Annotated in this window: 104 protein-coding genes and 1 pseudogene (1 of these 105 only partly in view); 54 read left to right on the top strand and 51 right to left on the bottom strand. The window is 63.8% G+C overall.

The window, feature by feature from the left end:
• Window positions 1–95: the end of a CPBP family intramembrane glutamic endopeptidase gene (locus DM872_RS25740; protein WP_179062063.1), read on the top strand. 661 nt of this gene lie to the left of the window's left edge; the window shows 95 of its 756 coding nt (coding positions 662–756); its start codon lies beyond the left edge, outside the window; the stop codon is at window positions 93–95.
• Here the strand turns inward: DM872_RS25740 and DM872_RS25735 are convergent.
• The gene (locus tag DM872_RS25735) at window positions 46–867 is read right to left on the bottom strand and encodes a substrate-binding periplasmic protein (protein WP_179062062.1); all 822 of its coding nucleotides are present in this window, start codon (window positions 865–867) and stop codon (window positions 46–48) included. The genes DM872_RS25740 and DM872_RS25735 overlap by 50 nt on opposite strands.
• A 108-nt stretch (window positions 868–975) precedes the next feature.
• Entirely contained in the window at window positions 976–1,605 is a 630-nt protein-coding gene (locus DM872_RS25730; protein WP_199824569.1) for a TetR/AcrR family transcriptional regulator, read from the bottom strand.
• A 193-nt stretch (window positions 1,606–1,798) separates the two neighbouring features.
• Between DM872_RS25730 and DM872_RS25725 the strand changes: the two genes are divergently transcribed.
• From DM872_RS25725 to DM872_RS25690, 8 genes are all read left to right on the top strand, one after another.
• Window positions 1,799–3,589, top strand: coding sequence for an acyclic terpene utilization AtuA family protein (locus tag DM872_RS25725; protein WP_179062061.1), 1,791 nt, complete (start codon window positions 1,799–1,801; stop codon window positions 3,587–3,589).
• A gap of 138 nt (window positions 3,590–3,727) precedes the next feature.
• Entirely contained in the window at window positions 3,728–4,603 is an 876-nt protein-coding gene (locus tag DM872_RS25720) for an SDR family oxidoreductase (protein WP_179062060.1), read from the top strand.
• A 4-nt stretch (window positions 4,604–4,607) separates the two neighbouring features.
• Window positions 4,608–6,224 carry a geranyl-CoA carboxylase subunit beta gene (atuC, locus tag DM872_RS25715; protein WP_179062059.1) on the top strand — a complete coding sequence of 539 codons (1,617 nt, stop codon included), beginning with the start codon at window positions 4,608–4,610 and terminating at the stop codon, window positions 6,222–6,224.
• Between the two features lie 22 nt (window positions 6,225–6,246).
• Window positions 6,247–7,407, top strand: a complete 1,161-nt coding sequence (gene atuD, locus DM872_RS25710; protein ID WP_179062058.1) for a citronellyl-CoA dehydrogenase — start codon at window positions 6,247–6,249, stop codon at window positions 7,405–7,407.
• 81 nt (window positions 7,408–7,488) lie between these two features.
• Complete coding sequence (gene atuE / locus DM872_RS25705; protein WP_179062057.1) at window positions 7,489–8,286, top strand: isohexenylglutaconyl-CoA hydratase; 798 nt, start codon at window positions 7,489–7,491, stop codon at window positions 8,284–8,286.
• A gap of 127 nt (window positions 8,287–8,413) precedes the next feature.
• Window positions 8,414–10,399, top strand: a complete 1,986-nt coding sequence (atuF, locus tag DM872_RS25700) for a geranyl-CoA carboxylase subunit apha (RefSeq protein ID WP_179062056.1) — start codon at window positions 8,414–8,416, stop codon at window positions 10,397–10,399.
• Between the two features lie 82 nt (window positions 10,400–10,481).
• Window positions 10,482–11,306, top strand: a complete 825-nt coding sequence (locus DM872_RS25695; protein WP_179062055.1) for an SDR family oxidoreductase — start codon at window positions 10,482–10,484, stop codon at window positions 11,304–11,306.
• A 250-nt stretch (window positions 11,307–11,556) separates the two neighbouring features.
• Complete coding sequence (locus DM872_RS25690; protein WP_179062054.1) at window positions 11,557–13,380, top strand: long-chain-acyl-CoA synthetase; 1,824 nt, start codon at window positions 11,557–11,559, stop codon at window positions 13,378–13,380.
• Between the two features lie 111 nt (window positions 13,381–13,491).
• Here the strand turns inward: DM872_RS25690 and DM872_RS25685 are convergent, their stop codons facing one another.
• From DM872_RS25685 to DM872_RS25650, 8 genes are all read right to left on the bottom strand, one after another.
• Entirely contained in the window at window positions 13,492–13,992 is a 501-nt protein-coding gene (locus tag DM872_RS25685; protein ID WP_218649611.1) for a hypothetical protein, read from the bottom strand.
• Window positions 13,993–14,068: 76 nt separating this feature from the next.
• Entirely contained in the window at window positions 14,069–14,728 is a 660-nt protein-coding gene (locus tag DM872_RS25680) for a hypothetical protein (RefSeq protein ID WP_179062053.1), read from the bottom strand.
• Entirely contained in the window at window positions 14,725–15,315 is a 591-nt protein-coding gene (locus tag DM872_RS25675) for an RNA polymerase sigma factor (RefSeq protein WP_179062052.1), read from the bottom strand. Before DM872_RS25675 ends, DM872_RS25680 begins: the two co-directional genes overlap by 4 nt.
• 1 nt (window position 15,316) lies before the next feature.
• A complete protein-coding gene (locus DM872_RS25670; protein WP_179062051.1) occupies window positions 15,317–17,041 on the bottom strand; it encodes a vWA domain-containing protein in 1,725 nt (574 codons plus the stop codon).
• Between the two features lie 120 nt (window positions 17,042–17,161).
• A complete protein-coding gene (locus DM872_RS25665; RefSeq protein WP_179062050.1) occupies window positions 17,162–18,595 on the bottom strand; it encodes an aminotransferase-like domain-containing protein in 1,434 nt (477 codons plus the stop codon).
• Between the two features lie 153 nt (window positions 18,596–18,748).
• Entirely contained in the window at window positions 18,749–19,561 is an 813-nt protein-coding gene (locus DM872_RS25660; protein WP_179062049.1) for an OmpA family protein, read from the bottom strand.
• Window positions 19,558–19,914: a DUF4398 domain-containing protein gene (locus tag DM872_RS25655; RefSeq protein WP_077526125.1), complete on the bottom strand. Its 357-nt coding sequence runs from the start codon at window positions 19,912–19,914 to the stop codon at window positions 19,558–19,560. The genes DM872_RS25660 and DM872_RS25655 overlap by 4 nt, the downstream gene beginning before the upstream one ends.
• 14 nt (window positions 19,915–19,928) lie before the next feature.
• Window positions 19,929–20,744 (bottom strand): substrate-binding periplasmic protein, encoded by an 816-nt coding sequence (locus tag DM872_RS25650; RefSeq protein ID WP_179062048.1) that lies wholly within the window; start codon window positions 20,742–20,744, stop codon window positions 19,929–19,931.
• A gap of 115 nt (window positions 20,745–20,859) precedes the next feature.
• Between DM872_RS25650 and DM872_RS25645 the strand changes: the two genes are divergently transcribed.
• Window positions 20,860–21,789 carry an alpha/beta fold hydrolase gene (locus DM872_RS25645; RefSeq protein ID WP_179062047.1) on the top strand — a complete coding sequence of 310 codons (930 nt, stop codon included), beginning with the start codon at window positions 20,860–20,862 and terminating at the stop codon, window positions 21,787–21,789.
• Between the two features lie 185 nt (window positions 21,790–21,974).
• Here DM872_RS25645 and DM872_RS25640 read toward each other — a convergent pair whose 3' ends face one another.
• Window positions 21,975–22,904, bottom strand: a complete 930-nt coding sequence (locus DM872_RS25640; RefSeq protein ID WP_179062046.1) for an electron transfer flavoprotein subunit alpha/FixB family protein — start codon at window positions 22,902–22,904, stop codon at window positions 21,975–21,977.
• A 1-nt stretch (window position 22,905) separates the two neighbouring features.
• Window positions 22,906–23,655 carry an electron transfer flavoprotein subunit beta/FixA family protein gene (locus DM872_RS25635; protein WP_179062045.1) on the bottom strand — a complete coding sequence of 250 codons (750 nt, stop codon included), beginning with the start codon at window positions 23,653–23,655 and terminating at the stop codon, window positions 22,906–22,908.
• Window positions 23,656–23,973: 318 nt separating this feature from the next.
• Between DM872_RS25635 and DM872_RS25630 the strand changes: the two genes are divergently transcribed.
• Complete coding sequence (locus tag DM872_RS25630) at window positions 23,974–25,629, top strand: electron transfer flavoprotein-ubiquinone oxidoreductase (RefSeq protein WP_179062044.1); 1,656 nt, start codon at window positions 23,974–23,976, stop codon at window positions 25,627–25,629.
• Between the two features lie 51 nt (window positions 25,630–25,680).
• Here the strand turns inward: DM872_RS25630 and DM872_RS25625 are convergent, their stop codons facing one another.
• The 4 genes from DM872_RS25625 to DM872_RS25610 all read right to left on the bottom strand — a co-directional run bounded on the left by DM872_RS25625 (window position 25,681) and on the right by DM872_RS25610 (window position 28,626).
• Window positions 25,681–26,250 carry a DUF1285 domain-containing protein gene (locus tag DM872_RS25625; RefSeq protein WP_179062043.1) on the bottom strand — a complete coding sequence of 190 codons (570 nt, stop codon included), beginning with the start codon at window positions 26,248–26,250 and terminating at the stop codon, window positions 25,681–25,683.
• A 10-nt stretch (window positions 26,251–26,260) separates the two neighbouring features.
• A complete protein-coding gene (locus DM872_RS25620) occupies window positions 26,261–26,863 on the bottom strand; it encodes a DUF4823 domain-containing protein (RefSeq protein WP_179062042.1) in 603 nt (200 codons plus the stop codon).
• Between the two features lie 66 nt (window positions 26,864–26,929).
• Entirely contained in the window at window positions 26,930–27,898 is a 969-nt protein-coding gene (locus tag DM872_RS25615; RefSeq protein WP_179062195.1) for a GTP 3',8-cyclase MoaA, read from the bottom strand.
• 89 nt (window positions 27,899–27,987) lie between these two features.
• Window positions 27,988–28,626 carry a TetR/AcrR family transcriptional regulator gene (locus DM872_RS25610; protein WP_179062041.1) on the bottom strand — a complete coding sequence of 213 codons (639 nt, stop codon included), beginning with the start codon at window positions 28,624–28,626 and terminating at the stop codon, window positions 27,988–27,990.
• Window positions 28,627–28,700: 74 nt separating this feature from the next.
• Here DM872_RS25610 and DM872_RS25605 point away from each other — a divergent pair, with 74 nt between their 5' ends.
• Window positions 28,701–29,834 (top strand): aminotransferase class V-fold PLP-dependent enzyme, encoded by a 1,134-nt coding sequence (locus DM872_RS25605; protein WP_179062040.1) that lies wholly within the window; start codon window positions 28,701–28,703, stop codon window positions 29,832–29,834.
• A gap of 246 nt (window positions 29,835–30,080) precedes the next feature.
• Here DM872_RS25605 and DM872_RS25600 read toward each other — a convergent pair whose 3' ends face one another.
• The 13 genes from DM872_RS25600 to DM872_RS25540 form a co-directional block, all read right to left on the bottom strand.
• On the bottom strand, window positions 30,081–30,863 hold the full coding sequence (locus tag DM872_RS25600; protein WP_179062039.1) for a TatD family hydrolase: 783 nt from the start codon (window positions 30,861–30,863) through the stop codon (window positions 30,081–30,083).
• Between the two features lie 66 nt (window positions 30,864–30,929).
• Entirely contained in the window at window positions 30,930–31,286 is a 357-nt protein-coding gene (locus DM872_RS25595) for a PilZ domain-containing protein (protein WP_028627861.1), read from the bottom strand.
• Between the two features lie 35 nt (window positions 31,287–31,321).
• Complete coding sequence (locus DM872_RS25590; protein ID WP_179062038.1) at window positions 31,322–32,308, bottom strand: DNA polymerase III subunit delta'; 987 nt, start codon at window positions 32,306–32,308, stop codon at window positions 31,322–31,324.
• A complete protein-coding gene (gene tmk / locus DM872_RS25585) occupies window positions 32,301–32,933 on the bottom strand; it encodes a dTMP kinase (protein ID WP_179062037.1) in 633 nt (210 codons plus the stop codon). The genes DM872_RS25590 and tmk overlap by 8 nt, the downstream gene beginning before the upstream one ends.
• A 13-nt stretch (window positions 32,934–32,946) precedes the next feature.
• On the bottom strand, window positions 32,947–33,984 hold the full coding sequence (gene mltG / locus DM872_RS25580) for an endolytic transglycosylase MltG (protein WP_179062036.1): 1,038 nt from the start codon (window positions 33,982–33,984) through the stop codon (window positions 32,947–32,949).
• A gap of 3 nt (window positions 33,985–33,987) precedes the next feature.
• Window positions 33,988–34,803, bottom strand: a complete 816-nt coding sequence (pabC, locus tag DM872_RS25575) for an aminodeoxychorismate lyase (protein ID WP_179062035.1) — start codon at window positions 34,801–34,803, stop codon at window positions 33,988–33,990.
• Window positions 34,803–36,047 (bottom strand): beta-ketoacyl-ACP synthase II, encoded by a 1,245-nt coding sequence (fabF, locus tag DM872_RS25570; RefSeq protein WP_179062034.1) that lies wholly within the window; start codon window positions 36,045–36,047, stop codon window positions 34,803–34,805. The genes pabC and fabF overlap by 1 nt, the downstream gene beginning before the upstream one ends.
• A 169-nt stretch (window positions 36,048–36,216) precedes the next feature.
• Window positions 36,217–36,453, bottom strand: coding sequence for an acyl carrier protein (gene acpP / locus DM872_RS25565; protein ID WP_016493661.1), 237 nt, complete (start codon window positions 36,451–36,453; stop codon window positions 36,217–36,219).
• A 191-nt stretch (window positions 36,454–36,644) separates the two neighbouring features.
• Window positions 36,645–37,388: a 3-oxoacyl-ACP reductase FabG gene (fabG, locus tag DM872_RS25560; protein WP_179062033.1), complete on the bottom strand. Its 744-nt coding sequence runs from the start codon at window positions 37,386–37,388 to the stop codon at window positions 36,645–36,647.
• Window positions 37,389–37,403: 15 nt separating this feature from the next.
• Window positions 37,404–38,342 (bottom strand): ACP S-malonyltransferase, encoded by a 939-nt coding sequence (gene fabD, locus DM872_RS25555; protein ID WP_179062032.1) that lies wholly within the window; start codon window positions 38,340–38,342, stop codon window positions 37,404–37,406.
• Window positions 38,343–38,445: 103 nt separating this feature from the next.
• The gene (plsX, locus tag DM872_RS25550) at window positions 38,446–39,456 is read right to left on the bottom strand and encodes a phosphate acyltransferase PlsX (RefSeq protein ID WP_179062031.1); all 1,011 of its coding nucleotides are present in this window, start codon (window positions 39,454–39,456) and stop codon (window positions 38,446–38,448) included.
• 3 nt (window positions 39,457–39,459) lie between these two features.
• Window positions 39,460–39,642 (bottom strand): 50S ribosomal protein L32, encoded by a 183-nt coding sequence (rpmF, locus tag DM872_RS25545; RefSeq protein ID WP_044870244.1) that lies wholly within the window; start codon window positions 39,640–39,642, stop codon window positions 39,460–39,462.
• A gap of 13 nt (window positions 39,643–39,655) precedes the next feature.
• The gene (locus DM872_RS25540; protein ID WP_179062030.1) at window positions 39,656–40,183 is read right to left on the bottom strand and encodes a YceD family protein; all 528 of its coding nucleotides are present in this window, start codon (window positions 40,181–40,183) and stop codon (window positions 39,656–39,658) included.
• 108 nt (window positions 40,184–40,291) lie between these two features.
• On the opposite strand from DM872_RS25540, the gene DM872_RS25535 reads away from it, so the two are divergent.
• On the top strand, window positions 40,292–40,870 hold the full coding sequence (locus DM872_RS25535) for a Maf family protein (protein ID WP_179062029.1): 579 nt from the start codon (window positions 40,292–40,294) through the stop codon (window positions 40,868–40,870).
• A 65-nt stretch (window positions 40,871–40,935) separates the two neighbouring features.
• Here DM872_RS25535 and sppA read toward each other — a convergent pair whose 3' ends face one another.
• Genes sppA through rluC form a run of 3 tightly spaced genes read right to left on the bottom strand, consistent with a single transcriptional unit; the run spans window position 40,936 to window position 43,547 of the window.
• Window positions 40,936–41,916: a signal peptide peptidase SppA gene (gene sppA / locus DM872_RS25530; protein ID WP_179062028.1), complete on the bottom strand. Its 981-nt coding sequence runs from the start codon at window positions 41,914–41,916 to the stop codon at window positions 40,936–40,938.
• A complete protein-coding gene (locus DM872_RS25525; protein WP_179062027.1) occupies window positions 41,909–42,601 on the bottom strand; it encodes an HAD-IA family hydrolase in 693 nt (230 codons plus the stop codon). Before DM872_RS25525 ends, sppA begins: the two co-directional genes overlap by 8 nt.
• Window positions 42,594–43,547 (bottom strand): 23S rRNA pseudouridine(955/2504/2580) synthase RluC, encoded by a 954-nt coding sequence (gene rluC, locus DM872_RS25520; RefSeq protein WP_179062026.1) that lies wholly within the window; start codon window positions 43,545–43,547, stop codon window positions 42,594–42,596. The genes DM872_RS25525 and rluC overlap by 8 nt, the downstream gene beginning before the upstream one ends.
• A 558-nt stretch (window positions 43,548–44,105) precedes the next feature.
• On the opposite strand from rluC, the gene rne reads away from it, so the two are divergent.
• Window positions 44,106–47,192: a ribonuclease E gene (gene rne, locus DM872_RS25515; protein WP_179062025.1), complete on the top strand. Its 3,087-nt coding sequence runs from the start codon at window positions 44,106–44,108 to the stop codon at window positions 47,190–47,192.
• Window positions 47,193–47,256: 64 nt separating this feature from the next.
• Here rne and DM872_RS25510 read toward each other — a convergent pair whose 3' ends face one another.
• The 4 genes from DM872_RS25510 to DM872_RS25495 all read right to left on the bottom strand — a co-directional run bounded on the left by DM872_RS25510 (window position 47,257) and on the right by DM872_RS25495 (window position 51,083).
• A complete protein-coding gene (locus tag DM872_RS25510; protein ID WP_179062024.1) occupies window positions 47,257–49,038 on the bottom strand; it encodes an ABC transporter transmembrane domain-containing protein in 1,782 nt (593 codons plus the stop codon).
• A gap of 8 nt (window positions 49,039–49,046) precedes the next feature.
• Entirely contained in the window at window positions 49,047–49,457 is a 411-nt protein-coding gene (locus tag DM872_RS25505; RefSeq protein WP_179062023.1) for a DoxX-like family protein, read from the bottom strand.
• Window positions 49,444–49,884, bottom strand: a complete 441-nt coding sequence (locus DM872_RS25500; protein WP_179062022.1) for a thiol-disulfide oxidoreductase DCC family protein — start codon at window positions 49,882–49,884, stop codon at window positions 49,444–49,446. Before DM872_RS25500 ends, DM872_RS25505 begins: the two co-directional genes overlap by 14 nt.
• Before the next feature lie 71 nt (window positions 49,885–49,955).
• Window positions 49,956–51,083: an ATP-NAD kinase family protein gene (locus DM872_RS25495; protein WP_179062021.1), complete on the bottom strand. Its 1,128-nt coding sequence runs from the start codon at window positions 51,081–51,083 to the stop codon at window positions 49,956–49,958.
• A 192-nt stretch (window positions 51,084–51,275) separates the two neighbouring features.
• Between DM872_RS25495 and DM872_RS25490 the strand changes: the two genes are divergently transcribed.
• Entirely contained in the window at window positions 51,276–51,452 is a 177-nt protein-coding gene (locus DM872_RS25490) for a PA1571 family protein (protein ID WP_179062020.1), read from the top strand.
• 35 nt (window positions 51,453–51,487) lie between these two features.
• On the opposite strand, the gene pdxB is transcribed toward DM872_RS25490, so the two are convergent.
• The gene (gene pdxB, locus DM872_RS25485) at window positions 51,488–52,630 is read right to left on the bottom strand and encodes a 4-phosphoerythronate dehydrogenase PdxB (RefSeq protein ID WP_179062019.1); all 1,143 of its coding nucleotides are present in this window, start codon (window positions 52,628–52,630) and stop codon (window positions 51,488–51,490) included.
• A gap of 268 nt (window positions 52,631–52,898) precedes the next feature.
• Between pdxB and DM872_RS25480 the strand changes: the two genes are divergently transcribed.
• A complete protein-coding gene (locus tag DM872_RS25480) occupies window positions 52,899–54,281 on the top strand; it encodes an MATE family efflux transporter (protein ID WP_179062018.1) in 1,383 nt (460 codons plus the stop codon).
• A gap of 48 nt (window positions 54,282–54,329) precedes the next feature.
• Here the strand turns inward: DM872_RS25480 and DM872_RS25475 are convergent, their stop codons facing one another.
• Together DM872_RS25475 and tusA are read right to left on the bottom strand one after the other, a co-directional pair.
• Window positions 54,330–54,785 carry a gamma-glutamylcyclotransferase family protein gene (locus DM872_RS25475; RefSeq protein WP_179062017.1) on the bottom strand — a complete coding sequence of 152 codons (456 nt, stop codon included), beginning with the start codon at window positions 54,783–54,785 and terminating at the stop codon, window positions 54,330–54,332.
• Window positions 54,785–55,024, bottom strand: a complete 240-nt coding sequence (gene tusA, locus DM872_RS25470; protein ID WP_077526325.1) for a sulfurtransferase TusA — start codon at window positions 55,022–55,024, stop codon at window positions 54,785–54,787. The genes DM872_RS25475 and tusA overlap by 1 nt, the downstream gene beginning before the upstream one ends.
• Window positions 55,025–55,191: 167 nt before the next feature.
• Here tusA and DM872_RS25465 point away from each other — a divergent pair, with 167 nt between their 5' ends.
• Both DM872_RS25465 and DM872_RS25460 read left to right on the top strand, forming a co-directional pair.
• Window positions 55,192–56,736, top strand: coding sequence for an alpha/beta hydrolase (locus DM872_RS25465; RefSeq protein ID WP_179062016.1), 1,545 nt, complete (start codon window positions 55,192–55,194; stop codon window positions 56,734–56,736).
• Between the two features lie 37 nt (window positions 56,737–56,773).
• Window positions 56,774–56,941 carry a hypothetical protein gene (locus DM872_RS25460; protein WP_179062015.1) on the top strand — a complete coding sequence of 56 codons (168 nt, stop codon included), beginning with the start codon at window positions 56,774–56,776 and terminating at the stop codon, window positions 56,939–56,941.
• Between the two features lie 275 nt (window positions 56,942–57,216).
• Here DM872_RS25460 and rlmM read toward each other — a convergent pair whose 3' ends face one another.
• Entirely contained in the window at window positions 57,217–58,266 is a 1,050-nt protein-coding gene (rlmM, locus tag DM872_RS25455) for a 23S rRNA (cytidine(2498)-2'-O)-methyltransferase RlmM (RefSeq protein ID WP_179062014.1), read from the bottom strand.
• Window positions 58,267–58,477: 211 nt separating this feature from the next.
• Here rlmM and acnA point away from each other — a divergent pair, with 211 nt between their 5' ends.
• On the top strand, window positions 58,478–61,168 hold the full coding sequence (gene acnA / locus DM872_RS25450; protein ID WP_179062013.1) for an aconitate hydratase AcnA: 2,691 nt from the start codon (window positions 58,478–58,480) through the stop codon (window positions 61,166–61,168).
• A gap of 219 nt (window positions 61,169–61,387) precedes the next feature.
• Window positions 61,388–62,953 (top strand): methyl-accepting chemotaxis protein, encoded by a 1,566-nt coding sequence (locus DM872_RS25445; RefSeq protein WP_179062012.1) that lies wholly within the window; start codon window positions 61,388–61,390, stop codon window positions 62,951–62,953.
• Between the two features lie 76 nt (window positions 62,954–63,029).
• On the opposite strand, the gene DM872_RS25440 is transcribed toward DM872_RS25445, so the two are convergent.
• The 4 genes from DM872_RS25440 to kynB form a co-directional block, all read right to left on the bottom strand.
• Complete coding sequence (locus DM872_RS25440) at window positions 63,030–64,436, bottom strand: amino acid permease (RefSeq protein ID WP_179062011.1); 1,407 nt, start codon at window positions 64,434–64,436, stop codon at window positions 63,030–63,032.
• A gap of 34 nt (window positions 64,437–64,470) precedes the next feature.
• Window positions 64,471–65,787, bottom strand: coding sequence for an OprD family porin (locus tag DM872_RS25435; RefSeq protein ID WP_179062010.1), 1,317 nt, complete (start codon window positions 65,785–65,787; stop codon window positions 64,471–64,473).
• A gap of 81 nt (window positions 65,788–65,868) precedes the next feature.
• On the bottom strand, window positions 65,869–67,119 hold the full coding sequence (gene kynU, locus DM872_RS25430; RefSeq protein WP_179062009.1) for a kynureninase: 1,251 nt from the start codon (window positions 67,117–67,119) through the stop codon (window positions 65,869–65,871).
• Between the two features lie 9 nt (window positions 67,120–67,128).
• Window positions 67,129–67,770 (bottom strand): arylformamidase, encoded by a 642-nt coding sequence (gene kynB, locus DM872_RS25425; RefSeq protein WP_179062008.1) that lies wholly within the window; start codon window positions 67,768–67,770, stop codon window positions 67,129–67,131.
• Between the two features lie 131 nt (window positions 67,771–67,901).
• On the opposite strand from kynB, the gene DM872_RS25420 reads away from it, so the two are divergent.
• Window positions 67,902–68,378, top strand: a complete 477-nt coding sequence (locus tag DM872_RS25420) for an Lrp/AsnC family transcriptional regulator (protein WP_179062007.1) — start codon at window positions 67,902–67,904, stop codon at window positions 68,376–68,378.
• Window positions 68,379–68,385: 7 nt separating this feature from the next.
• Here DM872_RS25420 and DM872_RS25415 read toward each other — a convergent pair whose 3' ends face one another.
• Window positions 68,386–69,003: an alpha/beta family hydrolase gene (locus tag DM872_RS25415; RefSeq protein WP_179062006.1), complete on the bottom strand. Its 618-nt coding sequence runs from the start codon at window positions 69,001–69,003 to the stop codon at window positions 68,386–68,388.
• A 108-nt stretch (window positions 69,004–69,111) separates the two neighbouring features.
• Between DM872_RS25415 and ccoN (DM872_RS25410) the strand changes: the two genes are divergently transcribed.
• The 14 genes from ccoN (DM872_RS25410) (at window position 69,112) to hemN (ending at window position 82,828) form a co-directional block, all read left to right on the top strand.
• Complete coding sequence (ccoN, locus tag DM872_RS25410; RefSeq protein ID WP_179062005.1) at window positions 69,112–70,548, top strand: cytochrome-c oxidase, cbb3-type subunit I; 1,437 nt, start codon at window positions 69,112–69,114, stop codon at window positions 70,546–70,548.
• Window positions 70,548–71,159, top strand: coding sequence for a cytochrome-c oxidase, cbb3-type subunit II (gene ccoO / locus DM872_RS25405; protein ID WP_179062004.1), 612 nt, complete (start codon window positions 70,548–70,550; stop codon window positions 71,157–71,159). The genes ccoN (DM872_RS25410) and ccoO (DM872_RS25405) overlap by 1 nt, the downstream gene beginning before the upstream one ends.
• 4 nt (window positions 71,160–71,163) lie before the next feature.
• Window positions 71,164–71,331 (top strand): cbb3-type cytochrome oxidase subunit 3, encoded by a 168-nt coding sequence (locus DM872_RS25400; protein WP_179062003.1) that lies wholly within the window; start codon window positions 71,164–71,166, stop codon window positions 71,329–71,331.
• Window positions 71,328–72,263, top strand: coding sequence for a cytochrome-c oxidase, cbb3-type subunit III (gene ccoP, locus DM872_RS25395; protein ID WP_179062002.1), 936 nt, complete (start codon window positions 71,328–71,330; stop codon window positions 72,261–72,263). The genes DM872_RS25400 and ccoP (DM872_RS25395) overlap by 4 nt, the downstream gene beginning before the upstream one ends.
• Window positions 72,264–72,698: 435 nt before the next feature.
• The gene (ccoN, locus tag DM872_RS25390) at window positions 72,699–74,138 is read left to right on the top strand and encodes a cytochrome-c oxidase, cbb3-type subunit I (protein WP_179062001.1); all 1,440 of its coding nucleotides are present in this window, start codon (window positions 72,699–72,701) and stop codon (window positions 74,136–74,138) included.
• Window positions 74,138–74,749, top strand: coding sequence for a cytochrome-c oxidase, cbb3-type subunit II (gene ccoO / locus DM872_RS25385; protein ID WP_179062000.1), 612 nt, complete (start codon window positions 74,138–74,140; stop codon window positions 74,747–74,749). Before ccoN (DM872_RS25390) ends, ccoO (DM872_RS25385) begins: the two co-directional genes overlap by 1 nt.
• Window positions 74,750–74,755: 6 nt before the next feature.
• Window positions 74,756–74,944 carry a cbb3-type cytochrome oxidase subunit 3 gene (locus DM872_RS25380; RefSeq protein ID WP_179061999.1) on the top strand — a complete coding sequence of 63 codons (189 nt, stop codon included), beginning with the start codon at window positions 74,756–74,758 and terminating at the stop codon, window positions 74,942–74,944.
• Entirely contained in the window at window positions 74,941–75,915 is a 975-nt protein-coding gene (ccoP, locus tag DM872_RS25375; protein ID WP_179061998.1) for a cytochrome-c oxidase, cbb3-type subunit III, read from the top strand. The genes DM872_RS25380 and ccoP (DM872_RS25375) overlap by 4 nt, the downstream gene beginning before the upstream one ends.
• Window positions 75,916–76,050: 135 nt before the next feature.
• Window positions 76,051–77,466 (top strand): cytochrome c oxidase accessory protein CcoG, encoded by a 1,416-nt coding sequence (gene ccoG, locus DM872_RS25370; RefSeq protein ID WP_179061997.1) that lies wholly within the window; start codon window positions 76,051–76,053, stop codon window positions 77,464–77,466.
• Between the two features lie 14 nt (window positions 77,467–77,480).
• A complete protein-coding gene (locus tag DM872_RS25365; protein WP_179061996.1) occupies window positions 77,481–77,978 on the top strand; it encodes a FixH family protein in 498 nt (165 codons plus the stop codon).
• A 4-nt stretch (window positions 77,979–77,982) separates the two neighbouring features.
• On the top strand, window positions 77,983–80,382 hold the full coding sequence (locus tag DM872_RS25360) for a heavy metal translocating P-type ATPase (RefSeq protein WP_179061995.1): 2,400 nt from the start codon (window positions 77,983–77,985) through the stop codon (window positions 80,380–80,382).
• Window positions 80,383–80,409: 27 nt separating this feature from the next.
• Window positions 80,410–80,631: a cbb3-type cytochrome oxidase assembly protein CcoS gene (ccoS, locus tag DM872_RS25355; protein WP_179061994.1), complete on the top strand. Its 222-nt coding sequence runs from the start codon at window positions 80,410–80,412 to the stop codon at window positions 80,629–80,631.
• Window positions 80,624–81,364, top strand: a complete 741-nt coding sequence (locus tag DM872_RS25350; RefSeq protein ID WP_179061993.1) for a sulfite exporter TauE/SafE family protein — start codon at window positions 80,624–80,626, stop codon at window positions 81,362–81,364. The genes ccoS and DM872_RS25350 overlap by 8 nt, the downstream gene beginning before the upstream one ends.
• Before the next feature lie 81 nt (window positions 81,365–81,445).
• On the top strand, window positions 81,446–82,828 hold the full coding sequence (gene hemN, locus DM872_RS25345) for an oxygen-independent coproporphyrinogen III oxidase (RefSeq protein ID WP_179061992.1): 1,383 nt from the start codon (window positions 81,446–81,448) through the stop codon (window positions 82,826–82,828).
• Between the two features lie 4 nt (window positions 82,829–82,832).
• Here the strand turns inward: hemN and DM872_RS25340 are convergent, their stop codons facing one another.
• Window positions 82,833–83,282 (bottom strand): hypothetical protein, encoded by a 450-nt coding sequence (locus tag DM872_RS25340; protein WP_256873475.1) that lies wholly within the window; start codon window positions 83,280–83,282, stop codon window positions 82,833–82,835.
• 147 nt (window positions 83,283–83,429) lie between these two features.
• Here DM872_RS25340 and fnr point away from each other — a divergent pair, with 147 nt between their 5' ends.
• The 3 genes from fnr to DM872_RS25325 all read left to right on the top strand — a co-directional run bounded on the left by fnr (window position 83,430) and on the right by DM872_RS25325 (window position 85,860).
• Window positions 83,430–84,164 (top strand): fumarate/nitrate reduction transcriptional regulator Fnr, encoded by a 735-nt coding sequence (gene fnr, locus DM872_RS25335; RefSeq protein WP_077523547.1) that lies wholly within the window; start codon window positions 83,430–83,432, stop codon window positions 84,162–84,164.
• Between the two features lie 66 nt (window positions 84,165–84,230).
• Complete coding sequence (locus DM872_RS25330) at window positions 84,231–84,779, top strand: adenine phosphoribosyltransferase (RefSeq protein WP_028630914.1); 549 nt, start codon at window positions 84,231–84,233, stop codon at window positions 84,777–84,779.
• Between the two features lie 244 nt (window positions 84,780–85,023).
• Complete coding sequence (locus tag DM872_RS25325) at window positions 85,024–85,860, top strand: metal-dependent hydrolase (protein ID WP_179061991.1); 837 nt, start codon at window positions 85,024–85,026, stop codon at window positions 85,858–85,860.
• Window positions 85,861–86,080: 220 nt separating this feature from the next.
• On the opposite strand, the gene DM872_RS25320 is transcribed toward DM872_RS25325, so the two are convergent.
• Window positions 86,081–86,782: a DUF6901 family protein gene (locus DM872_RS25320; RefSeq protein WP_179061990.1), complete on the bottom strand. Its 702-nt coding sequence runs from the start codon at window positions 86,780–86,782 to the stop codon at window positions 86,081–86,083.
• A gap of 168 nt (window positions 86,783–86,950) precedes the next feature.
• Between DM872_RS25320 and DM872_RS25315 the strand changes: the two genes are divergently transcribed.
• From DM872_RS25315 to DM872_RS30750, 4 genes are read left to right on the top strand one after another with little or no spacing between them, the layout of a single operon-like run.
• Complete coding sequence (locus tag DM872_RS25315; protein WP_179061989.1) at window positions 86,951–88,225, top strand: ATP-binding protein; 1,275 nt, start codon at window positions 86,951–86,953, stop codon at window positions 88,223–88,225.
• Window positions 88,222–89,568: an HD domain-containing phosphohydrolase gene (locus tag DM872_RS25310; RefSeq protein WP_179061988.1), complete on the top strand. Its 1,347-nt coding sequence runs from the start codon at window positions 88,222–88,224 to the stop codon at window positions 89,566–89,568. The genes DM872_RS25315 and DM872_RS25310 overlap by 4 nt, the downstream gene beginning before the upstream one ends.
• Window positions 89,565–90,101, top strand: coding sequence for a response regulator (locus DM872_RS25305; RefSeq protein WP_179061987.1), 537 nt, complete (start codon window positions 89,565–89,567; stop codon window positions 90,099–90,101). The genes DM872_RS25310 and DM872_RS25305 overlap by 4 nt, the downstream gene beginning before the upstream one ends.
• A gap of 46 nt (window positions 90,102–90,147) precedes the next feature.
• The gene (locus DM872_RS30750) at window positions 90,148–95,856 is read left to right on the top strand and encodes an EAL domain-containing protein (protein WP_179061986.1); all 5,709 of its coding nucleotides are present in this window, start codon (window positions 90,148–90,150) and stop codon (window positions 95,854–95,856) included.
• Window positions 95,857–95,958: 102 nt separating this feature from the next.
• Here the strand turns inward: DM872_RS30750 and DM872_RS25295 are convergent, their stop codons facing one another.
• Window positions 95,959–96,666, bottom strand: coding sequence for a TetR family transcriptional regulator (locus DM872_RS25295; protein WP_179061985.1), 708 nt, complete (start codon window positions 96,664–96,666; stop codon window positions 95,959–95,961).
• A 115-nt stretch (window positions 96,667–96,781) separates the two neighbouring features.
• On the opposite strand from DM872_RS25295, the gene DM872_RS25290 reads away from it, so the two are divergent.
• From DM872_RS25290 to DM872_RS25245, 10 genes are all read left to right on the top strand, one after another.
• Window positions 96,782–98,326 (top strand): flavin-containing monooxygenase, encoded by a 1,545-nt coding sequence (locus DM872_RS25290; RefSeq protein ID WP_179061984.1) that lies wholly within the window; start codon window positions 96,782–96,784, stop codon window positions 98,324–98,326.
• Entirely contained in the window at window positions 98,323–99,207 is an 885-nt protein-coding gene (locus DM872_RS25285) for an SDR family NAD(P)-dependent oxidoreductase (protein ID WP_179061983.1), read from the top strand. Before DM872_RS25290 ends, DM872_RS25285 begins: the two co-directional genes overlap by 4 nt.
• 587 nt (window positions 99,208–99,794) lie before the next feature.
• On the top strand, window positions 99,795–100,703 hold the full coding sequence (locus DM872_RS25280) for a glutamate/aspartate ABC transporter substrate-binding protein (RefSeq protein ID WP_179061982.1): 909 nt from the start codon (window positions 99,795–99,797) through the stop codon (window positions 100,701–100,703).
• A gap of 131 nt (window positions 100,704–100,834) precedes the next feature.
• Window positions 100,835–101,581 carry an amino acid ABC transporter permease gene (locus DM872_RS25275; RefSeq protein WP_077523581.1) on the top strand — a complete coding sequence of 249 codons (747 nt, stop codon included), beginning with the start codon at window positions 100,835–100,837 and terminating at the stop codon, window positions 101,579–101,581.
• Entirely contained in the window at window positions 101,578–102,246 is a 669-nt protein-coding gene (locus DM872_RS25270; protein WP_179061981.1) for an amino acid ABC transporter permease, read from the top strand. Before DM872_RS25275 ends, DM872_RS25270 begins: the two co-directional genes overlap by 4 nt.
• Complete coding sequence (locus DM872_RS25265) at window positions 102,243–102,977, top strand: amino acid ABC transporter ATP-binding protein (protein ID WP_179061980.1); 735 nt, start codon at window positions 102,243–102,245, stop codon at window positions 102,975–102,977. Before DM872_RS25270 ends, DM872_RS25265 begins: the two co-directional genes overlap by 4 nt.
• A gap of 127 nt (window positions 102,978–103,104) precedes the next feature.
• Window positions 103,105–105,015 carry a sensor histidine kinase gene (locus tag DM872_RS25260; protein WP_179062193.1) on the top strand — a complete coding sequence of 637 codons (1,911 nt, stop codon included), beginning with the start codon at window positions 103,105–103,107 and terminating at the stop codon, window positions 105,013–105,015.
• Window positions 105,012–106,334 carry a sigma-54-dependent transcriptional regulator gene (locus DM872_RS25255; protein ID WP_179061979.1) on the top strand — a complete coding sequence of 441 codons (1,323 nt, stop codon included), beginning with the start codon at window positions 105,012–105,014 and terminating at the stop codon, window positions 106,332–106,334. Before DM872_RS25260 ends, DM872_RS25255 begins: the two co-directional genes overlap by 4 nt.
• A 217-nt stretch (window positions 106,335–106,551) precedes the next feature.
• Entirely contained in the window at window positions 106,552–107,835 is a 1,284-nt protein-coding gene (locus tag DM872_RS25250; RefSeq protein ID WP_179061978.1) for an NTP/NDP exchange transporter, read from the top strand.
• Complete coding sequence (locus tag DM872_RS25245; RefSeq protein ID WP_179061977.1) at window positions 107,832–108,755, top strand: aldo/keto reductase; 924 nt, start codon at window positions 107,832–107,834, stop codon at window positions 108,753–108,755. The genes DM872_RS25250 and DM872_RS25245 overlap by 4 nt, the downstream gene beginning before the upstream one ends.
• 146 nt (window positions 108,756–108,901) lie before the next feature.
• Here the strand turns inward: DM872_RS25245 and DM872_RS25240 are convergent, their stop codons facing one another.
• The gene (locus DM872_RS25240) at window positions 108,902–109,651 is read right to left on the bottom strand and encodes a 3-oxoacyl-ACP reductase family protein (protein WP_179061976.1); all 750 of its coding nucleotides are present in this window, start codon (window positions 109,649–109,651) and stop codon (window positions 108,902–108,904) included.
• A gap of 118 nt (window positions 109,652–109,769) precedes the next feature.
• Here DM872_RS25240 and DM872_RS25235 point away from each other — a divergent pair, with 118 nt between their 5' ends.
• A complete protein-coding gene (locus DM872_RS25235; RefSeq protein WP_179061975.1) occupies window positions 109,770–110,711 on the top strand; it encodes a LysR family transcriptional regulator in 942 nt (313 codons plus the stop codon).
• A 200-nt stretch (window positions 110,712–110,911) separates the two neighbouring features.
• Here DM872_RS25235 and DM872_RS25230 read toward each other — a convergent pair.
• Together DM872_RS25230 and DM872_RS25225 are read right to left on the bottom strand one after the other, a co-directional pair.
• Window positions 110,912–112,186, bottom strand: a pseudogene (locus tag DM872_RS25230) (CynX/NimT family MFS transporter).
• 20 nt (window positions 112,187–112,206) lie between these two features.
• Window positions 112,207–112,857 (bottom strand): FadR/GntR family transcriptional regulator, encoded by a 651-nt coding sequence (locus DM872_RS25225; RefSeq protein ID WP_179061974.1) that lies wholly within the window; start codon window positions 112,855–112,857, stop codon window positions 112,207–112,209.
• 179 nt (window positions 112,858–113,036) lie between these two features.
• Between DM872_RS25225 and DM872_RS25220 the strand changes: the two genes are divergently transcribed.
• Window positions 113,037–113,279 carry a hypothetical protein gene (locus tag DM872_RS25220; protein WP_179061973.1) on the top strand — a complete coding sequence of 81 codons (243 nt, stop codon included), beginning with the start codon at window positions 113,037–113,039 and terminating at the stop codon, window positions 113,277–113,279.
• Window positions 113,280–113,838: the final 559 nt, after the last annotated feature.

Raw genomic sequence — 113,838 nt, 5'->3', positions numbered from 1 at the left:
ACTACAGCGGCCGGCTCTCGTTGGCCATTGCGCTGCATCTGGCGGTCAATCTCTGCCATCTGTTGCTACTGAGCTATCCGTTGCGGCTGGCCTGACCACCACCCCGTATCGCCCGAATATCCGTTGCAACTGGCCGCCGCTGCGTAGTTCGTCCAGCAGAGCGGAAAACTGCGCAGCGCTGATGGGCGCTCCCGGCCTCAGCACAGCGTAGTGGTGATAGCGCTGATCCAGCCGTTCGCTGGCCAGGAAACTGCCTGCCAGGCTCGGATTCTGCTCCAGGTAGACGTTGAAGTAAGAGCGCGTCACCAGGGCGATATCCGCCCGCTCCCGCAGCAGCATGCGCAGGTTGCTGTCGTGGGAGTAGGTGAGCTTCGCGTCGAACTCGCGCTGGAGGAATTCAGGGTCGGGATTGAAGCCGGCGAAGCCGTAGTGATAGCCGTTGTAGAGTGCCAGGCGCTTGCCGGTCAGCTTGGAGAAATAGTGCTGGTCACGACCCTGCTGAGCCTTGGTGATGAAGATTTCGGCATCTTCCAGGCCCAGGTCGATCCGTGCGCCAGGAATCCCCTGCCAACCCCAGTCCGGATTTTCGAATACAGCGAGGTCGATCTTTCCTTCCTGGAAATCCCGGAAGCGCCGGGGAATAGCGGTCGGCCGCACGACGAAGCGATAGTCCGACTGCAACTCATTGAGTGCAGCGAGCATGTCCAGCAGCAGGCCACTGGCTTCGGCCGATTCCGGCTTGATCACGTAGGGTGGGAAATGCGCGCCGGCGACCTGCACGGTCTGCGACGCCACCACAGGCGCTGAAATCAGCAGGACTACGGCAACCCACAACGCCTTCAGGGACAACCCCCTGCAAACTTCCATCTCTACAGCTGCTCCCTGCAGTTACGGCACTGCGCCGCAGAGTACGTGATTAACGTTGCAACTACCCACGTTCTCCAGAACGGGACGTGACGGACGTCACATTTGCCGTCAGGCGTCCTTGATCACCAGCGACAGCGCCTGCTCGGCGAGTTGGTCAAGCGTCATCGGACCCTCCGGGCGGAACCAGGTGGTGGTCCAGCTCAAGGCACCGGTGAGGAAGCGCCGCAGGATGAACGGGTCAGCAGTGAAATACCCTTCGGCACGCGCTTCCCCCAGAACGCCCAGCCAGAGTTGCTCATAGGCCTCGCGCAGCTGGAGGATGTACTGCTGCCCTTCCTCCGACAGCGAACGCCACTCGTATACCAGCACGGCCATGGCTTCGCCGGTACCGCCCATGATGGATTGAAGTTCGCAGCGGATCAGCGCCAGCACCCGCTCACGCAAGTCGCCAGCCTCCGCCAGCGAGGCACGCATCAGCGCGGTGTTGTAGAGGACGGTCTCCTCCATCACCGAACGCAGGATCTCATCCTTGCTTTTGAAGTGGTGGAAGATACTGCCGGACTGAATGCCTACCGCGCTGGCCAGGTCGCGCACCGTGGTGCGTTCGTAACCTTTGCTGCGGAACAGGTGGGCGGCGGTCTGCAGCAGCTTGCCGCGGGCACTTTCAGGGTCGGTGATCTGGCCACTGGCAACCAGTTCCTGCATCACCGCCTGGGCTTTTTCGTCGTCAAGGCTCATTCGTTTCCCCGCTGCGCTCAGCCATTCCAACTTAAGAATGGTTCGCAAGTCTCTGTCTTGATTAACGAAATCTATGCCGGCTAATGCGCCCAAGCAAGCGCTCGGGTGAAAAAGAACTTGGCAGGCACTTTTCAACCAAGCGCTTGCTTGGTAGTGTTCGATCCATCACCCATCAGTGCTGCGGAATACTCCAATGACAAGAACCGTACGCATCGGCTGCGCCTCTGCATTCTGGGGCGACACCTCCACCGCTGCTGCCCAGTTGGTGCATGGCGCCACACTGGATTATCTGGTCTTCGATTACCTGGCCGAGATCACCATGTCGATCATGGCGGGGGCGCGTCTGAAGGACCCGAATGCCGGCTTCGCCACCGACTTCGTCGAAGTCCTCGCGCCCCTATTGCCGGCCATCGCCGAGAAAAAAGTGCGCGTGATCAGCAATGCCGGCGGAGTGAACCCGGTCGCCTGCGCCAATGCCCTGGCCGCTGCCTGCGAAAAGGCCGGCGTGACGCTGAAGATCGCCGTCCTGCACGGCGACAACCTGCAGCCCCGGCTGGGCGAACTGGCCAAATCCGGCGTCCGCGAGATGTTCACGGACGCCCCGCTCCCGCCCATGTGCGTCTCGGTCAACGCCTACCTCGGCGCTCCAGGAATAGTCGCCGCGCTGGAACAGGGCGCCGACATCGTCATCACCGGCCGCGTGGTGGACAGTGCGGTGGTCAGTGCCGCGCTGGTGCATGAGTTCAACTGGTCCTGGGAGGATCACGACAAGCTCGCCCAGGCCGCCCTCGCCGGCCACCTGATCGAGTGCGGAGCCCAGTGCACCGGCGGAAACTTCACCGACTGGGAGTCGGTGCCGGACTACGAACACATCGGCTTCCCCATCATCGAAGTCGAGGCCGATGGCAGTTTCTGCGTGACCAAGCCGGAAGGTTCCGGCGGCCTGGTCACGCCTTTCTCCGTCGGCGAGCAGATGCTCTACGAGATCGGCGACCCGCGCGCCTACCTGCTCCCTGACGTGGTGTGCGACTTTACGCGCGTCACCCTCGACCAGGCCGGCCCGAATCGCGTGCGCGTACTGGGCGCCCGAGGGATGGCGCCGACGCCGCAATACAAGGTCAGCGCCACCTACCCCGATGGGTTCCGCTGCACCGCCAGCTGCCTGCTGGCCGGCATCGATGCGGTCAGGAAGGCCGAGCGGGTCAGCCGCGCGATCATCGCCAAGACCGAAGAGATCTTCGCCGAACGCGGTTGGGGTCCCTACCGGGATGTGAACATCGAGTTGCTCGGCAGCGAAGCGACCTATGGTCCTCACGGCCAGCGCCAGGACAGCCGCGAAGTGGTGATAAAGATCGCCGTCAGCCACAGCCGCAAGGACGCCCTGGTGCTGTTCTCCCGCGAGATCGCCCAGGCCGCGACCGGCATGGCACCGGGCCTCACCGGCATCGTTGGTGGTCGCCCCACCGTCTACCCGGTGATCCGCTTGTTCTCCTTCCTGGTGGACAAGTCCGCCTGCCAGCTCGACGTGGAAATGGATGGCCAGCGCACTCCCTGCGAGCTGCCGAACCTGCACGATTTCGACGTCGCGGACCTGGCCGACGACCTGACTCCCCCTGCCGCAGAGGGTCAGGCCAGCGCCAGCGTCCCCCTGGTGAAGCTGGCGGTTGCGCGCTCCGGCGACAAGGGCAACCACAGCAACATCGGTGTAATGGCGCGCAAACCCGAGTACCTGCCCTGGATTGCTGAAGCCCTGACACCGGAAGCCGTGGTCGACTGGATGGACCACGTGCTCGATCCGCAGCTCGGCCGCGTGGCGCGCTGGTACCTGCCGGGCAGTCATAGCCTGAACTTCCTGCTGGAAAACGCCCTCGGCGGTGGCGGTGTCGCCAGCCTGCGCATCGACCCGCAAGGCAAGGCCTTCGCCCAGCAACTCCTGGAATTCCCGGTGCCGGTGCCCAAGGCCCTGGCCGACAGCCTGCAATGAACGACACGGCGCCCGGCCCGTAGGAGCCAGCTTGCTGGCGAATGGCGCTGCACGAGCGATTCGCGGGCAAGCCCGCTCCTACGAAGAGCAAGGCGCGGATAACGCATCCCCGACGCGACAGACGGAAGGACAACAAGAATGAGCTACGACTCGGTATTCAAGCCCGGCCTGTTCAGCGGCCAGACCATCATGGTCACCGGTGGCGGCAGCGGCATCGGCCGTTGCACCGCCCATGAACTGGCAGCCTTGGGCGCGCACGTGGTGCTGGTCGGCCGCAAGCCGGAAAAGCTGGAAAAGACCGCAGGTGAAATCATCGAAGACGGCGGTGTCGCCAGCTGGCAGGCCTGCGACATCCGTGAAGAAGACGCAGTGAAGGCCATGGTCGCGACCGTGCTGGCCGAGCACGGCTCCATCCACCACCTGGTCAACAACGCCGGCGGCCAGTACCCCGCCCCACTCGCCTCGATCAACCAGAAAGGCTTCGAGACCGTGGTGCGCACCAACCTGGTGGGCGGCTTCCTTGTGGCTCGCGAGGTGTTCAACCAGGCGATGAGCAAGACCGGCGGCAGCATCGTCAACATGCTCGCTGACATGTGGGGCGGCATGCCCGGCATGGGCCACTCCGGTGCCGCCCGCGCCGGCATGGAGAACTTCACCAAGACCGCTGCCGTCGAGTGGGGTCATGCAGGGGTTCGGGTCAACGCCGTGGCGCCTGGCTGGATCGCCTCCAGCGGCATGGACACCTATGAAGGCGCTTTCAAGGCCATCATCCCGACCCTGCGCGAGCACGTGCCACTCAAGCGCATCGGCAGCGAGTCGGAAGTGGCCGCCGCCATCGTCTTCCTGCTCTCCCCCGGCGCCGCCTTCATCAGCGGCAACACCATTCGTATCGACGGTGCTGCCAGCCAAGGCAGCCGCGCTTTCCCCCTGGCCAAGGCCAAGCCGGGCCAGAGCAAGGGCTACAACGGCTTCCACCGCGCCTACCTGCCCGATGTGCTGAAGGACCAGGAGTGACACGATGACGGTCATCCAATCCGAACTCGATTCCCAGGGCGAAGACTTCGCCCGAAACCGCGACGCCATGCTCGCGGCTATCTCCAGCTTCCGTGACGTCGAGCAGAAGGTGCTGGACAAGGCAGCCGAGTCGAAAGCGAAGTTCGAGAAACGCGGCCAGCTGTTGCCCCGCGAACGCCTGAACCTGCTGCTGGACCCGGGCAGCCCCTTCCTCGAACTCTGTTCCCTGGCCGGCTACAAACTGCATGACGACAAGGACGGCACCCAGGCCGGCGGCGGCATCATCGCTGGCATCGGCTACATCGCCGGGATTCGTTGCCTGATCAGCGCCAGCAACAGTGCCATCAAGGGCGGCACCATCTCCCCCACCGGCCTGAAGAAGACCCTGCGCCTGCAGCAGATCGCCGTGGAGAACAAACTGCCGCTGGTGGCCCTTACCGAAAGCGGTGGCGCCAACCTCAATTATGCTGCGGAAATCTTCGTCGAAGGGGCACGCGGCTTCGCCAACCAGGCGCGGATTTCCGCGATGGGCATCCCCCAGCTGACCGTTGTGCACGGCTCCAGCACCGCCGGCGGCGCTTATCAACCGGGCCTGTCGGACTACGTGATCGTGGTTCGCGGCAAGGCCAAGATGTTCCTCGCCGGCCCGCCCCTGCTGAAGGCCGCCACCGGTGAAGTGGCGAGCGACGAAGAACTGGGCGGCGCCGAAATGCACGCCCAGGTCGCCGGTACCGCCGAGTACCTGGCCGAGAACGACGCCGACGCCCTGCGCCTGGCCCGTGACATCCTCGCCATGCTGCCCTGGAACGCCCAATTGCCGGTCCGAGCCCACGCCGAATGGCGCGAGCCGCTGTATAGCGCCGAAGAACTGCTGGGCGTGGTCCCGGCCGATCCGAAGAAGCCCTACGACGTGCGCGAGATTGTCGCCCGCATCGCCGACGGCTCGGAATTCCTCGCCTTCAAGAACGAATTCGACAGCCAGACCGTCTGCGGCCACCTGCGCATCGAAGGTCGTCCCTGCGGACTGATCGGCAACAACGGCCCCATCACGCCCCGCGGCGCGGCCAAGGCGGCGCAGTTCATCCAGCTCTGCGAGCAGGCCAACGTGCCGCTGCTGTTCCTGCACAACACCACCGGCTTCATGGTCGGCACCGAGTCCGAGCAACTGGGCGTGATCAAGCACGGCTCGAAGATGATTCAGGCCGTGGCCAACGCCCGTGTACCGAAACTCACCCTGGTGGTGGGCGGTTCCTACGGTGCCGGCAACTACGCCATGTGCGGCCGCGGCCTCGACCCGCGCTTCATCTTTGCCTGGCCCAACAGCCGCACGGCCGTGATGGGCGGTGCCCAGGCCGGCAAGGTGCTGCGCATCGTCACCGAGGAAAAACACGCCAAGGAGGGCAAGGAGGCCGACCCGAAGATGCTCGACATGCTCGAACAGGTGACCGCTCAGAAACTCGACAGCCAATCCACCGCACTCTACGGCACCGCCAACCTCTGGGATGACGGCCTGATCGACCCTCGTGACAGCCGTCGACTGCTGGGTTATCTGCTGGATATCTGCGCAGAGGCCGAAGTCCGCCCGCTCAAGGCCAACAGCTTCGGCGTGGCCCGGTTCTGATGATTCGATAAGGAGAACAACAATGATCTTCACCCAGGAACACGAAGAACTTCGCCGCACGGTGCGCAATTTCGTCGACAGGGAGATCAACCCCCATGTCGACCAGTGGGAAAAGGAAGGCCGCTTCCCGATCCACGACATCTTCAAGAAGGCGGGCGAGCTGGGCCTCCTCGGCATTTCCAAGCCGGAGAAATTCGGCGGTATGGGCCTGGACTACAGCTACTCCATCGTCGCTGCCGAAGAGTTCGGCACCATTCATTGCGGCGGCATTCCCATGTCGATCGGCGTGCAGACCGACATGTGCACCCCGGCCCTGGCCCGCTTCGGTTCCGATGAGCTGCGTGAGGAGTTCCTCCGCCCAGCCATCGCCGGCGAGATGGTCGGCTGCATCGGCGTCTCGGAAGTGGGCGCCGGCTCCGACGTCGCCGGGATGAAGACCACCGCCCGCAAGGACGGCAGCGACTACGTGATCAACGGCAGCAAGATGTGGATCACCAACTCCCCCAGCGCCGACTTCATCTGCCTGCTGGCCAACACCTCGGACGACAAGCCGCACATCAACAAGTCGCTGATCATGGTGCCGATGAACACCCCCGGCATCACCCTCAGCGCCCACCTCGACAAGCTCGGCATGCGCAGCTCGGAAACCGCCCAGGTGTTCTTCGACAACGTTCGCGTGCCGCAGCGTTACCGCATCGGCCACGAAGGCGCCGGCTTCATGATGCAGATGCTGCAGTTCCAGGAAGAGCGCCTGTTCGGCGCCGCCAACATGATCAAGGGCCTGGAGCACTGCGTGGACGTCACCATCGACTACTGCAAGGAGCGCAAGACCTTCGGCAACGCGCTGATCGACAACCAGGTGATCCATTTCCGCCTGGCCGAGTTGATGACCGAGATCGAAGCCCTGCGCGCGCTCGTCTACCAGGCCGTGGAGCTGTACGTCACCGGCAAGGACGTCACCCGCCTCGCCTCAATGGCCAAACTCAAGGCCGGCCGCCTCGGCCGCGAAGTCACCGATGCCTGCCTGCAGTACTGGGGCGGCATGGGCTTCATGTGGGACAACCATGTTTCCCGCGCCTACCGCGACACCCGCCTGGTCTCCATCGGCGGCGGCGCGGACGAAATCATGCTGGGCATCATCTGCAAGCTGATGGGCATCCTGCCCGGGAAAAAGAAAGGCTGATCCCAATCCGCAGGAGCCAGCTTGCTGGCGAAAGCGTCGCCAGCAAGCTGGCTCCTGCGACACCCTGACGAGGATGCCGGCATGAATGAATTGCCGAACTGCGAAACCCTGCTGCTGGAACAGGCCGGCGGCGTACTGCACATCACCCTGAACCGGCCGGACAGCCGCAACGCCATGAGCCTGGCGATGGTCGAGGAACTGCGTGCGGTCCTGGCTGCCGTGCATGGCGACGCCAACGTGCGCGCAGTGGTGCTGCGCGGTGCCGGTGGCCACTTCTGCGCCGGCGGCGATATCAAGGACATGGCCAGCGCCCGTGCCACCGGCAGCGATGCCTACCGAAGCCTGAACCGGGCCTTCGGCAGCCTGCTGGAGGAAGCCCAGGAGCAGCCGCAGGCACTGGTCGTGGTGCTGGAAGGCGCTGTGCTGGGCGGCGGTTTCGGCCTGGCCTGCGTCTCGGACATCGCCATCGCCCTTGCCGACGCCCAGTTTGGCCTGCCGGAAACCAGCCTCGGCATCTTGCCGGCGCAAATCGCGCCTTTCGTGGTCAAGCGTATCGGCCTTACCCAGGCACGCCGCCTGGCCCTGACCGCCGCACGCTTCGATGGTCGTGAAGCCCTGCGCCTGGGGTTGGTGCATTTCGCCGAAGCCGACGGCGCAGCCATGGAGCAGCGCCTGGCCGAGAGCCTGGAGCAGGTCCGCCGCTGCGCGCCTGGCGCCAACGCCCGCACCAAGGCCCTGCTGCTGGCCACGGAAAACGAACCCCTTGCCGCTTTGCTGGACAGCGCTGCCGAGCAGTTCGCCGCCGCCGTGACCGGTGCGGAAGGCACCGAGGGCACGATGGCGTTCGTGCAGAAGCGCAAGCCCAATTGGGCGCAGTGAGCCTTTACTCCCTCTCCCTCCGGGAGAGGGTTGGGGTGAGGGGAATCCCGCCGCGCGCAGGTGGTTCCCTCACCCCTGGCCCCTCTCCCAAAGGGAGAGGGGAATAGAATCCGAGGAGCGAGAGAATATGCCCAGCTTCAACAAGATCCTGATCGCCAACCGCGGCGAGATCGCCTGCCGGGTGATGCGCACCGCCCAGGCCCTCGGCTATCGCACTGTCGCCGTCTACAGCGAAGCCGATGCCGACGCGCGCCATGTTCGTCTCGCTGACGAAGCGGTGTGCATTGGTCCGGCGCCGGTGGGCCAGTCCTACCTGTCGATCCAGGCCATTATCGGCGCCGCGCAAAAGACCGGTGCCGACGCCGTCCACCCCGGCTACGGCTTCCTGTCCGAGAACGCCGACTTCGCCCGTGCCTGCGAGGCCGCGGGCATCACCTTCATTGGCCCGACCGTGGAAGCCATCCACCTGATGGGCAGCAAGCGCCTCTCCAAGCTGGCCATGCTGGAAGCCGGTGTGCCCTGCATTCCCGGCTACGAAGGTGCTGAGCAGGACGACGCCATCCTGGCCCGCGAAGCCGGACGCATCGGCTACCCGCTGATGATCAAGGCCAGCGCCGGCGGTGGCGGCCGTGGCATGCGCCTGGCGAACAGCCCGGACGAACTCGCAGCACAGCTACGCACCGCTCGCTCCGAGGCCCTGAATGCCTTCGGTAGCGCCGAACTGATCCTGGAAAAGGCCGTGTTGCAGCCGCGTCACGTGGAAATCCAGGTGTTCGGTGACCAGCACGGCAACCTGGTCTATCTCGGCGAGCGCGATTGCTCGGTGCAGCGCCGCCATCAGAAAGTCATCGAAGAAGCGCCCTGCCCGGTCATGACCGCCGAGCTGCGCCAGGCCATGGGCGAAGCAGCAGTTCAGGCCGCACGCACGGTGAACTACGTCGGCGCCGGCACGGTGGAGTTCCTGCTGGATGCCCGTGGCGACTTCTACTTCCTGGAGATGAACACCCGCCTGCAAGTGGAACACCCGGTGACCGAGCTGATCACCGGCCAAGACCTGGTGGCCTGGCAGATTCGCGTCGCCGAGGGCCAACCGCTGCCCTTGAAGCAGGAAGAAATTCGTCTCAACGGCCACGCCATGGAAGTACGTCTCTATGCCGAGGACCCGGCCGCCGGGTTCCTGCCCCAGACCGGCGACGTGCTGCGCTGGGAGCCGTCTGAGCTGGAAGGCATCCGCATCGACCACGGCCTGGTGGAAGGCCAGGCCGTGACGCCTTTCTACGACCCCATGCTGGCCAAGGTCATCGCCTGGGGCGCCACCCGCGACGAAGCCCGGCGCAAGCTGGCGCGCGCGGTGGAGGATTGCGTGCTGCTCGGCGTGAAAGGTAATCAGCGCTTCCTCGCCAACTTGCTGCGACACCCGCAATTCGCGGCCGGGGACGCCACCACTGCCTTCATTGGGGACGTTTTCGGCGACGATCCGAGCCTCAGCCCGCAATCGGCTTCGCCGATGGAACTGGCCGTCGCCGCCACCCTGCTCTACCAGGCCTCGGCCACCCACTCCGCCCACCAGGGCGGTCTTGCCGGCTGGCGCAGCGCAGGCAGCGCGCCCTGGCGCCTGGTACTGCGCCAGGGAGAGCAGAAGCACGCCGTCGAGTTGGCCGTGCAGGACGCTGGCCAGCAACCGCGCCTGCTGGCAAGGGTGAATGACATGGAAGTCGCCGTTCGCCTGGTGAGCGCAGACGGCCGCTGGGCAGTGATGGAACTGGACGGAATCCGTCGTCGCATCGCTTACCACCAGCAGTGTTCACGGCTCTGGCTGTTCGGCCAGAACGGCAACCTGGAACTGCAGGACGTCACCCACGAGCCTGCCGGCGGCCAGGCCGGTGCCGGCTCCGGCGTGGTGAAAGCGCCCATGGATGGTGCCATAGTCGAAGTGCTGGTCGCCGAAGGCAGCCGCGTCACCAAGGGCCAGCTACTGGTGGTACTGGAAGCCATGAAGATGGAGCACCCGCTGAAGGCCGGCGTGGACGGTGTGATCCGTCGCGTCCAGGTCAGCCAAGGCGACCAGGTGAAGAGTCGCCAGTTGCTGGTAGAGGTGGAAGAAGCCTCTTAACGCACGATTTTCTGTAGGGGCGAATTCATTCGCCAAGGGCCGCAGCGCGGCCCCGGACAACAACAAGAACCAGGAGATCCAGATGTCCCTTTCCGGCAAAACCCTGTTCATCACCGGCGCCAGCCGTGGCATCGGCCGTGAAATCGCCCTGCGCGCCGCCGCCGATGGCGCCAACATCGTCATCGCGGCCAAAAGCACCGAGCCCCATCCGAAGCTCCCCGGCACCATCTTCAGCGTGGCCGAAGAAGTGGAAGCCGCCGGCGGCAAGGCCCTGGCCCTGCAACTGGACGTGCGCGACGAAAACGCCGTGCGCGAGGCCATGGCCAAGGCCGCAGAACACTTCGGTGGCATCGATGGGCTGGTCAACAATGCTGGCGCCATCAAGCTGGTGGGCGTCGAACGCCTGGAACCCAAACGTTTCGACCTGATGTACCAGATCAACACCCGCGCCGTGATGGTCTGCAGCCAGGCCGCCCTTCCCTACCTGAAGCAGAGCGGCAACGGCCACATCATCAACCTGTCGCCGCCACTGAATCTCGCGCCCAAGTGGTTTGCCCAGCACGGCCCCTACACCGTCACCAAGTACGGCATGAGCATGCTCACCCTGGGCATGAGCGAGGAGTTCAAGCGCTATGGCATCAGCGTCAACTCGCTCTGGCCGCAGACCATGATCGCCACCGCCGCCATCGAGTTCGAACTGGGTAGCCGCGACGCCTTCAAGCGTGCCCGCACGCCCGCGATCATGGCCGACGCCGCCTACGCCATCCTGGCCAGCCAGGGCCGCAGCATCACCGGCCGCCTGTTGATCGACGAAGAAATCTTGCGCGAACAGGGCCAGACCGAATTCGAGCAGTACCGCTACGACCCGCAGGGCGGCTCGCTGGTGCCGGATTTGTTCCTGGATTGAAACCTGGCCAAACCAGGGTGTGGGGGCGAATTCATTCGCTATGGGCTGCGCAGCAGCCCCTTGAGGCCGAAGGGCAGGACTGTGTCCTGCATCGCGAATGAATTCGCCCCCACAAGGAGCCACCACAGCCTCACCACCACCATTTGCCCATCTGCCCTTCCCCCGCCGCGCCAGGGTCATGGCGGGACCCGGTCGACCGCTCTAGAGTCAGGGGCATATCTGCGTACAACAACGACAACACGCGAGAACCATGAGCCAGGTCGAATTGATTTCCCCGCTGAGTTTCATCGCCCGCTTGCCGGCCAACCTGCCACGTCTGCCGCGCCTGCTGCTGGGCCTGTACTACACCGGCATTCGCAACCGCGAGAAAGCGCTCTCCCTGGGCTGGGCGCTGGAGCGGGCGGCACGCCTGTATCCCGAACGTCCTGCTGTGATCGACGAGCAACGCCAGCTCGACTACGCCCAGCTCAATGCCTGGAGCAACCGTCTGGCCCGTGCCCTGAAGGCCGAAGGCGTGGCCCATGGCAGCGTGCTGGCGGTGATGCTGGAGAACCGCATCGAAGTGCTGGCAGTGCTCGGCGCACTGGCGAAGCTCGGGGCGATTGCCGCCCTGGTGAACACCACCCAGCGCGGCAAGGTGCTGAGCCACAGCCTCAATCTGGTGAAGGCCCAACATTTTGTGGTGGGAGAAGAACTGCGTGCCGCTTTCGACGAAGTCCGCGATGAGTTGGAGGACGCCCGCCGCTGCTACTGGGTGGCCGATGCCGATAGCCTGCTCGAGCCCGGCGATGCACCGGCCGGCTGGCAGAACCTGATGCGCCTGGCGCTCGGCCAGTCCAGTGACAACCCGGCGGACACCGGGCAGGTGCGCCTCAAGGACGCCTGTTTCTACATCTACACCTCAGGCACCACCGGCCTGCCCAAGGCCTCCATCCTCAGCCACGGCAAATGGATCAAGGCCTATGGCGGCTTCGGCCATTCGGGCCTTGGCCTCACCGAGACCGACGTGTTCTATCTGACCCTGCCCTGCTACCACAACAATGCGGTCACCGTGAGCTGGGCCTCGGTGCTGGCGGGTGGCGCCGCCATCGCGCTGCGCCGCAAGTTCTCCGCCAGCAATTTCTGGAAGGATGTCGCGCGCTACCAGGCCAGCTGCTTCGGCTATATCGGCGAGCTGTGCCGCTACCTGCTGAACCAGCCGCCCTGCCCCGAAGAGCGCAACAACAGCCTGACCTGCATGATCGGCAACGGCCTGCGCCCCTCGATCTGGGGCGAGTTCAAGTCGCGCTTCGGCATCGAGCGGGTGATGGAGTTCTATGCCTCCAGCGAGGGCAACATCGGCTTCACCAACGTCTTCAATTTCGACAACACGGTGGGCTTCTCCCCCGCCACCTTCGCCATCGTCCGTTACGACCTGGAGAACGACCGTCCGCTACGGGACCCACGCGGATTCCTCCAGGAAGTGGCGCAGGGTGAGTCGGGCCTGCTGATCAGCGAGATCAGCCCGAAGTGGCCCTTCGACGGCTATACCGATCCGGCCAAGAGCGAAGCGGTGATCCTCCGTGACGTGTTCAAGAAGGGTGACGCCTGGTTCAACACCGGCGACCTGATGCGCGGTATCGGCTGCAAGCATGCGCAGTTCGTCGACCGCCTCGGCGACACCTTCCGCTGGAAAGGCGAGAACGTTTCCACCACCGAGGTCGAGAACACCCTGGGCGCTTTCCCTGGCGTGGAGGATGCCGTGGTCTACGGCGTGGAGATTCCCGGCACCAACGGCCGCTGCGGCATGGCCGCCTTGCGCCTGGCCAGTGGCGCGCACCTGGATCACCGTGCCCTTGCCGACCATCTGGACCGCGAGCTGCCGGCCTACGCCTCGCCGCTGTTCGTGCGCCTGCTGGGAGAGGTGGAGACCACGGGAACCTTCAAGTACAAGAAGACCGACCTGAAGCAGCAGGCCTATGACCCGTCAGCAGTGAGTGAACCGCTTTTCGCGCGACTGCCCGGCGACCCGGCCTTCCGCCCGCTGGATGGGGCCCTGTATCAGGCCATCCAGCGCGGGGATTATCGTTTCTGACGCAGACTTCCTGACTATGTAGGAGCGAGCTTGCTCGCGAATCTCTTGGGCGGCCTCTTCGCGAGCAAGCTCGCTCCTACCATCCGTCACCCGTAAGTCACGAGCACGCGATCAGCGCTTGAACTCGAACTGCAACTCGGCGCCTTCCACGTCTTCCCGCTCATTGGTAATCAACTTGCCGTTGAGCTGGAACGGGCTTTCCGGTGCAGGCTTTTCCGCGAACATCTGCGGTAGCACGGGCTGGTCCGGTAGGTCGGCAGTGGCTTCGCTGGGTTGCAACTGATCGACCAGATCCTTTGGCAAGGTGAGGTCGAGCTTGGCCTTGGGCAGTGGCGCCGTGGTTGCGGCAGCAACCGGCGGTTCCTTCGGTTTGACCGGAGCGGGCGGCGACGGCACCGGTTTGGGCGTTGGCACCGGTGGCGGCGGAACAGGCGCCGTCTCGGGCACCTTTGGTACGGGCGCGGCCGGTTCGGCAGCCGAGGGCGCCGGCGCCGGACTGGAGGAAATGGGGGGCGGTGCGGGCGGCGCCTTGGGCTGCGACGGGGCATCCTTGTCGCACGCCGCCAATAGAGTCAGCGCCAGGCCGGCACAAAGCAGATGAATCGAACGCATGGAAATTCTAGCGGGGGCAGTGATGGCGCCATGCTCCACTTTCGCCAGCACTGTGGCAAGTCCGGCGCGACCGCCGTCAGCGGTCACGCTCCAACTCGCGCAGTTCAGCGGCGATGTCCCACTGCGGATAGCGGGCCTGCAACTCATCCAGGAGCTTGTGCGCCTCTTCGCGTTTGCCTTCCGCCTGTAGCGCCAACACCCGTTGCAAGCTGGCTTGCGGCTCGCCTTGCGGAGCCGTCCTGGCCATTTCCGCCTTCGGAGCGGCCTCCTCCAATGGCATCGGTGCCTGCTGGACTTCAGCGCTGCTGTCGGCCATGACCGAAGCTTTCTTTTCAGCCTGGACCGGAGGACTGGCCAGGGTAGCCGGTGCGGCCTTGGACATGGGTGCCGCCGCTGGAGCGGGCGCCGAATACTGGGCGGGGCTGGCGGGCGGGGCATCGAAACGTTGCTCGGCTTCCTGCTGGGTCCGCAAGGTCAGGCTGAGCCCGATGCCCAGGGTGGCGAATCCGGCCACGGCGACCGCCCAGCGTTGCCGACCGCCAGCACCAAACAGCCAGGCATGCAGCCGCCCTCCCCAGGAAGGCGCAGCTTCAGCCCGGTCCTGTGCCGCCTGTGCCGCAGCAGCGGCGAGGATGCGCTGGTCCAGCAACGCCGAGGGTTCGTCATGGCAATGGCAGCGGTAGTGTTCGAGCAGTTCCCGTTCCATGTCGTCCGGCTTGTGCGGGTCTTGGTTCATGCGGATACCTCCTCCGCCGCGGCCGGGTCGGCCAACAGCCGACGCAACTTCTGCAGCGCATAGCGAAGGCGGCTTTTCACCGTCTCCGCGGGTGTACGGGTGAGTTCGGCGATCTCGGCCACTTCCAGGTCGCCATGGGCGCGCAACAGGAACACTTCGCGCTGCTCACCCGGCAATTCGTCCAGCGCCGCGCGCAGGCGTTGCTGGTCCCGGCTCAGGGAAAGCTCCCGCTCGGGGTCCGGGCTGCTGCCCGGCAGTGCGTCACCGTGCAGCGCCTCATCGAAGGTCTCTTCACGACCCTGCAAGCGCCCGTGCTTGCGCCAGTGATCGATCAGGCGGTTACGGGCGATCTGATAGAGCCAGGTCTTGAAGCTGGCCTGGCCAAGGGGCGACGACTCGCTACGGATCAGGTTCAGCCAGGTTTCCTGGAAGATTTCCTCGGCGAGCGCGCCATCACCACACAGGCCACAGAGAAAGCGATAAAGGCCAAGGCGATGGCGCGTATAGAGCACGCCGAAAGCCTCGGAATCACCGTTGCGATAACGCCGCAACAAGGCGGCATCGTCATCCGTGAGGGTCGCGTTCACGTCATTCCTTCCGCGCTTGGGATGGTGCGGGAGTTTGCAGGCTTTGCGCGAGTTCCACCAGTTGCACGAACTCGCCTCGCAGGCCGAAGCGGTCGTCACCACGGGCCGCTCGGGCCAGGCTGGCGCTGTCGGACAGGCCGAACTCGCCGGTGTATTGCCCGCCCTTGAGCTGCTGGGCGAAGGCAGCTACCGCAGCGGCAAAGCGCAGGTCCTCGCTGGCCTCGGTGAGGCTTGCGACCTTGGCGGTAGCGATGGGTCGCTCCAGCAGGCGGCTCTGCTCCGCGCCCGGCGCCTTGTAGCGCACGCGCAACCAGGCCAGCTCGCCGGAATTGCCTTCGGTCTTGGCGGCTGGCTGATAGCGCAGTGGTTCCAGCCAACCCTTGGCGCCGACGGGGACGATCTCATAGAGCGCGGTGATGGTATGTCCGGCACCGATCTCGCCGGCATCCACCTTGTCATTGCTGAAGTCTTCACGCTTCAGTGCACGATTCTCGTAACCCAGCAGGCGGTATTCGCTGACTTCGGCCGGGTTGAATTCCAGTTGCAGCTTCACGTCCCTGGCCACAACCGACAGCGTGGAACCGAGCTGATCCACCAGCACCTTGCGCGCCTCGCGCAGGTTGTCGATGTAGGCGTAATTGCCGTCACCGGCATCGGCCAGTTGCTCCATCAGCCGTTCGTTGTAGTTGTCCATGCCGAAGCCCAGGGTGGTCAGGGACACCCCGCCTTTGCGCTTCTGCGCAGCCAGCTGCTTCAGGCTTTCGAAATCGCTGATGCCGACGTTGAAGTCGCCATCGGTGGCCAGGAGGATGCGGTTGATGCCATTGGGGATCAGGCCCTTCTGCGCTTCGGCATAGGCCAGCTGGATGCCCGACTCGCCGGCCGTGGACCCGCCGGCGCTGAGCTGATCGATGGCGGCGCGGATCTTCGCCTTCTCGCTACCGGGCGTGGACGCCAGCACCACCCTCGCCTCTCCCGCGTAGGTCACCAGGGACACGCGATCCTGTGGGCGCAACTGGTCCACCAGCAGCTTGAGCGTGCCCTGCACCATGGGCAGGCCCTCACGACGATCCATGGAGCCGGAAACATCCACGAGGAACACCAGGTTGGCCGGCGGCAACTGTTCGACGCGGCTGTCAGACGCCTTGATCGCCACACGCAGCAGACGCGTCTGCGGGTTCCACGGCGTTTGCGCCAGTTCGATGCCGATGCCGAATGGCACATCGCCCTCGGGAAGCGGATAGCTGTAGGGGAAATAGTTGACCATCTCCTCCAACCGCACGGCATCAGCCGGAGGCAGTTGGCCGCCGCTGAGAAAGCGCCGCACGTTGGCGTAGCTGCCGGTGTCGACGTCGATGCTGAAGGTGGAGACCGGATCGCTGGCCACCGCGTGCACGGGGTTGTCGGCGAGGTGCTGGTACTGCTCACGCGGCACGTCGCGGTAGCCCGGCTGCACGGCATCCTGCATGGGCGCAGGCGCGATCATCGGCATCTGCCGTGACTCGGCAGCGTAATCGGCGCGCTTGGCCAGGGTTGCCGGTGCGCTGGCCTTGGTCTCCTCGCGCAGCTCCGGCTCCACCTGGATCGATGCGGGCGGCGGTGCCTCGGCCTTGCCGCTGGCAGGCGCAGAAGCATCCTGCGCACTGCAGGCGGTCAGGGCCAGCAGCAGGCCGGCGGTGAAACCGGCTGCCAGGGGTTGGTGCTGAAGGAAACTGTGGCTGGACATGGGACGCCTCCTGGGAACGAATGAGCCATTCGCACCAGTAGACGGATGCCTAGCGCCAGCGGGGTTAACGCAGAGGAAAAAATCAAACGCCGAGGGCCATGAGCGGCCCTCGGCGAAAGGTCACAATCCCGCTTCCTGGCAGAGCTGCTTCGCCAGCATGCCGAGCGTCATCATGGCCCGCTCGGCCTCGCGGTTCCACGGGATGCCACAGTTCAGCCGTACGCAGTGGTTGAACTGTTCCGTGTTACTGAAAATCAACCCCGGCGCGATGCTGATGCCCTGCTGCAAGGCACGCATGTGCAAGTCCTTGGTGTTCACCTTGGCCGGCAGGCTGATCCAGAGGATGAAACCGCCGTTGGGCCGGGTGATCTGGGTGCCTTCTGGGAAGTACTGCTGGACCGCGAGCTGGAAGGCCGTGAGGTTCTTCCGGTACTCCTGCCGGATATAGCGCAGGTGCCGGTCGTAGCCGCCATTCTCGAGATAGGCTGCCACGCCCATCTGGGTGACGCTGCACGCCGAATGGGTACTGAAGGTCTGCAGACGCTGGATTTCCGCCTGGTACTTGCCGGCGATCATCCAGCCGATGCGCACACCGGGCGACAGGGTCTTGGAAAAGCTGGAGCAGTAGATCACCCGATCGTCGAGGTCGTAGGCCTTGATCGCCTTGGAAGGTCCCTGGTCGAACATCAGTTCGCCATAGATATCGTCTTCGATGATCTGGATGTCGAAGTCCGAGGACAGGCGCAGCAGTTGCTTCTGCCGCTCTTCGGGAATCGTGCCGCCGAGGGGGTTGCTCAGTCGCGCGGTCAGTACCAGCGCCTTGATCGGCCATTGGTTAGCGGCCAATTGCAAGGCTTCCAGGCTGATGCCTGTGGTCGGGTCGCTGGGAATCTCGATGACCTTCAGGCCCAGCAGGTCGGCCAGTTGCAGCAAGCCGTAGTAGGTCGGCGACTCGGTGGCAATCAGGTCACCCGGACGGGTCAGCACCCGCAAGCTCATCTGCAGTGCGTCCACGCAGCCGTGGGTAATCACCACTTCGCTGGGGTCCACCACCACGCCGGCATCGCGCATGCGAATCGCCACTTGGCGACGCAGTGGCTCGAAGCCGGGGCTGAACATGTAGCTGAAGGCGCGCGGGCTATGGAAGCGTGTGACCTTGGCAAGCTGCTGGTGCAGGGTGCGCACCGGCAGGTAATCGACATGGGGTACCGCCGCCCCCAGCGGGAAGACACCTTCACGACGGGACTCGGCCAGTACCTGCTGGATGATGCTTGCACGGGTGACGAGACCCGGGCGTTCTACGCGGGCGATATCCGGGGTGGACGCGGTCAGGGCCGGGGTCTGGTGCACATAGAAGCCGGATTGCGGGCGAGCGCGAATCAGCCCCTGGTCCTCCAGGCTGGCGTAGGCCTGCAGCACGGTAGCGTGACTCACGCTGAGCTGGGAGCTGAGCTTGCGCACCGACGGTACGCGTTCGCCCGGTTGGTAGACACCACGGCGAATATCATCGGCCAGTTGCTGGGCGATGCGTTGGTAGAGCAACAGATTGGTCATGACGGCACCTGTATCACTGGACCGAAACACTATCTGAACACTTCAAAACTGCACCGGTACAGATCGGGAAATTGTGTGCGATACAGTGAATTTGTCCAGCCATGAAAAAGCCCCGGTGCCGAACGGCAACCGGGGCCTTGTGGCAGTGCAGCTTCAGCGCGCCGAGCCGAGCTCGCCCTTTTCGTTGGAGAAGACGATTTCCACCCTGCGGTTCTGTGCCCGGCCCCGGTTGGAAGCGTTCTCCGCCACAGGGAAGGCTTCGCCATAGCCCTGGACCTGGATGCGTTTGGCATCGATGCCGAGGTCGACCAGGGCGTCCGCCACCGCCTGCGCACGGTCGGTGGAGAGCTTGAGGTTGTCTGTCTTGGTGCCGCTGCTGTCGGTGTAACCTTCGATGCGCACGACACGGCGCGGGTTCAACTGGAGGAACTGCACCAGTTTCAGCACCGTGCGGTTGGCCGAGGCCTTGAGGTCGGCGTGACCGGTGTCGAACAGCACATCGCCCAGGGTCATCACCAGGCCACGATCTGTTTCGGTGGCGGCCAGCGCGATCATCTGTTCTTCAAGCCACTTGCCCTGTTGCTGGACGCTGAGCAGCTTGGCTTCACGCAGGGCCAGTTGCAGGCGCTCGCGCTCCAGTTGCAGCTTGGCGGCCCGCGCCTGATTGAGATTCTGTTCGCTGTGCTGGCTGGCAATCTCGCTGTAGCGCTGGCTGAGATAGGCGTAGTGGACAACGTCCTTGTCGTTGCCCCAATAGCTGGAAAGACGCTCGGCACGGGCCAGGGACTCGCCCGCGCGGATCACATCCTTCGGCGCGGCGCTGAGGACGTTCTGGTCCTCCTTGACCTTCTGGAACATCTGGCGGGCCTGCTCGAGGCTCTGTTCGGTCTGCTGCTGGTTGGCGCAACCGCCGAGGAGCCCGAGACTGAGCACCAGGCCGGCGGTCAAAGCATGATTCCGATTCACTGCACGTCTCCCAACTGCTTGCGCAGGCGATTGATCCGCGCGGTCAGCTCGGCCAACTGGTCCTGGCTCTTCTTCGTCAGCACCTTGGCTTCAGCCAGGCGTGCATCCAGTTCGGCTTCTTCGGCCAGGACGCGTGCGCGCTTGTAGTCCTGCTCCCCCATGTTCTTTTCAGCCAGGGCGAGCTTGTCCTGGGCAAGCTTCATTTCCTCGATCTGTTCAGTGGCGCCGACGGCCTTGGCCTGCTCCACAGCCTTCTCGGTAAGGCGCATCTGCTCGATGGGCGCCGGGTCACTGGCGCAGCCGGCCAGGGCCAGCACAACCAGGCCGGCTGCAAACAGGGGTGTCTTGCTCACTAGAGGATTCCTAATCATTCGGGAGTACCGGCGGGTTGCATCTGCAATGCCTTCCAGCGTTCCAGGTTGCGCTGCAGCAGGGTTTGCGGCACTCCGGCGGCGACCAATTCTGTCATTTTTTTCGCGAGCTGTCCGCGCAGCCAGGGGTCGTTGCAGGCCGAGTTGTGAGACAGGGTCAGGTACAGACCTTCACTGGAAATCGGAGGTTCCAGCGCGACCAGATCGTCGGCCATACCCAGGGTGTCGGCCAGCACCAGACCGGGGTAGCGCTCGTAGAGCACGTAGTCGGTGCGCTCCAGCAACAGCTTCTGATAGGCCTGGGTCAGACTGGGAACCTCTTCCAGCTTGAGGTTTTCCTTGGCGAAGCGGTCGAAGGCTTCGCCAAAGCTGTTCTTCACCAGGGAGCCGCCAGTGTGGCTGCGCAGATCTTCCCAGCCGCTGTAGGGGAACGCGCGTTCGCGCTTCACCCAGACGACGCTCTGGGTTTCCAGGAAGGCTGGATGAACGTAATCCATGGTTTCCAGGCGCGGCAGGGTGAGGAATGCACCCGCGATCAGATCGACCCGGCCCGTACGGACTTCATCCTGGGCGCGGGACCACGGGCCGGTGTAGAGGATTTCCACCTTGACGCCGAGTTCCTTGGCAATCTGCTTGAGCAGATCGGCATTGGCGCCTATGAGTTGCTTGGGATTCTCGGGATCACGCCACAGATACGGGGGATATTCGGGATTGCCGGTAGCCACCAGACGCTCGCATTTCCCGGCGGCCTGCCCGAGTCCGGGCAACAGGCACAGCGCGAGGAGAAAGAACGAGAGCTGCAATCTTGGCATCTGAGGTTTCCTGGGCTGGACATTCGATTGGCCCTGGCTTGGGCCGCATCGCCTGGAGCGAGCTTCATGCTAGCGTACAGGCGGTTGAAAGGACTATTCGCGATAAGGGCAGGCCATGAAGAAACTCATCATCGCAGTCGTCATCCTCTTGGTGGCGGCAGCGACAACCCTCTATTTCTCGCCTGCGGCCCTCACCGCCAGCGTGCGTCTCATGGAGCGCCAACTCGCCGGCTTGACGGAGCGCCAGGTCGCGCTGGGCGATCTTAGCATCCATTACTACGAGGGCGGCCCGGCCATGGGCGAAACCATCGTGATGATCCACGGCTTCGGCGCCAGCAAGGACAACTGGCTGCGCTTCGCTCGCCACTTCACCGAGCGCTACCACGTCATCGCACTCGACCTGCCCGGCTTCGGCGACAGCGACCGTCCGACCGGCAGCTACGACGTCGGTACCCAGGCAGAGCGTCTGGAGTCCTTCATCAAGACGCTGGAGCTGGGCAAAGTGCACCTGGTGGGCAATTCCATGGGCGGCCATATCGCCGGGATCTTCGCAGCTCGCTACCCCCAACAGGTGCGCAGCCTGGCGTTGTTCGACAACGGCGGAATCACCGCGCCGAACAGGAGCGAAATGTTTCGTCTGATCGAAAGCGGCCAGCCCAACCCTCTGGTCGTCCGCAATGCCGATGACTTCCAGCGTTTGCTGGATTTCGTCTTCGTCGAGCCGCCGCCCCTTCCCGAGTCGGTGAAGACCTACCTCGCCGAGCAATCCATGGCCAACGAGGCGCACTACAACGAAGTCTTCCGCCAGCTTCGCGAGCGGTATATCCCGCTAGAGCCGGAGCTGCCGAGAATCGAGGCCCCTACCCTGCTGCTCTGGGGAGAGCGCGACCGGGTGCTGGATGTCTCCAGCATTGAAGTGATGAAACCCCTACTGAGAAAACCGACGGTGGTGATCATGCGGGACTGTGGCCACGCCCCGATGCTCGAACGCCCGGAGGAAACCGCCCGCCACTACCAGGCCTTCCTCGACGCCAGCCGTGGCTGAAGGGCAATAAAAACGCTGCATTGCCCGTGGGAGCTGGCTTGCCAGCGATTGGCGCCTTTTCGCTAGCAAGCTAGCTCCTACCTCCTGGACCGCGGTCGACTTCGGGCAACAGCTAATTCAGACATAGCCATAAAAAAACCCGCTCCGAAGAGCGGGTTTTTTGTACGGCAGGCCGGGAAGCGCTATTACAGCAGCTTTTCCAGTTCCGGTACGGCTTCGAACAGGTCAGCCACCAGGCCGTAGTCCGCCACCTGGAAGATCGGGGCTTCTTCGTCCTTGTTGATCGCGACGATGACCTTGGAGTCCTTCATGCCCGCCAGGTGCTGGATGGCACCGGAGATGCCCACGGCAATGTATAGCTGCGGCGCAACGATCTTGCCGGTCTGGCCGACCTGCATGTCGTTCGGCACGAAACCGGCGTCGACGGCGGCACGGGAAGCACCCACGGCAGCACCCAGCTTGTCGGCCAGGGCGTACAGGTGCTTGAAGTTCTCACCGTTCTGCATGCCACGGCCGCCGGAGACGACGATCTTGGCAGCGGTCAGTTCCGGACGATCGGACTTGGCCAGCTCTTCACCGACGAAGGCCGACTTGCCGGCGTCGGAAACAGTGCCGACGGCCTCAACGGCAGCGGAACCGCCTTCAGCGGCGGCAGCGTCGAAACCGGTGGAACGCACGGTGATCACCTTCACGGCAGCCGAGGACTGCACGGTGGCGATGGCGTTGCCAGCGTAGATCGGACGCTTGAAGGTGTCGGCGCTTTCAACAGCGATGATCTCGGAGATCTGGTCGACGTCCAGCAGAGCAGCGACGCGCGGCAGGTAGTTCTTGCCGTTGGTGGTAGCGGGGGCCAGCACGTGGCTGTAGCCCTTGCCCAGCTCAGCGATCAGCGGCGCGACGTTTTCCGGCAGTTGGTGCGCGTAGGCGGCGTTGTCGGCAACCAGCACCTTGGACACGCCAGCGACCTTGGCGGCAGCTTCTGCAGCGGCACCGACGCCCTGGCCAGCGACCAGAACGTGGATATCACCACCGATCTTCTGAGCGGCGGTCACGGTGTTGAGGGTGGCGGCTGCCAGCGCGCTGTTGTTGTGTTCAGCGATTACCAGGATTGCCATCTCAGATCACCTTCGCTTCGTTCTTCAGTTTCTCGACCAGTTCAGCCACGGACTTGACCTTGATACCGGCCTGACGCGCAGCCGGTGCTTCAACTTTCAGGGTCTTGACGGTGGAGGCAGTGGAAACGCCCAGGGCATCCGGGGTCACCACGTCCAGCGGCTTCTTCTTGGCCTTCATGATGTTCGGCAGCGACGCGTAGCGTGGCTCGTTCAGGCGCAGGTCGGTGGTGACGATCGCCGGCAGGTTCAGCGAAACGGTCTGCAGACCGCCGTCGATTTCACGGGTGACGTTGACCTTGTCGCCCGCCAGCTCGACCTTGGAGGCGAAGGTGCCCTGGGCGTAGCCAGTGAGGGCGCCGAGCATCTGGCCGGTCTGGTTGTTGTCGCTGTCGATGGCTTGCTTGCCGAGGATGACCAGCTGCGGCTGCTCTTTCTCGACCACAGCCTTCAGCAGCTTGGCCACGGCCAGGGAGTTCAGCTCGTCGGCGGACTCGACCAGGATGGCGCGGTCAGCGCCCAGGGCCAGGGCAGTACGCAGCTGCTCTTGAGCAGTGTTCGGGCCGATGGTGACGACGACGATTTCACTCGCTACGCCTTTTTCTTTCAGACGGACGGCTTCTTCTACGGCAATTTCGCAGAAGGGGTTCATCGACATCTTCACGTTGGCGAGGTCGACGCCGGAGTTGTCCGCCTTGACGCGGACCTTGACGTTGTAGTCGACCACTCGTTTGACAGCTACAAGAACCTTCATGGATTCCTCGTTACTCTCCGGTTAATAAGAATGTCGCCAAGACGAGCCTGGCCAGTGATGCAGGTCGGCCGGAACCGACGTCAGCCCAGACAGCGAGCGCAAAACCGCCCGTATCTTGACCGGATCGCCTATTCGGGTCAATACAGCAGAATGCCCTGCCATAAGCCGCAGAGCCTTATTCTATCAGGGCTTCACAAAATTCAAACAAACGTTTGTATTGGACCAGCCTTGGGGGCTGGATATAATGCGCCGGCTCAGGTCAGGGATCGAGCCTAGCCCTCCAACACAAAATATCGAAGAGCCTTGAGGAGATTGACTGTGGAACGCGAATACATGGAATTCGACGTCGTCATCGTCGGCGCCGGCCCCGCTGGCCTGTCCGCCGCGTGCCGACTGAAGCAGAAGGCCGCGGAAGCTGGTCAAGAGATCAGCGTGTGCGTGGTCGAGAAGGGTTCCGAAGTCGGCGCCCACATTCTCTCTGGCGCCGTATTCGAACCGCGAGCCCTGAACGAACTCTTCCCTGACTGGAAAGACCTGGGCGCCCCGCTGAACACCCCGGTAGCCCGCGACGACATCTATATGCTCAAGGATGCCGATTCCGCGATCAAGGTTCCCGGCCTCTTCGTGCCCAAGACCATGCACAACGAGGGCAACTATATCATCTCCCTGGGCAATCTCTGCCGTTGGCTGGCCCAACAGGCCGAAGGCCTGGGCGTGGAGATCTACCCGGGCTTCGCCGCCCAGGAGGCGCTGATCGACGAGAACGGCGTCGTTCGCGGCATCATCACCGGCGATCTCGGCGTGGACCGCGAAGGTCATCCGAAAGAGGGTTACTACACCCCCGGTATGGAACTGCGCGCCAAGTACACCCTGTTCGCCGAAGGCTGCCGTGGCCACATCGGCAAGCAGCTGATCAAGAAGTACAACCTGGACTCCGAAGCCGACGCCCAGCACTACGGCATCGGCATCAAGGAAATCTGGGACATCGACCCGGCCAAGCACCAGCCGGGCCTGGTGGTCCACACCGCTGGCTGGCCGCTGAATGATGAGAACCCGGGCGGTTCCTTCCTCTACCATCTGGAAAACAACCAGATCGTTGTGGGCCTGATCATCGACCTGTCCTACAGCAACCCCTTCCTCTCGCCCTTCGACGAGTTCCAGCGCTACAAGCACCATCCGGTGATCAAGCAGTACCTGGAAGGCGGCAAGCGCGTGGCCTATGGCGCCCGCGCCATCTGCAAGGGCGGCCTGAACTCGCTGCCGAAGATGGTCTTCCCGGGCGGCGCGCTGATCGGTTGCGACCTGGGCACCCTGAACTTCGCCAAGATCAAGGGCAGCCACACCGCGATGAAGTCCGGCATGCTGGCCGCTGACGCCGTGGCTGCCGCCCTGGCCGCTGGCAAGGAAGGTGGTGACGAGCTCACCGGCTACGTCGACAGCTTCAAATCCAGCTGGCTATATGACGAACTGTTCCGCAGCCGTAACTTCGGCGCCGCGATCCACAAGTTCGGCGCGCTGGCGGGCGGTGCTTTCAACTACATCGACCAGAACTGGTTCGGCGGCAAGATCCCGGTCACCCTGCGCGACAACAAGCCGGACTACGCCTGCCTGAAGCCGGCCGCAGAGTCCAAGCGCATCGAGTATCCGAAGCCGGACGGCAAGATCAGCTTCGACAAGCTCAGCTCGGTATTCCTCTCCAACACCAACCATGAAGAGGAACAACCCTGCCACCTGAAGCTGGCCGACGCGAGCATCCCGATCGCCAAGAACCTGCCGCTGTACGACGAACCGGCGCAGCGCTACTGCCCGGCCGGCGTATATGAGGTGGTGACTCAGGAGGACGGCGCCAAGCGCTTCCAGATCAACGCCCAGAACTGCGTCCACTGCAAAACCTGCGACATCAAGGACCCGGCCCAGAACATCACCTGGGTTGCCCCGGAAGGTACCGGCGGCCCGAACTACCCCAACATGTAAGCAGGCATGAAAAAGGCTCCCTCGGGAGCCTTTTTCATATCCACCTTCCGGCTACTCCGGCAGTGGTCCGATGGGGAAGAACTCGCCGCTACTCCACACACCCAGCCAGGTAATGCCATCGATCTGGCGCGGCTCCGCCAGTTCCACCAACTGGTAGAAGACGTTGCGATGGATCAGCGCTTCCAGGTTGGTCCGCACCAGGACGTAGGGCGACGGTTCCTGGGTTTGCGGGTCCAGCTCCACACGCAGCGGATGAACTGCACCGGCGACCACCTCATCCTCGACATTGGTGATGAAACGCAGCTGCTGCTCCCGCCCTGCCCCCTCCACCCGCAACTCGACCGCAACGAAGGGTGCGTCATCGACCTTGATGCCCACCTTCTCTACCGGCGTGACCAGGAAATAGTCCTCGCCATCCTTGCGGATCACGCTGGAGAACAGCTTGACCATCGGCTTGCGTCCGATTGGCGTGCCCAGGTAGAACCAGGTGCCATCGCGAGCGACGCGCATGTCGAGATCACCGCAGAACGGCGGGTTCCACAGATGAACGGGCGCGCCACCCGGCTTGTCGCCCTTGGGTATCTGCGCCAGCAAGTCACCGGCTTTGCCGGGATCGCTCATTTCAATCTCCTCAACGACTCAACCCGATCAGGCTGCGAGCATACTCTTCCAGCGGCGCGCCGATCAGGTCTTCAGGTTTCTCATCGTAAAACGTCAGAAAACCGCCACGATTGCGAATTCGGGCGGTGTCCACGAGATAACGGGTATTGGTCTCGATCAGCATCAACTGGATTACCCCACGATCGCGCCCGAGCCGATCCAGCGATTCCTCGTCTTCCCACTCCTCGACGGTTCCGATGCGGTCGTCAGCACTGGCGAATCGCGCGTACAGCAGATAATGCGCCCCGAATGCGCGAGCCTGTCCCATGGCCTCTTCCAGACCGGCAGGGCCCTTGGCGCGACGCACCATGGGGAAGTACTCGACGAAACCCCTGAACGCCTCTTCAGCGACCACGTTGGGGCGCGGATAGGCGGAACCCGGGGGCACGAAGTAGCCCTGCGCGATGTAGATGAAGGAGTCCGCCTGCAAGCGCCAGGGGCTGGCGCGACGGGTCTCGCTGTGGTCCAGGAATCCGGCATCGCTCAATTGCTCGCGTGTGCCTTCCGCCATGTCACTGACCTTCATGCAGCCCGCCAGGCCGAGAACTGCCAGCAACAGAATCATCCTACGCATCGTGTGTCCTCCAGGTGCCGGCGACGAAAAACCGGCAGATGGAGAACCAATGCAGCTTCCGCGCCATCAACCGCCAATGATCTTCATCACGGTGACACCACCGGAGAACGCCACGTCCTGCTTGTCGGCCAGCGCCTTGACCAGCAACCGCTGCAAGGCAGGCAGAGCCTCATGCCGTGGTTTTTCCAGCAGGTCGCCGACGTAGTGACGATTGCTCGATGACAGGCAACCGTGCAGCCAGCCGGTGGAGGACAGGCGCAAGCGGGAGCACGTCCGGCAGAAAGGTACGCTCTCGTTGGCGATCACGCCGAAATGGCCTTCACCCGGCACCCGATAACGCAGGGCAGTGGCATCCAGCGGCGCGCTAGCCTGAACGAACTCGTGGGACGTTCGGATCAATGCCAGCAACTCCTCCAGCCCTACGAACTGCTGATGGAAACCGTTGGGGTCGCGAGCGAGGTGTCCCATGCGCATCAATTCGATGAAACGCAGCTCGAAGCCCCGCTCCAGGCAATAGTCCAGCAGCGGCAATACCTGGTCGAGGTTCTTGCCACGCAGGGGGACCATATTGACCTTGATCTTCAGGCCGGCAGCTTTCGCTTCTTCCAGCCCTTGGAGCACGGTGGCCAGATCGCCGCCACGGGCGATGCCACGGAACTCGTCAGCATCCAGGGTATCGAGGGAGATGTTCAGCCGGCGTATGCCGCAATCCAGCAGCAGGGGGAGCTTGCGCGACAACAACTGGCCATTGCTGGTCAGGCTGATGTCCTCGAGACCAAGCTTGCTGACTGCGCGGAGGAACGGATCGAGCTTGGGGCTGACCAGCGGCTCGCCGCCAGTAATCCGCAGGCGTTCGATGCCGGCCGCCTCGATGAGGTAGGCCACGCCGCGCACCATGGCCTCGGCCGAGAGTTCATCCTGGGCCGCCACCAGCCTCTTGCCGTCCGGCACGCAATAGGTACAGGCGTAGTTGCAGGCGGCGGTCAGGCTGATACGCAGGTTGCGGAAACGCCTGCCTTGGCGGTCGACGATCATGGGACGCTCCGGCATGTGGTACACCGGAGTATATCCCTGCGGTCGACACGGCACATATCCGGGACCGCGTTATAGGCGCTCTGAATGCGTCAGCCCGCGGGCAACTCGCTTTCGCGCTTGCGCTTGTTGCCCATGCGGACGCCGATGTCCATGAGGAACTGGAAGAAGCCTTCCTGATCTTCCAGGACATTGCTCCAGAATGGCGAGTGGTAGAGCGCGACAGCGCCATGCACCAGTGCCCATGCGGCGCAGTAGTGGAAGTACGGCGGAACGTCTTCCAGCTTGCCTTCGGCGATGCGTCCCTTGATCAGCAGGGTCAGGCGCTCGAAGTTGGACGCGCGGATCTTGTGCAGTTGCTCGACCATCTCCGGCACCTGGCTGTTCTTCACCACCTTTTCTTCAAGGCGGTCGAACAGGCGATAGCGCTGCGGGTCGCGCATGCGGAACTCGAAGTAGGCGCGCGACAACGCTTCCTTGTCGCGGTCTACATCTGCGGAATGGAACAACGCATTCAGGTCGCGCTCGTAGTCGAGCATCAGGCGCAGATAGATCTCCGCCTTGGACTTGAAGTGCTTGTAGATGGTGCCTTTGCCGATACCCACTGCGTCAGCGATCATCTCGACGGTAACGCTGTCTTCGCCCTCTTCTAGAAAGAGCTTGAGGGCGGTGTCGAGAATTTCCTGCTCGCGGCGGCGGAACTCACGGACTTTACGGGGTTCTTTCTGCATAAAGGGACTGTGGGGTCAAAAATCAAGCCGCGTATTATGCCTATCTGGCGTAAAAATGCACGGATCATCCGACTATGAGCATATTGCAAGATGAGTTCGCCCACGCCGATGGGCTCCGCTATCTCAACCATGCCGCGGTTGCGCCCTGGCCCAAACGCGCGACTCGTGCGGTCCAGAGCTTCGCCGAAGAGAACTGGCGCCTCGGTGCAAGGGATTATCCAGACTGGCTCACCGTGGAACGTCGCCTCCGCGAACGCCTGGCCAGACTACTGAACAGTCCGACCACGGCTGATATTGCACTGGTCAAGAATACATCGGAAGCCCTTTCGTTCGTTGCCTTTGGTCTGGACTGGACGGCGGGTGATCAGGTGATCATCAGCGATCAGGAATTCCCGTCCAACCGCGTCGTCTGGGAAGCCCTGAAGCGCTTCGGCGTGGAAACGGTCCAGGTGTCGCTGGACGGAGCCGATCCGGAAGGTACGCTGCTCGCCGCGTGCGGCCCTCGCACCCGACTGCTTTCGATAAGCGCCGTGCAATACGCCAGCGGATTGCGCCTGGATCTGCACCGGCTCGGCCACGAATGCCGTCGGCTCGGCGTGCTCTTCTGTGTCGACGCCATTCAGCAGCTGGGCGCCCTGCCCTTCGATGTTCAGGCCATTGATTGCGCCTTCGCCATGGCCGATGGGCATAAATGGATGCTTGGACCGGAAGGACTGGGGGTTTTCTATTGCCGCAGTGATCTGCGAGAACAACTGAAGCTCCATGAATACGGCTGGCACATGCTCGAGCACCCCGGTGACTACGAGCGCGTCGACTGGGAGCCGTCCCGTACAGCGCGACGCTTCGAGTGCGGCAGCCCCAACATGCTTGGCGCGATGGCGCTGGAAGCGAGCCTGTCATTGCTGGAAGAGGTGGGCATGGACCAGGTTGCTGCGGCGCTCGCCGAACGCGTCCAATGGCTGCAAGACGGATTGGCGCAGATCCCCGGTATCCAACTGTTGAGCCCGCTGAATCCCTTGCGTCGCGCCGGCATCCTCACTTTCCGCCTGGATGGCTGGGACAATCAGCTGCTGTTCGAACGGCTCCGGGCGGAACAGGTGGTGTGCGCCCAGCGCGGAGGGGGAATCCGCTTCTCACCGCACTTCTATACGGAATCCCACGTGATAGACGAGACGCTCGCGCTCTTACGCCAGATGGCAGACGCATGAGGACTCAGCCGGCGCCGGCGTATTCCAAATAGGTTTAAGAAACGCCGCTGCACTGTCTGGACGCATGGGGATATTGACCGATACTTCTTCTTACTGGCGCGCGGCATCTCCCCCCAAGTGCCCAGCCAGTCGAGGAACCGTGGATCGCGTTCCTTTGTTTTACTCCTAATGGTCTTGACCCGGATTCATCCCCCAGAACCCGGGTTTTTTTTGTGCGCGTTTTTTCGAGTGGTTTCCGCAGCCGCTTCAGCCGCGCCGCGCGAGGGGGAACAGGCGCAGATAGTTCTCGCTGGTCTGCTCTGCGAAAGCTTCGAAGGGAACCCCACGCAAGTCAGCCAGGAACTCCGCCACCTCACGTACGTACTGCGGCAGGTTGGGCTTGCCGCGATAAGGCACGGGCGCGAGATACGGTGAATCGGTTTCCACCAGCAAGCGATCCGCCGGGACCTGGCGCGCGACGTCGCGCAGCGCGCTGGCATTGCGGAAGCTGACGATTCCGGACAGGGAGATATAGAAACCGAGATCCAGCGCTGCGCGCGCCATTTCCCAGTCTTCGGTAAAGCAATGCAGCACGCCGGCCTGCGGCAGTGCTGCCTCACGCAGAAGAGCAAGGGTATCGGCACGGGCTTCGCGGGTATGCACGATGACAGGCTTGCCGGTGACCTTCGCCGCCTCCAGATGCAGCCGGAAGGCTTGCTGCTGGAGCTCAGCTGCCTCGGGTTCGTAGTGGTAGTCCAGACCTGTCTCACCGATTGCCACGACCCGCGGATGCTCCAGCTCGCCCAGCAACCATTCCAGCGCCAGGGATTCGCCCGGCTGCAGGTCAAGGGGGTGAACACCGACCGAGCAATGCACGTCATCGTAGCGCTCGGCCACCGACTTCACGGCAGCAGCATTGTCGGCACTTACGCCAATGCAGAGGAACTGGCTGACGCCACGGGCACGAGCGGCGTCGAGGGCGGCGTCCAGGGAACCACCATGGGCGCCCAGATCAAGGCGGTCCAGATGGCAATGGGAGTCGATCAGCATGGTCAGGCTCCAGGCGCAGGCGCCAAGCTTCAAGCCTGTCGCTTTCAGCCCGGGCCCGGCGGCCGGTTACATCGTATGGGTGGGACGGTCGGACTTGAGGGCGCCGGCGAGATAGGTCTCGATCTTGTTGCGCGCGCCACTGTCGCCATCATTGAACTGGACGCCGATGCCCGCTGCGCGGTTGCCCTGGGCGCCCTTGGGGGTGATCCAGACCACCTTGCCGGCGACCGGAATCTTCTCCTGCTCATCCATCAGGTTGAGCAGCATGAATACTTCGTCGCCGAGCTTGTAGGTCTTGTTGGTCGGAATGAACAGGCCACCGTTCTTGATGAACGGCATGTAGGCGGCGTACAGCACGGACTTGTCCTTGATGGTCAAGGACAGAATCCCGTTACGCGGGCCCAGGTTCGGCGGCAGGCTCATACGGTTTTCCTGGCAAGCTGGTTCAGCCACCGATTCTAGCCCGGCCCGGGCAGGCTTGCCCACTGGACCAGAAGAGCTTCGAGAAGCAAGACACGGTTGAGGTTGGCCTTGTTGAGGACTTTCTGACGTTGTTGCAGCAGCCAGTCCTGCATGGCCAGGACTTTACTTTGCGGCGCCTTGTCGGCCAGGTACTGCACCACCTTGCGCATATCGTTGAGCCCGAGCCCCGCTTCGTCACGGGTGAGCTGGTAGCGCAGCATCAGTTGGGCCCAGTCGCAAAACCAGTCGAACAGCAAAGGCAAAGGCACGGCGTTCCAACCTTCTGCCAACTGACTGGCACCCGCCTGCTGCTTGAGCAGCTTCTTCACACCATCCACGACTTCGGCACGCTGGGTACGCACGCCCTGCCCTTCGAGGCGCAGCGCCGAAAGCGGAGAGCCGCCGGCGAGCACCAGCAACTCGCTCAGTTCCTCAGGCGGCGCGTCGGGCAATGCTGAACCCAACCATGCCAGGCTCTGCGCCTCGCTCGGCAATGGGCAGGCCTGCTGTACGCAGCGGCTCTTGATGGTCGGCAGCAGCCGGCTCGGCTGGTGGCTGATCAACAGCAGCACCGTATCGCCGGACGGCTCTTCCAGGCTCTTGAGCAGGGCGTTGGAGGCATTGAGGTTCATTGCCTCGGCCGGCTCCAGCAGCACGACCTTGCGTCCACCGAGCTGCGCGGTCTGAACGACGAATCCCACCAGTTCGCGGACCTGGTCAACGCGAATCGCCTTGTCCGCTTCCTCTGGCTCGAGGACGAATGCGTCGGGATGCGTACTGGCCGCCAGCAACAGGCACGCCTTGCACTGACCGCAGGCATCGAGCCCGTTGGGACTCTGGCACAGCAGGCGCGCCATCAGGCGCTCGGCCAAGGCACGCTTGCCGATACCGGATGGCCCGTGCAGCAGGTAGGCGTGCGCGTGTTGCGGACGGCCCGCCAGCTGCTGCCAGAGCGCGGTTTGCCAGGGATAGGCGTCAGCCATGGCAGCGCACCAGCAGATCGGGAATCAACTTATCGAGATTGGCCTGCACTTCCCCCAGCGTCAGCGACGCATCGACGACCTTGTAACGGTCCGAAGCGGCCTGAGCGCGCTGCAGATAAGTCTGCCGAACGGCTTCGAAGAAGCTGCGCTGCTCCTGCTCGAAACGATCCAGGCGGCCACGGGCGGCGGCCCTGCTCAAGCCGATCTCCACTGGCAGGTCGAAGACCAGGGTCAGGTCCGGACGCAAGTCGCCCTGGACGAAGTTTTCCAGCTGGGCGATACGCTCGCTGGACAGGCCGCGACCACCGCCCTGATAGGCGTAGGTGGCATCGGTAAAGCGGTCGCAGAGCACCACCGCACCTCGCGCCAGGGCCGGCTTGATCACGCCCTGCAGATGCTGGGCACGGGCGGCGAAGACCAGCAGCAACTCAGTGTCGGCGCCCATGGTTTCGTCGCTGGGGGTCAGCAGGAGTTCGCGGATACGCTCGGCGAGCGGCGTACCGCCCGGCTCCCGAGTCAGTACGACCTCGATGCCATGGCTACGCAGGCGCTCTGCAAGGTACTCGCGATTGGTGCTTTTTCCGGCGCCTTCGGGGCCTTCCAAGGTGATGAACAGACCGCTCACTGGGTGTCCTTATTCATTGCGGGGTGGGACTGGAGCGGTAGTCGCTGCGGCGCTTCATCTGGAAGTCACGCACGGCCTGATTGTGCTCGCCCAAAGTCTCGGAGAATACATGGCTGCCATCGCCACGGGCGACGAAATAGAGGCTTTTCCCTGCCACGGGATGCAGCGCGGCATGGATGGCTTCACGCCCAGCGAGGGCAATGGGGGTTGGCGGCAGGCCACTGATCACGTACGTGTTGTAGGGGGTCGCCTCACGCAGGTGATCGCGGGTCAGGTTGCCGTTGTAGCGCTCGCCCAGGCCGTAGATGACGGTCGGGTCAGTCTGCAGCAGCATGCCGCTATTGAGTCGGCGCACGAACACGCCGGCAATCTGCCCGCGCTCGTTGGGCACTCCGGTCTCTTTCTCGACCAGGGACGCCATGATCAGCGCCTGATAGGGGTCGTTATAGGGCAATTTCTCGGAACGCTTGCCCCACTCCTCGGCCAGCACCTGGTCGAGACGATCCCGCGCCTGCTTCAGCAGGTCGATGTCGCGCATGCCGCGCACAAAGCGATAGGTATCCGGGAAGAAGCGACCTTCGGGGTATTCGCCCGGGCGCCCCAGGCGAGCCATCAGCTCAGCATCGCTGACATCGGTCAGCGTCTGCTCCAGCTTGGCCTGCTTGGCCAGGGCGGCGCGAACCTGGCGGAAGTTCCAACCCTCCACCAAGGTCACGCTGTACTGCACCACTTCGCCACGCCGCCACAGTCCCAGCAGATCGGCGGCGCGCATGCCTGGCGTCAAGCGATACTCACCGCTGTGCAGGGACTCGCCGGCCAGGTTGAAGCGCCAGTACTGGCGCAGCCAGAACGCGTTGTTCAGAACCCCTTCCGTCTCCAGGCGATTGAGCAGGCCACCGGGCGTAGCGCCAGCCGGCACATCCAGCATCCGCTCGGCGGAGATGTTGAGGGGTTGCTCAAGGGTGACGCGCTGCTGCCAGCCGGCAAAGGCAATCAGCAGACCGGCAAGGAGCAGGCCTGCTTCCAGCATCAGCAGGAATTTGCGTATCACGAATCAGATATCCAGTAGCTCGCGGGCGATGACCTGAAGTTTACGGGTCAGCGGCCCGACCGGCCAGTGATGCCCTGTTACAGAACGCACCGGCCATACGCCGAAGAGGCTGTTACAGAGAAAAACCTCATCCGCCTGGAGAAACTCGTCATAGGTGATATCGCGCACTTCGGCCTGGAGACCTTCCGCCTTGGCGCTATCCAGCAGCGCAGCGCGCATGACACCCGCGACTCCGCAACGGGAGAGATCAGCGGTGAGCAGTATGCCGTCACGCACCATGAACAGATTGCTGAACACACCCTCGATCACACGACCAGACAGATCGCGCATCAGGCCTTCGGCGTGCTCGCCATCCTGCCATTCGGCACGGGCCAGGACTTGTTCAAGCCGGTTGAGGTGCTTGAGGCCAGCCAGCATCGGTTGTTCGGCGAGTCGAGTGGCACAAGGGAAGAGTCGGACGCCCTGCTCCGCATTGCTCTCTGGATAAAGCGGAAAGGCAGCGCTCTGCAGAATGCGCCGGGGCAGCGCGACAGGCGGCGGAGCATAACCACGCAGCCCATCGCCACGCGTGACCATCAGCTTGGCGACGCCTTCACCCAATCCAGCCGAGAAGGCCACCAACTCCGTGCGCATCAATTGCAGGTCAAGTGGAATACCCAGGCGCTGGCAGCCGTCGGCGAGCCGCGCCATGTGGTACTCGAGAAGCGGGGGTCGGCCGCCACGTACGGCGATGGTTTCGAAAAGCCCATCGCCGTAGGCCAGACCGCGATCCTTGATGGACAGCGAATCAGCCGGATGGCCGTCAACCCAATTCGGCATCAGCCCACGAACCGGCGGAACACCAGGGAACCGTTGGTGCCACCGAAGCCGAAGGAGTTGGAGAGTACGACATCGATGGGCATCGAGCGTGCTTCATGGGGCACGAAGTCGAGGTCGCAACCTTCGTCCGGCTCTTCCAGGTTGATGGTCGGCGGCGCCACCTGATCACGCAGCGCGAGGACGCTGAAGATGGCTTCCACCGCACCCGCCGCACCCAGGAGGTGACCGGTCATGGACTTGGTGGAGCTGACTGCCAGCTTGTACGCATGCTCACCGAACACAGACTTGAGCGCCATGGCTTCAGCGATATCGCCGGCCGGGGTCGAAGTACCGTGGGCATTCACGTACTGCACCTCAGCGGCATTCAGGCCAGCGTCGCGCAGGGCGTTGCTCATGCAGCGCGCTGCACCCGCACCGTCTTCCGGCGGCGAAGTCATGTGATAGGCGTCGCCGCTCATGCCGAAGCCGATCAGTTCGGCGTAGATGGTCGCGCCACGGGCTTTCGCATGCTCCAGTTCTTCGAGGACCAGCGCGCCGGCACCGTCGGAAAGCACGAAACCGTCGCGGCCCTTGTCCCAGGGACGGCTGGCACGGGTCGGGTCGTCATTGCGAGTCGACAGCGCACGGGCTGCGCCGAAACCACCCAATCCCAGGCCACAGGCAGCCATTTCAGAGCCACCCGCGACCATCACGTCCGCCTCGCCATAGGCGATGTTGCGCGCAGCCATGCCGATGCAGTGGGTGCCGGTGGTGCACGCCGTGGCAATGGCGTAGTTCGGCCCCTGGATACCCAGGTGGATCGACAGGAAGCCGGACACCATATTGATGATCGAGCCAGGCACGAAGAACGGCGAGATACGGCGCGGCCCTTGCTCATGCAGGGATTTGCAGTTGTTCTCGATGTTCGTCAGGCCACCGATCCCGGAGCCCATGGCCACGCCGATGCGCTCCCGATTGGCATCGGTAACTTCGAGACCTGAGTCACGCACAGCCTGGAAGCTTGCAGCGAGGCCGTACTGGATGAACAGGTCGAGCTTGCGCGCCTCTTTGGCCGACAGGTATTCCTCGACATTGAACCCCTTCACCGAACCACCGAAACGGGTGGTATAGGCGGACAGGTCCATATGCTCGATGGGGCCAATGCCACTGCGGCCAGCCAGAATTCCCTGCCAGGTGCTCGATACATCAGTACCCAGCGGCGACAGCATGCCAAGGCCAGTGACCACGACGCGTCTACGCGACACAGCGATCTCCTTCTTCAATCTCTACACGGCGGTTGATTCGGATAAACAGACTGTTGAAAAGCTCGGCAGGTAACGCGCAAACCGCAGATTTTCAACAATCGGCTTAAAGAAAAGCCGCACGCCCAGTCGGGTCGTGCGGCTTTTCCGCGTCGGGGAACCGACGACTACATTACTGCGCGTGGGCGTTGATGTAGTCGATGGCTTCCTGAACGGTGGTGATCTTCTCGGCTTGCTCGTCCGGGATCTCGGTCTCGAATTCCTCTTCCAGAGCCATCACCAGCTCAACGGTGTCAAGGGAATCGGCGCCCAGGTCTTCAACGAAGGAAGCGCTGTTGGTGACTTCGTCTTCTTTGACGCCCAGTTGCTCGGCGACGATTTTCTTGACGCGTTCTTCGATGGTGCTCATACCGTGTTTTCACTCCTATGGAAAAATCCGTGCAGCTGGGGCTGCAGTGTATAGAAAGGGTTTTCCGCATTTCAAGCAGAACGCCTGAACCCCTTCAGGATCGCCGCAACGAAATGTCTATAACCCTGCTGCACTTATATAGCGAATTCTAGACAGCCCATATGACATCTTCCTGAAGGGATTCGTCACATTCAGCTCATGTACATGCCGCCGTTGACCGGAACCGTTGCGCCGGTGACGTAGGCAGCACCGTCGGAAGCGAGGAAGCCCACCACCTTGGCAATCTCCTCGGCCTGGCCCAGGCGACCCAGCGGGATCTGGGTCAGCAGCGCATCGCGCTGGGCGTCCGGCAGCTCACGGGTCATGTCGGTGTCGATGAAGCCAGGGGCCACCGCGTTGACGGTGATCGCACGGGAGCCGACTTCGCGGGCCAGGGCACGGCTGAAGCCTTCCAGGCCAGCCTTTGCGGCGGCGTAGTTGGTCTGGCCGGCGTTGCCCATGGCACCCACCACCGAACCGATATTGATGATGCGACCCCAGCGAGCCTTGGTCATGCCACGCAGCACGGCCTTGGACAGGCGGTACAGGCTGTTGAGGTTGGTGTTGATGACGTCGAACCACTCGTCGTCTTTCATGCGCAGCATCAGGTTGTCACGGGTGATGCCGGCGTTGTTCACCAGGATCAGCGGCTGACCCAGGTGCTGCTGGATATGTTCCAGGGTGCTGGCGACCGATTCGTCATTGCTGACGTCCAGGACCAGGCCGGCACCTTCGATGCCGTTGTCCTTGAGGAACTCGGCGATACGCTCGGCGCCGGAAGCGGAGGTCGCGGTGCCGATCACCACGGCACCCTGACGGCCCAGTTCGAGGGCGATAGCCTGGCCAATGCCGCGGCTCGCACCGGTGACCAATGCCACCTTACCTTGCAGACTCATAGGTCTTCTCCTTGTTCAGGCCAGCGCGGCACGGGCGGCCGCGAAAGCATCAGGGGTATCCAGATTGTGGGTGTTGACACCCTTCACGCAGCGCTTGTTCAGACCGGACAGCACCTTACCCGGACCACATTCGACGAGGTCGGTAACGCCACGCTCAGACAGACTGACCATCGACTCTACCCAGCGAACCGGGCTGTAGAGCTGAGCCAGCAGGTCACGCTTGAGCTCGGTGAGGTCGGCCACCACGGAGGCGCTGACGTTCTGCACCAGCGGAATTTGCGGCGCCTGCCAGTCCAGCGCGTCGACGGACTCAGCGAAGCGCTCGGCGGCCGGCTTCATCAGGGCGCAGTGAGAAGGCACGCTGACCGGCAGCGCCATGGCGCGCTTGGCACCACGAGCCTTGCACGCTTCGATGGCGCGCTCGACGGCCGCAGCGGAACCGGCGATCACCACCTGGCCGGGGGCGTTGAAGTTGACAGCGCTGACCACTTCACCCTGGGCGGCTTCGGCACATGCGGCCAGCACATCGGCATCTTCCAGACCCAGGATGGCGGCCATGCCGCCCTGCCCTGCCGGAACGGCCTGCTGCATCAACTGACCGCGACGCTCCACCAGCTTCACGGCATCGGCGAAGCCCAGGCTGCCTGCAGCCACGAGGGCGGAGTACTCACCGAGGCTATGGCCGGCGACGTACGCGGGGCGTGCACCACCCTCGGACAGCCACAGGCGCCACAGGGCGATGGATGCAGTGAGGATGGCTGGCTGGGTCTTGTCGGTCTGGTTGAGCTGCTCTTCCGGACCTTGCTGGGTCAGCGCCCAGAGGTCATAGCCGAGCGCCTCGGAGGCTTCGGCGAAGGTATCCAGGACCAGCTTCTGCTGGCCCCCCTGCTCGGCCAACATGCCCAGAGACTGGGAACCCTGACCGGGAAATACGAAAGCGAGGGATGCGGACATTGACTGAGGTCCCTTATCTGGCGGTATAGGGAGATTGACGCCTGGCATAGCCAAGCGCACGGAACTGACATTTGGATGACAGGCTGCCGGTAGCGGTCACATCCTACAGCAACAGATGCTCCAGTCTGCCGTGAAGGCGCTGCGGGAGATTCTCGCGCACCTCGATCAGCGCGCGACGAATGGCGCTCTGGAAGCCTTCAGAGCCGGCCGAACCATGGCTCTTGATCACGATGCCCTGCAGCCCCAGGAAGCTCGCCCCGTTATGGCGTGCCGGAGTCAGATCCGTCCGAAGACGGCGCAGCAACGGCAGGGCCAGCGCACCTACCACCCGAGAAGCGAGGGTTTCGTTGAACAGCGCTTCCATTCGAGTGGAAATCATCGAGGCCAATCCTTCGCTGGACTTGAGCAGGATATTGCCGACGAAACCGTCACAGACCACCACGTCGGCCTCGCCCCGATAGAGGCCATCGCCTTCGATATAGCCGATGTAGTTGAGACCTTCGGCCTGCTGCAGCAGGCTCGCCGCAAGCTTGACCTGCTGGTTGCCCTTGATGTCCTCGGTTCCGACATTCAGTAATGCGATGCGAGGACCAGGAGTGCCGAGCGCCTCGGCTGCAACAGCCCCCATCACGGCGAACTGGTAGAGATGCTCGGCACTGCAATCGACGTTGGCGCCCAGGTCGAGCAGATGGCAATGCCCCCGCGCCGTGGGAATGGCACTGACCATGGCAGGGCGATCGATGCCGGGCAGGGTCTTCAGCACGTAGCGCGACAGCGCCATCAGGGCACCGGTATTGCCAGCACTGACACAGGCCTGGGCTCGCCCATTGCGCACAAGATCGAGGGCGACACGCATCGAGGCATCGGGCTTGCCGCGCAGGGCTTGTGCCGGGCGCTCATCCATGGCGATCACTTCGCTGGCGTGTTCGATTTGCAGGCGCTGGCGATCGACCGCAGGAATGCGGGCAACGAGTTCTTCAAGGAGGGGAGCTTGGCCGACGAGGACCAGGTGAAGCGAGGGGAATTCAGCCAGACAGGCGACGCTGGCTGGAACAATGCAGCGGGGACCGTAGTCCCCGCCCATTGCATCAATCGCGATGATCGAGGCGGCCAAGGATTACTCGGCAGCGCCCTTGTCGATCACTTTGCGACCGCGGTAGAAACCGTCCGGGGAAACGTGGTGGCGCAGGTGAACTTCACCAGTGCTCTTCTCTACGGACAGGGCGTTGGCTTCGAGGGCGTCGTGGGAACGACGCATGTCGCGTGCCGAGCGGGATTTTTTGTTCTGCTGAACAGCCATAATCAATTAACTCCTAAACGTTTGGGTCACGCTTTAACTGCGCCAGTACGCTGAACGGGTTGGACCGCGGTACCTCGTTCTCGCTCGGCTCGGGCTCATTGGTGCCCGCCGGCTGCTGGCAATCTTCAGGGTCATGGGCCGGAACAATGGGCAGGGCAAGCAACAGCTCATCCTCGACCAGAGTCATCAGATCCAACGGATCCTCACCCACTTCCAGCACGTCATAGCCCTTCGGCAGCGACTGACTGTCCGCCCCCTCCCTCACCACGGCGTAATCACACTCGCTGTGGATGTTCAGGGTGACCAGCTCTAGACAACGCTGGCAAACCATCTTGACCTCGACGTCAATCCGGCTGTGAATAACGACAGCACGACGCTCGTCACGGGCGAACGCGAGGCTTGCATGGATGCTGCCCGCGTTGTCCGCTAGGGGATCGCAGAGTCGCTCCAGACTGGCGAGCGCAATGTCACCCTCTAGAGTGACTTCGCGGTCCGCCAGCTTGCGCGGATCTACATGAGGTGGAATCGGCCCATTCAACATAGGCGCGACATTCTAGGGACGAGCCCCTGCCCTGTCAAAAGAATTTCCGCATTGTCCGCGCGCGACGGGCCTCTATAGAATTTCCCGCCTCTCAGACCGGAGATTGCCATGCTACCCCTGGTGCTTGCATCCAGCTCACCCTACCGACGCGAACTGCTCGAACGCCTGCGACTGCCTTTTACCTGGGGCGCACCCGCTATCGATGAAAGCCGTCAGACGGATGAACCCGCCGAACAACTGGTGCGCCGCCTGGCACTGGAGAAAGCCAGAGCCCTTGCCAGCCAGAACCCGAACCATCTGATCATCGGCTCGGACCAGGTCGCCGTGCTGGGCGAGCAGATCCTCGGCAAACCCCATGATTTCGAACGCGCCCGCAATCAACTACTGGCAGCTAGCGGAACCAGTGTTAGCTTCCTGACCGGCCTCGCCCTCGTGAATAGCGCTACCGGCCATTACCAGGTGGACTGCGTGCCCTTCACCGTGCACTTCCGCGAGCTGGACGCCGAACGCATAGGCCGCTATCTGGAAGCGGAGCAACCCTATGATTGCGCCGGCAGCTTCAAGGCAGAAGGACTAGGTGTCAGCCTGTTCCGCGCGACCGAAGGCCCGGACGCCACCAGCCTCGTCGGCCTGCCACTGATTCGACTCGTGGACATGCTGCTCGCCGAAGGCGTACAGATTCCCTGATTCCCCCATATAGAAGGAAGAAAGCCCGGCTTCTGGCCGGGCTTTCTTATTTAGCAGACGCGAAATCAACGCAAGCTCGGCCCCTGGAACCCCATCCAGAGCGCCAACCGCTCGGCAACACTGGCACCGAACTTTTTCGAGAAGCGATCGAAGGGCGACTCCTGCACGGTGTAGTCGACGATCTCTTTCGCGCCGATGACCTCGCGCGCAACGAAACTGGTATTACCGAGCTTGTCGACCAGACCAAGCGCCAACGCCTGCTCACCCGACCAGACCAGCCCACTAAAGAGCTCGGGATGCCCATCGACCTTGAGCCGATCGCCACGTCCCTTTTTCACGCTCTCGATGAACTGCTGGTGAGTGGTATCCAGGACGCCTTGCCAGAACTGGGTTTCCTCAGCTTTCTGTGGCTGGAACGGGTCCAGGAAGGCCTTGTGCTCGCCCGAGGTATAGACGCGGCGCTCAACACCCAACTTGCCCATGGCATCGACGAAACCGAAGCTCGCCGCAGTGACACCAATAGACCCGACCAGGCTCGCCTTGTCGGCATAGATCTCGTCCGCCGCACTGGCAATGTAATACGCACCGGACGCGCCAAGGTCAGTGATCACCGCGTAAACCTTGATGTCCTTGTGCTCCGCACGCAGCCGACGGATCTCGTCATAGATGTAACCGGACTGCACCGGGCTACCACCCGGACTATTTATCCGCAGCACGACACCCTTGGTCTTCGGATCCTCGAAAGCCGCACGTAGGCCGGTCACGATGTTGTCGGCACTCGCAGCCTCTTCGTCGGCGATCATTCCACGGACCTCGACCAGCGCCGTGTGCTCCTGGCTGCGCGCAGCGCTTTTCTGCAGATCGAATGCCGGCCAGAACAGCGCGAGGGCGACAAAGAGATACAGGAAGGTCAGGGACTTGAAGAAAATACCCCAGCGCCGGGCACGACGCTGCTCCTGGACTCCCGCCAGGACAGCCTTCTCCAGCAACTTCCAACTCTTCTGCTCCGCCTTGTCGGCAGGCGCTTCTTTCCATTCGTCAGACATAAAGCTCCACCTCTCGGGATTGCCGGCTCAGGTCACCTTCCAGCCAGTGACGCAGCTCCTCGAAACGCTCGATCGCCAACCTGGGCGACTCCTTGAGCAACTCAGCAAGCGGCTGGGCGCCATACCCAACCGCCACGGAATCCACCCCAGCCCGATGCGCCATGCGCAAATCGAAGGGAGAATCCCCCACCATCACAGCCTGCTCGGCAGTCACTCCGCAATGCGCAAGGATTTCATGCAGCATGCGTGGATCAGGTTTGCTCGCGGTCTCGTCCGCGCAGCGAGTGACATCGAAGTAATCCAGCCAGCCACGCCCGGCCAGCACATGCTCCAACCCCCGGCGACTTTTGCCGGTGGCCACCGCCAGACGATAGCCCTGGGCACGGAACACCTCCAGCGCCTCAGCCACCCCCTCGAACAGCGGCGAAGGCTGGCACTCCAGCGTGTTGTAGTGCTCACCGTAACGCTGCCGGAATGCGTCTATGCGCCGGGGATCTTCGAGTTCTGGATAAAGCGTCGCGATCGCCTCCGGCAGACCGAGCCCGATGATGCCCTTGATAGCCGCATCATCTCGCCACGGAAGTCCGGAAACCTCTGCAGCCACGCGCATGGACTCGACGATACGGGCGATGGAATCAACCAAAGTGCCGTCCCAGTCGAAAATCAGCAGCTGGTAATCAGGCACCGAGACGCTCCAGGGTTTTCTGCCACATCTCGTCAACCGGAGCCTCCAGCTTCAACTCACCCCCATCAGGGAGACTGATCGCCAGGGAGTGTGCGTGAAGGAACAGGCGCTTGCCGCCCAACTCACGAACCTCACGAGTGAAATCCTCGTCGCCGTACTTGGGATCGCCGGCAATGGAATGGCCGGCATGCTTGGCGTGCACACGAATCTGATGAGTACGCCCGGTAATCGGGCTGGCTTCCACCAGGGTGGCGAACTCTCCGAAACGGCGCACGACGCGAAACTCGGTAAGCGCCTCCTTGCCTTCCGGATTCACTTCGACCATGCGCTCGCCGGAACGCAGATTGTTCTTCATCAACGGCGCACTGACTTTCTTCTTCGAAGTCGGCCAACTACCGCGCACCAGCGCCAGATAACGCTTGTCGACGCCATCGCCGCGCAGCGCCTCGTGAAGGTGACGCAGCATGCTGCGCTTCTTGGCGATCATCAGAAGCCCGGAGGTGTCGCGATCGAGGCGGTGCACCAACTCGAGATCCTTGCTCTCCGGACGCAGTTGACGAAAGGCTTCAATCACCCCGAAGCTGAGACCGCTCCCGCCGTGCACGGCAATGCCGGCCGGCTTGTTCAGCACGATCAGTGCTTTGTCTTCGTAAACGATCGCACTTTCCAGGCGCTCCAGCAGACCTTGGGCCACTGGTGCCGGCTCGTCCGGCTCGGACAAACGCAGCGGCGGAACGCGGATGATGTCGCCCGCCTGGAGTTTGTACTCTGGCTTGATACGCCCCTTGTTCACGCGGACTTCGCCCTTACGAAGGATGCGATAAATCAACGTCTTGGGCGCACCTTTCAAATGAGTGCGTAGGAAATTGTCGATGCGTTGGCCGGCATATTCCGGCGCAACCTCAAGCAGCTGGACGCTGGAGGCTGGAGAGGCAGGAGTGTTCATTTGCGCATCATAACAATTTTTTATGGATTTGAAGCACTTAATGATTACTGCTATAGTCGCGAACGCCGCCAAAAGCGGCCTGGTTTCGGGGTGATCGCCAAAACTGCCACCCCCAACCGCTGCAACCCTTTCAGGACGTAAGGCCGTCCGACAGAAAATTCGCTGCAATGACTGCGAATTTTCAGAAACCAAAGCCTTGAGCCATGACGCGTGATCGTCCCTTTCCTTTGGGAGATCACGGTAAATGCAACCCGCTACGGATTCAGCGAGCGGCACCCGATTTTCAAGGGATAAGTGTAGGGTGGAGATGCATAACCGTCGGACTGCGTAGTTTCAAGACGCTTCATTTCGTCCGCTTCCGACCGTTGATTCCTCCTCCTGAACAAGTGCTTCTGTCACGACAGCAAGCAGGAGACGTAGTCGCGATTCCGGTCCCTTTGACTGGAGCTCGCTGGACACTGGAGTGGCACGCCGCTCCTGACACGCACCTGACACCGACCGCGAGAGTCGTGTGCGCCAATCGCCGTTTCCGGTAGCCCGGAAACCCATTGGTACCACATGAAAAGAATGCTGATTAACGCGACTCAGCCCGAAGAGTTGCGTGTTGCTCTGGTCGACGGCCAACGCCTGTACGACCTGGACATTGAATCGGGTGCCCGCGAGCAGAAAAAGGCCAACATCTACAAAGGCCGAATCACTCGTATCGAACCCAGCCTTGAAGCCGCCTTCGTCGACTTCGGCGCCGAGCGCCACGGCTTCCTGCCCCTGAAAGAAATCTCCCGCGAGTACTTCAAGAAGTCCCCCGAAGGCCGCATCAACATCAAGGAAGTGCTCAGCGAAGGCCAGGAAGTCATCGTCCAGGTCGAGAAAGAAGAGCGCGGCAACAAGGGCGCTGCCCTGACCACCTTCATCAGCCTTGCCGGTCGTTACCTGGTGCTGATGCCGAACAATCCCCGCGCCGGCGGCATCTCCCGTCGCATCGAAGGCGAAGAGCGCAACGAACTGCGTGAAGCGCTGAACGGCCTCAACGCTCCGGCCGACATGGGCCTGATCGTTCGTACCGCCGGCCTGGGCCGCTCCAGCGAAGAGCTGCAGTGGGACCTGGATTACCTGCTGCAACTCTGGAGCGCCATCAAGGAAGCTTCCGGTGAGCGCGGCGCTCCCTTCCTGATCTATCAGGAAAGCAACGTCATCATCCGCGCCATCCGCGACTACCTGCGCCAGGACATCGGTGAAGTGCTGGTCGACAGCGTCGAAGCCCACGAGGAAGCCCTGAGCTTCATTCGCCAGGTGATGCCGCAGTACCAGAGCAAGATCAAGCTCTACCAGGACAGCGTTCCGCTGTTCAACCGCTTCCAGATCGAAAGCCAGATCGAAACCGCCTTCCAGCGCGAAGTGAAGCTGCCGTCCGGTGGCTCCATCGTCATCGACCCGACCGAAGCCCTGGTGTCCATCGACATCAACTCGGCTCGTGCGACCAAAGGTGGCGACATCGAAGAAACCGCCCTGCAGACCAACCTGGAAGCGGCTGAAGAAATCGCCCGCCAGCTGCGCCTGCGTGACATCGGTGGCCTGATCGTCATCGACTTCATCGACATGACCCCAGCCAAGAACCAGCGTGCAGTGGAAGAAAAAGTCCGCGAAGCCCTGGAAGCCGACCGCGCCCGCGTTCAGATCGGTCGTATCTCGCGCTTCGGCCTGCTGGAAATGTCCCGTCAGCGCCTGCGTCCGTCCCTGGGCGAGACCAGCGGCATCGTCTGCCCCCGTTGCGACGGCCAAGGCATCATCCGTGACGTGGAATCCCTCTCGCTGGCCATCCTGCGCCTGATCGAGGAAGAGGCCCTCAAGGACCGTACCGCCGAAGTCCGCGCCCAGGTGCCGATCCCGGTCGCCGCGTTCCTGCTCAACGAGAAGCGCAACAGCATCACCAAGATCGAGCTGCGCAGCCGTTCGCGCATCGTCATCCTGCCGAACGACCACCTGGAAACCCCGCACTTCGAAGTCCAGCGCCTGCGCGACGACAGCCCGGAAGTGCTGAACAACCAGTCCAGCTACGAAATGACCCCGGCCGAGGTGGAAGAAGTCCAACCGGTCAGCTCCACCCGCACCCTGGTTCGCCAGGAAGCGGCGGTGAAGACCGTTTCCCCCGAGCGCCCGGTTCCGGCACCGACCGCAGTCGCTCCGCAAGTCCAACCGGCACCGACTCCTGAGCCCAGCCTGTTCAAGGGTCTGGTCAAGTCGCTGGTAGGCCTGTTCGCCGGCAAGGAAGAGCCCAAGGTCGAGGCTGAGAAGCCTGCTGCCGAGCGCCAGCCGCGTGGTGAAGAGCGCCGCAATGGCCGTCAGCAGAACCGTCGTCGCGATGGCCGTGAAGGCCGCGAACCTCGTGAAGGCCGCCGCGAGGAAGATCGCAAGCCGCGTGAAGAACGCCAGCCTCGCGAAGAACGCCAACCTCGCGAAGCCCGTGAAGGCCAAGAGGGCCGCCGCGAGCGTCCGGCCCGCGAAGAGCGTCAGCCACGTGAAGAACGCCAGCCTCGCGAAGAGCGTCAGGCTCGTGAGCCCCGTGAGGAGCGTCAACCGCGCGAAGAGCGCCAGCCTCGCGAAGAGCGTCCGGTTCGTGAGCCCCGCGAAGAGCGTCAGCCGCGTGAAGCCCGTGAACCTCGTGAGCCCCGCGAACCGCGCGAAGGCCAGGAAGGTCGTCGCGAGCGTGGCGAACGCGCCGAGCGTCCGGCCCGCGAAGAGCGCCAGCCGCGTGAAGAGCGTCAACCTCGCGAAGAGCGTCAGCCGCGTGCCGAACTGGCCCAGGCCGAGCCAGTCGACGAGGAACTGCTGAACAACGAAGAGCTGCTGCAGGACGACGATCTGGAAGGCTCCGATGACGAGCGTCCTCGCCGCCGTTCCCGTGGCCAGCGCCGCCGCAGCAACCGCCGCGAGCGTCAGCGTGAAGCCAACGGTGATGAGCTGGTGGAAGGTCAGGAAGACGGCGAAGCAGCCCCGGTTGCTGCCGCTGTTGCCGCCGGTGTAGTTGCCGCTGAAGTTGTTGCCGAAGCCGTCACCGAAGCCCCGGCTCAAGCCGAAGCTCCGGTTGTCGAAACCGCGGAGACCGAAGTTGTGGTCGCCCAGGTCGAAGAAACTGCTGCGTTCGTTGAGCAAGCTCCGGTGGTCGAAGCGACCGTGGTGGAAGCACCCCAGGCCGTTGAATCCGCCCCTGCTGCTGAAGTCGTGGTAGAAGCACCTGCCGTTGTCGAAGAAGCTCCGGTCGTTGCGCCGCAGCCTGAAGTACCGGCAGCCCAGGCTCCGACCAGCACCGGCCGTGCCGCCAACGATCCGCGCGAAGTGCGTCGTCGTCAGCGCGAAGCCGAGCGTCTGGCCAAGGAAGCCGAAGAGTCATCCGCCAAGGCCGTCGAAGCTGTTGCTGCCGCCGAACCGGTTTCCGCTGCTGCTCACGCCGTCGCAGACGTCGAAGAAACAGTGGTAGCTGCCGAGCAGAAGGTTGAAGAAACCGTCGAGCAAGCAGTAGAGACCCCGGCTGAACAGCCTGAACAACTCGCGCTCGTGACTGAAGCCGAAGTACCGGCGCAAGCCGAGACCAAGGCCGACGAAGAAGAGAAGGAAGAAGCCAAGGACGAGACTAAACCAGTCGTCTGAAGCTTTTCCTGAATGAAAAAGGGGATGCCATTGGCATCCCCTTTTTTTTGTTCACCAGCTATCGCTACTCGACTTCATCCTCCGTCCGGGCACCGAACTGCAGCTCAGCCAATCGTGCATAGAGCGGACTGTTGACCACCAGTTGCGCGTGACGACCGATTGCCACCACCCTGCCCCGCTCCATCACCGCAATGCGATCGGCATTCTGTACCGTGGCCAGGCGATGAGCGATCACCAGGGTGGTTCGCCCGCTCATCAGAGCCGGCAGGGCCTGCTGGATAAGGTGTTCGCTTTCCGCATCCAGGGCGCTGGTGGCCTCGTCCAGCAGCAGGATAGGGGCATCCACCAGCAGGGCACGGGCAATTGCCAGACGCTGGCGCTGACCACCGGACAGGCCGATACCACCCTCCCCCAGATGAGTGCCATAACCCTGTGGCAGACGGGCGATGAACTCGTGCGCATGGGCCGCTCGGGCAGCGGCTTCGACCTCGGCATCGCTGGCCTCGGGTCGGCCGTAGCGAATGTTGTCTTCGACACTGCCATAGAACAGGGCCGGATTCTGGGACACAAGGGCGTAGCAACGGCGCAGGTCAGCGGGATCGAGCTGGCGAAGCTCCACGCCCTCCACACGGATGCTCCCGGTCTGGGGATCGAAGAAGCGCAGCAGGAGCTCGAACACAGTCGACTTGCCCGCCCCGGACGGCCCCACCAACGCCAGGGTTTCGCCAGGACGAACCGCCAGGCTGACGCCGTCCAGCGCGTTCACATCAGGTCGTCCCGGATAGGCAAAGTGCACATCCTCCAGCTCGATCTGCCCACTGACCCGCTCCGGTAGCGTCGCCCGCCCTTCAAGCGGTGCATGAATGGCATTGCGCGCCTGCAGTAGTTCAGCGATGCGTTCTGCCGCACCCGCGGCGCTCTGCAGCTCGCCGATCACCTCGCTGATGGCGCCGAAGGCGGCACCCACGATCAGGCTGTAAAACACGAAGGCCGCCAGGTCGCCGGGAGAAATGCGTCCGGCGATCACGTCTGTGCCACCCACCCAGAGCATCACACCTACGGCGCCCAGCACCAGCAGGATCACCAGGGTGATCAGCCAGGCACGCTGGGTGATGCGACGCCGCGCGGTGTCGAATGCCCCTTCCACGGTGCCGGCGAATCGTTGGCGGTCCTGCGCCTGGTGGTTATACGCCTGCACCGTCTTGATCTGGCCAAGGGTCTCGCCCACATAGCTGCCGACGTCGGCGATGCGGTCCTGGCTCTGCCGCGACAGTTTCCGTACCCGTCGACCAAAGATGAGAATCGGTGCCAGCACCAGCGGCAACGCCAGCAGCACGATGCCGGTCAGCTTGGGGTTGGTGACGAACAGCAGGCCAATGCCCCCGACCAGCATGATCCCGTTGCGCAATGCCATGGACAGCGAGGAGCCGATCACCGATTGCAGCAACGTGGTGTCTGCCGTCAGCCGCGACTGGATTTCCGATGCGCGATTGCTTTCGTAGAAGCCCGGATGGAGCTGGATCAGGTGGTCGAACACGCGCTTGCGGATGTCCGCAACGAAGCGCTCACCAATCCAGGAAACCAGGTAGAAACGCGTGAAGGTGCCCAGCGCCAGAGCCAGCACCAGGCCGAAGAACAGCATGATCGAATGCCGCAACGACGCTTCGGACTGTGTAGCCAGTCCCTGGTCAACCAACAGGCGAATGCCCTGGCCCATGGACAGGGTGATACCGGCAGTGAACAACAGCGCCAGCAAGGCGCCGATCACCCGCCAGCGATACGGCGCGACGAAGCGCCCGGCCATGCGCAGCGCATTACGCTGCCGTGCGGAAAGAAAAGATGCCATCGAGGGACTCAGTCGGGTTGTGCAAGGGATTGCTCGCTGCATACAGGGGTTTCGGCCCACCAACCCACCAGGCAGAGGCACAACGCGACCAGGTTGGTGGAGAGCGGGTTGAATGCCTGGATCAGCAGGCCCGGCGTGAACAAGGCCACGTCCAGCAGCAGCCCTGCCAGCAGCAGCGCCGCGAGTGCGAGGGGCCAGCGCGACTGGCGTACGCCCAAGAGGATCAGCGCGAGGATGATTTCCGCCAGTCCGGCCAGGGTCGCTACCAGCTCGACATGCGTGAGGCCGTGGGCGGCGATCATCAGCCTCTCGTCGGCGCTCAGCCAGAGCAGCTTCGGCACCAGTCCGTGATAGAGGAACAGGAGTGCCAGCCCACAACGGGCGAGCATTGCGAAGCGTCGCAGCTCAGCGATCGGCATTCAGAAAGCGCCCCTCATGGTCGGGCGACGGTAACAGGCAGACGTCATACCTGCCGAAGAGGCGGTAGCGATTCAAGGCAATACGGTCGTAGCACCAGTCCCGCAAGGCCAGCGGCAGGATGCGGAATACACCCAATAGCGGCCAGGGCGCCGGCAACTGGCGAACGATGCGTGCAATGGCCTCGGAGCGGACGAACAACTCCCGGCCTTCGACATACAGCATGGTTGCAAAGCTATCCGTAGGCAGGCCGAACCAGCGGAGGATTGCCTGCCCTTCCGCGGACTGCACCGACGCGAGCTTGAATACTCGCGCCCGGTCATGGCGAATCAGGAACCTCGCCCAACCGTTGCAGAGCTTGCAGACCCCGTCGAACAGCACGATGCGCTCGCCGGGTCGAACGTGGGGCGGGTACTGCTCGACATCCATCGCGATGCTCCTGCATCTACGGGAAAGTGTCGTCGATGGTATCCGATCCCCGTGGAAACCAGCGAGCGGCGTCAGCCCTCGTCGCCCCACCCGAGCGGGTAGAGCAGCTCTTCCTTGTAACCGGCCCAGACCCGCACCGCGTCGGGGAAAGCGTCGTCCAGTGCCGGATCGCCGCTGTCCACCAGTAGCGGCCGGCCTTCCAGGGTGCCGAGCTTGCGCTTGGTGGCCACCACCCGCAGGTGTTCCAGGCCGATGGCACGCAGTACCCGCGGGCTGATCTGCTGGTTGCCACGACCGATGATGTGCCCCTGGCCGCCGATGGCGGTGACGAGCAGCCGCGCGGGATGCCCATCCACGAGCTCGAACAGTTGCGCTTCGGTGACGTCACGGGCGATCACCGCGCCGTTCTCGATCACATCCACGCCCAGCAACGTCGTCTCCAGGCCCAGGTTGGCGGCCAGGCCATGGAGCGTGGAGCCCGGCCCGAACACATAACGCACGCCCTCCTCCCAGCTGTCGCTCAGCCAGTCGGCAAGATCCACCAGCACCAACTCTTCCGACTCCATGCCGCCTTGCTTGACGTGCTGCATGAAGTGGCCTTCCACCGGTACCGTCAGCTCGCCGTACCAGCGCGCCGCCACCTTGCCGTCGCGAAGGGCGGTCTCGTCCTGGTCGCGCACCTCGCCACTGGCCAGACGCACGAGCCCGCCTTCCACCAGGCGCCGCGCCAATTCCCCGGCGGCTCGCGGGCTGATGGCGTAGACGCCGGAGTGGATCTTCACCCCGGCGGGAATACCCAGCACCGGCTGATCGCCACGAATCGCCGCGCTGACATCCCGCGCCGTACCGTCACCCCCTGCGAAGAGGATCAGCGCCACTCCGGCATCCTGCAGGGCATCGACAGCGTGGCGCGTATCGTCAGCACTGGTGACGGGACCGTCGAGATGCCCCAGGACGCGATGGGAAAACCCCATCTCCGCCAGCAGGTCGGCGCCCATCGGACCGGGGAAGGTGACGAACTGGATACGCCCGACAAGCGGCAACAGGCATTCCAGGGCGAGACGCGTGCGGGCAGCCGATCGAGGCTCGGCGCCTCTGGCGAGGGCATCCGCGGCGACTCCGTCGCTGCCCTTGAGCGCTGCCGGGCCGCCCAGACCGGCGAGGGGATTGATGATCAGACCCATGTGGAACAGAGACATGCTTACCTCGTACTGAACTCTCGCCCCACGCAGGGGGTCCATCCACCAGGACCAGGACGCTCGCAGTTGGCATATTCGCTGCTAGTGTTTCCTGGTCTTTCGTTTTTCCGGCGCACCCGTCGCGCCAACTGTCACTGCGCGTTCATATGCCCTACCTAGACTGCGCGCATTACCTGAATGAGGAGACAGGCCATGAGCTTGCACGACAGCACTACCGATAGCCGCGTGATCCCGCTGCAACCGCGTCGTCCCGTCGGCGGCGCGATCATCGACGCCGAAGGCCGTGAGATTCCGATCACCGAAATCATGATCCAGCGCGCCTGCCAGGAGCTGCACAAGCAGCTGGCATCCGAGCTGAGAAAGGCCTGACGCGCCTGGGCCCGGGGCAATCCCGGGCCCATTATCTAAACCAGCTCGGCCCCGAGCGCCCGAACCATCTCCGCCAACTTCGGCGCCTCTCCCGTCAAACGTACCCGCAGCCCGTCGATTTCCCGTCGCACCGGATAGTGCTTGCGCAGGGCATCGAAGGCGGCGCGGCGTTGCAGCTCATCGCCCACGAGGCTACGGCGGAAGTCCGCATCGTCGCGGCGCGGGTCGTACACCGCGCGGCACAGGGTCGCCAGTGCCCAGTCGAGATCGCAGCTGGCATCAAGGGTCAGTTCCTCCAGCCAGGGCGTCGGCAACAACTCATCCAGTTGTACGCTTTCCGCCTGGCCACTGAAGCGGCACCACGCCTGATAGATCTGCGCGGTGCCGCGCAGCTTGCCATCAAGGCTGTAGCCGGCGATGTGAGGCGTGGCGATACGGCACAGGCGCGCCAGTTCGACGTCCGCCACGGGCTCGCCCTCCCAGACGTCCAACACCGCGCGCAGGTCCTTGCGACGGCCCAGCAGATCAAGCAATGCGCGGTTGTCGACCACTGCGCCGCGACTGGCGTTGACCAGCCAGGCGCAGGGTCGCAGGCGCTCCAGCCGCTCAGCGTCAAGCAAGTGATGGGTCGGGTGGTCGCCAGCGTTGTCCAGCGGCGTGTGCAGGCTGATGGCATCGCACTCGCGGAGGATGGTTTCCAGGTCGACGAAATCACCGCCCTCAGCGGCCTGGCGCAGCGGATCGCAGACCAGCACCGGCCAGCCGAGGCCACGCAATACATCCACCAGACGCCCGCCAACCTGGCCGGCGCCCACCACGCCAAAGGTGCGCGAGGCGAGCCGGACGCCTTCGTCTTCGGCCAGCAGCAACAAGCTGCCCAGCACATAGTCGACCACGCCCCGGGCGTTGCAACCGGGCGCACTGGACCAGGCGATGCCCGCTTCAGCGAAATACTCGAGGTCGAGATGGTCGGTGCCAATGGTGCAGGTGCCGACGAATCGCACCGGACTGCCCGCCAGGAGCGCACGATCGACGCGGGTCACCGAGCGCACCAGCAGCAGGTCGGTGTCTGCCAGGGCTGCCGCATCGATGGCGCGGCCCGGCAGGCGGCGGATTTCACCCAGGGCGCCGAAGAAGGCGTCGACCAGGGGGATGTTTTCGTCGGCAACTATTCGCATGGCAGGCTCCTGCAGAGAGACCGCTATTCTACGCAATCACCCGGTCCTACGCCCGCGCGGCAACCCGCTGTCCCTCTTTTCTGACCGTCACGTCAGGGCGTAGACTACCGGTCCCTCAGCCTCCACATCCCGTTCCGCCGGCAGCCTCTTCTGCAAAGGCTGGGATAGTGAACCGTCGCGAGCCCGTCGTGACCAGGCAACGTCCAGACCCCTTTCAGCCACTCTCAGCATGGACACCACCGGCACGCCCGGAGGACGCCTTATCGATATGGAACTCTCAGTGAATCACGCAGAAACCCGATTCAGTCGCGCCAGCACGGAACTGCGCGCGCTGCTCAAGCTGGCGGCCCCCATCATGATCGCCCAGCTCTCCAACACCGCCATGGGCTTCGTCGATGCCGTCATGGCTGGCCGCGTCAGCCCGCGCGACCTCGCCGCCGTGGCGCTCGGCAACTCCATCTGGATTCCGGTCTTCCTGTTGATGACCGGCATCCTCCTCGCCACCACCGCCAAGGTTGCCGAGCGCTTTGGCGCCGGCAAGCAGGAAGAGATCGGCCCACTGGTACGCCAGGGCCTCTGGCTGGCGCTGGCGGTCGGCCTCAGCGGCGCTCTGCTGCTGGTCAACGCGCGCCCTGTTCTCGAGCTGATGGGCGTAGACCAGGAGCTGATCGACCCGGCCATGGGATACCTGCACGGCATCGCCTTCGGCTTCCCCGCCGTGGCGCTCTACTACGTACTGCGCTGCTTCAGCGATGGTCTGGGCCGCACGCGTCCGAGCATGGTGCTGGGCATCTGCGGCCTGCTGCTGAACATTCCGTTGAACTACATCCTGATCTACGGCCACTTCGGCATGCCCGCCCTGGGTGGCGTGGGCTGCGGCTGGGCCAGCGGCACGGTGATGTGGTTCATGCTGCTGGGCATGCTGACCTGGGTGACCCGCGCACCGGCGTACAAGCCGAGCAAGCTGTTCGAGCGCTTCGAACGGCCGCAACTGCCGCTGATCAAACGCCTGCTCTCGGTGGGTGTCCCCATCGGCGTCGCGGTGTTCGCCGAGTCGAGCATCTTCGCCGTGATCGCCCTGCTGATCGGCGGCCTGGGCGCCACCGTGGTCGCCGGCCACCAGATCGCCCTGAACTTCAGCGCGCTGATCTTCATGATCCCCTACGCCCTGGCAATGGCTGTCACCGTGCGCGTGGGCCAGGCCCTGGGCCGCGGCGATCCACGGGCGGCGCGCTTCGCGGCGGGAGTCGGTATCGGTACCGCGCTGGCCTACGCCTGCATCTCGGCGAGTCTGATGCTGCTGTGCCGTGAGCTGATCGCGAAGATGTACTCTCCCGATCCGCAGGTGATCGCCGTGGCGGCGATGCTGATTGTCTACTCCGCGCTGTTCCAGTTCTCCGATGCCATCCAGGTCGCCGCCGCCGGCGCCTTGCGCGGCTATCAGGACACCCGCGCGACCATGATCATCACGCTGTTCGCCTACTGGGGCATCGGTCTGCCCGTGGGTTATGCCCTCGGTCTCTCCGACTGGCTGGGCGAACCCAGCGGTCCCAAGGGGCTCTGGCAGGGTCTGGTCGTGGGCCTGACCTGCGCGGCGCTGCTACTGAGCCTGCGGCTGGCACGCAGTGCGCGAGCGAGGATTCGCAGCTAACGAAAAAGGGCCGCTTCAAGCGGCCCTTTTTTCTTGTACATGGACGTATCACTCGTCGGCATGGGCCGGAACGGCAGCCAGGTTCTCCCAGTACGCAGGCGTCAGGAATTCCCGGCCAGCCAGCAGGTGTTCCAGGTAGCTGCGGGTCGGCCACAGACCGTCCTCGCGCATGGCCGGATTGGCCACATAGACCCAGGCAGATTGCACACCCCGGGCGGTGACGACAGGCATGCGCTCCCGGCTGTAGAAGATCGGTGTGCCTTCGAAAGGGTCCATCTTCCAGATCTCGTCCTCGTGCTCCAGACGGTAGAGCACACCCTCCACCACGCCGTCCCGCTGATAACGGATGTTGGCGTAGGAACGGCCGGGACGGTCATGGGCGCGCTTATTGAAGCACAGGGCATAACCTTCCAGGCGCCCGGCGAGGGCTTCGCTGAAGGCCAGGCCACGACTGCGCATGCGCGCCGGATTCATGTTCGAACCGTAGGCGAAGTAGAAGGGCATCAGTCGGACTTCTTGCGAATCCAGTAGAAGTAGGTACCGGCCTCTTCCGACTGATCCAGCAGTTCATGGCCGAGGAAGACGCAGAACTTGGGGATGTCGCGGCGCGTGGACGGATCGGTGGCGATGACTTTGAGCAGGCCGCCGGCCGGCAGGTCTCGCACCTTGTTGTGCAGCATCATCACTGGCTCTGGGCAGTTCAGGCCGGTGGCGTCGAGAATGGCATCAGGCTGTTGGGACATGGGGCACTCCGAAAACTGGCAGCTATTGTGGCGCAAAGCCGGTTGCCCGCCCAGCCTTGAAGCCCGTGCTGCGACGTCTGGCCACAACGCCGCACAACCTTGGATGGGCTCTTTCCCGCCTTGCGCTCGGGCAAGCTGAGGCGGTCATTCCTGCCAGCGGTCCTCCGATGCACCTCGCCAGCTTGTTACTCGCCCTCCTCTTGCTCAACGGCTGTGCCGCCCGCGAACAGCTCCCCGACTTCAGCACCCTCGCCGATCGCGAGCTGCCTGCGACCCATTTCGAAACCGTCATTACCGCTCGCGACGGCACGCTGCTGTCCGCCACCGTCTTCCAACCCGCCCTCAAGCAAGGGGAGCAGGCTCCTGTCGTGGTGCACACCCACGGCTGGGGCGGATGGCGAGTGACCGGACCGGAGGGTTTCTATGGCCAGCAGATGATGTCCGGGCGCGCGGCGCTCAAGGCCTGGCGTGCAGGATTCTGGGTGATCAGCTACGACCAGCGCGGCTGGGGCGGCAGCGACGGAAACATCGAGATGATGGACCCGCGCTACGAGGTGCAGGACGCACTCGCAGTCATCGATTGGGCCGCCAGCCACCTGCCACGCCTGAGCATGGACAGCCCCGGCGACCCACGTGTCGGCATGCTGGGCGAAAGCTACGGCGGCGCCGTGCAGCTACTGGCTTCTGCGGAAGACCCGCGCATCGACGCTATCGTGCCCATCGCCACCTGGTACGACCTGTCGGAAGCCCTGGCACCGGGCGGACACATGAAGGTGGGCTGGACCGGCGTATTGCTGAGCCTGGGCCTCGCCACGGGCTACGACCTGGGTAAGTTCGTCCAGGCGCCTTACCTGAAAAGCGCCGGCGGCGAGATGACGCCCCAGGTGCAGGCCGAACTCAAGGCCCACAGCCTCGTCAGCTATTGCCAGCGCGGCCAGCGCCCCCATGCCGATGCGCTACTGATCCAGGGCCTGCGGGATACGCTTTTCCCCCTCGACCAGGGCCTGGCCACTCGCGACTGCCTGGAGCAAGGCGACGCCGATGTCCGTCTGCTGGGCATGCAGGGCGGGCATATCCTGCCGCCGCCACTGCAACAGTGGAGTGGTCTACCACCCTTCAACAACGAGCCGGTCCTGCATTGCGGTGATCGCGCCATTAACCTCTACCAGGCAGTAGTCGCCTGGTATGAAGACAAACTGCGTGGGCGGCCCGGAGCTGCCGATAGCGTACCGGACCTTTGCCTCAGCCTCGACCTGGACCACGGGCTGGCACTGCAACGACTTCCCCAAGCCGATGCACTCCAGCCCCTGCCTGAAACCCGTGTCCGCCCGCTGACCAGCGGCTGGCTCAGCCCGTCCAGCTTCATTCCCCTGCGCAAGGTCGAGGCAACGAGCGGACTGGTAGGCGGCGTGCGCCTGGAACTGGATCGCGACGCCGATGCGCCACTGCTGTTCGCCTCGCTGGCGGTGCGACGTGCCGGCGGCAAGGTCGAAGCGCTCAGCGAACAGAGCACGCCGCTCAAGACTGGCCGGGTCGATCTCGCCGTCGCCAGCGCCCTGCTCCAGCCCGGCGATGAACTGGGTCTACAGGTCAGCGGTTTCAGCGGCCAGTACCTGTTCAACAGTTCCTGGAGTCCCGGCGTGACGACGCTGAAGGGACTCGTCAGCCTGCCGTCGCTCCTGCCCCTGGAAGCACCGCTCGCCAGCCAGTGAAAGACGGCGCAGCATGGAGCTTTGCAGGAGCTGCGCCATGCCCGATTTCCTTCAGCGCAACTGGTGCGTCAAGCGGCTGGACGACAACGGCAACGTATTCGTCCTGCGCGCCGGACTGAGCCGTGGCGAAGCGGAGCAATTGATGGCGGAGTACCAGGCGCGGGGGCACAAGCAGAGTTACTGGGTGGAGCGGATGGAGCTGTAGGGGCGAATTCATTCGCCAAGGGCAGCGCAGCTGCGCTATCAGGCCTTGAAGGGCAGACCTGCGGCCTGCTTGGCGAATGAATTGGCTGTGTCTGCAGTAAGTGTTGCAAGTAGCTGCATTGCCCGTAGGAGCTGGCTTGCCAGCGAATGGCTCCTTTTCGCTAGCAAGCTAGCTCCTACAAGGCACCTGGACCGACTGTTGAAGGTTGGCAACAGCTAACGCAGACATAGCCAATGAATTCGCCCCTACAAGAAAACAATCCGCAGCTCCCGCGATTACAACCTGCGCAGGTGGCAGGTCACTTCTTCGCGATCGTGATAGAGCTGCTTGCAGGCGATGGACACCTTGAGCCCCCTGCCCTTCATTCCGGCCTCGATGCGTGCCAGCAACTTCTGCACTTCGGCATAGCGTTGCTTCATGGGCAGCTTGAGGTTGACCACCGCCTCCTGGCACCAGCCCTCGCCGAGCCAGGTCTCAATCATCGCGGCGGTACGGGCGGGTTTCTCGACGATGTCGCACACCATCCAGTTGACCGGCCGGCGCGGCTTGAAGGTGAAACCGTCAGCGCGTTGATGCTCGACAAAGCCGGAATACATCAGGCTCTCCGCCATCGGACCATTGTCGACGGCGGTGACCTTGATCTCCCGCTGCACCAGTTGCCAGGTCCAGCCACCCGGCGCGGCGCCGAGATCGACGGCCGTCATGCCGGGCGCAAGGCGCGCATCCCACTGGTTGCGTGGAATGAACTGATGCCAGGCTTCCTCCAGCTTGAGGGTGGAGCGGCTCGGCGCCTCGCGGGGAAACTTCAGGCGCGGGATTCCCATGGGCCAGAGTGCCGAATTGTTCGATTCGGCCAGACCAACGAAGGCCTGGCGCCCGCTGCGGAAGGTCAGCAGCAGGCGCGGCAGCTGCGGATCGTCCTTGAGCTTGCCGGCCTTGGTCAGGGCAGCGCGCAAAGGCTTTTCGAACTTGCGGCAGAAGGTCGACAGCTCCTTGCCCTCGTTGGTGTCCAGCACCTCCAGCCAGAGGCTGCCGCACACCGGGTAATCGCCCAGCGCTTCCAGCAGCACGCCGATGCGGTCGGTTTCCGGCAGGTCGACATATTCGCCACGGGCCCACTGGCGCGGGAAGATCAACTGGCTGAAACGCACTTTGCGCATCAGCCGTTCGGCGCCACCGGGCTCGGTGCAGACGAATTCGGCGCAGGCGCTCTGCGGCTTGGCCCTGGAGTAGCCGGCCACATCGAGGTGGGCGGCGTGCTCGGTCATTTCGGCGCAGACCTCGCCCTCGAAACCGGGGCGGCAGTGCAACAGCAAGGTGTTCATCGGGGTTCCTCCTGGGCGCGCACTATAGTTGCGCGACGCCCGTTTTCACACAGGCCAGGAAGGAATTTCCTACAGCCGGATACAACCGCGAGGGGAACCCCACTCCCGCCTGACGGTCGGCTGAAATGGCAAGACCCTCCAAGCAGAGCTAGGGTTTTAGATTCCGTACGAGCAGCCGGCCCATGCCGTGTGGGCCTCAAGGAGAAATCCGATGCCTTCCCTGGATAGCCTGAACTGCCGCCGCAGCCTGGAAATCGCCGGCAAGACCTACCACTACTTCAGCCTGCCCGAGGCAGCCAAGCGCCTGGGCGCGATCGACAGGCTGCCCATGTCGATGAAGGTGTTGCTGGAAAACCTGTTGCGCTGGGAGGACAACGAAACCGTCACTGCCGCCGACCTCAAGGCCCTGGCCGACTGGCTCGGCCCACGCAGCTCGGATCGCGAAATCCAGTACCGCCCTGCGCGCGTGCTGATGCAGGATTTCACCGGGGTGCCTGCGGTGGTGGACCTGGCCGCCATGCGCGCCGCCGTGGCCGCGGCGGGCGGCGACCCGCAGCGGATCAACCCGCTGTCGCCAGTGGATCTGGTGATCGATCACTCGGTGATGGTGGACCGCTTTGCCTCCCAGGCCGCCTTCGAGCAGAACGTCGAGATCGAGATGCAGCGCAATGGCGAGCGCTATGCGTTCCTCCGCTGGGGTCAGCGGGCTTTCGACAACTTCAGCGTGGTGCCGCCCGGCACCGGCATCTGCCACCAGGTCAACCTCGAGTACCTCGCCCGCACCGTCTGGACCCGCGAAGAGGACGGGCTCACCTATGCCTTCCCCGACACGCTGGTGGGTACCGACTCCCACACCACCATGATCAATGGCCTGGGTGTGCTCGGCTGGGGCGTCGGCGGCATCGAGGCCGAAGCGGCCATGCTTGGCCAGCCGGTGTCGATGCTGATTCCCGAGGTGATCGGCTTCAAGCTCACCGGCAAGCTGCGTGAAGGCATCACCGCCACCGACCTGGTGCTCACCGTCACCCAGATGCTGCGCAAGAAAGGTGTGGTGGGAAAATTCGTCGAATTCTATGGCGACGGACTGGCCGACCTGCCCCTGGCCGATCGCGCCACCATCGCCAACATGGCCCCGGAATACGGTGCCACCTGCGGCTTCTTCCCGGTGGACGACATCACCCTGGGCTACCTGCGCCTGTCCGGTCGGCCGGAGGAAACCGTGCAACTGGTGGAGGCCTATAGCAAGGCCCAGGGACTGTGGCGCGAACCGGGCCATGAGCCGGTGTTCACCGATTCGCTTTCGCTGGACCTCGGCAGCGTCGAAGCCAGCTTGGCCGGCCCCCGGCGCCCGCAGGATCGCGTGCCGCTGCCCCAGGTACCCGGCGCCTTCAGTGATCTGCTGGACCTTCAGGTCAGGCCCGCAGGAGCCCGCGCCGCTGAAAGCGTCAGCGTGACGCTGGATGACGGCGAGCGGTTCAGCCTCGACGACGGGGCGGTGGTCATCGCCGCGATCACCTCCTGCACCAACACCTCCAACCCCAGCGTGATGATGGCCGCCGGCCTGGTCGCGAAGAAAGCCGTGGAAAAGGGCCTGCGACGGAAACCCTGGGTCAAGTCCTCACTGGCTCCCGGCTCCAAGGTGGTGACCGAATACTTCCGCGCCGCCGGCCTTACCGCCTACCTGGACCAGCTCGGCTTCAATTTGGTGGGCTACGGCTGCACGACCTGCATCGGCAACTCCGGCCCCCTGCTGGACCCCATCGAGCAAGCCATCCAGCAAGCTGACCTTACTGTCGCCTCGGTGCTGTCCGGCAACCGCAACTTCGAAGGTCGGGTTCACCCGCTGGTCAAAGCCAACTGGCTGGCCTCCCCGCCCCTGGTGGTCGCCTATGCCCTGGCCGGCAGCGTGCGCCTGGACCTCGGCAGCCAGCCGCTGGGCGTAGGTAGCGATGGTCAGCCGGTCTACCTCAAGGACATCTGGCCGAGCCAAAAAGAAATCGCCGAAGCCATCCGGAAAGTGGACACCGCGATGTTCCGCAAGGAATACGCCGAGGTCTTCGCCGGCGACGAAAAGTGGCGGTCGATCGCGGTACCGGAGTCCGATACCTACGCCTGGCAGGCCGACTCGACCTATATCCAGCACCCGCCCTTCTTCGCCGAAATCACCGGCGCCCCGCCGAAGGTGGAGGATGTGCGCCAGGCGCGCATCCTCGCCCTGTTGGGCGACTCGGTGACCACCGACCACATCTCGCCTGCCGGCAATATCAAGGCCGACAGCCCGGCCGGGCGCTACCTGCGTGAGCACGGCGTGGCCCCGGCGGACTTCAACTCCTATGGGTCGAGGCGCGGGAACCATGAAGTGATGATGCGCGGCACCTTCGCCAATATCCGCATTCGCAACGAAATGCTCGGCGGCGAGGAAGGCGGCAACACCCTGCACATCCCCAGCGGCGAGAAGCTGGCCATCTACGATGCCGCCATGCGCTATCAGTCGGAAGGCACGCCGCTGGTGATAATCGCCGGCAAGGAATACGGCACCGGTTCCTCCCGCGACTGGGCCGCCAAGGGCACCAACCTGCTGGGTATCAAGGCAGTCATCGCCGAGAGCTTCGAGCGCATCCACCGCTCCAACCTGGTGGGTATGGGCGTCCTGCCTCTGCAGTTCAAGGATGGCCAGGATCGCAAGACCCTTAACCTGACTGGCAAGGAAACCCTGGCCATCAGCGGCCTGGAGAGCGCCAGCCTGCGTCCACACATGGACCTCAGTCTGGAAATCATCCGTGAGGACGGTTCCAAGGACCGCACCGACCTGCTCTGCCGCATCGATACCCTGAATGAAGTGGAGTACTTCAAGGCCGGGGGCATCCTTCATTACGTGCTGCGGCAGTTGCTCGCCGGCTGAAACGTCCTCCCACCCGCAAGACCCCGGAAACTGAGCACCTTGCTCTTCCGGGGCCTTCTCCCCTATTCCGATCCAAGGGCGAGTGCGGTAATCGAACCGCTCCAGCAAGGCAATCGGACAGCCGGCTCCGAAAGCCGGCTAGACTCTGCGCCCCAAAGAAAAGGCTCAACCTTGGCGCGTAGATGCCGATAGAAGCAGTAAGCCTTGCGGAAGGAAACCATGAGAAACAATCAACCCATTACCCAGCGGGAACGCAGTTTCCCCGTCGAGCAGCGCCTGATCTCCACTACGGACAGCAAGGGCGTCATCACTTATGCCAACGAGGCGTTCGTCGAGATCAGCGGCTACAGCCGCGACGAACTGATTCGTTCCCCGCACAACCTGGTGCGACACCCGGACGTCCCGCCCGCCGTGTTCGCCCACATGTGGACCACCCTGAAGAAGGGCCGTCCGTGGATGGGCGTGGTGAAGAACCGCTGCAAGAACGGCGACCACTACTGGGTGAACGCCTACGTCACGCCCATCTTCGAAGGCAGCCAGGTCACCGGCTACGAGTCCGTGCGGATCAGGCCCACCGCCGAGCAAGTGCGTCGTGCCGAAGCGCTCTACCAGCGCCTGAACGCGGGCAAAGCGGCCATCCCCAGCCGTGACAAGTGGCTGCCGGTACTCCAGGACTGGCTGCCCTTCATCCTCATCAGCCAGATCGCTTTCATGATCGGCGCCTGGCTGAACTCTCATTGGGGCTTCCTTCTCGCCGCGCTGCTCTCGGTGCCGCTGGGCCTGATCGGTCTTGCCTGGCAGAACCGTGGCATCAAGCGCTTGCTGCGTCTGGCCGAACAGACCACCTCGGACCCGCTGATCGCGCAGATGTATACCGACAGCCGAGGCGTCCAGGCACGTCTGGAAATGGCCATGCTCAGCCAGGAAGCACGCCTGAAGACCTGCCTGACCCGTCTGCAGGACACCGCAGAACACCTCACCCAGCAGGCCCGCCAAGCCGACGCCCTGGCCCACAACAGCTCAGAAGGGCTGGAGCGCCAGCGCGTGGAAACCGAGCAGGTGGCTACCGCGGTGAACCAGATGGCCGCCACCACCCAGGAAGTGGCCAACAATGTGCAGCGCACCGCCGATGCCACCCAGGAAGCCAACCGCCTGACCAGCCAGGGCCGCAACATCGCCGCCGAAACCCGCGAAGCCATCCAGCGCCTCTCGCAGTCGGTGGGCGAGACCGGCGAAACCGTCACTCGCCTGGCCCAGGACAGCAACGAGATCGGCGGCGTGGTGGATGTCATCAAAGGCATCGCCGACCAGACCAACCTGCTGGCGCTCAACGCCGCCATCGAGGCCGCACGCGCGGGTGAAATGGGTCGCGGCTTTGCGGTCGTCGCCGATGAAGTACGTCAGTTGGCCCAGCGCACGGCTGAATCCACCGGACAGATCCACCAGCTGATCGCGCAACTGCAAAAGACCGCCGAGGAAGCCGTGCACACCATGGAGCATGGTCGTCGCCAGGCGGACGAAGGTGTCGAGCGCGTGCTCCAGGCCGACCAGGCTTTGGTGGGCATCAGCGAAGCGGTCGCCAACATCGCTGACATGGCTGACCAGATCGCCGCCGCTACCGAGGAACAGAGCGCAGTCGCCGAGCAGATCAACCAGAGCATCAGCAGCATTGCCCACCTGGCCGACCAGACTTCGGGGGAAGCCCAGCGTACGGCCCTGCTCAGCGAGGAGCTGACCCACACGGCACAGGGGCAATATTCCCTGGTGGACAGGTTCAACCGCTGACGACCCTGACCATGAAAAAGGGCGCCAAATGGCGCCCTTTTTTCTTGCGTGTGGATCGCGGGGTCCACAACGACCTTTACGCCTCCTGCCCTTCCCGGACCGCCTCCGTGCCCTGGCGGAAGTACAGCTGATAGGCCAGCGCCAGCAGTGCAAGGAACGGCACGCCGAACACCAGGGTCATGCGAAAGGCCGGTACGAAGGCGGTGGTCACCAGAATCGCCAACATCAATCCGAGGCCCAACAGCGTCGCCCAGGGGAAGCCCCACATGCGGAAGGACAGTCGCGCACTGCCGTGACGTTCGTGGTAACGGCGGAAACGGTAATGGGTGAGGAAGATCATCATCCAGGCGAAAAGCGCGCCGAAGATGGAAATCGCCATCATCAACATGAAGGACTCCTCGGGGAACGCCAGGTTGACCAGGGTCGCCAGGGCCACGCCGGTGCAGGACATCGCCAGGGCATTCAACGGCACCCCGGCACTGCTCACCCGGCCCATGGCCTTGGGCGCGTGCCCCGCGCGGGAGAGGCTGAACATCATCCGCGTCGTGGTGTAGAGCTGGCTGTTCATCGCCGAGAGCGCAGCCACCAGGATCACGAAGTTGATCAGGCCCGTGGCGCCGGGGATGCCCACCTGCTGCATCACAGTGACGAAGGGACTCTGGGCGCCCTTCCCCGACTGGTCCCAGGGCACCATGGCGAGGATCAGCGCCAGGGTGAAGATGTAGAACACCACCAGCCTCACCATGGTCACGCGGAAGGCTTTCTTCACCGCCACCTCCGGTTGCTCCGCCTCGCCGGCCGCCACCGCGATCATCTCGATGCTCAGGTAGCTGAAGATGGCGATGATCACGGCAACCCAGACACCCGACAGACCATGGGGCAGGAAGCCGCCATGTTCGACGTAATGGTGGAATCCGTATTCGGGGTGCTGGCCACCGAACACCAGCCAGGCGCCCAGCAGGATGAAGGCGAGGATGGCGCTGATCTTGATCGCGGAGAACCAGTATTCGAAATGGCCGAACGCCTTGACGCTGATGGCGTTGGTCAGGACCAGCACGGAAGAGAACAGCAGGATCCACACCCAGCCCGCTACATCCGGGAACCAGTACTTCATGTACAGGGCAATGGCGGTCACTTCGGTGCCTACCGCCAGAACAATGGCCGCCCAGTAGGCATAGCGCACCAGGAATCCGGCCATGGGGCCGACGTAGTACTCGGCGTAGGCGCCGAAGGAACCAGAGGTGGGATGGGCCACGGTCATCTCGGCCAGGCAGCCCATCAGCAGCAGCGCGATGAGCGCGCCGATGGAGTAGCTGATCAGTACGCCCGGCCCGGCAAAGCCGATGGCGAAGCTGCTGCCCATGAAGAGCCCGGTGCCGATGGCGCCACCGATGGCGATCATGCTCATCTGCGCCGAAGTGAGCTGGCGCTTGAGCCCCTGCTCACGAGCCGCGATTGCGGCGAATCCAGTCTTGTTGGTCATGTGTGCCTCGTATGTCTTGTCGTTGTGGCAGGCGTCAGAGCAATTGCAGCGGGTACTCGACTATCACCCGCACTTCGTTGTTGTCCGCGGTATCGGCACGGGCCACCGCTTCGGTGGAGCGGACGCTGGCCTGGCGCAGACGGAGCGAGAGGTCTTTCGCCGGACCGGACTGCACCACGTAGCGCAACTCGATATCGCGCTCCCAGCGCTTGCCATCCTCGCCATAGCGGCCGTAGGCGCCGTTCGGGCCGCCCCGGTAATGACTGTCGTCGATGTGATCGCCACTGATGTAGCGGGTCATGAAGCTCAGGCCGGGCACGCCGAAGGCTGCCAGGTCGAGGTCGTAGCGCAGTTGCCAGGAGCGTTCGTTAGGGGCATTGAAGTCGAGCACCTGCACCGAGTTGGCGAGGAAGATCGAGGTGCCGGGCTGGCGGTCGAAGCCCAGGTAGTCGAATGGCTCGTCGCCATGCACCCGCTGGTAGGCCAGGGTCAGTGCGTGGGGGCCCTGGCTGTAGCGTCCGGAAAGGGACCAGGTGGTGTTGTCGATCTCACCCGCCCGCTGCTGTCCCTGGTCGAGGGTACGGTAGAGATTCAGGTCGAACGTCAGGGCCCGGCCCTGGTCGAGGTCCAGGCGCTGGCTGGCACTGGCGTAGTACTGCCGCCAGATGTCCTCGAAGCGCGAGGCATAGGCGGAGAGGCTGGTGCCGTTGGAGGGCGTCCAGTTGAGTCCTGCGTAGTCGACCCGGCGTGTTTCCACTTGGGCGTAAAGTGCCTTGAGCGCCCCGTCGGAGTTGGTGGAATTACCGTCATTACCAGCGGTGAAATGGCCGCCATCCACCAGCAGATCATCGATCTCCCGACTGTTCAGCGAGAAACCGATGGCCATGGGGGTGAACAAACGCGCGTTGCCCGTACCGAACACCGGGTTCATGGGGGCCTGGCTGCCGTACTTCAGCTCGCTACGTGAGACGCGAACTTTCACCGCAGCGCCCACTTCCGAGTACTCATCCTCGGGTTGCCCTTCGGAATCCACTGGAAGCAGGTCAGTGCCGGTGCGAGCACGGCTGCTGTCGAGCTTCAGACCGAGGTTCGCGTAGGCATCGATGCCGAAACCGACGGTGCCCTGGGTAAAGCCGGAGCTGTAGTCCAGGATCATCCCGTGGGCCCACTCCTCGCGGTAGTTCTGCCCGCCCGGATTGTTAAGAATGTTGCGATGGAAGTAGAAGTTACGCTGGGTCAGGACCAGGCGACTGTCGTCGAGAAAGCCACCCTCGGCCTCCCCGGCCATCAGGTAGGGACTCAAGGCTCCGAGCAGCAGTAACGGGCACGCCGACGACGGATTCAGCTTCATGGATTCAACCTCTTGTTGTGTTTATGGGGTCGAGGCTGGGCGCCATCCCTGGCGCCCGGGCAAGGGCTTGTATTTTGTGGTTCAGGTCACTTGTTTACGGGCCATGAAACGCTCTTCGCGCCAGGCACCGCTGTCGAGTACCTCGCCGAGGGTTTCCGCGGCGTCCCAGACATCGACGAAGCGGGTGTAGAGCGGCGTGAAGCCGAAACGCATGATTCGCGGCTCGCGGTAGTCACCGATGACGCCCCGGTCGATCAGCGCCTGGATGACTGCGTAGCCTTCGGGGTGCTCGAAGCTCACGTGGCTGCCACGACGAGCGTGCTCCAGCGGGGTGACCAGCGTCAGTGGGTGCTTGCCGCAGCGTGCCTGGACGCGCTCGATGAAGAGATCGGTCAGCGCCAGGGACTTCTGCCGCAAGGCCTGCATATCGGTCTTGGCGTAGGTGTCGAGGCCGCACTCCACCAAGGCCATCGAGGTGATGGGCTGAGTACCACAGAGGTAGCGACCGATGCCCGGTGCGGGCTCGTAGCGAGGCTCCATGCCGAACTGGCGGGCATGGCCCCACCAGCCCGAAAGCGGTTGCCAGACCAGCTCCCGAAGCGCCGGAGAAACCCAGACGAAGGCCGGCGAACCGGGGCCGCCGTTCAGGTACTTGTAGGTGCAGCCGATGGCGTAGTCGGCACCTGCGGCCTTGAGGTCCACCGGCACTGCCCCGGCCGAGTGGCAGAGGTCCCAGATGGTCAGCGCGCCGCACTCGTGGGCCAGCGCGGTCAGAGCGGCCATGTCGTGCAGGTAGCCGGTCTTGTAGTTCACCTGGGTGATCATCACCACGGCGGTGTCATTGCCGATGGCCGTCGGCAGGTCCTCCGGGCGGTCCACGAGGCGCATGCTGTAGCCCTGCTGCAGCATGTCGGCCAGACCTTCGGCCATGTAGATGTCGGTGGGGAAGTTGCTGGTCTCGGTGACGATCACCTTGCGCGACGGATCGCGCTCAACCTGCACGCGCAGGGCGGCTACCAGCACCTTGAAAAGGTTGATGGACGTGGTATCGGTGATCACCACTTCGTCCTCGCCGGCACCGATCAGGGGCGCCAACTTGTTGCCCAGGCGCTCCGGCAGGCCGCGCCAGCCGGCGCTGTTCCAACTGCTGATCAGGTCGTCACCCCACTCGTCCGCCAGCACCTGCCGCGCCCGATCCAGGGCCGCAACCGGGCGAGCACCGAGGGAGTTACCGTCCAGATAGATCATGCCCTCGGGCAGGGCGAAGTCCTCACGCAGCGCGGCGAGTGAGTCGCGGGCATCAAGGGCCAGGCAGGCTTCTCTTGTTGTCATGGTCTTTTCCTAATTCGAGTGACGACGCAGCACGGCACGAACCGGACTGGCATCGAGATGAGTGAATTTGAGAGGGAGGGCGATCAGCTCGTAATCGCCCGGCGGTACCTCATCCAGCAACAGGCCTTCGAGGATGGCCATGCACTGACGCGCCACTGCGCGGTGGGCGTCGAGGCTCTTACTGTCCTGGGGGTCCAGGGAGGGCGTGTCAGTGCCCACCAGCATCACGCCGTGATGGGCCAGAAGCTCAATGCAGGTGGGGTGGATGGCGGCGAAGTGCTCGGGCCAGGCATCCAGCGGCGACTGCAGCCAAGTGCGGATCAGTACTCGGGGCGGCACCCCGTCGAGGTGGGGGGTCAGTTGCTCGGGCCGAACGTACGGCCCGGCATCCAGGCAATGGATGACCCGGCAAGGCCCGAGGTACGGCGCGAGATCCACGGCTCCGATCGCCGCACCCGTGGCGTCGTAGTGCAGTGGCGCGTCGGCGTGGGCGCCGGTGTGGGGCGACAGGGTGATGCGCCCGACATTGACTGGGCAGTGTTCGTCGATCCGCCAGCAGCGCTCTTCCTGGAAAGGCGTGTCGCCCGGCCAGGTAGGGGTACTGCTGTCCAGCGGCGGGCTGATGTCCCACAGGACCTTGTCGTCGTGCATGTTCGTCCTCCTCCTCAAGCGAGAGAATCATGCTGCAAGGCCCATCGAATTTTCGTGCTATCTTTGCGCCACTCGCCCAATTAGTTCGCAGATAATTCTGAGAACCATCAAAACAAGAGAAGAATATTCAATTGAACCTGGACGCTACCGACCTGCGCATTCTGCTCTGCCTGCAGCAGAACGGACGCATCAGCAATCAGGAGCTGGCGGAGAAGGTCGCGCTATCGCCGTCTGCCTGCCTGCGCCGGCTGCGCAACCTCGAGGACGAAGGCATCATCCGCGGCTACCGCCCGGTACTGGATGCCGAGCGCCTGGGTGTCGAACTGGAAGCCCTGGTCCACGTTTCCATGCGTCAGGACGAGGAAGGCTGGCATGACCGCTTCGTCCAGAAAGTGCAGGGCTGGCCCGAAGTGATCGCCGCCTACATCGTCACCGGGCATAGCAACTACGTATTGCGGGTGCAGGTGCGCAACCTGAAGCAGTTCTCGGACTTCATCGTGAACCGGTTGAACCGCGCCAATGGCGTCACCGATATCCGCTCCGAGATCATCCTGCAGACCATCAAGGACGGCGGTGGTGTGCTGGACCTGCTCGTCGCCCGCAAGTAGGCAGGACTCAGCCCATCAGAAAAGCGGCCACGGCGTCCGCCGCGCTGTCCAGGTGCTGTTCATGGCTGAAACCTGATGCCTTGAGCGGCTTCAGGTCGTGATCCCCCGCCACCAGCCATTGCACGCGAATGGCATCCGACAGGCTGTAGCCGGCCACTGTCAGGCGGTCCCCCATGGGGTCGCGCTCACCTTGCACGATCAACGTCGGGGTCTTGAGATCGGCCAGGTGGGCGACACGGGGCTTGTCCGCCTTGCCCACGGCATGGAACGGATAACCCAGACAAACGAGCGCATCGACGCCCAGCTCATCGGCCAGCAGACTGGCCATCCGCCCTCCCATGGACTTGCCGCCGATGGCCAGCGGCCCTGTGACCTGCTGTCGCACCAAGGCATGAACCTCCCGCCAGCAGCCCAGCAACTGGGCCTGGGGATTCGGTGGACGGCGACGTCCATCCTCCCGCCGGGCGGCCATGTAAGGGAACTCGAAACGAGCCACGGCAATGCCACGAGTGGCAAGCCTTTGCGCCATGTCATCCATGAATGGGCTATCCATCGGCGCACCCGCGCCATGGGCGAGGATGAGGGTGTACGAAACCGGGCCCACAGGCCTACTCCACAGCAGCATTCAGACTTCTCCGTCGATTGTGGGCGATTGATCCAGATCAATAGCCGCCAAATGGGCTTTCACCATGCTTGCCGCGCTATCTAAAAACCGTGGACGGAAGCCCATAACATGAGCACAGCAAGCAGTACCGCCTATAACTACAAGGTGGTCCGCCAGTTCGCCATCATGACGGTGGTTTGGGGAATCGTCGGGATGGGGCTCGGCGTTCTCATTGCCGCACAACTGGCCTGGCCGGAACTCAACTTCAACCTTCCCTGGACGAGCTTCGGCAGACTACGCCCCCTGCACACCAACGCAGTGATCTTCGCCTTCGGCGGTTGCGCACTGTTTGCCACCAGCTACTACGCAGTGCAGCGCACCTGCCAGACCCGCCTGATCTCCGACAAGCTCGCCGCCTTCACCTTCTGGGGTTGGCAGTTGGTCATCGTACTGGCTGCCATCAGCCTGCCGATGGGCTGGACCAGCTCGAAAGAATACGCCGAGCTGGAATGGCCGATCGATATCCTGATCACCATTGTCTGGGTCAGCTACGCCATTGTCTTCTTCGGAACCGTGGTGAAGCGCAAGACCAAGCATATCTACGTGGGTAACTGGTTCTTCGGTGGATTCATCCTTACCGTGGCCATCCTGCATCTGGTGAACAACCTGGAGATCCCGGTCACCCTGACCAAGTCCTACTCCCTCTACTCCGGCGCCACCGATGCCATGATCCAGTGGTGGTACGGCCACAACGCGGTCGGTTTCTTCCTCACCGCCGGCTTCCTGGGGATGATGTACTACTTCGTGCCCAAGCAGGCCGAGCGCCCGGTGTACTCCTATCGCCTGTCCATCGTGCACTTCTGGGCGCTGATCACCCTGTACATCTGGGCCGGTCCGCACCACCTGCACTACACCGCCCTGCCCGACTGGGCGCAATCCCTTGGCATGGTGATGTCCCTGGTACTGCTCGCTCCGAGCTGGGGCGGCATGATCAACGGCATGATGACCCTGTCCGGCGCCTGGCATAAGCTGCGCTCCGACCCCATCCTGCGCTTCCTGGTGGTATCCCTGGCCTTCTACGGCATGTCCACCTTCGAAGGCCCGATGATGGCCATCAAGACCGTCAACGCCCTCTCCCACTACACCGACTGGACCATCGGCCACGTACACGCCGGCGCCCTCGGCTGGGTCGCCATGGTGTCCATCGGCTCCCTGTACCACCTGATTCCGAAAGTGTTCGGTCGCGAGCAGATGCACAGCGTTGGCCTGATCAATGCGCACTTCTGGCTGGCCACCATCGGCACCGTGCTCTACATCGCCTCCATGTGGGTCAACGGCATCACCCAAGGCCTGATGTGGCGTGCAGTCAACGAGGACGGCACCCTCACCTACTCCTTCGTCGAAGCCCTGGAAGCCAGCCATCCCGGCTTCGTGGTGCGCGTTATCGGCGGCGCCATCTTCTTCAGCGGCATGCTGCTGATGGCTTGGAACACCTGGCGCACCGCCAAGGCCTCCAAGCCCGCTGAATACGACGCCGCCGCGCAGATCCCGCAAGGAGCCCACTGATGAAACAGCACGAGAAACTCGAGAAGAACGTCGGCCTCCTGGCGTTGTTCATGGTCCTGGCCGTCAGCATCGGCGGCCTGGTGCAGATCGTGCCGCTGTTCTTCCAGGACGTGACCAACACCCCGGTCGACGGCATGAAGCCCTATACGGCCCTGCAACTGGAAGGTCGCGACATCTACATCCGCGAAGGCTGCGTCGGCTGCCATTCGCAGATGATCCGTCCGTTCCGCGCTGAAACCGAGCGTTACGGCCACTACTCCGTCGCCGGCGAAAGCGTCTGGGACCACCCCTTCCTGTGGGGCTCCAAGCGTACCGGTCCGGACCTGGCCCGCGTTGGCGGCCGCTACTCCGACGACTGGCACCGGGCGCACCTGTACAACCCGCGCAACGTAGTGCCCGAGTCGAAGATGCCGGCCTACCCCTGGCTGGTGGAGAACACCCTGGACGGCAAGGACACTGCCGCGAAGATCCGCGCCATGCAGACCCTCGGCGTGCCCTACACCGACGAAGACGTCGCGGGCGCTCAAGCAGCGGTGAAAGGCAAGACCGAGATGGATGCCGTGGTCGCCTACCTGCAAGTGCTGGGCACCAGCCTGAAGAACAAGAGGTAGGGCCATGGACATCGGAACCCTGCGTGGCCTCGGCACCCTGCTGGTACTGATCGCCACCCTCGGAGTGATCTGCTGGGCCTACAGCGGCAAGCGCAAGGCGGGCTTCGACGAAGCGGCGAATCTGCCCTTCGCCGATGACGACCGGAACGAATCTAGGAGCAACCGCGCATGACCACATTCTGGAGCTGGTACATCTCCCTGCTCACCATCTTCACCCTGCTGGCACTGACCTGGCTGATCTTCGCCACCCGCAGTGGCGAGTCGAAAGGCACTACTGACCAGACCATGGGCCACGCCTTCGACGGCATCGAGGAATATGACAACCCGCTGCCCAAATGGTGGTTCTGGCTGTTCATCGGCACCCTGATCTTCGCCGCGGGCTATCTGGTGCTCTATCCTGGCCTCGGCAACTGGAAAGGCCTCTTCCCCGGTTATACCGACGGCTGGACCCAGGAATCCCAATGGCAGCGCGAAGTGAACAAGGCCGAGCAACAGTACGGACCGATCTTCGCCCGCTACTCCGCCATGTCCATCGAAGAAGTAGCGCAGGACCCTCAAGCCATGAAGATGGGTGGACGCCTGTTCGCCACCTACTGCTCGATCTGCCATGGATCGGATGCCAAGGGCGCCATGGGTTTCCCCAACCTCGCCGACAGCCAGTGGCGCTGGGGCGGCGATCCGGAAACCATCAAGGCGTCCATTCTCCACGGCAGGATCGCCGCCATGCCGGCGTGGGGCGATGTATTGGGTGACGATGGCGTGAAGAATGTCGCTGCCTATGTGCGTCAAGACCTCGCCGGTCTGAAGCTGCCGGAGGGCACCACAGCTGACCCGGAAGCCGGCAAGGCCCTGTTCGCCACTACCTGCATCGCCTGTCATGGCACCGAAGGCAAGGGCACTGAGGCCATGGGCGCACCTGACCTGACCCACCCGGCCGGCTGGATCTACGGTTCGAGCGTCGCCCAGCTGCAACAAACCATTCGCCACGGCCGCAACGGCCAGATGCCAGCCCAGCAGGAATACCTGGGCCAGGACAAGGTCCATGTGCTGGCTGCCTACATCTACAGCCTGTCCCGCAAAGACCAGGAATTGGCGATCAAGTAAGAGAAAAGCTGGGGTGGCGCAAGGACGTGCCGCCCCAACCTCGCAGCCAGGCCCCAGGTCCGAACTGCATGCCGCGCAAGAAGGCACCCTGAGCCGGGTGCCTAGGACACAGGGAAGTGTCCACCCCTCCTTTTATATAGTGCGACTCAGTGTCGCACCTCTCCGACCAGTAACACCCTCTCGCCTTTGACATCGACTAAGCTGCTTTGGAGTTGCTACTGGTCACAAGTCCAAGGCGCTCCCTCCTGCCGCGCAACACCCCTGGCGTCGACAGCATGTCGGAAAGTGCCGCCAGCACAGCCGCAAATCCTTGTCCAGTGGGCTTCTCAGCCCGGATTGTGTCGGCTTGTGTCGTTGCAATGGCCACCCTCTTTCTCCATACTTGCCGCCGATTTTTTGTCCCCAAAAAACTCCATTAACCGTGGAACCCCTAGCATGAGCACAGCAATCAGTCAGACTGCTTATAACTATAAGGTGGTCCGCCAGTTCGCCATTATGACGGTGATCTGGGGGGTCATAGGGATGGGTCTAGGCGTGTTCATCGCCGCACAACTCGTGTGGCCGGAACTCAACCTGAACCTGCCCTGGACTTCGTTCGGCCGCCTGCGTCCCCTGCATACCAACGCGGTGATCTTCGCCTTCGGCGGATGCGCACTGTTCGCCACTTCCTACTATGTGGTGCAGCGCACCTGCCAGGCCCGCCTGGTATCCGATAGTCTGGCCGCCTTCACCTTCTGGGGTTGGCAAGCCGTGATCGTGCTGGCAGTCATCACGCTGCCGCTGGGTTACACCTCCTCCAAGGAATACGCCGAACTGGAGTGGCCGATCGACATCCTCCTGGGTATCGTCTGGATCACCTACTGCGTCGTCTTCTTCGGGACCATCATCAAGCGCAAGACCAAGCACATCTACGTGGGCAACTGGTTCTTCGGCGCTTTCATCCTGGTTACCGCCATGCTGCACATCGTGAACAGCATGGAAATGCCGGTCTACGCCTTCAAGTCGTACTCCATGTACGCTGGCGCGACCGACGCGATGATCCAGTGGTGGTACGGCCACAACGCCGTAGGCTTCTTCCTGACTACCGGCTTCCTGGGGATGATGTACTACTTCGTTCCGAAGCAGGCCGAGCGTCCGATCTACTCCTACCGTCTGTCCATCGTGCACTTCTGGGCGCTGATCACCCTGTACATCTGGGCCGGTCCGCACCACCTGCACTACACCGCTCTGCCGGACTGGGCCCAGTCCCTCGGCATGGCCATGTCCCTGATCCTGCTCGCTCCGAGCTGGGGCGGCATGATCAACGGCATGATGAGCCTCTCCGGCGCCTGGCATAAGCTGCGCTCCGACCCCATCCTGCGCTTCCTGGTGGTATCCCTGGCCTTCTACGGCATGTCCACCTTCGAAGGCCCGATGATGGCCATCAAGACCGTCAACGCCCTCTCCCACTACACCGACTGGACCATCGGCCACGTACACGCCGGCGCCCTCGGCTGGGTAGCGATGATCTCCATCGGCTCCCTGTACCACCTGATTCCGAAGGTATTCGCTCGCGAGCAGATGCACAGTGTTGGCCTGATCAACGCCCACTTCTGGTTGGCCACTATCGGTACCGTGCTGTACATCGCCTCCATGTGGGTCAACGGCATCACCCAGGGTCTGATGTGGCGCGCTGTCAACGAAGACGGCACCCTCACCTACTCCTTCGTTGAAGCTCTGGAAGCCAGCCACCCGGGTTACCTGGTGCGCATGATCGGCGGCGCTTTCTTCGTGACCGGCATGCTGCTGATGGCCTACAACACCTATCGCACCGTACGTGCTGCGAAGCCGGCTGAATACGACGCCGCTGCGCAGATCCCGCAAGGAGCTCACTAATGAAGCAACACGAATTAGTTGAGAAGAACATCGGCCTGCTGGCCCTGTTCATGGTGATTGCCGTGAGCATTGGCGGCTTGGTGCAGATCGTGCCGCTGTTCTTCCAGGACGTCACCAACACTCCGGTGGAAGGCATGAAGCCGCGCACTGCGCTGGAACTCGAAGGCCGCGACATCTACATCCGCGAAGGCTGCGTTGGCTGCCACTCGCAGATGGTCCGTCCGTTCCGCGCTGAAACCGAGCGTTATGGCCACTACTCCGTTGCCGGCGAAAGCGTCTGGGATCACCCCTTCCTGTGGGGCTCCAAGCGTACCGGTCCGGACCTGGCCCGCGTTGGCGGCCGCTACTCCGACGACTGGCACCGTGCGCACCTGTACAACCCGCGCAACGTAGTGCCGGAATCGAAAATGCCCTCCTACCCCTGGTTGGTTGAGAACAAGCTCGACGGCAAGCACACCGGCGACAAGATGGAAGCTCTGCGCAAGCTGGGCGTGCCCTATACCGACGAAGACATCGCCGGCGCCAAGGCGGCAGTCAAAGGCAAGACCGAGATGGACGCGCTGGTCGCGTTCCTGCAAGGCCTGGGCACCTCTATCAAGAACAAACGGTAACGCAAGATGGATATCGGTACTCTCCGCGGCATAGGCACCTTCATCGTATTCGTCGCCTTCATCGGCGTCGTGCTGTGGGCCTACAGCAGCAAGCGCAAAAGCAGCTTCGACGAGGCTGCCAACCTGCCCTTCGCGGATGAGCCGCCCAAATCCTCCAAGCGCGACGAGCAAGATTCTAGGAGTAACAAAGAATGACTTCGTTCTGGAGTTGGTATGTAACCCTGCTCACCAGCGCCACGCTGGTAGCGCTGACCTGGCTGATCTTCGCCACCCGCCGTGGCCAGCGCCAGGAAAGCACCGAAGAAACCGTCGGCCATGCTTTCGACGGCATCGAGGAATATGACAACCCGCTGCCCAAGTGGTGGTTCATGCTGTTCGTCGGCACCCTGATCTTCGCCGTCGGCTACCTGGTCATGTACCCGGGCATGGGCAACTGGAAAGGCATCTTCCCCGGTTACAGCGAAGTAACCGAAGGCAAGCCTTTCGCCAACGGCCAGACCGGCTGGACTGGCGTCCACCAGTGGGAAAAGGAGATGGACAAGGCCGATAAGGAATACGGTCCGATCTTCGCCAAGTACGCTGCCATGCCTATCGAAGAAGTGGCCCAGGACCCGAAAGCCCTGAAAATGGGCGGCCGCATGTTCGCGTCCTACTGCTCCGTATGCCACGGCTCCGACGCCAAGGGCGCTTACGGCTTCCCGAACCTGACCGACCACGACTGGCGCTGGGGCGGCGAGTCCGCGACCATCAAGACCACCATCATGGGTGGTCGCCATGGCGTGATGCCGGCCTGGGGCGAAGTTGTCGGCGACCAGGGCGTACGCGATGTTGCCGCCTTCCTGCGCGTGACCCTCCACGGTCGCGAACTGCCGAAGGACGTGAAGGCCGATCCGGAAGCCGGTAAAGCCATCTTCGCGGCCAACTGCGTGGCGTGCCACGGTCCGGAAGCCAAGGGCACCCCGGCCATGGGCGCACCGGACCTGACCCACCCGAACGCCTTCATCTACGGCAGCAGCTATGCCCAGCTGCAACAGACCATCCGTTATGGCCGCCAAGGCACCATGCCTGCCCAGGAGCAAGTCCTCGGCAACGACAAGGTGCACCTGCTGGCTGCGTACGTTTACAGCCTGTCGCAGAAACCGGCTGCAGAAACTGCATCCAAGTAATACCCTCGCCTGCCATGCGCGACGCACTGTCGCACATGGCAGGCCGCTATCAGGCGTACCATATATAGCGGATAGAAAGACTCAGACCGGCAACGTACTGGTCAGAGCGCCGACAACCGCCGTGGTATGAGAACGATGAGCGAACAGATTCCCGTCAAGAACGTCACCCCTCCCCCGGCCAAGGGCGGTGAAACCACCGACCTGTACGCCAGCCGCGAAAAGATCTACACCCGAGCCTTCACCGGGCTGTTTCGCAACCTGCGAATGGCCGGCGGCGCCTTTCTCTTCCTGCTCTACTTCGGCACCGTCTGGCTCAGCTGGAACGATCGCCAGGCTGTCTGGTGGAACCTCCCCGAGCGGAAGTTCTACATCTTCGGCGCCACCTTCTGGCCCCAGGATTTCGTCCTTCTCTCCTGGCTGCTGATCATCTGCGCCTTCGGCCTGTTCTTCATCACCGTATTCGCTGGACGCGTCTGGTGCGGCTACACGTGCCCCCAGAGCGTCTGGACCTGGATCTTCATGTGGTGCGAGAAAGTCACCGAGGGTGACCGCAACCAGCGCATGAAGCTCGACAAGGCCCCCATGAGCGGCCAGAAAGCCCTGCGCAAATCCGCAAAACACGGCCTCTGGCTGTTGATCGGCTTCGCCACCGGCATGACCTTCGTCGGCTACTTCACCCCCGTCCGCGATCTGGTCATCGACTTCTTCACCGGCTCTGCCAGCGGCTGGGCCTATTTCTGGGTCGCGTTCTTCACCCTCGCCACCTACGGCAACGCCGGCTGGCTGCGCGAGCAGGTGTGCATCTACATGTGCCCCTACGCGCGCTTCCAGAGCGTGATGTTCGACAAGGACACCCTGATCGTCTCCTATGATCCGCGCCGCGGCGAATCCCGTGGTCCGCGCAAGAAGGGGCTCGACTACAAGGCCCAGGGCCTGGGTGACTGCATCGACTGCACCATGTGTGTCCAGGTCTGCCCCACCGGTATCGATATCCGTGACGGGCTGCAGATCGAGTGCATCGGCTGCGCCGCCTGCATCGACGCCTGCGACAGCATCATGGAAAAGATGAACTACCCGAAAGGGCTGATCAGCTACACGACCGAGCACAACCTGAACGGTCAGAAAACCCATCTGATGCGCCCGCGCCTGATCGGTTACGCTATCGCCCTCGTCGCCATGATCGGCCTTTTCGCCTACGCCGTAGCCATCCGCTCCCTGGTTGAACTGGACGTGATCAAGGACCGCGTACTGTTCCGCGAAAACGAGCAGGGGCGGATCGAGAACGTCTATACCCTGAAGATCATGAACAAGGCCCAGGTCGACCAGACCTTCGTCATCGACGCCGAAGGCCTCGACGGCCTGGTCTACGAAGGCAAGCGCGAAGTCCGCGCTGACGCTGGCGAAGTGCTTTCGGTACCGGTGGAACTGTCCATCGAGCCCGACCAGTTGCCTTCCAGCACCAACAAGATCCTCTTCCGCGTCCATAGCGCGGACGACCCCAGCATCAAGACCGACGCCGACAGCCGCTTCATCGGCCCAAGCGTCCGCTAGCAAACGGAAGACCCATGCAGTCCGATACTCCCAGCCCCTGGTACAAGCAGCCCTGGCCCTGGTTCATCCTCGCCATCCTCGGCACATCGGTGGTGCTCGGCACCACCATGCTGGTGATCGCCACCCGTAACCCGCCGAGCCTGGTTTCCGACAACTATTACGAAGTCGGCAAGGGCATCAACACCTCGTTGGAGCGCGAAAACCTGGCCAAGCAGCTCGGCATGCAGGCCAGCCTGCAGCTCGACGAGAGCAGTGGCGAAGTTGCACTGCAGCTCGTGGGAAAAAGCCGTCCGCAGCAACTGGTACTGAGCCTGCTCTCCCCTACCCAGCCGGAGAAGGATCGCCGCGTCGTGTTGCAGCCCCAGGCTGACGGCCAATACCGTGGCCATCTTCAGGACCCGGTCAGCGGACGTCGCTTCGTCGAGTTGATCGGCCAGGAGCAGGGGCAGGATTGGCGTCTGTTCGAGGAAGAAACCCTCGACAAGGGCAGCGTTATCCGCCTCGGCGAATAAGCGCATGAGTGCACCGCTTCCCTGCTACCACTGTGGTTTGCCGGTTCCGGCCGGCAGCCGTTTCGAGGCCCGCGTGCTGGGAGAGACGCGGGCCATGTGCTGTCCGGGATGCCAGGCGGTGGCCGAAGCCATCGTCGCTGGCGGTCTGGAGAGCTACTACCATCACCGCAGCGACACCGCTCCTAATCCCGACGCCCTGCCCCGCGAGCTACCCGATGAGCTGGCCCTCTACGATCGCACCGAAGTGCAACAACCTTTCGTGCAGCACCAGGGGGACCTCAGCGAGACCTGCCTGCTGATCGAAGGCATCAACTGCGCCGCCTGCGGCTGGCTGATCGAGAAGCACCTCAAGGCGCTGGGGGCCGTTGCCGAGGCCAGCCTCAACCTGTCCAACCATCGCCTGCAGGTGCGCTGGTACGACAGCCAGCTGCCACTGAGCCAGTTGCTCAAGGAGCTGCGCAAGATCGGTTACGCCGGCCATCCCTACAAGGCCGACGAGGCTGCCGAACGCCTCGCCAGCGAAAACCGTCGCGCCATGCGCCAGCTCGGTGTCGCCGGCCTGCTCTGGATGCAGGTGATGATGGCCGCGATGGCGACCTGGCCGGAATTCAATATCGACCTGTCGCCCGAGCTGGACACCATCCTGCGCTGGGTCAGCCTGTTCCTGACCACGCCCATCGTCTTTTATTGCTGCGGCCAGTTCTTCCGCGGAGCCCTGCGCGACCTGCGCACCCGCCACCTGACCATGGACGTTTCAGTCTCCCTGGCCATCGGTGGTGCCTACGTCGCAGGCATCTGGTCCACAGTGACCGGTATCGGCGAGCTGTATTTCGACGCCGTCGGCATGTTTGCCCTGTTCCTGCTGGCGGGCCGCTACCTGGAACGCCGCGCCCGGGAGCGCACCGCTGCGGCCACCGCGCAACTGGTCAACCTGCTGCCAGCCTCCTGCCTCCGCCTGGACGAGAAAGGTCATAGCGAGCGCATCCTCCTCAGCGAACTGAAGATCGGCGATCACGTCCTGGTTCCTCCGGGCTCTCTGCTGCCAGCCGATGGCCAGATCCTGTCCGGCCAGTCCAGCGTCGACGAATCCCTGCTCACCGGCGAATACCTGCCTCATCCGCGCAGTCAAGGCGACGCCGTAACCGCCGGCACCCTGAACGTCGAAGGCCCGCTCACCATCGCGGTCCAGGCCCTGGGGGACGATACCCGCCTCTCGGCCATCGTCCGCCTGCTGGAACGCGCCCAGGCGGACAAGCCTCGCCTGGCCGAGGTGGCCGACAAAGTCGCCCAGTGGTTCCTGATCTTCATTCTCGCGGCAGCCGCCATCGTCGGCATCGCCTGGTGGGAGATCGATCCGGATCGCGCCTTCTGGGTCGTGCTTTCGCTGCTGGTGGCTACCTGTCCCTGCGCCCTCGCGCTGGCCACCCCGACCGCCCTCACCACCGCTACGGGGAGCCTGCACAAACTCGGCCTGCTACTGACCCGTGGCCACGTCCTGGAGGGTCTGAAGCAGATCGACACGGTGATCTTCGACAAAACCGGCACGCTGACCGAGGGCCGCTTGACCCTGAGCGCCATCCACCCGCTCGGAGCGCTGGATCGCGATACCTGCCTGGGGCTGGCCGCGGCCCTCGAGAACCGTTCGGAACACCCCATCGCCCGTGCTTTCGGCCGAGCACCGCAAGCAGCCGAGCTAGTGGAAAGTGTGCCCGGTCGTGGGCTGGAGGGTCGTGTTGGCGAACGACGCCTGCGAATTGGCCAACCCAGCTTCGTCGCCGAGCTCTGCGCCATGACGGCACCCGATATCCCCGGCGACCAGGGTCAGTGGCTACTGCTGGGTGATGAACAGGGGCTGCTGGCCTGGTTCGTCCTCGACGATCGTCTGCGGGACGATGCCCCCGCCCTGCTGGATGCCTGCCGCGCACGCGGCTGGAAGATCCTGCTGCTGTCCGGCGACAGCTCGCCCATGGTGAGCGGCATCGCCCAGCAATTGGGGATAGACGATGCCCGTGGCGGCCTGACGCCAGATGCCAAGCTGGAAGTCCTGCGTCAACTCCATCAACAGGGCCACAAGGTGCTGATGCTGGGTGACGGGGTCAACGACGTGCCAGTCCTGGCCGGAGCCGACATCAGCGTCGCCATGGGCAGCGCTACCGACCTGGCCAAGACCAGCGCGGACGCCGTGCTGCTTTCCAACCGACTCGACAGCCTGGTGCAGGCATTCGCCCTGGCTCGTCGGACCCGTCGCATCATCGTCGAGAACCTGGCCTGGGCGACCTTGTACAATGGCCTGGTGCTGCCCTTCGCCGCCCTCGGCTGGATCACTCCCCTCTGGGCGGCCTTCGGCATGTCGGTCAGCTCGCTGCTGGTGGTGGTAAACGCCCTGCGCCTGGCCCGCACCTGACCTACGACTATTCAATCGGAGTCCCTGATGCCAGCGCTATACATACTGATCCCGGTCGCCATCGGCCTGGTCGGTTTCGCCATCTGGCTGTTCTTCTGGGCAGTGGACAGCGGCCAGTACGACGACCTCGACGGCCCGGCCCACAGCATCCTCTTCGATGACGAGGACCCCAAACACCAGGCCGGCATAGCCGAAGCCGAGGGCACGGAGAAAGACAAAAAGGACGAGCAGGACAAGCCCCGTGGCTGAACTCGCTCCCCTCGTGCTCTCCGCGCTTATCCTCGGCCTGCTGGGTGGCGGTCATTGCCTCGGCATGTGCGGCGGCCTGATGGGCGCCCTCACACTCGCCATTCCGCCTGAACAACGCGCCCGTCGCTTGCGCCTGCTGCTGGCCTACAATCTTGGACGCATCCTCAGCTACACCTTTGCCGGCTTGCTCATCGGCCTGGCCGGGTGGGCGGTTTCCAGCAGCCCGGCAGCCATGGCCCTGCGGATCGTGGCCGCGTTGCTCCTGGTTTGCATGGGACTCTATCTGGCTGGCTGGTGGAGCGGCCTGACGCGTATCGAGGCCCTGGGACGGGGGCTCTGGCGCCATATCCAGCCGGTAGCACGCAAGCTGCTGCCGGTATCCAGCCTGCCTCGCGCCTTGTTGCTGGGCGGGCTCTGGGGCTGGCTGCCCTGCGGCCTGGTCTACAGCACCCTGCTCTGGTCCGCCAGCCAGGGATCGGCGGCGGATAGTGCCCTGCTGATGCTGGCCTTCGGCCTCGGTACCCTTCCCGTGCTGATTGCCACTGGCCTCGCTGCCGAACGCCTGACCGCGCTGCTGCGCAATCGCGGCGTCCGCGTCACAGGCGGACTGCTGGTGATTCTCTTCGGCCTGTGGACCCTGCCCGGGCCACACCAGGCCTGGCTGATGGGCCACGGTGACCATGGCAGCAGTGCCGCCAGCAGCGAGCACCAGCACGGCACCCACAGCCCTTAAACGGTTTGATACAAATCAAGATGGCCCTGGTGGTGGCCCCATAGACTCCCTGGCACAGACAGCCGAACCGGGGACTCCCGCATGCTCGACAATATTCGCTGGGACGCGGGCCTGATCCGCCGCTACGACACTCCAGGACCCCGCTACACCTCCTACCCCACTGCCGTTCAGTTCAACCACAAGGTGGGCTCCTTCGACCTTCTCCATGCCCTGCGCGACAGCCGCAAGGCTCGTCGCCCCCTGTCGATTTACGTGCACGTGCCGTTCTGCGCGAACATCTGCTACTACTGCGCCTGCAACAAGGTCATCACCAAGGACCGCGGCCGCGCTCTGCCTTATCTCGAGCGCCTGGAGCGGGAAATCGAACTCATCGCGTGCCACCTCGACCCACAACAGAAGGTCGAGCAACTGCACTTTGGCGGCGGCACTCCCACCTTCCTGAGCCATGACGAACTGCGTCGACTCATGGGCCATCTGCGCAAGCACTTCAACCTGCTGGATGACGACTCCGGCGACTACGGCATCGAGATCGACCCGCGCGAAGCCGACTGGTCCACCATGGGCTTGCTCCGCGAACTGGGCTTCAACCGCGTCAGCCTCGGCGTGCAAGACCTCGATCCCGCCGTGCAACGTGCCGTCAACCGCCTGCAAAGCCTTGAAGAGACCCGTGCGATCGTCGAAGCCGCGCGCACCTTGCAGTACCGTTCGCTGAATCTCGACCTGATCTATGGCCTGCCCAAGCAGACCCCGGAGAGCTTCGCCCGCACCGTGAACGAAGTGATCGCCCTGCAACCGGATCGGCTCTCGGTATTCAACTACGCCCATTTGCCGGATCGCTTCATGCCGCAACGGCGCATCCGCAGCGAAGACCTGCCCAGCCCCGTACAGAAGCTGGAAATGCTGCAACGCAGCACCGAACAACTGAGTGCTGCCGGATATCGCTACATCGGCATGGATCACTTCGCCCTGCCCGACGATGAACTGGCCATCGCCCAGGAAGACGGCCGCCTGCAACGTAATTTCCAGGGCTACACCACCCACGGCCACTGCGACCTGATTGGCCTTGGCGTTTCCGCCATCAGCCAGGTTGGCGACCTCTATTGCCAGAACATGGTGCAACTCAACGACTATCAGGAAGCGTTGGAGCAAAACCTGCTCGCCACCAATCGCGGCTTATTGTGCGACGAAGACGATCGAATCCGGCGTGCAGTGATCCAACAGTTGATCTGCAATTTCGAGCTGGACTTCGCCAGCATCGAAGCCCGCTTCAATATCGAGTTTCGCGGCTATTTCGCGGAAATCTGGCCGCAACTGCAGCAAATGCACCAGGATCGCTTGATCGATCTCAGCGATAGCCGTATCGACGTGCTGCCAGCCGGCCGCTTGCTGGTTCGCTCCCTCTGCATGCTCTTCGACCTTTACCTGGCCGATCACAACCAGCAGCGTTTCTCACGGGTGATTTGAGAGGTCAGGCGCTCAGCAACTTGCCGACTTCCAGCGACTGCTCATCGCTGAGGCCGGCATCGCGAATCGCCTTGGCCAGATTGAGGTTGGCGCTGCTCAACGCGCCTTGCAGGGAAGCCAGTTCGCCGCGCAGCGCTTCCAGGCGCTGCAAGCGGGTATCCTCCTCCAGGTTCTGATCAGCCGCGATCGCCTCGAGCTCGGCCTGCCGCTCGGCAATCTGAGCCTTGAGCGCGCGGATCAGCTTCAACAACTCCTTGATGCCATCGGGCAGATTGCTCTGATCGATGTCGTCGTTCTTCTGGGCAGCACGCGTCTTACCCAGTTCGGAAAGGCTGACACGGATTCCCTGACGCACGGCATCGAGGTCTACCGGGGCGTCTTCCTCACGTGCGACCCGTCGCCGCACTGCCTCACCCACTCGATACAGGGGGCTATTGGTCTCCAAGCGCAACATAAGGCCACTCCTTGCCCGAAACTCAGCCCTGTTATCGGCGGCCGTCGAGCAATCTTGAACGGCGAGTCAGCCAGGCTTTTCTGGCCGTTGTCCGCACCCTGCGTTAACCTTACGGGCTATGTGTGTTTGCTCTGCAAGGAATAGCTCATGTCCGAAATCATCAAGGTGCGCAACCTTCCCCAGGCCCACTGCAAGGATTGCAGCCTGGCCGCGCTCTGCCTGCCGCTGTCGCTCAACATGGAAGACATGGATTCGCTGGACGAAATCGTCAAGCGCGGCCGTCCTCTGAAGAAAGGTGAGCTCCTGTTCCGACAGGGCGATGCGTTCGGCTCCGTATTCGCCGTGCGCTCCGGTGCGCTGAAGACCTTCACCGTGACCGACACCGGCGAAGAACAGATCACCGGTTTCCACCTGCCCAGCGAGCTGGTCGGCCTCTCCGGCATGGACACGGAGCTCTACCCGGTTTCCGCCCAGGCACTGGAAACCACCTCGGTGTGCGAAATTCCCTTCGAGCGCCTCGATGAACTCTCGGTCCAGCTGCCACAGCTGCGCCGCCAGTTGATGCGTGTGATGAGCCGCGAAATCCGCGACGACCAGCAGATGATGCTGCTGTTATCGAAGAAGACCGCCGACGAACGCATCGCCACCTTCCTGGTCAACCTCTCGGCCCGTTTCCGCGCTCGCGGTTTCTCCGCCAACCAGTTCCGCCTGGCCATGTCGCGCAACGAAATCGGCAACTACCTGGGACTCGCGGTCGAAACCGTTTCCCGCGTCTTCACCCGTTTCCAGCAGGCGAACCTGATCTCCGCCGAGGGCAAGGAAGTGCACATCCTCGACCCAATCGAACTCTGCGCCATGGCTGGCGGGACCATCGAAAGCTGATCCTTGGGGGCCCGCCATTCGGTTGGGCCCGCCCGTTCCACCCGCCCTTTTCTCCAGGCACCATTGATGATCTTCGACGACTTCTCCATCAAGACACTGATCCGCCCAGTCCCGGACTTCCCCAAGCCCGGCGTCGTGTTCCGTGACATCACCCCGCTGTTCCAGTCCCCCCGGGCCCTGCGCCTGGTGGCCGACAGCTTCATCCAACGCTACGTCGAAGCCGACTTCAGCCACATCGGTGCGATGGACGCCCGCGGTTTCCTGATCGGTTCGATCATCGCCTACGAACTCAACAAGCCGCTGGTGCTTTTCCGCAAGCAGGGCAAGCTCCCGGCCGACGTGCTTTCCGAGCCCTACCAGACCGAATACGGCGAAGCCTTCCTCGAAGTGCACAGCGACAGCCTGTGCGACGGCGACAAGGTGCTGATCTTCGATGACCTGATCGCCACCGGCGGTACCCTGCTGGCCGCTACCCGTCTGGTACGGCGCATGGGCGCCAGCGTGTTCGAGGCCGCCGCCATCATCGACCTGCCCGAACTGGGCGGCTCCGAGCGCCTCGCCGACGCCGGCATCCCCACGTTCGCCCTCACCGCCTTCGCCCTCGACGAACGCTGATCGGGCATAGGGGCCTGCGCCGCCGGGCCCCAACCGAAGCACAGCCAGCCGTCGCGGGTTACATCGCTTCCGGCTGGCGTTACTCCTCGCCCCACACCCCGCCGCAATCACCCGCCGAAAGTTGGCGCCCAGGCCCTCGCGCCTGCTCTCTCGATCCTCAATAGTTACATCGACTGATGGCACGGTTGCCGTGCCCACCGATAACAACAAATGGACGGCTCGCAGAGCCCGAGAGGATTCCCGCATGACAGCCAGCGCCAGTGCCCCCCTGCCCAAGGCCAACTTCCCTGTTCGCCGCATGGACTTCAGCTTCGCGTCGACGCAGAAGTACTGGTGGAGTGGCGATCCCTTCATGACGCACTTCATGAACAACCTCTCCTCGCTCTTCCCGTATGGCGAGAAGTTCTTCGTCGACAGCGTGCGCGCCGTACGTGACCAGGTCAGCGACCCGCAGCTGCAGAAGGACATCAGCGCCTTCATCGGCCAGGAAGCCATGCACTCCAAGGAGCACGCGACCTACAACGACTACGCCGCCGAGCACGGCATTGACCTGGAGAAGCTGGAACTGCGCATCAAGGTGCTGCTGGAGTGGGTCACCCGCATCACCACCCGGAAGCAGCGCCTGGCCGCCACCTGTGCCCTGGAACACTTCACCGCCACCATGGCCGAGCAACTGCTGCGTCGGGAAGACATCAACACCCAGATGGACGACCCCAAGATGTACAAGCTGTGGATGTGGCACGCCATCGAGGAAAACGAGCACAAGGCGGTCTGCTACGACGCCTACAACGCGATCGGCGGCGGCTACCTGATCCGTACCATCACCATGGCACTGACGACCTTCCTGTTCTTCGGCGTGATCATGACCTTCCAGGTCCACCTGATGCGCAAGGATGGCCAGCTGTTCAACTGGCGCAGCTGGGCCCTTGGCCTGAAGACCCTCCTGGGTCCGCGCAACGGCTACTTCCCGAAGATGATCAAGCCGTACCTGGACTACTACCGTCCCGGATTCCACCCCCTTGACCACGAAACCAAGGCACTGGAAACGCGCTGGAAGGCGCGCCTGGGCTTCAATGGCTGACCGTCCAACTGGGCAGGCCACCGACTTGTAGGAGCGAGCTTGCTCGCGAAAGATCGCGCGCGGACTGTTCGCGAGCAAGCTCGCTCCTACAGATACTCCGACTTCATCCTGACAATCAGCAATCTCGATCGTCACAGGCAGATCCGGTGACTCACGGCCACGCCCTCAGGACGTGGTTTTCCAAATTCAAAAAATTTCTCAGGCCCAATTAGGTAACGCTTCACCCCTCCTCGAAATACTCCGCGAAGAACCCGTCCAGCTCCCCTTCGTAGCTATCCAGCGAATACAGGGTGTCGGCCGCCAGCAGGTCCAGCAGGATCAACCCGTTGAGACTGGAATCCTCCTCCGCGGCCGCGCGCAGGCGTCCAGCCATTCCCAGGTTGACCAGGCGCAGGTTGCGGTACTGCTCGCGCAAACCGTCCATGTCCCAGTCCGGCTCCAGGCCACGCTGCCTGCGCAGGTGCTGGCCCAGCAAATAGGTGCCCAGGGCGCGATAAAGCGTCTCCGCCGAATTGCTGAACGGCCAATGGAACCAGGCCATCGCCCGCAACATTCGCGTATGCGGGCAACCGCTGGTCGCCCCGAGCAGCCCGAGCAGCGAGCCGAGCGCACGTTGCAAGGTGGTCTGCTGGCGAATTTCGCGTCCCCGCCAGAACACGGCCACCCGCACTTCCTCGTAGGACGGTGAATGCGCCAGCACCGCAACCGGCCGCGCCAGCGCCCGCGCGAAGGGGCAGTGATGCACCTCCGTGACGCTCAGCGGGCAGTGACTGCACTGCCGGAAGCCCAGCCGGGCCCAGTCCGGCAGGTCGTCTGAGCTTGCGCCCTGACCCGCCAGGTCCACCTCATGCACCCACAGGCGGCCGTCGGGGAAACCGAACTCGTAGCGAACCTGTGCCTCAGCCCTTGGCTCCAGCCCCATGGTCTAACCTTGCTTTCCAGTTGAAAGGATTCCCTGGCGCCATCAAGGCGCAATCACCGACAGGATTCAGACGCCTGAAATCTGTCATACACTTCGTACAACAAAGTCGGACAAGCGCCAGAATTCAACCCTGCCAACCGTTCCACAGCGAAAAAAGCGGGCGACATCATGGAAAGCAGCCCTTTTGACCTTGCCGGAGCCCTGGTTGAACAGATCGAGGTGGGTGTCATCATCCTCGACCGGGAACTTCGCATCCTTCACTGGAACGACTTCGTCAGCCAGCGCAGCGGAAAAGTCCTGGCCCAGGCCCTGCGACAACCGCTGACCACGGTCTTCCCGGAAACGGAAACGCCGCGCCTCGGCAAGATGGTGGCCAGAGCCCGCGACCAGGGCCTGCACGCCTACACCCATTGGCGCGAAGATCCCTATCTGATCCAGCTCCCCTACAGCCCTGAAGGCCAGGTCACTCCGCTGCGCCTGCAGAGCACCCTGCTGTTTCCCTTCGACTACGGCGGCGAACGCTGCCTGGGCCTGCTGCTCTACGACACCACTGAATTCGCCCGCTCCAACGAACAGCTGGCCGCCGCGCTCAATGCCCTGGGCAGCAAGCAGCTGGAACAGGAGCAATTGGTGCACAAGCTGGAAAAGGCCAACGCCCAACTGCTGCAGTCAGAGAAGCTCGCCGCCATCGGCCAGTTGGCCGCCGGCGTAGCCCACGAGATCAACAACCCGATCGGCTACGTGTTTTCCAACCTCAAGACCCTCACCGGCTACGTCAACGACCTGTTGCGCATCGTCGACGCAGTGGACGGCGTCGGTAGCCTGGAAGAGCTCCAACAGCTCAAGCGCAGCCTGGAATACGACTACATCCGCAACGATGTCGAAGCCCTGATCCACGAATCCGAGGACGGCATCGAGCGGGTCAAGAAAATCATCACCGCCCTCAAGGACTTCTCCCACATCGAAGAGGAGGCGTTCCGCGCCGCCGACCTGCACAAGGGCTTCGACAGCACCCTCAACCTGGTCAACAACGAACTCAAGTACAAGGCCGAAGTGGTCCGCGAATACGGCGAACTGCCGCTGGTGGAATGCATTCCTTCGCAGATCAACCAGGTGGTGATGAACCTGCTGATCAATGCTGCCCACGCCATCGAGGGCTTCGGTCGTATCACCCTGCGCAGCGGCCGGCAGGGCGACTGGGTCTGGCTGGAAGTGGAAGACAACGGCAAGGGCATCGACCCCGCCATTCTCAACCGTATCTACGAGCCCTTCTTCACCACCAAGCCGGTGGGTAAAGGCACGGGGCTGGGCCTCGCACTTTCCTACAACATCGTGCAGAAACACAGCGGCCGCATCGAAGTGGTGAGCCAGCCCAGCCACGGCACGCGCTTCCGCGTCTGGCTGCCCCGGCAGCAACCCCAACCCGGCGGGGTGCAGGCATGAGTGAAGCCCAGCGCCGCCCCACCCTGCTGCTGGTGGATGACGAGGAACACATCCTCAGCGCCCTGCGACGCGTCCTGCGAGGCGAACCCTACGAGCTGCTCACCGCCAACGGCGGTATGGAGGCCCTCGGCCTGCTGGCGGCGAACGAGGTCGACCTGGTGGTTTCCGACGCCCGCATGCCCGGACTCGATGGGCCCGCCCTGCTTGCAGAAGTGCAGAAGCGCTGGCCGGGTACGCTGCGGCTGATGCTCACCGGCGCCACCGATCTGGACACCAGCATCCGCGCCATCAACCAGGGGCAGATCTACCGCTACCTCGGCAAGCCCTGGAATGACGACGAACTGCGTTTCACCCTGCGCCAGGCCCTCGCCCACCAGCACGCCGAACGCGAGCACCGGCGCCTGGAAAGCCTCACCCTGGAACAGAACCAGCGCCTGCAGGAACTGAACGCCAGCCTGGAACAGCGGGTCCGCGACCGTACTGCCGAGTTGCAGCAGACCGCCGACATGCTCGACCTGGCCTACGACGAACTGCGGCACAGCTACGTGACCGCCACCGAAGTCTTTTCCTCCCTGCTCACCCAGCGCCTGCCCGGCGACAAGCAATGCAACGCCCAGGTCATCGCCCTGGTGCGCGCCTTCGCCAACGAGTTTCAGTTACCGGAGGCGGACACCCGTGACCTGGCCATGGCCGCCGCCCTCTACAACCTCGGCAAGCTGACCTGGGACGACCACCTGCTCAACCGGCCCAGCGACCTGCTGCACCGCGAAGAGCGGGAGCGCTACTGCCGCTACCCGCAGCTGGGTGAAAGCCTGATCATGGCGCTGGAGCCACTGCACGACGCCGGTCGGCTGATTCGCCACCATCAGGAGCGCTGGAACGGCACCGGCTTCCCCGATCAACTGCACGGCGAAGAGATTCCCTACGGTTCCCGCCTGCTCAAGCTGGCGGTGGATTTCGTCGAACTGCAGTGCGGACTGGTGCTGCAGCGCCCGATGCCCCGACCGGAAGCCCTGCAACTGCTCGCCCGTTACGCCGGACGCCTCTACGACCCGACCCTCTGCCGGCAATTCATCGACTTCTGCACCCTTCATGCGCCGGACCTGTTGGAGGCCGATCCCGGCATCCTCGCGGTGGACACGCGCCGCCTGGAACCCGGCATGGTGCTGGCCCGCAACCTCCAGGCCGACAGCGGCATGCTGCTGCTCAATGCGGGCAAACAGCTCAGCCGTGCCCTGATCGACAAGCTCATCGCCTTCGAGTCCAGCGAAGGCACGCGCTACACCCTTCACGTCCGCCTGCCGGAAGCAGACGGGACCCCGGCAAAGGAGCAGCCACGATGATCAAGATCCAGCTGGTGGACGACGAACCGCATATCCTCAGCGCCCTGCAACGCCTGTTGCGACCGCAGGGCTGGGTCCTGCACGCTTTCGACAATCCCGAAACCGCATTGTCGGCGCTGGCCGAACACCAGTACGCCGCCATCATCTGCGACCTCAACATGCCGCAACTGGACGGACTGACCTACCTGCAGTTCGCCCGCCAGCGCCAGCCCGATGCCCTGCGCATGCTGCTCAGCGCCCATGGCGACCGCACCACGCTGATGCAGGCGATCAACCGTGCCGAGGTCTATCGCTTCCTCCCCAAACCCTGGGAGAACTACGACATCGAAAGCGCCCTGCAAGCCGCCGTCGACCTCTTCCTGTTGCGCGACGAGAACCACCGCCTGCTGGAACAGGTTCGAGGCCAGCGGAATACCCTCGAGCGCCAGCATCGAGAGCTGCTGCGTCTGGAAAGCGAGCACCCCGGGCTGACGCGCGTGCGCCGCGATGCCGATGGCGCCGTGCTGCTCGAAGACTACGACCTGGACGACTGAGTCCGGTCAGCCAGTATCGTCCCTGCCACCGGAACGGCACGCCCCCATGGCCAAGCACAACCGCAATCTCGGCTACCAGGCCTACCTGCACTGCCTGGCCTTTGCCCTGCTCGCCCTGGGCGTCATCAGCCTGGTCGCCTTCGCCGGCATGAAGCATCCGGCACGCTACGAACTGGTCCTGTTGCCCGACAGCGCGCTGATCACCCTGTTCGCCGGCAGCGCCCTATTGGGTGCCACCCGCGCCTGGCGTCGATCCTCGTGGCTGGCGGGCCTGGTGCTGATCACCCTGGCCGGCTACAGCCTCGGTCACAACGTCCTGTCCGGTGGCAGTGACCAGGGCCGCTCGCTGATCAGCGGCTACTGGCGGATTCGCAGCGAGCTGGCGATCGTCGCCTGCCTGTTCGGCCTGGCGATGCTCCTGGCCGTCACGCGCCAGGGCGGCCGCTGGCTCAGTCAGCTGTGCGGCATCGCCCTTGTCGGCCTGGCCCTGCTGTCGGAACTGTCGCTGCTGGGCGCTGGCAACGACCTGCCACGCTTCGCCTTCCGCCCGGAAACCGGGCACGTCACCAACCTCCTCATCGCCCTGCTCGGCAGCGCCGTACTGATGCTCTGCGCGCTGCCCCAGGACCAGCCCAGCCTGCTTAACCGTCGAGCCATGGCCACCGGAATCCTGGGCGCGCTGGCCACCTGCATCGGCTGGTTCCTCCTCAGCCTGAACGAAGTTTCCACCCTCAACGCCCACAGTCATCAGCTGCTGCTGCGCGCCCAATCCACCATCGAGAACACCGTTACCGTGCGCCGGCAGCTCGTCCAGCGCATGGCCGAGCGTTGGCAGAGCCTGGAAGGGATGCCACCTGCCAGGCTCTGGCAACAGGAAGCCGACAGCTACCTGCGGGACTTCCCCAACATCAACCTGATCGCGGTACTCGATGCCGACCTAAAACCGATCCTGCAACAGGGTCGCAGCCGCTTGGCGGACGACTGGCTGGCGCGCTTCCTCGCCCAGTCCGAACTGCGCGACTGGCTGCACCAGGTACGCCAGGCCACGGCCGCACAGATGAGTCCGGCGCAGAGCTTCAGCGCCACCGACAACAGCAGCCTGGTCGCCACGCCCCTGCACATCGACGGCCAGCCCAAGGCGCTGCTGGTGGCCAGCCTGGACATCAGCGCCACCCTGGACCGCCAGCTGGGACGGGAGCTGGATGGCTTCGTCCTGGAAGTCTTCGAGGGCCCCAGGCGCATCTACGAATCCGGCGTCGGTCGCGATGGCCGCAGCCTGTTCCCGGTGGGCCAGAAGTTCACCGACCTCGGCCCGGAAGGACGCTGGCACATGCGCACCTACCAGGCCCTGCCTCGCAGCGATTACGCCTCGGTCTACCTGCCACCGCTGTTCATGCTGTTCGGCCTGGGCTTCACCTTCCTGTTGATGGTCAGCCAGAGCTTTTCCCGGCTGGCCATCGAACGCAGCCAGCGCCTGCGCGAAAGCAACCGCGAACTGGAGCTGAGCCTGCAGCATCAGGCCCGCCTGCAAACGCAGAACCAGCGGATCATGGATCACTCCATGGATGTGCTCTGCTCCATCGACGCCTCCGAGCGCTTCACCCAGGTCAGCCCCTCCTGCCACAGCGTGCTGGGTTACCGGCCCGAGGAAATGATCGGCCGTCCCTACACCGACTTCATCCTCAGCGAAGACCGCGAGCGCACCCGCGGCGAGATCGAGGCCATCATCCAGGGCGAGTCCTGGGACGCCGTGCGCAACCGCTGCAAGCGCAAGGACGGCAGCGTGGTGCACCTGCTCTGGTCCGCTGGCTGGTCCGAAAGCGAGCGCACCCTGTTCGCCGTCGCCCACGACATCACCGGCCTGGTGCGTCACGAAGCCTATGCCGAGGACCAGCGCGACATCCTCAGCATGATTTCCACCGATCAGCCGCTGGCGGAAATCCTCAAGGCCATCTGCCTGATGAGCGAGACCCTCGACCCCGCCGCCCTGTGCTCGGTCCACCTCGTGGACGGCGATCAGAACCGCCTGCGCCAGGGCGCCGCGCCGAGCCTGCCGGATGCCTTCAACCAGGCCCTCGACGGGCAGTCCATCGGCCCCCTGGCGGGCGCCTGCGGAACCGCTGTATTCCGCCGGCAGATGGTGGTCAGTGAAGACATCAGCGAAGACCCGCTCTGGCACGAGCATCGCGACCAGGCGCTGCGCCATGGACTGCGCGCCTGCTGGGCGATCCCGCTGATCTCCCACCATGGCGACGTGCTCGGCACCTTCGCCGTCTACCTGCGCCAGCCCTGCTCCCCGGACGACGAATCCCTGCAGCTCATCGGCACCGCCGGCCAGCTCGCGGCCATCGCCATCGAGCGCCAGAACGATCGCCTGCGGCTCCTGGAAAGCGAGCAGCGCTACCGCTCCCTGTTCATCTTCAACCCCGACCCGGTGTTCTCCCTCGACCGCAACGGCCGCTTCCTCAGCCTCAACCAGGCGGGTTGCGAGTTGATCGACTTCAAGGCCCAAGACCTGCTCGGCGAGTCGTTTTCCCGGCTGGTGCTCGACGCCGACGTCGAACACGTCCGCGAGCATTTCCGTGCCGCCCTGAAGGGCAAGGCACAGCGCTTCGAGGTGCGCTGCCACGACCGCGCAGGCGGCTTGCTGGAGCTGGACATCACTCACCTGCCCATCGTCGTCGAAGGGCAGATCGTCGGGGTATTCGGCATTGCCAAGAACATCGGCGAACGCAACCGCATGACCCGCGCCCTGCAGGACACCCTGGTCCAGTCGGAGCGCAAGGCGTTGCTCCTGCACGGCCTGAGCGACACCGCGCTGCGCATCGGCGGCATCCTCGACACTCGCACCCTGCTGGATTTCATGTGCGAGCAGCTGCGTCTGCTGGTGGGCGCCCACCAGTCCTTGATCGACCTCGGCGACGGCCAGGGTCCGGGCGCCTTCTCGCTATCGCCCAAGTACCAGGCCTGGCAAACGCCGCAGCTGCCCGCCGAAGGCGTCGCGCTCTATGCCCGGACCTGCGTCGGCAATCAGCCGGTGCTGCTGACGCGGGCCGAGCTGGATACGGCTGGCGATGCGGGCAGCGGCCAGCTGCCATTGCAGGGCTGGCTGGCGGTGCCGCTGATCGACCACGGTGGCCGCCATCTGGGCCTGATCCAGCTGTCCGACAAGTACGACGGCGACTTCAACCAGGACGACCTGGCGATTGCCCAGCAATTCGCCCAGATGGCCGTGGCGGCGCTGGAAAACATTCGCCTGGTACAACAGGTACTTTCCGGCGAACAACGCCTGCAGGAGCAACTGGACTTCACCTCGGCCATCACCAACAGCGTCGGCGAGGGCCTGCTGGCGGTGGATCGCCAAGGGCGGCTGAACTTCGTCAACCCGGCCGCCGCCGACCTGCTCGGCCAGCGCCCCGAGGTCCTGCTCGGCCAGGCCCTGATCGATCACCTGCCACTGGACCTCTACAGCGCCCCGGCCACCAGCGGCCGCCATGGCGAAGTCAGCCTGGGCGGCGAGCGCCATATCGCCTACGACTGCGCACCGCTCCTGCACGCGCAAACCCTCGGCGGCTGGGTCATCGCCTTCCGCGACATCAGCCGCGCCAAGGAGTCTGAGAAACAGCTGCGAATCCTCCAGCGCAGCATCGAGGCCAGCTACAACGGCGCGATGATCTGCGATGCCACCGACGAAAACCTGCCTGTGGTTTACGTCAACCCCGCCTTCGAACGCATCACCGGCTACACCGCAGCCGAGGCCATGGGGCGCAACTGCCGCTTCCTCCAGGGCGCGGACCACGAGCAGGCCGGCATCGCCGAGATCCGCCACGCGCTGGCGGAGAAGCGTGAAGTCCACGTGGTGCTGCGCAACTTCCGCAAGGACGGCACGCCCTTCTGGAACGACCTCTATATCGCCCCCGTGCCCGACGAGCATGGCGAGATCACCCACTTCATCGGCGTGCAGAACGACATCTCCGAACAGAAGCGGGTGGAGTCCGAACTGGCCTATAACGCCAGCCATGACGTGCTCACCGGCCTGCCCAACCGCTCCCTGCTGGAAGACCGCCTGCGCCAGGGCTGCCAGATCAGCCAGCGCTACCAGCGCAAGCTGGCGGTGATGTTCATCGACCTGGATGGCTTCAAGCCGATCAACGACTCCATGGGCCACGGCATTGGCGACCAGATACTGGTGGAAGTGGCCCGGCGGCTGACCCAGCAGGTTCGCCCCGGCGACACCGTGGCGCGCCTGGGTGGCGACGAATTCATCCTCATCCTGCCGGACCTGGCCCGCGAGGAAGACGTGCTGCAAGTGGCCGAGCGGGTCATCGACTGCATCGCCCGCCCCTACCCCATCGCCGGCAGCGAGATCCACATCACTGCCAGCCTGGGTATTGCCGTGAGCGAGAAAGGCATGCAGCAGCCTATGCAACTGATCCAGCAGGCGGACCTGGCGATGTACAAGGCCAAGCAGCAGGGGCGCAACTGCTACCAGTGGTACACCACCGACCTGGAACAGAAGGTCAGCGAACGCGTGACCCTGCGCAACGAGTTGCAGAAGGCCCTGGAAGCCAATGCCTTCATGCTCTACTACCAGCCGCAGATCGACGGCCGGAATGGCCGCGTCACCGGTTACGAAGCCCTGCTGCGCTGGCAGCACCCGCTGCTTGGCTTCATCTCGCCGTCGCAGTTCGTACCGGTGGCCGAAGACACCGGACAGATCATTCCCCTGAGCGAATGGGTGCTCGCCACCGCCTGCCGCGACTGCCGCGAACTGCTGGACCGGGGCATGACCGGCACGGTGGTAGCGGTGAACATCTCGGCCGTGCACTTCCAGCGCAACATCTTCGTCGACAGCGTGCGGCGCGTCCTCGAAGAAACCCGCTTGCCGGCCGAACTGCTGGAGCTGGAGATCACCGAAACCGTGCTGCTGGACAACGCCGAGCGCGCCATCGCCACGCTGCAGGCGCTCAAGGCCCTGGGCGTGCGCCTGTCGATCGACGATTTCGGCACCGGCTTCTCCAGCCTCAATTACCTCAAGCGCCTGCCCATCGACAAAGTGAAGATCGACCGCGCCTTCGTCCAGGAGATCATCAGTGACCGGCACGATGCGGCCATCACCCAGGGCATCATCTCCATGGCTCACCACCTGCGCCTGCGGGTGATCGCAGAAGGGGTGGAAAGCGAGTCCCAATTCGCCTTCCTGAAGAAGAGCCACTGCGACGAGTTCCAGGGCTACTACTTCGCCCGCCCCATGCCCTTCGAGCAGCTCGACCAGTTCCTCCACGAACACCACAAGAGCCCGGCGTCCTATCTGGATACCCGCTCCGGCACCAGCAACACGCAGACCTTGCTGCTGCTGGACGACGAGGAAAACATCCTCCGCGCACTGACCCGCGTGCTACGCCGCGACGGCTACCAGATACTCACCGCCACCCGCGCCCAGGACGCCTTCGCGCAACTGGCCAAGCACGACATCCAGGTAATCCTTTCCGACCAGCGCATGCCGGAAATGAACGGCACCGAGTTCCTCAGCCGGGTCAAGGACCTCTACCCCGACACCATTCGCATCGTGCTGTCCGGCTACACCGACCTGAAGTCTGTCACTGACGCCATCAACCAGGGCGCCATCTACAAATTCCTCACCAAACCCTGGGACGACGACCAGCTCCGCGCCGTGATCGCCCAGGCGTTCCTGCACCACAGCCTGGCCAAGGCCAAGGAGGAGAGCGCGACGGTGGAGCAGAACGAGGAGTGACGGACTCTTGTGGGGGCGAATTCATTCGCCAAGCAGGCCGAAGGTCTGCCCTGTGGGAGCGAATTCATTCGCGAATGAATTCGCTCCCACAGCAAAAGAGGCCTAAACCGCCCCGACCGCCTGCAACACGCTGGCACCGGTAAAGAGAAACAACACCTGCTCCACCGCCTCGGCACGAATCGCCTCGCGGCGCTCCGGTTCACCGATGTAGTCCAGTGACATCTGGAACAGGTTGCGACTGACCAGCCGCGACACGCGCCGCACCACCGGCTCGGCCACCAGCGTCGGCAGCAGCTTGTACTCGCGAACGTCTTCGGCCATGTCGGCGGCGAAGTCTTCCATCACTTCGCGCAGGGCCTCCCGCAGCAGCGGGGAAGCACCATGCAGCTCGCGCACGCCAATGACGAACGCCTCGGCGTTGTCATCGACGAAGTCGAAGAACAGATGCACCGTCTCATGGCAGACGCGCCGCCCACGGCCCAGGTCGATCCCCATCAGCTTCGGCAACAGTCCGCCATCGCCCTGCACGGCCCGGGCAGCCGCCTCGCGTCGCAGGTCGCGCAGCGGTTGGCGGAGTTGGGTGGCAATGTTGCGGATGATGGCCAGGCCCAGATCCTCCACATCCGTGAAGTGGCGGTAGAAGGTATTCGGGTTCAGCCCGGCCTCCCGCGCCAGCTCGCGCAACCCCAGGTTGGCGAGGCTGCGGCTCTGGGAACCCAGGCGCAGCGCCGCTTCCATGAGCAGGCGCTTGCCGGGGGCATCGGGCGTTCGTTCTGGCGACTGAGGCTCGTCACCGCTGGCGGAATTCATCTCTGGCCCTACCTAAGGTTGGTTGTGACGACGTTGGATTGCCGGCGAGTATACAGATGTCTACCTTGGTATACAGCTGTATACGCCGCAATAAATAAGAACAGGAGCCCGGCCAATGACTGCGTCACCCCGACCCTCTGCCCGCCATTGCAAGATCGCCATCATAGGTTCCGGTTTCTCCGGCCTCGGCATGGCGATCCGCCTGAAGCAGAAAGGCGAGAACGATTTCCTCGTATTCGAAAAGGAGCCCGGCATCGGCGGCACCTGGCGAGTGAACAACTACCCGGGTTGCGGCTGCGACGTGCAATCGCACCTGTACTCCTTCTCCTTCGAGCCGAACCCGAACTGGACGCGCATGTTCGCCAAACAGGAGGAGATCAAGACCTACCTGGAAGGCTGCTGGGAAAAGTACCGGCTGCAGGACAAGACCCTGCTGGGCACCGAGATCACCCGCCTGGCCTGGAACGACGTGGACGAGCTGTGGCAGATCGAGGATGCCGCCGGTAACCACTACAGCGCGCAGTTCGTGGTATCCGGTATGGGCGCGCTGTCCACCCCTGCCACCCCGGCACTGAAGGGCCTGGAGAAGTTCAAGGGCACGCGCTTCCACTCCCAGCAGTGGAACCATGACTACGACCTGACCGGCAAACGCGTGGCGGTAGTCGGCACCGGCGCCTCCAGCATCCAGTTCGTGCCGCAGATCCAGAAGCAGGTCGCCCAGCTCGACCTCTATCAGCGCACCGCGCCCTGGATCATGCCCAAGCCCGACCGCGCCATCAGCGAAGGCGAGCGCTCCCGCTTCAAGCGCTTCCCCTTCCTGCAGAAACTCTGGCGCGGCGGCATCTACGCCATCCTCGAAAGCCGCGTCGTGGGCTTCGCCCTGACGCCAAAGGTGATGAAACTCGCCGAATGGGTCGCCAAGGGCTACATCAAGCGCAAGATCAAGGACCCGGTCCTGCGCGCCAAGGTCACCCCGGACTACACCATGGGCTGCAAGCGGGTGCTGATCTCCAATGACTACTACCCGGCCCTGACCCAGCCCAACGTCGACGTGATCACCGACGGCATCCGCGAGGTCCGCGCAAACAGCATCGTCACCGCCGACGGCACGGAACGCCAGATCGACGCCATCATCTTCGGCACCGGCTTCACCCCCAGCGATCCGCTGCCCCGCGGCGTGGTCTTCGGCCGCAACGGCGTCGACCTGCTGGACACCTGGTCGCAGGGCCCCGAAGCCTACAAGGGCACGCTCACCGCCGGTTTCCCGAACCTGTTCTTCCTGATGGGGCCGAACACCGGCCTCGGCCATAACTCCATGGTCTACATGATCGAATCGCAGATCCATTACGTGCTCGGCGCCCTCCAGCTGCTGGACGAACGCCGCCTGCGCAGCCTGGAAGTCAAACGCGACGTGCAGGACAGGTTCAACGACAAGCTCCAGGGCAGCCTGGGCAACACCGTGTGGAATGCCGGCGGTTGCAAGAGCTGGTACCTGCACCCGGTGACCGGACGCAACTGCACCGTATGGCCCGGCTTCACCTGGCGCTATCGCCTGCTGACCCGCAACTTCGACCCCGCGGCCTACCATTTCAGCCGCAGCGTACCGGTGCACGCCGCCCAGGGCCCGCTGCTGATGGCTAATCAAGAGGTACCAGCATGAAATCCTTCGAGAACAAAGTCGCCGCTGTCACCGGCGCGGGTTCCGGCATCGGCCGCGCCCTCGCCTGCGCCCTCGCCCGCCAGGGCTGCCACCTGGCACTCGCCGACGTGAACGCCGAGGGTCTGGCCGACACCGCCGCCATGGCACGCAAGCTGGGCGTGCAAGTCACCGAGACCCGCGTCGATGTCGCGAACCGCGACGCCGTGCACGCCTGGGCCGAACAGGTGGTGCTGGACCATGGCCGCGTCAACCTGATCTTCAACAACGCCGGTGTCGCTCACGCCGGCACCGTGGACGGCAGTGACTACTCGGAATACGAGTGGATCATGAACATCAACTTCTGGGGCGTGGTGTATGGCACCAAGGCCTTCCTGCCGCACCTCAAGGCCAGCGGCGAAGGTCATGTGGTCAACGTCTCCAGCGTGTTCGGCCTGTTCGCCCAACCGGGCATGAGCGCCTACAACGCCACCAAGTTCGCCGTGCGCGGCTTCACCGAATCACTGCGCCAGGAACTGGACATGGAAGGCTGCGGGGTATCGGCCAGTTGCGTGCACCCCGGCGGCATCCGCACCAACATCGCCAAGACGGCGCGGATGAACGACAGCCTGGCCAAGGTCACCGGCCAGGAATCCAGCCGCGCCCGTCAACAGTTCAATGACCAGCTGCTGCGCACCAGTCCGGACAAGGCAGCGGAAGTGATCCTGCGCGGCGTGCTGCGCGACAGTCGACGCATCCTCATCGGCGCGGATGCCTGGGCGCTGGATGGCATGCAGCGCCTGCTGCCGACCCTCTACCAGCGCCTTGTCACCACCTCCATGCGCCTGGCCGCGAAGTTCGCGCCGAAGCCGAGGGCGGGCGAGGTGTCCAAGGCAGCTGATTGATCAGACCGCTTTTAACTGTGGGGGCGATTTCAATCGCAAAGCAGACCGAAGGGCTGCGCTGCTGATTATCAGGGGGCAGCTGCGCTGCCCTCAGCGAATGAATTCGCCCCCACAAAACACGGACGTGCCTTCCTTGTAGGGGCGAATTCATTCGCCAAGCAGGCCGAAGGTCTGCCCTGGAACGTCCAGCGAGCTGCCGCCACCCTCACCCCAACCCCGCTCTGCGCCCCAGCCTGAGTGCTTCGCGCTCAGGCGTTCATCGGCAACGGAAGCAGTGCTTCCGAAAGCATGCCGATTCACCCCAGAGGGAGAGGGGGCTTTTTGTGCCTCGGCACCACCCCCTCCAAACATGACCGCAAAGTCACCCGTTCGGAAACCCGAACGCCATTCGGAGCGCATATTCGGAAGCCCGGACAGGGCGTAAATCCAGATAGCCTCCTATCAATATAAAATCCTTTAATTTCAATTACTTAATCAAAAAACCAAACCACCATACAGCTGGCACGCATTCTGCCAATACAGATCCCCGACGGACGCGAACTCCTACACGCGCCGATAAGAACAAACATCATCGAGGACTGTCGTTCATGCGTATGCTCCCCAAAGTTCTGGCCACCGCTATCGCAGCAACCCTGATTTCCGCTCCGGCCTTCGCCGCCGAGCTGACCGGTACCCTGAAGAAGATCAAGGAGACCGGCACCATCACCCTCGGTCACCGTGACGCCTCCATCCCCTTCTCCTACCTCGGCACCGAGCCGGGCAAGCCCATCGGCTACTCCCATGACCTCCAGCTGAAAGTGGTCGAGGCCATCAAGCAGGAACTGGGCCTGCCGGAACTGAAGGTCCGCTACAACCTGGTCACCTCCCAGACCCGTATCCCGCTGGTGCAGAACGGCACCGTCGACATCGAGTGCGGCTCCACCACCAACAATCTCGAACGCCAGAAGCAGGTCGGCTTCTCCGTGGGCATCTTCGAAGTGGGCACCCGCCTGCTGTCCAAGAAGAGCGCCAGCATCAACGAGTTCGAAGACCTGAAAGGCAAGAACGTCGTGACCACCGCCGGCACCACATCCGAGCGCCTGCTCAAGTCCATGAACGCCGAGAAGCAGATGGGCATGAACATCATCTCGGCCAAGGACCACGGCGAATCCTTCCTGATGCTCGAATCCGGCCGCGCAGTGGCCTTCATGATGGACGACGCCCTGCTCTACGGCGAAATGGCCAAGGCCAAGAAGCCCGATGACTGGGTCGTGACCGGCAAGCCGCAGTCCTTCGAAATCTACGGCTGCATGGTTCGCAAGGACGACGAAGCCTTCAAGAAAGTCGTCGACAAGGCCATCGCCGACACCTTCGCTTCCGGCGAAATCAACGGCATCTACGACAAATGGTTCACCCAGCCCATCCCGCCGAAGGGCCTGAACCTGAACTTCCCCATGAGCGAAGAGCTGAAAAAGCTGGTCGCCAACCCCTCCGACAAGTCGGCTGAAGAAATCTGACGCCTTGCTCCCCTCTCCCTTTGGGAGAGGGGGCTGTCCGGAGTCGGCCTGAACTATCGCCGTACTCCTGACAGCCACCCCCCTTCCCCGCCTTCACCGCAGAACGATCGACCTGATAGGGGACAACCCTGATGAATTACAACTGGGACTGGAGCGTGTTCTTCAAGTCCACCGGGATCGGCAGCGAGATCTACCTGGACTGGTTCGTAACCGGCCTGGGCTGGACCATCGCCATCGCCCTGGCGGCCTGGATCATCGCCTTGCTGCTGGGCGCGCTGCTCGGCGTGATGCGCACTGTGCCGAACCGCTGGGTTTCCGGCATCGCCACCGTCTACGTGGAAATCTTCCGTAACGTGCCGCTGCTGGTGCAGCTGTTCCTCTGGTACTTCCTGGTACCGGACCTGCTGCCCGAACCGCTGGAAATCTGGTTCAAGCAGGACCTCAACCCAGCCACTTCGGCCTACCTCAGCGTGGTCGTCTGCCTCGGCCTGTTCACCGCCGCCCGCGTCTGCGAACAAGTGCGCACCGGTATCCAGGCGCTGCCCAAGGGCCAGCTCGGCGCCGCCCGCGCCATGGGCTTCCGCCTGCCGCAGATCTACCGCTACGTGCTGCTGCCCCAGGCGTTCCGCATCATCATCCCGCCGCTCACCAGCGAGTTCCTCAACATCTTCAAGAACTCTTCGGTGGCGTCGCTGATCGGTCTGATGGAGCTGTTGGCGCAGACCAAGCAGACCGCCGAGTTCTCCGCGAACCTGTTCGAAGCCTTCACCCTGGCCACCCTGATCTACTTCACCCTGAACATGAGCCTGATGCTGATCATGCGCACCGTGGAGCGGAAAGTGGCGGTGCCCGGCCTGATTTCCGTAGGGGGTAAATGATGGATTTCTCCGCGATCATCCCCGCCCTGCCAGGCCTCACCGACGGCCTGCTGATGACCCTGAAGCTGATGGTGCTGGGCGTCTTCGGTGGCGTGGCGCTGGGCACCGTCCTCGCCCTCATGCGCCTGTCGCACAACCCGATGATGTCGAAGATTGCCGGGCTGTACGTCAACTACTTCCGCTCCATCCCGCTGCTGCTGGTGATCACCTGGTTCTACTTCGCGGTGCCCTTCCTGCTGCGCGCCATCACCGGTGAAGACACGCCCGTAGGCGCGTTCACCTCGTGCCTGGTGGCCTTCATGATGTTCGAGGCGGCGTACTTCTGCGAAATCGTCCGCGCCGGCATCCAGGCCATCCCGAAAGGCCAGATGGGTGCAGCCTCGGCCCTGGGCATGACCTACAGCCAGAGCATGCGCCTGATCATCCTGCCCCAGGCCTTCCGCAAGATGACCCCGCTGCTGCTGCAGCAGAGCATCATCCTGTTCCAGGACACCTCGCTGGTCTACACCGTGGGCCTGATGGACTTCCTCAACGCCGCCCGTTCCCGTGGCGACATCATCGGCCAGCCGCACGAGTTCCTGATCTTCGCCGGCCTGGTCTACTTCAGCGTCAGCTTCATCGCTTCCCAGCTGGTCAAACTCCTGCAGAAAAGGTTAGCCGTATGATTTCCATCAAGAACGTCAACAAGTGGTACGGGGACTTCCAGGTGCTGACCGACTGCAGCACCAACGTGAAGAAAGGTGAAGTGGTGGTGGTGTGCGGCCCGTCGGGCTCGGGCAAATCCACCCTGATCAAGTGCGTGAACGCCCTGGAGCCTTTCCAGAAAGGCGACATCGTGGTCGACGGCACGTCCATCGCCGACAAGGCCACCAACCTGCCCAAGCTGCGTTCCCGCGTCGGCATGGTGTTCCAGCACTTCGAGCTGTTCCCGCACCTGTCGATCACCGAGAACCTGACTATCGCCCAGACCAAGGTGCTCGGCCGCAACAAGGACGAGGCGCTGGAGAAAGGCCTCAAGCTGCTCGACCGCGTCGGCCTCAAGGCCCATGCCCACAAGCACCCCGGCCAGCTCTCCGGCGGCCAGCAGCAGCGCGTCGCCATCGCCCGCGCCCTGGCCATGGACCCGGTGGTGATGCTGTTCGACGAACCCACCTCCGCGCTGGACCCGGAAATGGTCAACGAAGTGCTGGACGTGATGGTCGAGCTGGCCCAGGAAGGCATGACCATGATGTGCGTGACCCACGAGATGGGCTTCGCCCGCAAGGTGGCCGACCGGGTGATCTTCATGGACCGCGGACAGATCGTCGAAGACTGCGCCAAGAACGAGTTCTTCGGTGACGTCAACGCCCGTTCCGACCGCGCCCAGCAGTTCCTCGCGAAGATCCTCCAGCACTGATGCACCTGTAGGAGCGAGCTTGCTCGCGAATGGTCTGAGCACTTCGCCAGCAAGCTGGCTCCTACAGCCCCACTCCACCACTCGGCGCCCGTCCGTGGCGCCGACTGGAACGGCCCGGATGTCTATGATGCAATGCCCTCCCGCCAGCCTCCGCGCCGTGCCGCCCGCATTGACCGTGAAACCGCGCCTGTTCCGCCATTTCCTGCTGTTCCTGCTGCTGCTCCTGTGCATGCTGGGCTTCGGCTACATCGGCTATCACCTCAGCGAAGTGTCCGGCATCCGCCAGTTGCGGGATAACGGCGAGCGCCAGCTGGAACTCCACGCCCGCGCCGTGGAAAGCGAGATCAACCGCTACACCTACCTGCCCAGCCTGCTGGAGCTGGAGTCCAGCGTCAGCCACCTGCTGCTGAACCCCACCCCGTACCGGCGCAACCTGGTCAACGACTACCTCGAAGGCCTGAACCGCCGCAGCGGCGCCCGAGCCATCTACCTGCTGGACACCAACGGCCGCGTGCTGGCCACCAGCAACTGGCGCGACACCGACAGCTACCTCGGCGAAGACCTGGCCTTCCGCGCCTACTTCCAGGAGGCCGTGCAAGGCAGGCCCGGCCGCTTCTATGGCATCGGCAGCACCACAGGCGAGGCCGGTTACTACCTGGCCCACGGCTTGCGCTACCAGGGCCGGATCATCGGCGTGGCGGTGGTCAAGGTGAAGCTCGAAGCCCTGCAGGAACGTTGGGAAAAGGCCCGCCTGCAAGCCTTCGTCAGCGACGAGAACGGCATCATCATCCTCTCCAGCGACCCCGCCCTGCGCATGAAGGCCGTGCGCCCGCTCTCGGCCGAAGACAAGGAACGCCTCGCTCGCAGCCTGCAGTACTACTGGTGGGCGCTGAACGAATGGGAGCCGCGCTCCCGTGAAGTGCTGGGCGAAGGCCTGGAGGCCATCAGCTTCGCCGCCAGCGGTCCCCAGGGCGAACAGGAAGGCGAAGTCGCCTACCTCGCGCAGACCCGCACCCTGAATGACACGCCCTGGCATTTCACCCTGCTCTCCCCGCTCGCCGACCTGCGTCGCGAAGCGGTGATCCAGGGCATGCTCGCCGCCGTCGGTTTCGCCCTGCTGGCCTTCCTGCTGATCGCCTGGAACGAACGGCGCAAGGTCATCGCCACTCGGCTCGCAGCCCGTGAGGCACTGCTGGCGGCCAACAACGAGCTGGAACGCAAGATCGCCGAACGCACCCAGGACCTTCGCGCCAGCAACAGCCGCCTCCTGGCCGAAATCCGCGAACGCAAGCAGACCGAAGACAACCTGCGCAAAGCCCAGGACGGCCTGGTCCAGGCCGGCAAACTGGCGGTGATCGGACAGATGTCCACCAGCATCGCCCACGAACTCAACCAGCCCCTGGCGGCGCTGCGCACACTCTCCGGCAACACCGTGCGCTTCCTGGCGCGCGGCGCCCTGGACACCGCCAGCACCAACCTCGCGGCGATCAACGAGCTGGTGGACCGCATGGGCCGCATCACCGCCAGCCTGCGCGCCTTCGCCCGGCGCTCCGATGACCACGGCGTGGCGCACTTGGGCAAGGCGGTGGATGCCGCGCTCTTCATCCTGCACACCCGTCTGGAACGTACACCGCTCACGCTGCACCGCGACTTCGCCGACGTCCTGCTGGCCATCGACCAGACCCGTCTGGAGCAGATCCTGGTCAACCTCATCGCCAACGCCCTGGACGCCATGTCCGGCCAGCCCGACTGTCAACTCTGGCTCAGCGGCGCGGCCGACGGCGGCAACTACCGCTTGCAGGTTCGCGACAACGGCCCCGGCATCGACCCGGCCAACCGCGTGCACCTGTTCGAACCCTTCTTCACCACCAAGCCCGGCGAACACGGCCTGGGCCTTGGCCTGACCCTTTCCGCCAGCCTGGCCACGGCCGCTGGCGGAAGCCTGGCGGCCCATCACCCGGAAAGCGGCGGCACCGCCTTCGAGCTCTGCCTGCCGCTGCTGGAAAGCCCCGACGAATCCGTGAGCCCAGCCCCATGACCGAGCCCCTCAGCGTCCTCATCGTCGAAGACGACCCCCACGTCCTGATGGGTTGCCAGCAGGCGCTGGCCCTGGAAGACATCCCCAGCATCGGCGTCGGCAGCGCCGAAGAAGCCATGGCCCAGGTGGGCGAGGACTTCGCCGGCATTGTCATCAGCGACATCCGCCTGCCCGGCATGGATGGACTGACATTGCTGGAGCGCCTGAAGTCCCGCGACCGCAGCATCCCGGTGGTGCTGATCACTGGCCACGGCGACATCAGCATGGCGGTGCAGGCCATGCGCGACGGCGCCTACGACTTCATGGAGAAACCCTTCTCCCCCGAGCGTCTGGTGGACGTCGCGCGCCGCGCCCTGGAGCAGCGCGCGCTGGCTCGCGAAGTGTCGAGCCTGCGCCGGCAACTGGCCGGCCGACAGTCTCTGGAGCAGCGCATCATCGGACGCTCGCCGGCCATCCAGGCACTGCGCGAGCTGATCGCCAACGTCGCCGACACCTCGGCCAATGTGCTGATCGAGGGCGAAACCGGGACCGGCAAGGAACTGGTCGCCCGTTGCCTGCACGACTTCAGCCGGCGCCAGTCGAAACAGTTCGTCGCCCTCAACTGCGGTGGCCTGCCGGAGAACCTGTTCGACAGCGAAATCTTCGGCCACGAGGCCCACGCGTTCACCGGCGCCGGCAAGCGACGCATCGGCAAGATCGAGCACGCCCACCAGGGCACCCTGTTCCTCGACGAGATCGAGAGCATGCCGCTCAACCTGCAGATCAAGTTCCTCCGCGTGCTCCAGGAGCAGACCCTGGAACGCCTCGGCTCCAACCAGCCGATCCCGGTGGATTGCCGGGTGATCGCCGCCACCAAGTTCGACCTGGACGAAGAAGGCCGCGCCGGCCGTTTCCGCAGCGACCTCTACTACCGCCTCAACGTGGTCACCCTGGAACTGCCGCCGCTACGTGACCGCCGTGAAGACATCCTGCTGCTGTTCGAGCACTTCCTGCAGCTCTCCACCCTGCGCTTCGACCGCGCCGCGCCAGAGCTGGACAACGCCACCGTCTCCGCCCTCATGGCCCACGACTGGCCCGGCAACGTGCGAGAACTGCGCAACGTCGCCGAACGTTTCGCCCTCGGGCTGCCGGTGTTCAAGAAGAGCGGCCAGACGCCGGACGGCAATGAACCGCGCTTCGCCGAAGCGGTGGAAGCCTTCGAAAAATCCCTCCTCAGCGCCGCCCTCGAACGCCACGGCGGCAACCTCAGCCAGGCCTGCATCGCCCTCGGCATGGCCAAGACCACGCTGTTCGACAAGGTGAAGAAGTACGGGCTTTGATCGAGCCGCTGGGGACGGGCTGAACCTTGTGGAGGCGAATTCATTCGCTAAGGGCAGCGCAGCTGCCCCGACCCTGAATGGCAGACCTTCGGCCTGTTCAGCGATTGAAATCGCCCCCACAACAAAGCGCGCCCCACCAGCCCCCGCAACAGCCAGTACCAGCACCCCGCCCCGCCATGGTCTAAAACCACCAGACCACCCCACACGAACCACCGCCATGTCTCCGATCCACCGCGCCATCCATGCCAGGGCCGGTGAACTGGCCCCGGCCCTCGCCGCTTTCGCCCTGCTGCTGTGCCTGTTCGGCGGGTACTTCATGCTGCGGCCGGTGCGCGAGACCATGGGCATCGCCGGCGGCGTGGAGAACCTGCAATGGCTGTTCAGTGCCACCTTCGTCACCATGCTGCTGGCAGTCCCGGCCTACGGCTGGCTGAATGCGCGGGTCCCCCGGCGGATCTTCCTCGACTGCGTCTACCTGTTTTTCGCCAGCAATCTGTTGGGTTTCGCCTGGTTGCTGTGGCGCACGCCGGACCCGCTATGGGCGGCGCGCGCCTTCTACGTCTGGCTGTCGGTCTACAACCTGTTCGTGGTGTCCCTGGCCTGGAGCCTGCTGGCCGACGTGTTCGACCGTCGGCAATCCAAACGGCTGTTCCCGTCCATCGCCGCGGGTGCTAGCCTGGGCGGGCTGATCGGTCCACTGCTGGGAGGGCTGCTGGTCAGTCACGCGGGCACCGCCGGTCTGCTGGTACTGGCCGCGCTTTTCCTGCTGCCCACCCTCGTCCTGCGCCGCTACCTGATGGCCTGGCGCGCGAGGGGTGGTGCCGGGCGACCCGGCGCGGAAAGCGAACCCCCGGAACACCCGGTGCCCGGCAACCCCTTCGCCGGCGTCAGCCTGGTGCTGGGCTCACCTTATCTGCTGGGCATCTGTGTTTTCGTCCTGCTGCTGTCCTGCACCAGCACCTTCCTCTACTTCGAGCAGGCCCGGCTGGTGGCCGCGCTGTTCCCCGATAGCCAGCAGCAGGTCCGCGTCTTCGCCCTGATCGACTTCACCGTGCAGGCCCTCTCCCTCGCCTGCCAGTTGTTCATCGCCGGGCGCGTGGCCCAGCGCTTCGGCGTCGGCGCGCTGCTGGCGGTAGTGCCCCTGTTGGTGACGCTGGGTTTCCTCGCCCTCGCGCTGCTGCCGCAATTCTCAGTGCTGGCTGTGGTGATGGTGCTGCGCCGGGTGGGCGAATACGCCTTCGTGCGGCCGGGGCGGGAAATGCTCTTCGTGCCGCTCGGCGCCCAGCAGAAGTATCGGGCGAAGAACTTCATCGACACCGTGGTCTATCGCGGAGGCGATGCCGTCAGCGCCTGGCTCAAGGCCTTGCTCGACGCCATCGGCCTCGGCGCCGCGCTGGTGGCCCTGGTGGGCGCCGGCGTGGCCCTCGCCTGGAGCGCAGTGGGCTGGCGCCTCGGCCGTCACCATGAACAGACAGCCACCCCACAGGAGGTCCAACCATGAGAACCGGCATCACCCGCGCCGAATTCCTCCGCCTCAGCGCCGGCACCGCGCTCCTGGCTATGAGCCCCTTCAGCCTGGGTGCGGACATGGGCCAGCAGCCTCTGCGCCGCCGCGCCATTCCTTCCAGCGGTGAGCAGTTGCCGGTGATCGGCATCGGCACCTACCGAGGCTTCGACATCTCCCGTAATGCCACCGAAGCCTGGGCCGACTGCCGCAAGGTGCTGGAAGAACTGTTCGCAGGCGGGGGTTCGGTGATCGACAGTTCGCCCATGTACGGGCAAGCGGAAGAAGTGGTCGGCGGCCTGCTCAACGAGCTCAAGGCACACGACCGCGCTTTCGTCGCCACCAAGGTCTGGACCCAGGGTCGCCAGCACGGCGTGGAGCAGATGCAACACTCGATGCGCCTGTTGCAGCGCCAGCGCATCGACCTGATGCAGGTGCACAACCTGGTGGACTGGCAAGAGCACCTGAAGACCCTGCGCCAGTGGAAAGAGGAAGGCCGCATCCGCTACCTGGGCGTCACGCACTACACCACCAGCGGCTACGACGAGTTGGAGCGGGTGCTGCGCGCCGAGAAGCTGGACTTCCTGCAGATCGACTACGCCCTTAACGACCGCGACGCCGAGGAGCGCATCCTGCCCCTGGCCCAGGAACGCGGCACGGCAGTGTTGATCAACCGTCCCTTCGGCGGCGGCAACCTGCTGCGCAACCTGTTGCAACAGCCCGTACCGGAGTGGGCCGCCGGGTACGACTGCACGAGCTGGTCGCAACTCCTGCTGAAGTTCTGCCTCAGCCACCCGGCGGTGACCTGCGTCATTCCCGGAACAGGAAACCCCCGCCACATGCTGGACAACCTCCAGGCGGGGCGGGGGAAGGAAGCGGATCAGGCACTGCGGGACAGGTTGATCCGCCTTTTGTAGGGTGGAAATCGCTCTTCATTTCCACCATCGGAGCCAGCCAGACTCCACGCTTTCGTAGGATGGGTAGAGCCCGCGAAACCCATCGACCATCGCTGATGGGTTTCGCTTCGCTCTACGCCATCCTACGAGAAACCATCTGCCCGTCCTCAGGCCGAGAACCCACCATCGATCATCAAGTTCGCACCAGTGATGTACCCGGCCTCCGGGCCCGCCAGGTAAGCCACGAAGCTGGCGATTTCCTCGGCCTGGCCGTAACGCGGCAGGGCCATCAGTTGCTTGAGGGAGGTGGCGAACTCGCCGTTATCGGGGTTCATCTCGGTGTCCACCGGGCCTGGCTGCACGTTGTTGACGGTGATGCCGCGCGGGCCGAGGTCGCGGGCCAGGCCCTTGGTGAAACCGGCCACCGCCGCCTTGCTCAGGGCGTAGACCGAGCCACCGGCAAAGGGCATGCGCTCGGCGTTGGTGCTGCCAATGGTGATGATGCGACCACCCTCGCCCATTACGAGAGCCGCTTCCTGGCTGGCGATCACCACGCTGCGGACGTTGACGTCCAGGGTGCGGTCGAGGTCATCAATGCTGAACTCCTCGATGGGCGCCACGGCCAGCACGCCGGCGTTGTTCACCAGGATGTCGAGTCGTCCGTAGGTTTCCACCGTATGGCGGATGGCGGCACGGATGGCCTTTTCGTCGCGGCTGTCGGCTTTGATCGCGATGGCGCGGCCGCCGGCGGCTTCGATGGCCTGGACGACTTCAAGGGCGCTGCTGGCGGAAGCGGCGTAGGTCAGCGCTACTGCGGCGCCATCATTGGCCAGGCGCTTGGCGATGGCGGCGCCGATGCCGCGGGAACCGCCCTGGATGAATGCCACTTTGCCTTCGAGGGTTTTCAGAGTGCTCATCGGGAATCTCCTGGAACTGGGTTGGTGTGGAAGACGGCCCCAGTATTCACCCGGCATTCACAACCGATAAGCCGGCAATCGCTATATTCAGTCGATACCAATGGTTTATGGAGATGCCATGGAAACCCTCAGCAGCATCGAGTGCTTCGTCCGCGCCGCCGAGGCCGGCAGCTTCGCCGAAGCCGCTCGGCGCCTGGGCCTGACGCCCGCAGCGGTGGGTAAGAACGTGGCACGGCTGGAGTCGAACCTCGGCGTGCGGCTGTTCCTGCGCAGCACGCGTCGCCTGACGCTGACCGAAGCCGGTGAGCGCTTTCTCGCGGAGGTGAGTGGCGGGTTGGCAAGCATTCAGGGCGCAGTGGCGAACCTCGCCAGCAGCCAGGGCCAACCGGCGGGCACCCTGAAGGTGAGCATGGGCGTGTCGTTCGGCCGGGATTACATCCTGCCGCACCTCGGCGAGTTCCTCGCCCGCTACCCGGCGATCATCCCGGACTGGCACTTCGACAACCGCCCTGTGGACCTTATCGGCGAAGGCTTCGACGCGGCCATCGGCGGCGGTTTCGAACTGCCGCCCGGTGTCATCGCGCGTCAGCTCGGGCCAGCCCATCGGGTACTGCTGGCCTCCAGGGACTACCTGGCGCGCAACCCGGCCATCGAATCGCCGGAAGACCTTGCCCAGCACGATGGCATCCTCATGCGTTCACCGCAGACTGGACGCGTGCGGTCCTGGCCCTTGCGCACGCGCGACGACCGCCAGGCGATCTTCGAAATGAAGCTGCGCATGACCATGACCGACCCGGAGGCGGCCTGCTACGCCGCCATGCAAGGGCTGGGCGTGACCCTGGTGAGTACGGTGCACGCGCTACCCCACCTGAAGAGCGGCGCCTTGGAGCGCGTGCTGCCGGACTGGTACGTGGACACCGGCAGCCTGTCGCTCTACTTCAGCGCGCAGAAACTGCTGCCAGCCAAGACCCGCGTGTTCATCGACTTCATCGTCGAGCGCTTCCGCCAGCAGAAGTTGGCGGAGCAATTCAACGCCAACTGGCGGCCCAGCACGCAATGACCTTGTAGGTTGGCGCTGAGCCTGCGAAGCCCAACGTGACGTGCTGAATCGTTGGGCTTCGTGGCCTCAGACCAACCTACGGGACTCTGTAGGGTGGAAGTCGCTCTTCACTTCCACCAACGTGCCGCGCCGGAATCCGATGGTGGATCGGTAAAGCGTGATCCACCCTACGACAGCGGCATAAGACGCAATGCCAGCCGTCAGACATGCTCGCTGCGAGCCGCCACATACAGGTTGCGACCGGCGCCCAGACCGAACGCCGTGGCGGCCAGGCTGATCACCACGAAGATGATCCCCACCGCACTCCAACCCTCGGTGAGGTCGTGCACCACGCCCACCATCAGCGGGCCCATGGCCGCCAACGTGTAGCCCACGCCCTGGGCCATGCCGGAGAGGTTGGCGGCCACATGGGCGTCCTTCGAGCGCAGCACGATCAGCGCCAGGGCGATGCTGAAGGTGCCGCCCTGCCCCAACCCAAGCACCACGGCCCAGCCCCAGATACCGGACAGCGGCGCATAGAGCATGCCCAGCAAGCCGACGAGGGTCAGGCCCATTACCAGCAGCACGGCCAGACGCTGATCGCGACCACGGGTTGCCAGCCAGGGCGCACCGAGGGCGCTGATCAGTTGAACCATCACCGAGCCGGACAACACCAGTCAAGCTTGCACGGCGGAGAGGCCACGGTCGATCAGGATCGACGGCAACCAGCCGAACACGATGTAGGCCAGGGAAGATTGCAGCCCCATGTAGAGGGTCACCTGCCAGGCCAGCGGGTCGCGCCACAGTCCGGTCACCTTGAAGGCTTGGCGGTGGGCATGCTGGCCCTGGCGCGCCTGGGGCAGCCAGATCAGCGCGGCGAGGATGGCCGGCAATGCCCAGACAGCCAGTGCCGGCTGCCAGGCATCATCCAGCAACTCGGCCAGCGGCACCGTGGCGCCCGCGGCCAACGCCGCGCCCAGGCACAGCGCCATGGTGTAGACCCCGGTCATCGTCCCGGCGATATGGGGGAAATCGCGCTTGACGATGCCCGGCAGCAGGACCCCGATGATGCCGATGCTCGCACCGGCCACCAGGCTGCCCACGAACAGCCCCGCTATCGGGAACAAGCTACGCAGCACGATGCCGCCAGCCAGGGTGAGCAGGATCAGCAGCACCGTGCGCTCGCTGCCCAGGCGCCGCGCCAGCATTGGCGCCAGCGGTGCGAACAGACCGAGGCAGAGCACCGGCAAGGTGGTCAGCAGGCCCGCGCCGGTCGCCGACAGGCCAGTGGCCTCGCGCACCATGTTCAACATCGGCGCCAGGCTGGACAGTGCCGGACGCAGGTTCAACGCCACCATCACTAGCCCGACCAGCAACAGTACGGTGCTGCCGCGCAGCGCCTGGGGCTGGGGTTCGTCGTCGGCTTCGGCGTCGATCAGCAGTTCTTGCGGCGGGCAGGCCGGCTTGGGGTCATTCATTGAGTTCGGGGCATTCATGCAAGGCAGCTCCAGGAAGGTCAGATCAGCAACGCACGGTTGGCCGCTGCGGCGGCGTCCGCGTCTTGTCGTTCGATGGCGTCGAGCAGGTCGCGATGCAGGTCGAAACTCGGCTGCTCACGCTCGGGATCGGAGATGGTGCGCTCCAGGCCAACGCGGATGACCTGGGAGAAATAGCGATACAGCTGGCTCAGCACCGGGTTGTGGGCGCTGTCCACCACCCGCTGGTGAAACGCCAGGTCATGGACGATGTAGTCGTCGATATCCTCGTAACTGGAACGCGCGGCGGACGCAGCCAGGGCCACCCGCAGGGCGGTAAGGTCGTCTTCGGTGCGACGCAGGGCCGCCAGCCGCGACGCCTCGACCTCGATCATCCCCCGCGCCTCCAGCGCCTGCTCCACCGAACTGCGCGCCAGCGCCTGCATGGTGCCGAGTGGGTCGGCACAACCACGCACATAGGTACCGTCGCCCTGGCGCACCTCCAGCACACCGGAGAAGGTCAGCACACGCACCGCCTCACGCACGGTATTGCGACTGATACCGATGATCTCGGCCAGTTCGGGTTCGGGAGGCAGGCGCTGGCCCAGGGGCCAGGTGCCGTCGTCGATGCGCTGGCGAATCTGTTCCAGGGCGATATCCACCAGGGAACGCTTGAGAGAAGACGCGGACATGGCAAACATCCAATCATCCGATGAATTTGAAGAATCGAAGGTTAGCCTGCTCACTATCGCCTCGCAACCGCGACACCCTTGCGGTTGAGGCAATAGTCATTATCTACGGGGATGATTTTTCGCTCCCTCCCATGGTTGGTAGCCTGCACGGACTCAATCATGCACAACCGGGGACACCCATGAAGCACGCACACATCCTTGCGCTGTCCGTAATGGCGCTGATCCTCGCCGGTTGTGCCAGCCAACCCGAACCCGAGCTACGCCCCTACACCGACGCCGAGGTGAAGCAATTCGCCCTGGAAATGCTCAGCCGCGCAGGCCTGCCTTACGACGACTACGAAAAGGTCCGCCAGGCCCTCTTCCACCCCAAGGTGCCCGAGGCGGGGAAAGACCTGCCGAAGGAATTGCCGCGCAAGGGTTGATCGGATAGTCCGGTTTGGCCCCCTTGCCCTCTCCCCCGGCCCCTCTCCCGCACGCGGGCGAGGGGTGACTCTCCCTACGCCTCCGATGCACGGGCTAAACCCACACTTGTAGGGGCGAATTCATTCGCCAAGCAGGCCGCTGGCCTGCCGTAGGTTGGGCAGAGGTACGAAGCCCAACACGCGGACGTGACCGTGAGCGTTGGGCTTCGCAGAGCTCAGCCACAACCTACGAAACCCAGGCAGGGACCTGAGTTTTTTGTGGGGGCGAATTCATTCGCCAAGCAGGCCGCAGGCCTGCCGTAGGTTGGGCCGAGGAACGAAGCCCAACGCGCGGAGGTGACCATGATCGTTGGGCTTCGCGGAGCTCAGCCACAACCTACGAAACCCAGGCAGGGACCTGAGTTTTTTTGTGGGGGCGATTTCAATCGCTGTGCAGGCCGCTGGCCTGCCGTAGGTTGGGCAGAGGTACGAAGCCCAACACGCGGACGTGACCGTGAGCGTTGGGCTTCGCAGAGCTCAGCCACAACCTACGAAACCCAGGCAGGGACCTGAGTTTTTT

It is taken from the genome of Pseudomonas taiwanensis (assembly GCF_013393345.1).
GTDB classification, from domain to species: domain Bacteria; phylum Pseudomonadota; class Gammaproteobacteria; order Pseudomonadales; family Pseudomonadaceae; genus Metapseudomonas; species Metapseudomonas resinovorans_C.
The sequence above is the reverse complement of the archived record's forward strand: the minus strand, read 5'-3'. Positions and strand labels throughout refer to the sequence as shown.

What these genes read in the sequence shown, in the direction of transcription:
- DM872_RS25735 (WP_179062062.1), bottom strand. Translation starts at nt 867, where the DNA reads ATGGAAGTTTGCAGGGGGTTGTCCCTGAAGGCGTTGTGGGTTGCCGTA.
- DM872_RS25730 (WP_199824569.1), bottom strand. Translation starts at nt 1,605, where the DNA reads ATGAGCCTTGACGACGAAAAAGCCCAGGCGGTGATGCAGGAACTGGTT.
- DM872_RS25725 (WP_179062061.1), top strand. Translation starts at nt 1,799, where the DNA reads ATGACAAGAACCGTACGCATCGGCTGCGCCTCTGCATTCTGGGGCGAC.
- DM872_RS25720 (WP_179062060.1), top strand. Translation starts at nt 3,728, where the DNA reads ATGAGCTACGACTCGGTATTCAAGCCCGGCCTGTTCAGCGGCCAGACC.
- atuC (WP_179062059.1), top strand. Translation starts at nt 4,608, where the DNA reads ATGACGGTCATCCAATCCGAACTCGATTCCCAGGGCGAAGACTTCGCC.
- atuD (WP_179062058.1), top strand. Translation starts at nt 6,247, where the DNA reads ATGATCTTCACCCAGGAACACGAAGAACTTCGCCGCACGGTGCGCAAT.
- atuE (WP_179062057.1), top strand. Translation starts at nt 7,489, where the DNA reads ATGAATGAATTGCCGAACTGCGAAACCCTGCTGCTGGAACAGGCCGGC.
- atuF (WP_179062056.1), top strand. Translation starts at nt 8,414, where the DNA reads ATGCCCAGCTTCAACAAGATCCTGATCGCCAACCGCGGCGAGATCGCC.
- DM872_RS25695 (WP_179062055.1), top strand. Translation starts at nt 10,482, where the DNA reads ATGTCCCTTTCCGGCAAAACCCTGTTCATCACCGGCGCCAGCCGTGGC.
- DM872_RS25690 (WP_179062054.1), top strand. Translation starts at nt 11,557, where the DNA reads ATGAGCCAGGTCGAATTGATTTCCCCGCTGAGTTTCATCGCCCGCTTG.
- DM872_RS25685 (WP_218649611.1), bottom strand. Translation starts at nt 13,992, where the DNA reads ATGCGTTCGATTCATCTGCTTTGTGCCGGCCTGGCGCTGACTCTATTG.
- DM872_RS25680 (WP_179062053.1), bottom strand. Translation starts at nt 14,728, where the DNA reads ATGAACCAAGACCCGCACAAGCCGGACGACATGGAACGGGAACTGCTC.
- DM872_RS25670 (WP_179062051.1), bottom strand. Translation starts at nt 17,041, where the DNA reads ATGTCCAGCCACAGTTTCCTTCAGCACCAACCCCTGGCAGCCGGTTTC.
- DM872_RS25665 (WP_179062050.1), bottom strand. Translation starts at nt 18,595, where the DNA reads ATGACCAATCTGTTGCTCTACCAACGCATCGCCCAGCAACTGGCCGAT.
- DM872_RS25650 (WP_179062048.1), bottom strand. Translation starts at nt 20,744, where the DNA reads ATGCCAAGATTGCAGCTCTCGTTCTTTCTCCTCGCGCTGTGCCTGTTG.
- DM872_RS25645 (WP_179062047.1), top strand. Translation starts at nt 20,860, where the DNA reads ATGAAGAAACTCATCATCGCAGTCGTCATCCTCTTGGTGGCGGCAGCG.
- DM872_RS25640 (WP_179062046.1), bottom strand. Translation starts at nt 22,904, where the DNA reads ATGGCAATCCTGGTAATCGCTGAACACAACAACAGCGCGCTGGCAGCC.
- DM872_RS25635 (WP_179062045.1), bottom strand. Translation starts at nt 23,655, where the DNA reads ATGAAGGTTCTTGTAGCTGTCAAACGAGTGGTCGACTACAACGTCAAG.
- DM872_RS25625 (WP_179062043.1), bottom strand. Translation starts at nt 26,250, where the DNA reads ATGAGCGATCCCGGCAAAGCCGGTGACTTGCTGGCGCAGATACCCAAG.
- DM872_RS25620 (WP_179062042.1), bottom strand. Translation starts at nt 26,863, where the DNA reads ATGCGTAGGATGATTCTGTTGCTGGCAGTTCTCGGCCTGGCGGGCTGC.
- DM872_RS25615 (WP_179062195.1), bottom strand. Translation starts at nt 27,898, where the DNA reads ATGATCGTCGACCGCCAAGGCAGGCGTTTCCGCAACCTGCGTATCAGC.
- DM872_RS25610 (WP_179062041.1), bottom strand. Translation starts at nt 28,626, where the DNA reads ATGCAGAAAGAACCCCGTAAAGTCCGTGAGTTCCGCCGCCGCGAGCAG.
- DM872_RS25605 (WP_179062040.1), top strand. Translation starts at nt 28,701, where the DNA reads ATGAGCATATTGCAAGATGAGTTCGCCCACGCCGATGGGCTCCGCTAT.
- DM872_RS25600 (WP_179062039.1), bottom strand. Translation starts at nt 30,863, where the DNA reads ATGCTGATCGACTCCCATTGCCATCTGGACCGCCTTGATCTGGGCGCC.
- DM872_RS25595 (WP_028627861.1), bottom strand. Translation starts at nt 31,286, where the DNA reads ATGAGCCTGCCGCCGAACCTGGGCCCGCGTAACGGGATTCTGTCCTTG.
- DM872_RS25590 (WP_179062038.1), bottom strand. Translation starts at nt 32,308, where the DNA reads ATGGCTGACGCCTATCCCTGGCAAACCGCGCTCTGGCAGCAGCTGGCG.
- pabC (WP_179062035.1), bottom strand. Translation starts at nt 34,803, where the DNA reads ATGCCGAATTGGGTTGACGGCCATCCGGCTGATTCGCTGTCCATCAAG.
- acpP (WP_016493661.1), bottom strand. Translation starts at nt 36,453, where the DNA reads ATGAGCACCATCGAAGAACGCGTCAAGAAAATCGTCGCCGAGCAACTG.
- fabG (WP_179062033.1), bottom strand. Translation starts at nt 37,388, where the DNA reads ATGAGTCTGCAAGGTAAGGTGGCATTGGTCACCGGTGCGAGCCGCGGC.
- fabD (WP_179062032.1), bottom strand. Translation starts at nt 38,342, where the DNA reads ATGTCCGCATCCCTCGCTTTCGTATTTCCCGGTCAGGGTTCCCAGTCT.
- rpmF (WP_044870244.1), bottom strand. Translation starts at nt 39,642, where the DNA reads ATGGCTGTTCAGCAGAACAAAAAATCCCGCTCGGCACGCGACATGCGT.
- DM872_RS25540 (WP_179062030.1), bottom strand. Translation starts at nt 40,183, where the DNA reads ATGTTGAATGGGCCGATTCCACCTCATGTAGATCCGCGCAAGCTGGCG.
- DM872_RS25535 (WP_179062029.1), top strand. Translation starts at nt 40,292, where the DNA reads ATGCTACCCCTGGTGCTTGCATCCAGCTCACCCTACCGACGCGAACTG.
- sppA (WP_179062028.1), bottom strand. Translation starts at nt 41,916, where the DNA reads ATGTCTGACGAATGGAAAGAAGCGCCTGCCGACAAGGCGGAGCAGAAG.
- rluC (WP_179062026.1), bottom strand. Translation starts at nt 43,547, where the DNA reads ATGAACACTCCTGCCTCTCCAGCCTCCAGCGTCCAGCTGCTTGAGGTT.
- rne (WP_179062025.1), top strand. Translation starts at nt 44,106, where the DNA reads ATGAAAAGAATGCTGATTAACGCGACTCAGCCCGAAGAGTTGCGTGTT.
- DM872_RS25510 (WP_179062024.1), bottom strand. Translation starts at nt 49,038, where the DNA reads ATGGCATCTTTTCTTTCCGCACGGCAGCGTAATGCGCTGCGCATGGCC.
- DM872_RS25505 (WP_179062023.1), bottom strand. Translation starts at nt 49,457, where the DNA reads ATGCCGATCGCTGAGCTGCGACGCTTCGCAATGCTCGCCCGTTGTGGG.
- DM872_RS25500 (WP_179062022.1), bottom strand. Translation starts at nt 49,884, where the DNA reads ATGGATGTCGAGCAGTACCCGCCCCACGTTCGACCCGGCGAGCGCATC.
- DM872_RS25495 (WP_179062021.1), bottom strand. Translation starts at nt 51,083, where the DNA reads ATGTCTCTGTTCCACATGGGTCTGATCATCAATCCCCTCGCCGGTCTG.
- DM872_RS25490 (WP_179062020.1), top strand. Translation starts at nt 51,276, where the DNA reads ATGAGCTTGCACGACAGCACTACCGATAGCCGCGTGATCCCGCTGCAA.
- pdxB (WP_179062019.1), bottom strand. Translation starts at nt 52,630, where the DNA reads ATGCGAATAGTTGCCGACGAAAACATCCCCCTGGTCGACGCCTTCTTC.
- DM872_RS25480 (WP_179062018.1), top strand. Translation starts at nt 52,899, where the DNA reads ATGGAACTCTCAGTGAATCACGCAGAAACCCGATTCAGTCGCGCCAGC.
- DM872_RS25475 (WP_179062017.1), bottom strand. Translation starts at nt 54,785, where the DNA reads ATGCCCTTCTACTTCGCCTACGGTTCGAACATGAATCCGGCGCGCATG.
- tusA (WP_077526325.1), bottom strand. Translation starts at nt 55,024, where the DNA reads ATGTCCCAACAGCCTGATGCCATTCTCGACGCCACCGGCCTGAACTGC.
- DM872_RS25465 (WP_179062016.1), top strand. Translation starts at nt 55,192, where the DNA reads ATGCACCTCGCCAGCTTGTTACTCGCCCTCCTCTTGCTCAACGGCTGT.
- DM872_RS25460 (WP_179062015.1), top strand. Translation starts at nt 56,774, where the DNA reads ATGCCCGATTTCCTTCAGCGCAACTGGTGCGTCAAGCGGCTGGACGAC.
- rlmM (WP_179062014.1), bottom strand. Translation starts at nt 58,266, where the DNA reads ATGAACACCTTGCTGTTGCACTGCCGCCCCGGTTTCGAGGGCGAGGTC.
- acnA (WP_179062013.1), top strand. Translation starts at nt 58,478, where the DNA reads ATGCCTTCCCTGGATAGCCTGAACTGCCGCCGCAGCCTGGAAATCGCC.
- DM872_RS25445 (WP_179062012.1), top strand. Translation starts at nt 61,388, where the DNA reads ATGAGAAACAATCAACCCATTACCCAGCGGGAACGCAGTTTCCCCGTC.
- DM872_RS25440 (WP_179062011.1), bottom strand. Translation starts at nt 64,436, where the DNA reads ATGACCAACAAGACTGGATTCGCCGCAATCGCGGCTCGTGAGCAGGGG.
- DM872_RS25435 (WP_179062010.1), bottom strand. Translation starts at nt 65,787, where the DNA reads ATGAAGCTGAATCCGTCGTCGGCGTGCCCGTTACTGCTGCTCGGAGCC.
- kynU (WP_179062009.1), bottom strand. Translation starts at nt 67,119, where the DNA reads ATGACAACAAGAGAAGCCTGCCTGGCCCTTGATGCCCGCGACTCACTC.
- kynB (WP_179062008.1), bottom strand. Translation starts at nt 67,770, where the DNA reads ATGCACGACGACAAGGTCCTGTGGGACATCAGCCCGCCGCTGGACAGC.
- DM872_RS25415 (WP_179062006.1), bottom strand. Translation starts at nt 69,003, where the DNA reads ATGCTGCTGTGGAGTAGGCCTGTGGGCCCGGTTTCGTACACCCTCATC.
- ccoN (WP_179062005.1), top strand. Translation starts at nt 69,112, where the DNA reads ATGAGCACAGCAAGCAGTACCGCCTATAACTACAAGGTGGTCCGCCAG.
- ccoO (WP_179062004.1), top strand. Translation starts at nt 70,548, where the DNA reads ATGAAACAGCACGAGAAACTCGAGAAGAACGTCGGCCTCCTGGCGTTG.
- DM872_RS25400 (WP_179062003.1), top strand. Translation starts at nt 71,164, where the DNA reads ATGGACATCGGAACCCTGCGTGGCCTCGGCACCCTGCTGGTACTGATC.
- ccoP (WP_179062002.1), top strand. Translation starts at nt 71,328, where the DNA reads ATGACCACATTCTGGAGCTGGTACATCTCCCTGCTCACCATCTTCACC.
- ccoN (WP_179062001.1), top strand. Translation starts at nt 72,699, where the DNA reads ATGAGCACAGCAATCAGTCAGACTGCTTATAACTATAAGGTGGTCCGC.
- ccoO (WP_179062000.1), top strand. Translation starts at nt 74,138, where the DNA reads ATGAAGCAACACGAATTAGTTGAGAAGAACATCGGCCTGCTGGCCCTG.
- DM872_RS25380 (WP_179061999.1), top strand. Translation starts at nt 74,756, where the DNA reads ATGGATATCGGTACTCTCCGCGGCATAGGCACCTTCATCGTATTCGTC.
- ccoP (WP_179061998.1), top strand. Translation starts at nt 74,941, where the DNA reads ATGACTTCGTTCTGGAGTTGGTATGTAACCCTGCTCACCAGCGCCACG.
- ccoG (WP_179061997.1), top strand. Translation starts at nt 76,051, where the DNA reads ATGAGCGAACAGATTCCCGTCAAGAACGTCACCCCTCCCCCGGCCAAG.
- DM872_RS25365 (WP_179061996.1), top strand. Translation starts at nt 77,481, where the DNA reads ATGCAGTCCGATACTCCCAGCCCCTGGTACAAGCAGCCCTGGCCCTGG.
- DM872_RS25360 (WP_179061995.1), top strand. Translation starts at nt 77,983, where the DNA reads ATGAGTGCACCGCTTCCCTGCTACCACTGTGGTTTGCCGGTTCCGGCC.
- ccoS (WP_179061994.1), top strand. Translation starts at nt 80,410, where the DNA reads ATGCCAGCGCTATACATACTGATCCCGGTCGCCATCGGCCTGGTCGGT.
- hemN (WP_179061992.1), top strand. Translation starts at nt 81,446, where the DNA reads ATGCTCGACAATATTCGCTGGGACGCGGGCCTGATCCGCCGCTACGAC.
- DM872_RS25340 (WP_256873475.1), bottom strand. Translation starts at nt 83,282, where the DNA reads ATGTTGCGCTTGGAGACCAATAGCCCCCTGTATCGAGTGGGTGAGGCA.
- fnr (WP_077523547.1), top strand. Translation starts at nt 83,430, where the DNA reads ATGTCCGAAATCATCAAGGTGCGCAACCTTCCCCAGGCCCACTGCAAG.
- DM872_RS25330 (WP_028630914.1), top strand. Translation starts at nt 84,231, where the DNA reads ATGATCTTCGACGACTTCTCCATCAAGACACTGATCCGCCCAGTCCCG.
- DM872_RS25325 (WP_179061991.1), top strand. Translation starts at nt 85,024, where the DNA reads ATGACAGCCAGCGCCAGTGCCCCCCTGCCCAAGGCCAACTTCCCTGTT.
- DM872_RS25320 (WP_179061990.1), bottom strand. Translation starts at nt 86,782, where the DNA reads ATGGGGCTGGAGCCAAGGGCTGAGGCACAGGTTCGCTACGAGTTCGGT.
- DM872_RS25315 (WP_179061989.1), top strand. Translation starts at nt 86,951, where the DNA reads ATGGAAAGCAGCCCTTTTGACCTTGCCGGAGCCCTGGTTGAACAGATC.
- DM872_RS25310 (WP_179061988.1), top strand. Translation starts at nt 88,222, where the DNA reads ATGAGTGAAGCCCAGCGCCGCCCCACCCTGCTGCTGGTGGATGACGAG.
- DM872_RS25305 (WP_179061987.1), top strand. Translation starts at nt 89,565, where the DNA reads ATGATCAAGATCCAGCTGGTGGACGACGAACCGCATATCCTCAGCGCC.
- DM872_RS30750 (WP_179061986.1), top strand. Translation starts at nt 90,148, where the DNA reads ATGGCCAAGCACAACCGCAATCTCGGCTACCAGGCCTACCTGCACTGC.
- DM872_RS25295 (WP_179061985.1), bottom strand. Translation starts at nt 96,666, where the DNA reads ATGAATTCCGCCAGCGGTGACGAGCCTCAGTCGCCAGAACGAACGCCC.
- DM872_RS25290 (WP_179061984.1), top strand. Translation starts at nt 96,782, where the DNA reads ATGACTGCGTCACCCCGACCCTCTGCCCGCCATTGCAAGATCGCCATC.
- DM872_RS25285 (WP_179061983.1), top strand. Translation starts at nt 98,323, where the DNA reads ATGAAATCCTTCGAGAACAAAGTCGCCGCTGTCACCGGCGCGGGTTCC.
- DM872_RS25280 (WP_179061982.1), top strand. Translation starts at nt 99,795, where the DNA reads ATGCGTATGCTCCCCAAAGTTCTGGCCACCGCTATCGCAGCAACCCTG.
- DM872_RS25275 (WP_077523581.1), top strand. Translation starts at nt 100,835, where the DNA reads ATGAATTACAACTGGGACTGGAGCGTGTTCTTCAAGTCCACCGGGATC.
- DM872_RS25270 (WP_179061981.1), top strand. Translation starts at nt 101,578, where the DNA reads ATGATGGATTTCTCCGCGATCATCCCCGCCCTGCCAGGCCTCACCGAC.
- DM872_RS25265 (WP_179061980.1), top strand. Translation starts at nt 102,243, where the DNA reads ATGATTTCCATCAAGAACGTCAACAAGTGGTACGGGGACTTCCAGGTG.
- DM872_RS25260 (WP_179062193.1), top strand. Translation starts at nt 103,105, where the DNA reads ATGCAATGCCCTCCCGCCAGCCTCCGCGCCGTGCCGCCCGCATTGACC.
- DM872_RS25255 (WP_179061979.1), top strand. Translation starts at nt 105,012, where the DNA reads ATGACCGAGCCCCTCAGCGTCCTCATCGTCGAAGACGACCCCCACGTC.
- DM872_RS25250 (WP_179061978.1), top strand. Translation starts at nt 106,552, where the DNA reads ATGTCTCCGATCCACCGCGCCATCCATGCCAGGGCCGGTGAACTGGCC.
- DM872_RS25245 (WP_179061977.1), top strand. Translation starts at nt 107,832, where the DNA reads ATGAGAACCGGCATCACCCGCGCCGAATTCCTCCGCCTCAGCGCCGGC.
- DM872_RS25240 (WP_179061976.1), bottom strand. Translation starts at nt 109,651, where the DNA reads ATGAGCACTCTGAAAACCCTCGAAGGCAAAGTGGCATTCATCCAGGGC.
- DM872_RS25235 (WP_179061975.1), top strand. Translation starts at nt 109,770, where the DNA reads ATGGAAACCCTCAGCAGCATCGAGTGCTTCGTCCGCGCCGCCGAGGCC.
- DM872_RS25225 (WP_179061974.1), bottom strand. Translation starts at nt 112,857, where the DNA reads ATGTCCGCGTCTTCTCTCAAGCGTTCCCTGGTGGATATCGCCCTGGAA.
- DM872_RS25220 (WP_179061973.1), top strand. Translation starts at nt 113,037, where the DNA reads ATGAAGCACGCACACATCCTTGCGCTGTCCGTAATGGCGCTGATCCTC.